Annotated in this window: 100 protein-coding genes and 1 pseudogene (1 of these 101 only partly in view); 49 read left to right on the top strand and 52 right to left on the bottom strand. The window is 67.9% G+C overall.

Translation table 11 applies throughout. The annotated features are described in order from the left end of the window. Positions 1-2,540: the 5' portion of an alpha-ketoglutarate dehydrogenase gene (mdeB, locus tag JHD82_RS02800; protein ID WP_199135346.1), read on the bottom strand. The gene continues 91 nt to the left of window position 1, outside the view; only the first 2,540 of its 2,631 coding nucleotides appear in the window; its start codon is at positions 2,538-2,540; its stop codon lies off the left edge, out of view. A 104-nt stretch (positions 2,541-2,644) separates the two neighbouring features. Here mdeB and JHD82_RS02795 point away from each other — a divergent pair, with 104 nt between their 5' ends. Further along, positions 2,645-3,115, top strand: coding sequence for an Lrp/AsnC family transcriptional regulator (locus JHD82_RS02795; RefSeq protein WP_012204416.1), 471 nt, complete (start codon positions 2,645-2,647; stop codon positions 3,113-3,115). A gap of 13 nt (positions 3,116-3,128) precedes the next feature. Here JHD82_RS02795 and JHD82_RS02790 read toward each other — a convergent pair whose 3' ends face one another. The 7 genes from JHD82_RS02790 to JHD82_RS02760 all read right to left on the bottom strand — a co-directional run bounded on the left by JHD82_RS02790 (position 3,129) and on the right by JHD82_RS02760 (position 8,246). After that, positions 3,129-4,049, bottom strand: coding sequence for a DUF3014 domain-containing protein (locus JHD82_RS02790; protein WP_199135345.1), 921 nt, complete (start codon positions 4,047-4,049; stop codon positions 3,129-3,131). Between the two features lie 191 nt (positions 4,050-4,240). Continuing rightward, positions 4,241-4,906 carry an alpha/beta hydrolase gene (locus tag JHD82_RS02785; protein ID WP_199135344.1) on the bottom strand — a complete coding sequence of 222 codons (666 nt, stop codon included), beginning with the start codon at positions 4,904-4,906 and terminating at the stop codon, positions 4,241-4,243. A gap of 95 nt (positions 4,907-5,001) precedes the next feature. Continuing rightward, positions 5,002-5,940, bottom strand: a complete 939-nt coding sequence (locus tag JHD82_RS02780) for a dioxygenase (RefSeq protein ID WP_199135343.1) — start codon at positions 5,938-5,940, stop codon at positions 5,002-5,004. Positions 5,941-6,022: 82 nt separating this feature from the next. Further along, on the bottom strand, positions 6,023-6,433 hold the full coding sequence (gene arfB, locus JHD82_RS02775) for an alternative ribosome rescue aminoacyl-tRNA hydrolase ArfB (RefSeq protein ID WP_017405644.1): 411 nt from the start codon (positions 6,431-6,433) through the stop codon (positions 6,023-6,025). Then, positions 6,426-7,310 (bottom strand): alpha/beta fold hydrolase, encoded by an 885-nt coding sequence (locus JHD82_RS02770; protein WP_199135342.1) that lies wholly within the window; start codon positions 7,308-7,310, stop codon positions 6,426-6,428. Before JHD82_RS02770 ends, arfB begins: the two co-directional genes overlap by 8 nt. Then, positions 7,307-7,750, bottom strand: a complete 444-nt coding sequence (aroQ, locus tag JHD82_RS02765) for a type II 3-dehydroquinate dehydratase (RefSeq protein WP_034391566.1) — start codon at positions 7,748-7,750, stop codon at positions 7,307-7,309. The genes JHD82_RS02770 and aroQ overlap by 4 nt, the downstream gene beginning before the upstream one ends. A gap of 130 nt (positions 7,751-7,880) precedes the next feature. Further along, complete coding sequence (locus JHD82_RS02760; RefSeq protein WP_012204409.1) at positions 7,881-8,246, bottom strand: hypothetical protein; 366 nt, start codon at positions 8,244-8,246, stop codon at positions 7,881-7,883. Positions 8,247-8,476: 230 nt separating this feature from the next. On the opposite strand from JHD82_RS02760, the gene JHD82_RS02755 reads away from it, so the two are divergent. From JHD82_RS02755 to JHD82_RS02735, 5 genes are all read left to right on the top strand, one after another. Then, positions 8,477-10,285 carry a glutamine--tRNA ligase/YqeY domain fusion protein gene (locus JHD82_RS02755; protein WP_034391560.1) on the top strand — a complete coding sequence of 603 codons (1,809 nt, stop codon included), beginning with the start codon at positions 8,477-8,479 and terminating at the stop codon, positions 10,283-10,285. Between the two features lie 129 nt (positions 10,286-10,414). After that, a complete protein-coding gene (locus JHD82_RS02750; RefSeq protein WP_199135341.1) occupies positions 10,415-11,131 on the top strand; it encodes a class I SAM-dependent methyltransferase in 717 nt (238 codons plus the stop codon). Between the two features lie 91 nt (positions 11,132-11,222). Then, positions 11,223-11,540, top strand: a complete 318-nt coding sequence (locus JHD82_RS02745) for a DUF2322 family protein (protein ID WP_013803391.1) — start codon at positions 11,223-11,225, stop codon at positions 11,538-11,540. Between the two features lie 161 nt (positions 11,541-11,701). After that, positions 11,702-13,936 (top strand): DUF3300 domain-containing protein, encoded by a 2,235-nt coding sequence (locus tag JHD82_RS02740; protein WP_199135340.1) that lies wholly within the window; start codon positions 11,702-11,704, stop codon positions 13,934-13,936. 106 nt (positions 13,937-14,042) lie between these two features. Next, positions 14,043-14,915, top strand: coding sequence for a peptidoglycan DD-metalloendopeptidase family protein (locus JHD82_RS02735; RefSeq protein ID WP_199135339.1), 873 nt, complete (start codon positions 14,043-14,045; stop codon positions 14,913-14,915). Positions 14,916-14,937: 22 nt separating this feature from the next. On the opposite strand, the gene JHD82_RS02730 is transcribed toward JHD82_RS02735, so the two are convergent. Next, the gene (locus JHD82_RS02730; RefSeq protein WP_012204403.1) at positions 14,938-15,516 is read right to left on the bottom strand and encodes a DUF2242 domain-containing protein; all 579 of its coding nucleotides are present in this window, start codon (positions 15,514-15,516) and stop codon (positions 14,938-14,940) included. A gap of 332 nt (positions 15,517-15,848) precedes the next feature. On the opposite strand from JHD82_RS02730, the gene JHD82_RS02725 reads away from it, so the two are divergent. Continuing rightward, complete coding sequence (locus tag JHD82_RS02725) at positions 15,849-16,691, top strand: META and DUF4377 domain-containing protein (RefSeq protein WP_012204402.1); 843 nt, start codon at positions 15,849-15,851, stop codon at positions 16,689-16,691. A 61-nt stretch (positions 16,692-16,752) separates the two neighbouring features. Here the strand turns inward: JHD82_RS02725 and cls are convergent, their stop codons facing one another. Further along, a complete protein-coding gene (cls, locus tag JHD82_RS02720) occupies positions 16,753-18,210 on the bottom strand; it encodes a cardiolipin synthase (RefSeq protein ID WP_097202931.1) in 1,458 nt (485 codons plus the stop codon). A gap of 366 nt (positions 18,211-18,576) precedes the next feature. After that, positions 18,577-18,924, bottom strand: a complete 348-nt coding sequence (locus JHD82_RS02715; protein ID WP_012204400.1) for a hypothetical protein — start codon at positions 18,922-18,924, stop codon at positions 18,577-18,579. A 90-nt stretch (positions 18,925-19,014) separates the two neighbouring features. Here JHD82_RS02715 and JHD82_RS02710 point away from each other — a divergent pair, with 90 nt between their 5' ends. Continuing rightward, positions 19,015-20,388, top strand: a complete 1,374-nt coding sequence (locus tag JHD82_RS02710; protein ID WP_088166907.1) for an MFS transporter — start codon at positions 19,015-19,017, stop codon at positions 20,386-20,388. 1 nt (position 20,389) lies between these two features. On the opposite strand, the gene JHD82_RS02705 is transcribed toward JHD82_RS02710, so the two are convergent. Then, on the bottom strand, positions 20,390-21,388 hold the full coding sequence (locus JHD82_RS02705) for a diaminopimelate dehydrogenase (protein ID WP_199135338.1): 999 nt from the start codon (positions 21,386-21,388) through the stop codon (positions 20,390-20,392). 218 nt (positions 21,389-21,606) lie between these two features. On the opposite strand from JHD82_RS02705, the gene JHD82_RS02700 reads away from it, so the two are divergent. Beyond that, positions 21,607-22,476 (top strand): pseudouridine synthase, encoded by an 870-nt coding sequence (locus JHD82_RS02700; protein WP_199135337.1) that lies wholly within the window; start codon positions 21,607-21,609, stop codon positions 22,474-22,476. On the opposite strand, the gene JHD82_RS02695 is transcribed toward JHD82_RS02700, so the two are convergent. Next, positions 22,416-23,408: a DHH family phosphoesterase gene (locus JHD82_RS02695; protein WP_199135336.1), complete on the bottom strand. Its 993-nt coding sequence runs from the start codon at positions 23,406-23,408 to the stop codon at positions 22,416-22,418. The genes JHD82_RS02700 and JHD82_RS02695 overlap by 61 nt on opposite strands. A 244-nt stretch (positions 23,409-23,652) precedes the next feature. Between JHD82_RS02695 and JHD82_RS02690 the strand changes: the two genes are divergently transcribed. Beyond that, positions 23,653-24,849 carry a M20 aminoacylase family protein gene (locus JHD82_RS02690; protein WP_199135335.1) on the top strand — a complete coding sequence of 399 codons (1,197 nt, stop codon included), beginning with the start codon at positions 23,653-23,655 and terminating at the stop codon, positions 24,847-24,849. Positions 24,850-24,919: 70 nt separating this feature from the next. Here the strand turns inward: JHD82_RS02690 and JHD82_RS02685 are convergent, their stop codons facing one another. Further along, complete coding sequence (locus tag JHD82_RS02685; protein ID WP_063326740.1) at positions 24,920-27,211, bottom strand: bifunctional diguanylate cyclase/phosphodiesterase; 2,292 nt, start codon at positions 27,209-27,211, stop codon at positions 24,920-24,922. Between the two features lie 136 nt (positions 27,212-27,347). Next, the gene (gene ylqF, locus JHD82_RS02680; protein WP_012204393.1) at positions 27,348-28,301 is read right to left on the bottom strand and encodes a ribosome biogenesis GTPase YlqF; all 954 of its coding nucleotides are present in this window, start codon (positions 28,299-28,301) and stop codon (positions 27,348-27,350) included. 167 nt (positions 28,302-28,468) lie between these two features. On the opposite strand from ylqF, the gene JHD82_RS02675 reads away from it, so the two are divergent. After that, positions 28,469-28,711: a hypothetical protein gene (locus JHD82_RS02675; protein WP_043823769.1), complete on the top strand. Its 243-nt coding sequence runs from the start codon at positions 28,469-28,471 to the stop codon at positions 28,709-28,711. Between the two features lie 2 nt (positions 28,712-28,713). Further along, positions 28,714-28,926: an oxidoreductase-like domain-containing protein gene (locus JHD82_RS02670; RefSeq protein WP_012204391.1), complete on the top strand. Its 213-nt coding sequence runs from the start codon at positions 28,714-28,716 to the stop codon at positions 28,924-28,926. 7 nt (positions 28,927-28,933) lie between these two features. On the opposite strand, the gene gshA is transcribed toward JHD82_RS02670, so the two are convergent. Next, a complete protein-coding gene (gene gshA, locus JHD82_RS02665; RefSeq protein ID WP_071954808.1) occupies positions 28,934-30,463 on the bottom strand; it encodes a glutamate--cysteine ligase in 1,530 nt (509 codons plus the stop codon). Positions 30,464-30,733: 270 nt separating this feature from the next. Continuing rightward, complete coding sequence (locus JHD82_RS02660) at positions 30,734-31,642, bottom strand: SDR family NAD(P)-dependent oxidoreductase (protein ID WP_199135334.1); 909 nt, start codon at positions 31,640-31,642, stop codon at positions 30,734-30,736. Between the two features lie 634 nt (positions 31,643-32,276). Here JHD82_RS02660 and JHD82_RS02655 point away from each other — a divergent pair. The 11 genes from JHD82_RS02655 (at position 32,277) to prfH (ending at position 41,221) form a co-directional block, all read left to right on the top strand. Further along, positions 32,277-32,591, top strand: coding sequence for a 2Fe-2S iron-sulfur cluster-binding protein (locus JHD82_RS02655; protein WP_016450460.1), 315 nt, complete (start codon positions 32,277-32,279; stop codon positions 32,589-32,591). A 212-nt stretch (positions 32,592-32,803) separates the two neighbouring features. Further along, the gene (ribBA, locus tag JHD82_RS02650; RefSeq protein WP_013803408.1) at positions 32,804-33,925 is read left to right on the top strand and encodes a bifunctional 3,4-dihydroxy-2-butanone-4-phosphate synthase/GTP cyclohydrolase II; all 1,122 of its coding nucleotides are present in this window, start codon (positions 32,804-32,806) and stop codon (positions 33,923-33,925) included. A 3-nt stretch (positions 33,926-33,928) separates the two neighbouring features. Continuing rightward, complete coding sequence (gene ribH / locus JHD82_RS02645) at positions 33,929-34,399, top strand: 6,7-dimethyl-8-ribityllumazine synthase (RefSeq protein ID WP_199135333.1); 471 nt, start codon at positions 33,929-33,931, stop codon at positions 34,397-34,399. Further along, entirely contained in the window at positions 34,396-35,034 is a 639-nt protein-coding gene (gene nusB / locus JHD82_RS02640; protein WP_199135332.1) for a transcription antitermination factor NusB, read from the top strand. Before ribH ends, nusB begins: the two co-directional genes overlap by 4 nt. Before the next feature lie 104 nt (positions 35,035-35,138). Then, positions 35,139-36,323 carry a pyridoxal phosphate-dependent aminotransferase gene (locus JHD82_RS02635; RefSeq protein WP_043796416.1) on the top strand — a complete coding sequence of 395 codons (1,185 nt, stop codon included), beginning with the start codon at positions 35,139-35,141 and terminating at the stop codon, positions 36,321-36,323. Between the two features lie 13 nt (positions 36,324-36,336). Continuing rightward, entirely contained in the window at positions 36,337-36,753 is a 417-nt protein-coding gene (gene ybgC / locus JHD82_RS02630; protein ID WP_016450455.1) for a tol-pal system-associated acyl-CoA thioesterase, read from the top strand. Beyond that, entirely contained in the window at positions 36,750-37,454 is a 705-nt protein-coding gene (gene tolQ / locus JHD82_RS02625; protein WP_012204382.1) for a protein TolQ, read from the top strand. Before ybgC ends, tolQ begins: the two co-directional genes overlap by 4 nt. Positions 37,455-37,484: 30 nt before the next feature. Further along, positions 37,485-37,910 carry an ExbD/TolR family protein gene (locus JHD82_RS02620; protein ID WP_012204381.1) on the top strand — a complete coding sequence of 142 codons (426 nt, stop codon included), beginning with the start codon at positions 37,485-37,487 and terminating at the stop codon, positions 37,908-37,910. A gap of 24 nt (positions 37,911-37,934) precedes the next feature. Beyond that, complete coding sequence (gene tolA / locus JHD82_RS02615) at positions 37,935-39,077, top strand: cell envelope integrity protein TolA (RefSeq protein WP_199135331.1); 1,143 nt, start codon at positions 37,935-37,937, stop codon at positions 39,075-39,077. A 399-nt stretch (positions 39,078-39,476) separates the two neighbouring features. Then, positions 39,477-40,631, top strand: coding sequence for an RNA ligase RtcB family protein (locus JHD82_RS02610; protein ID WP_199135330.1), 1,155 nt, complete (start codon positions 39,477-39,479; stop codon positions 40,629-40,631). Then, positions 40,622-41,221, top strand: a complete 600-nt coding sequence (prfH, locus tag JHD82_RS02605; RefSeq protein ID WP_012204378.1) for a peptide chain release factor H — start codon at positions 40,622-40,624, stop codon at positions 41,219-41,221. The genes JHD82_RS02610 and prfH overlap by 10 nt, the downstream gene beginning before the upstream one ends. Positions 41,222-41,232: 11 nt before the next feature. On the opposite strand, the gene JHD82_RS02600 is transcribed toward prfH, so the two are convergent. Beyond that, positions 41,233-42,003, bottom strand: coding sequence for a sulfite exporter TauE/SafE family protein (locus tag JHD82_RS02600; protein ID WP_199135329.1), 771 nt, complete (start codon positions 42,001-42,003; stop codon positions 41,233-41,235). 144 nt (positions 42,004-42,147) lie between these two features. Between JHD82_RS02600 and JHD82_RS02595 the strand changes: the two genes are divergently transcribed. The 5 genes from JHD82_RS02595 to JHD82_RS02575 all read left to right on the top strand — a co-directional run bounded on the left by JHD82_RS02595 (position 42,148) and on the right by JHD82_RS02575 (position 49,351). Continuing rightward, positions 42,148-43,059 (top strand): LysR family transcriptional regulator, encoded by a 912-nt coding sequence (locus JHD82_RS02595; RefSeq protein WP_199135328.1) that lies wholly within the window; start codon positions 42,148-42,150, stop codon positions 43,057-43,059. A gap of 21 nt (positions 43,060-43,080) precedes the next feature. Then, on the top strand, positions 43,081-44,469 hold the full coding sequence (gene yegQ, locus JHD82_RS02590; protein ID WP_012204375.1) for a tRNA 5-hydroxyuridine modification protein YegQ: 1,389 nt from the start codon (positions 43,081-43,083) through the stop codon (positions 44,467-44,469). 122 nt (positions 44,470-44,591) lie between these two features. Then, on the top strand, positions 44,592-45,461 hold the full coding sequence (locus JHD82_RS02585) for a plasmid replication/partition related protein (protein WP_199135327.1): 870 nt from the start codon (positions 44,592-44,594) through the stop codon (positions 45,459-45,461). A 32-nt stretch (positions 45,462-45,493) separates the two neighbouring features. Beyond that, complete coding sequence (locus JHD82_RS02580) at positions 45,494-46,939, top strand: PLP-dependent aminotransferase family protein (protein ID WP_199135326.1); 1,446 nt, start codon at positions 45,494-45,496, stop codon at positions 46,937-46,939. 249 nt (positions 46,940-47,188) lie between these two features. Next, positions 47,189-49,351 (top strand): TonB-dependent siderophore receptor, encoded by a 2,163-nt coding sequence (locus JHD82_RS02575; RefSeq protein ID WP_012204372.1) that lies wholly within the window; start codon positions 47,189-47,191, stop codon positions 49,349-49,351. Positions 49,352-49,711: 360 nt separating this feature from the next. Here the strand turns inward: JHD82_RS02575 and JHD82_RS02570 are convergent, their stop codons facing one another. The 4 genes from JHD82_RS02570 to JHD82_RS02555 form a co-directional block, all read right to left on the bottom strand. Then, on the bottom strand, positions 49,712-50,704 hold the full coding sequence (locus tag JHD82_RS02570; protein WP_012204371.1) for a Bug family tripartite tricarboxylate transporter substrate binding protein: 993 nt from the start codon (positions 50,702-50,704) through the stop codon (positions 49,712-49,714). Between the two features lie 81 nt (positions 50,705-50,785). Next, the gene (ilvD, locus tag JHD82_RS02565; RefSeq protein WP_199135325.1) at positions 50,786-52,633 is read right to left on the bottom strand and encodes a dihydroxy-acid dehydratase; all 1,848 of its coding nucleotides are present in this window, start codon (positions 52,631-52,633) and stop codon (positions 50,786-50,788) included. 245 nt (positions 52,634-52,878) lie between these two features. Continuing rightward, positions 52,879-54,348: a cytochrome c oxidase accessory protein CcoG gene (gene ccoG / locus JHD82_RS02560; protein WP_199135324.1), complete on the bottom strand. Its 1,470-nt coding sequence runs from the start codon at positions 54,346-54,348 to the stop codon at positions 52,879-52,881. A gap of 136 nt (positions 54,349-54,484) precedes the next feature. Further along, the gene (locus JHD82_RS02555; RefSeq protein WP_013803421.1) at positions 54,485-55,018 is read right to left on the bottom strand and encodes a hypothetical protein; all 534 of its coding nucleotides are present in this window, start codon (positions 55,016-55,018) and stop codon (positions 54,485-54,487) included. Positions 55,019-55,283: 265 nt separating this feature from the next. Here JHD82_RS02555 and JHD82_RS02550 point away from each other — a divergent pair, with 265 nt between their 5' ends. Continuing rightward, positions 55,284-56,255: a DUF2157 domain-containing protein gene (locus JHD82_RS02550; RefSeq protein WP_199135323.1), complete on the top strand. Its 972-nt coding sequence runs from the start codon at positions 55,284-55,286 to the stop codon at positions 56,253-56,255. Beyond that, positions 56,252-57,907, top strand: a complete 1,656-nt coding sequence (locus JHD82_RS02545) for a GDYXXLXY domain-containing protein (RefSeq protein ID WP_199135322.1) — start codon at positions 56,252-56,254, stop codon at positions 57,905-57,907. The genes JHD82_RS02550 and JHD82_RS02545 overlap by 4 nt, the downstream gene beginning before the upstream one ends. A gap of 7 nt (positions 57,908-57,914) precedes the next feature. Here JHD82_RS02545 and JHD82_RS02540 read toward each other — a convergent pair whose 3' ends face one another. From JHD82_RS02540 to JHD82_RS02530, 3 genes are all read right to left on the bottom strand, one after another. Further along, positions 57,915-59,030 carry a CaiB/BaiF CoA-transferase family protein gene (locus tag JHD82_RS02540; protein WP_012204365.1) on the bottom strand — a complete coding sequence of 372 codons (1,116 nt, stop codon included), beginning with the start codon at positions 59,028-59,030 and terminating at the stop codon, positions 57,915-57,917. A gap of 157 nt (positions 59,031-59,187) precedes the next feature. Next, the gene (locus JHD82_RS02535) at positions 59,188-60,192 is read right to left on the bottom strand and encodes a tripartite tricarboxylate transporter substrate binding protein (protein ID WP_199135321.1); all 1,005 of its coding nucleotides are present in this window, start codon (positions 60,190-60,192) and stop codon (positions 59,188-59,190) included. A gap of 75 nt (positions 60,193-60,267) precedes the next feature. Continuing rightward, a complete protein-coding gene (locus tag JHD82_RS02530) occupies positions 60,268-61,971 on the bottom strand; it encodes an acyl-CoA dehydrogenase family protein (RefSeq protein WP_199135320.1) in 1,704 nt (567 codons plus the stop codon). A 136-nt stretch (positions 61,972-62,107) separates the two neighbouring features. Between JHD82_RS02530 and JHD82_RS02525 the strand changes: the two genes are divergently transcribed. Beyond that, positions 62,108-63,007 carry a LysR family transcriptional regulator gene (locus tag JHD82_RS02525; protein WP_013803426.1) on the top strand — a complete coding sequence of 300 codons (900 nt, stop codon included), beginning with the start codon at positions 62,108-62,110 and terminating at the stop codon, positions 63,005-63,007. A gap of 142 nt (positions 63,008-63,149) precedes the next feature. Here the strand turns inward: JHD82_RS02525 and JHD82_RS02520 are convergent, their stop codons facing one another. Continuing rightward, on the bottom strand, positions 63,150-66,035 hold the full coding sequence (locus JHD82_RS02520) for an aconitate hydratase (protein WP_199135319.1): 2,886 nt from the start codon (positions 66,033-66,035) through the stop codon (positions 63,150-63,152). A 539-nt stretch (positions 66,036-66,574) separates the two neighbouring features. Here JHD82_RS02520 and JHD82_RS02515 point away from each other — a divergent pair. Beyond that, positions 66,575-66,847, top strand: coding sequence for a hypothetical protein (locus JHD82_RS02515; protein WP_012204360.1), 273 nt, complete (start codon positions 66,575-66,577; stop codon positions 66,845-66,847). Between the two features lie 343 nt (positions 66,848-67,190). Here JHD82_RS02515 and JHD82_RS02510 read toward each other — a convergent pair whose 3' ends face one another. Next, entirely contained in the window at positions 67,191-67,613 is a 423-nt protein-coding gene (locus JHD82_RS02510; protein ID WP_199135318.1) for a hypothetical protein, read from the bottom strand. 131 nt (positions 67,614-67,744) lie between these two features. Here JHD82_RS02510 and JHD82_RS02505 point away from each other — a divergent pair, with 131 nt between their 5' ends. After that, positions 67,745-68,563 carry a helix-turn-helix domain-containing protein gene (locus tag JHD82_RS02505; RefSeq protein WP_199135317.1) on the top strand — a complete coding sequence of 273 codons (819 nt, stop codon included), beginning with the start codon at positions 67,745-67,747 and terminating at the stop codon, positions 68,561-68,563. A 76-nt stretch (positions 68,564-68,639) separates the two neighbouring features. On the opposite strand, the gene acnB is transcribed toward JHD82_RS02505, so the two are convergent. From acnB to JHD82_RS02480, 5 genes are all read right to left on the bottom strand, one after another. Then, on the bottom strand, positions 68,640-71,231 hold the full coding sequence (gene acnB, locus JHD82_RS02500; RefSeq protein WP_012204353.1) for a bifunctional aconitate hydratase 2/2-methylisocitrate dehydratase: 2,592 nt from the start codon (positions 71,229-71,231) through the stop codon (positions 68,640-68,642). A 63-nt stretch (positions 71,232-71,294) separates the two neighbouring features. Continuing rightward, positions 71,295-71,885 carry a hypothetical protein gene (locus tag JHD82_RS02495; protein WP_012204352.1) on the bottom strand — a complete coding sequence of 197 codons (591 nt, stop codon included), beginning with the start codon at positions 71,883-71,885 and terminating at the stop codon, positions 71,295-71,297. Positions 71,886-71,916: 31 nt separating this feature from the next. Continuing rightward, the gene (locus JHD82_RS02490; RefSeq protein WP_199135316.1) at positions 71,917-72,936 is read right to left on the bottom strand and encodes a CoA ester lyase; all 1,020 of its coding nucleotides are present in this window, start codon (positions 72,934-72,936) and stop codon (positions 71,917-71,919) included. Continuing rightward, the gene (gene tam / locus JHD82_RS02485) at positions 72,933-73,739 is read right to left on the bottom strand and encodes a trans-aconitate 2-methyltransferase (RefSeq protein ID WP_013803434.1); all 807 of its coding nucleotides are present in this window, start codon (positions 73,737-73,739) and stop codon (positions 72,933-72,935) included. Before tam ends, JHD82_RS02490 begins: the two co-directional genes overlap by 4 nt. Before the next feature lie 14 nt (positions 73,740-73,753). Further along, on the bottom strand, positions 73,754-74,740 hold the full coding sequence (locus tag JHD82_RS02480; RefSeq protein ID WP_012204349.1) for a malate dehydrogenase: 987 nt from the start codon (positions 74,738-74,740) through the stop codon (positions 73,754-73,756). A gap of 218 nt (positions 74,741-74,958) precedes the next feature. Between JHD82_RS02480 and JHD82_RS02475 the strand changes: the two genes are divergently transcribed. The 10 genes from JHD82_RS02475 (at position 74,959) to JHD82_RS02430 (ending at position 83,677) form a co-directional block, all read left to right on the top strand. Further along, positions 74,959-75,747, top strand: coding sequence for a GntR family transcriptional regulator (locus JHD82_RS02475; RefSeq protein ID WP_012204348.1), 789 nt, complete (start codon positions 74,959-74,961; stop codon positions 75,745-75,747). A gap of 134 nt (positions 75,748-75,881) precedes the next feature. Then, a complete protein-coding gene (sdhC, locus tag JHD82_RS02470) occupies positions 75,882-76,304 on the top strand; it encodes a succinate dehydrogenase, cytochrome b556 subunit (protein WP_012204347.1) in 423 nt (140 codons plus the stop codon). A 36-nt stretch (positions 76,305-76,340) separates the two neighbouring features. Then, a complete protein-coding gene (sdhD, locus tag JHD82_RS02465; protein ID WP_012204346.1) occupies positions 76,341-76,706 on the top strand; it encodes a succinate dehydrogenase, hydrophobic membrane anchor protein in 366 nt (121 codons plus the stop codon). Between the two features lie 33 nt (positions 76,707-76,739). Beyond that, positions 76,740-78,545 carry a succinate dehydrogenase flavoprotein subunit gene (sdhA, locus tag JHD82_RS02460; protein WP_012204345.1) on the top strand — a complete coding sequence of 602 codons (1,806 nt, stop codon included), beginning with the start codon at positions 76,740-76,742 and terminating at the stop codon, positions 78,543-78,545. Between the two features lie 27 nt (positions 78,546-78,572). Further along, a complete protein-coding gene (locus JHD82_RS02455) occupies positions 78,573-79,277 on the top strand; it encodes a succinate dehydrogenase iron-sulfur subunit (protein ID WP_012204344.1) in 705 nt (234 codons plus the stop codon). Continuing rightward, on the top strand, positions 79,277-79,576 hold the full coding sequence (locus JHD82_RS02450; protein ID WP_012204343.1) for a succinate dehydrogenase assembly factor 2: 300 nt from the start codon (positions 79,277-79,279) through the stop codon (positions 79,574-79,576). The genes JHD82_RS02455 and JHD82_RS02450 overlap by 1 nt, the downstream gene beginning before the upstream one ends. 25 nt (positions 79,577-79,601) lie before the next feature. Next, positions 79,602-80,912, top strand: a complete 1,311-nt coding sequence (locus JHD82_RS02445; RefSeq protein WP_012204342.1) for a citrate synthase — start codon at positions 79,602-79,604, stop codon at positions 80,910-80,912. Positions 80,913-81,152: 240 nt separating this feature from the next. Further along, positions 81,153-81,599: an N-acetylmuramoyl-L-alanine amidase gene (locus tag JHD82_RS02440; protein WP_199135315.1), complete on the top strand. Its 447-nt coding sequence runs from the start codon at positions 81,153-81,155 to the stop codon at positions 81,597-81,599. Next, the gene (locus JHD82_RS02435) at positions 81,596-82,105 is read left to right on the top strand and encodes a hypothetical protein (protein WP_199135314.1); all 510 of its coding nucleotides are present in this window, start codon (positions 81,596-81,598) and stop codon (positions 82,103-82,105) included. The genes JHD82_RS02440 and JHD82_RS02435 overlap by 4 nt, the downstream gene beginning before the upstream one ends. Before the next feature lie 255 nt (positions 82,106-82,360). Beyond that, the gene (locus JHD82_RS02430) at positions 82,361-83,677 is read left to right on the top strand and encodes a DEAD/DEAH box helicase (RefSeq protein ID WP_199135313.1); all 1,317 of its coding nucleotides are present in this window, start codon (positions 82,361-82,363) and stop codon (positions 83,675-83,677) included. 11 nt (positions 83,678-83,688) lie between these two features. Here JHD82_RS02430 and JHD82_RS02425 read toward each other — a convergent pair whose 3' ends face one another. After that, positions 83,689-84,726 carry a GlxA family transcriptional regulator gene (locus JHD82_RS02425; protein WP_199135312.1) on the bottom strand — a complete coding sequence of 346 codons (1,038 nt, stop codon included), beginning with the start codon at positions 84,724-84,726 and terminating at the stop codon, positions 83,689-83,691. 238 nt (positions 84,727-84,964) lie between these two features. Here JHD82_RS02425 and JHD82_RS02420 point away from each other — a divergent pair, with 238 nt between their 5' ends. Together JHD82_RS02420 and fghA are read left to right on the top strand one after the other, a co-directional pair. Beyond that, complete coding sequence (locus JHD82_RS02420; protein WP_012204334.1) at positions 84,965-86,074, top strand: S-(hydroxymethyl)glutathione dehydrogenase/class III alcohol dehydrogenase; 1,110 nt, start codon at positions 84,965-84,967, stop codon at positions 86,072-86,074. 248 nt (positions 86,075-86,322) lie between these two features. Then, positions 86,323-87,195 (top strand): S-formylglutathione hydrolase, encoded by an 873-nt coding sequence (gene fghA, locus JHD82_RS02415; RefSeq protein WP_269848127.1) that lies wholly within the window; start codon positions 86,323-86,325, stop codon positions 87,193-87,195. 131 nt (positions 87,196-87,326) lie between these two features. Here fghA and phnX read toward each other — a convergent pair whose 3' ends face one another. The 5 genes from phnX to phnD are packed head-to-tail and all read right to left on the bottom strand — an operon-like array spanning position 87,327 to position 91,994. Continuing rightward, on the bottom strand, positions 87,327-88,172 hold the full coding sequence (gene phnX, locus JHD82_RS02410) for a phosphonoacetaldehyde hydrolase (RefSeq protein ID WP_012204332.1): 846 nt from the start codon (positions 88,170-88,172) through the stop codon (positions 87,327-87,329). Positions 88,173-88,226: 54 nt separating this feature from the next. Continuing rightward, entirely contained in the window at positions 88,227-89,315 is a 1,089-nt protein-coding gene (gene psrA / locus JHD82_RS02405) for an iron-containing alcohol dehydrogenase PsrA (protein ID WP_012204331.1), read from the bottom strand. Positions 89,316-89,362: 47 nt separating this feature from the next. Next, positions 89,363-90,208 (bottom strand): phosphonate ABC transporter, permease protein PhnE, encoded by an 846-nt coding sequence (gene phnE / locus JHD82_RS02400; RefSeq protein WP_013803443.1) that lies wholly within the window; start codon positions 90,206-90,208, stop codon positions 89,363-89,365. Further along, positions 90,208-91,110, bottom strand: coding sequence for a phosphonate ABC transporter ATP-binding protein (gene phnC, locus JHD82_RS02395; RefSeq protein ID WP_199135311.1), 903 nt, complete (start codon positions 91,108-91,110; stop codon positions 90,208-90,210). The genes phnE and phnC overlap by 1 nt, the downstream gene beginning before the upstream one ends. After that, positions 91,107-91,994 (bottom strand): phosphonate ABC transporter substrate-binding protein, encoded by an 888-nt coding sequence (phnD, locus tag JHD82_RS02390; protein WP_199135310.1) that lies wholly within the window; start codon positions 91,992-91,994, stop codon positions 91,107-91,109. Before phnD ends, phnC begins: the two co-directional genes overlap by 4 nt. A gap of 181 nt (positions 91,995-92,175) precedes the next feature. Between phnD and JHD82_RS02385 the strand changes: the two genes are divergently transcribed. After that, positions 92,176-93,027, top strand: coding sequence for a LysR substrate-binding domain-containing protein (locus tag JHD82_RS02385; RefSeq protein WP_013803446.1), 852 nt, complete (start codon positions 92,176-92,178; stop codon positions 93,025-93,027). A gap of 31 nt (positions 93,028-93,058) precedes the next feature. Here the strand turns inward: JHD82_RS02385 and JHD82_RS02380 are convergent, their stop codons facing one another. After that, on the bottom strand, positions 93,059-94,033 hold the full coding sequence (locus JHD82_RS02380; RefSeq protein ID WP_199135309.1) for a tripartite tricarboxylate transporter substrate binding protein: 975 nt from the start codon (positions 94,031-94,033) through the stop codon (positions 93,059-93,061). Positions 94,034-94,068: 35 nt separating this feature from the next. After that, the gene (locus tag JHD82_RS02375; RefSeq protein WP_199135308.1) at positions 94,069-95,193 is read right to left on the bottom strand and encodes a mandelate racemase/muconate lactonizing enzyme family protein; all 1,125 of its coding nucleotides are present in this window, start codon (positions 95,191-95,193) and stop codon (positions 94,069-94,071) included. Between the two features lie 106 nt (positions 95,194-95,299). Here JHD82_RS02375 and JHD82_RS02370 point away from each other — a divergent pair, with 106 nt between their 5' ends. Further along, the gene (locus JHD82_RS02370; RefSeq protein ID WP_100566198.1) at positions 95,300-96,166 is read left to right on the top strand and encodes a LysR family transcriptional regulator; all 867 of its coding nucleotides are present in this window, start codon (positions 95,300-95,302) and stop codon (positions 96,164-96,166) included. 37 nt (positions 96,167-96,203) lie between these two features. On the opposite strand, the gene JHD82_RS02365 is transcribed toward JHD82_RS02370, so the two are convergent. Beyond that, complete coding sequence (locus tag JHD82_RS02365) at positions 96,204-97,346, bottom strand: PA0069 family radical SAM protein (RefSeq protein ID WP_199135307.1); 1,143 nt, start codon at positions 97,344-97,346, stop codon at positions 96,204-96,206. A 294-nt stretch (positions 97,347-97,640) separates the two neighbouring features. Here JHD82_RS02365 and rnk point away from each other — a divergent pair, with 294 nt between their 5' ends. Beyond that, complete coding sequence (rnk, locus tag JHD82_RS02360) at positions 97,641-98,045, top strand: nucleoside diphosphate kinase regulator (protein ID WP_012204322.1); 405 nt, start codon at positions 97,641-97,643, stop codon at positions 98,043-98,045. Between the two features lie 73 nt (positions 98,046-98,118). Here rnk and JHD82_RS02355 read toward each other — a convergent pair whose 3' ends face one another. Beyond that, entirely contained in the window at positions 98,119-99,276 is a 1,158-nt protein-coding gene (locus JHD82_RS02355; RefSeq protein ID WP_013803452.1) for an acyltransferase, read from the bottom strand. Positions 99,277-99,437: 161 nt separating this feature from the next. On the opposite strand from JHD82_RS02355, the gene JHD82_RS02350 reads away from it, so the two are divergent. Beyond that, positions 99,438-100,034: a GbsR/MarR family transcriptional regulator gene (locus tag JHD82_RS02350; protein WP_012204320.1), complete on the top strand. Its 597-nt coding sequence runs from the start codon at positions 99,438-99,440 to the stop codon at positions 100,032-100,034. 199 nt (positions 100,035-100,233) lie between these two features. Here JHD82_RS02350 and cydX read toward each other — a convergent pair whose 3' ends face one another. The 10 genes and pseudogenes from cydX to JHD82_RS02300 all read right to left on the bottom strand — a co-directional run. Further along, the gene (cydX, locus tag JHD82_RS02345; protein ID WP_012204319.1) at positions 100,234-100,359 is read right to left on the bottom strand and encodes a cytochrome bd-I oxidase subunit CydX; all 126 of its coding nucleotides are present in this window, start codon (positions 100,357-100,359) and stop codon (positions 100,234-100,236) included. 49 nt (positions 100,360-100,408) lie between these two features. Beyond that, the gene (cydB, locus tag JHD82_RS02340; RefSeq protein WP_012204318.1) at positions 100,409-101,560 is read right to left on the bottom strand and encodes a cytochrome d ubiquinol oxidase subunit II; all 1,152 of its coding nucleotides are present in this window, start codon (positions 101,558-101,560) and stop codon (positions 100,409-100,411) included. An 18-nt stretch (positions 101,561-101,578) separates the two neighbouring features. Further along, a complete protein-coding gene (locus JHD82_RS02335; RefSeq protein ID WP_199135306.1) occupies positions 101,579-103,165 on the bottom strand; it encodes a cytochrome ubiquinol oxidase subunit I in 1,587 nt (528 codons plus the stop codon). Between the two features lie 43 nt (positions 103,166-103,208). Beyond that, entirely contained in the window at positions 103,209-104,894 is a 1,686-nt protein-coding gene (locus tag JHD82_RS02330; protein WP_199135305.1) for an amino acid ABC transporter ATP-binding/permease protein, read from the bottom strand. Next, positions 104,891-106,531, bottom strand: a complete 1,641-nt coding sequence (gene cydD, locus JHD82_RS02325) for a thiol reductant ABC exporter subunit CydD (protein WP_199135304.1) — start codon at positions 106,529-106,531, stop codon at positions 104,891-104,893. The genes JHD82_RS02330 and cydD overlap by 4 nt, the downstream gene beginning before the upstream one ends. Positions 106,532-106,822: 291 nt before the next feature. Further along, the gene (locus JHD82_RS02320) at positions 106,823-107,782 is read right to left on the bottom strand and encodes a nitronate monooxygenase family protein (protein ID WP_088166853.1); all 960 of its coding nucleotides are present in this window, start codon (positions 107,780-107,782) and stop codon (positions 106,823-106,825) included. Positions 107,783-107,842: 60 nt separating this feature from the next. After that, positions 107,843-109,633, bottom strand: coding sequence for an acyl-CoA dehydrogenase (locus JHD82_RS02315; RefSeq protein ID WP_034391468.1), 1,791 nt, complete (start codon positions 109,631-109,633; stop codon positions 107,843-107,845). Between the two features lie 97 nt (positions 109,634-109,730). Then, positions 109,731-110,873, bottom strand: a complete 1,143-nt coding sequence (locus JHD82_RS02310) for an ABC transporter substrate-binding protein (RefSeq protein ID WP_012204312.1) — start codon at positions 110,871-110,873, stop codon at positions 109,731-109,733. A gap of 154 nt (positions 110,874-111,027) precedes the next feature. Continuing rightward, the gene (locus JHD82_RS02305) at positions 111,028-111,960 is read right to left on the bottom strand and encodes an electron transfer flavoprotein subunit alpha/FixB family protein (RefSeq protein ID WP_199135303.1); all 933 of its coding nucleotides are present in this window, start codon (positions 111,958-111,960) and stop codon (positions 111,028-111,030) included. 13 nt (positions 111,961-111,973) lie between these two features. After that, a pseudogene (locus tag JHD82_RS02300) lies at positions 111,974-112,188 on the bottom strand (electron transfer flavoprotein subunit beta/FixA family protein); the annotation flags it as partial.

Below are 112,188 nucleotides of genomic sequence, written 5' to 3'. Positions count from 1 at the left end.
CGGCCAAAGCCGTCCGTGCCCAGGGTGAGGAATCGCCTGCCTGCGGGCAGGAAGGCGCGCACGGTCTCGGGCACGGCGCGCACATAGTCGGTGGCAGCAATCACCGGGCCCTGCGTGCCGTCCAGCAGTTGGGCGATCCAGGGCTGGCCAGGTGCCTCACCTGCCAGCATGCGCTGCTCGCAGGCCACGCCATCGCGCGCCAGTTCGCTCCAGCTGGTCACGCTGACCACGGTGGCGGCCATGCCCTCGCTGGCCAATTGCTCGGCGGCCTTGAGCACTTCGGTGAGGATGGCGCCCGACCCCAGCAAGGTGACATGCTGCGTGGCATGGCCCGCATCGCCAAAGCGGCCGAACACATAGCCGCCGCGCAGCACGCCTTCGGCCGCGCCCGGTGGCAGGTCGGGCTGGGCGTAGTTCTCGTTCATCAGGGTGATGTAGTAGAAAACGTCGCGCTGCTCGACCAGCATCTCGCGCATGCCGGCGTCCAGTATCACGGCCAGCTCGCCCGCATGCGCGGGGTCCCAGGCCTTGCAGTTGGGAATGGTGGCCGCCACCAGATGGCTGGAGCCGTCCTGGTGCTGCAGGCCTTCTCCGCCCAGCGTGGTGCGGCCCGAGGTGGCGCCCAGCAGAAAGCCGCGCGCCCGCTGGTCGGCCGCCGCCCAGATGGCGTCGCCCACGCGCTGGAAGCCGAACATGGAGTAGTAGATGTAGAACGGCAGCATGGCCAGGCCGTGCACGCTGTAGCTGGTGGCCGCCGCCGTCCAGCTGGCGATGGCGCCGGCCTCGCTGATGCCCTCCTCCAGGATCTGGCCGTCCAGCGCCTCGCGGTAGGACAGCACTGAGCCGATGTCTTCGGGCGCGTAGCGCTGCCCCAGGCTGCTGTAGATGCCCACCTGCTTGAACAGATTGGCCATGCCGAAGGTGCGCGCCTCGTCGGCCACGATGGGCACGATGCGTGGACCCAGCTGCGCGTCCTTGAGCAGGCCGCCCAGCATGCGCACGAAGGCCATGGTGGTGCTCATCTCCTTGCCGGCAGGCGCCAGCGCGAACTGGGCGTACTGGTCCAGGGCGGGCACGGGCACGCGGTCGCACACGGTTTCGCGGCGCGGCAGTGCGCCGCCCAGGGCCGTGCGGCGATCGCGCAGGTAGTGCATCTCGGGGCTGTCATCGGCGGGCCGGTGGAAGGCCAGGCCTTTGGCCTGCTCGTCACTGAGCGGCAGGTTGAAGCGGTTGCGGAACTCGATCAGGTCGGTCTCGTCCAGCTTCTTCTGGCTGTGCGTGGTCATCTTGCCCTGCCCGGCAGAGCCCATGCCATAGCCCTTCTTGGTATGGGCAAGGATCACCGTGGGCTGGCCGCGATGGGCGGCAGCCGCTGCATAGGCGGCATGGATCTTCACCAGGTCATGGCCGCCGCGCTTCAAGCGGTCGATCTGCTCGTCCGTCAGGCCCTGGGCCAGGGCGGCGAGCTCGGGGTTCTGTCCGAAGAAATGCTCGCGGTTGTAGCGTCCGTCCTTGGCGGCGAAGGTCTGCATCTGCCCGTCCACCGTGCCGCCCAGCGTGCGTGCCAGGGTGCCGGTGAGGTCGCGCGCAAACAACCCGTCCCAGTCGCTGCCCCACAGCAGCTTGACCACGTTCCAGCCCGCGCCGGCAAACAGCCGCTCCAGCTCATCGACGATGCGGCCGTTGCCGCGCACCGGGCCGTCCAGCCGCTGCAGATTGCAGTTGACCACCCAGACCAGGTTGTCCAGCCCCTCGCGCGCGGCCAGCGTGAGGGCGCTCATGCTTTCGGGCTCGTCCATCTCGCCGTCGCCGAACACGCCCCAGACCTTGCGTTCCTGGCAGTCCAGCAGGCGGCGGTGCGTGAGATAGCGCATGAAGCGCGCGTGGTAGATGCTGCTGATGGGGCCAATGCCCATGGAGCCCGTCGGGAACTGCCAGAAATCGGGCATCAGCCAGGGATGCGGATAGCTGGACAGGCCCTGCGCGCCTGCAGCCGGCGCGCTGATCTCCTGGCGGTAGTGCTGCAGATCATGCTCGGTCAGCCGCCCTTCCAGGAAGGCCCGCGCATACACGCCGGGCGCGCTGTGCGGCTGGAAGAACACCAGGTCGCCCCGGTGCTGGCCGGGCGCAAGTCCCTCCCGGGCATGGAAGAAATGGTTGAACCCGGTCTCGAACAGGTCGGCCGCGCTGGCATAGCTGGCAATATGGCCGCCCAGCTCGCCATAGGCCTGGTTGGCGCGCACCACCATGGCCAGCGCGTTCCAGCGCATGATGGACGCCAGCCGCTCCTCGATGGCCAGGTCGCCCGGAAACACCGGCTGCTGCTGCGCCGCCACGCTGTTCACATAGGGCGTGTTCAGGTCGGGCTGCCAGCCCAGGCGCTGCTCGCGCGCCATGCGCGCCAGCTCTTCCAGCACGAAGCGCGCTCGCTGCGGACCTTCTGTGGCGACCAGGGCCAGAAAGGCCTCGCGCCATTCGGCGGTTTCCTGGGGATCGGTATCGATATCGGCCAGCGCGGCCAGTGGCGTGGGTGCGTTCATGCCCGCCACTTTAGGACTGGCAGGCCGGCATGAGCAGCCGTTCATGGATAAGGAAAACGCCATATTCCAGCATTTCATGCCGGTATCTACATAAAATCCGGCACATGAAACTGGACACCATCGACTTGCGCATTCTGGCCGAGTTGCAAACGGACGGCTCGCTGTCCAACGTGGAGCTGGCGCGGCGCGTGCATCTGTCGCCCTCGCCATGCCTGGCGCGCGTCAAGGCACTGGAGAAGGCCGGCGTGATCGCGCGCTATGTGGCGCTGGCCAATGCGTCGGCGCTGGGGCTGGGGCTGAATGTGTTCATCAACATCAGCCTCAAGTCGCAGGCCAAGGAATCGCTGGCCGACTTCGAGCGCCGCATTGCCGAGCACGACGAGGTCATGGAGTGCTACCTGATGAGCGGCGACGCCGACTACCTGATCCGCGTGGCGCTGGCCGACATCGGCGCGCTGGAGCGCTTCATCGTGGAGCAGCTCACGCCCATCCCCGGCATAGAGAAAATCCGCTCCAGCTTCACGCTCAAGCAGGTGCGGTACAAGACCGCCCTGCCCCTGCCTGCGGCGGGTTGATCCGACCCCCGACTCAGCCCGCAGGCTTGGCCATCTCGCCGGTGGCGATGCGGCGGCGCAGCTCGCCCAGCACGGCCTTGAGGCGGCGCTCATTGTCCAGGCCCACGCGCACCAGCATCTTCTGTCCGCTGGACAGGGCCTGCAGCTCAGGGTCGGCGTACTCGTAGCGCACCCAGGGCTGGATGGAGGGCACCTCGCCCTCCACCTTGGTCAGCCGTACCTGAACCGGGCCTGCGGGCTCGGGCGCGGCGCGCAGGTGGTCTATGACGGCGATGAGGCGATCGTTGAAATAGCGGCTGGGATAGCCCAGGTCTTCATAGGCGGTCTGGAACAGGGGATACAGCCGGGCATAGAGTTTGACGGCCCCGTCCATGGGAATGGACTCGGCAAAGGTCACAAAGGCCTTGTAGCGTGCGGCGTTGGCGGGGGCGATGGCCTGCGCCTCACCATCCTGTGCCGCGCCCTCCACCGTGAAACGCTGAGGCGCCGGGTGCACGGGCCAAAGCCGTGCAGGGGCCTGGGAACGGGTCAGGTTGTCCACGGTGGCCACGGCGCGGCGCACAAACCCGTCCATCTGCAGAAAGCTGCCTGCCTTGTCACGGCCCAGCAGGCCGTTGAGGGCCTGGGTGACATGGGCGTCGGAGTCCTGCAGCGCGGGCAGGCCGGAGGCGGGTTGCTCCAGCGCATCGACAGGGTTCTGGGGCTCGGTCAGCTCGGGCGCGGGGACGGGTTCAGGTTCGGAGGGCTGGGTGGACTGGGCGGGCGCCTGCGCCACTTCCGGCGGCGCCTCGGGCACGGCGGCGGGACGCCACCAGTACCACCAGGCCGCGCCCCCCAGGGCGGCAGCTGCCAGCACCGCTGCGGCGATGCCGAAAGCCGATGGACCGGAGGATCTGGCGCGGGGGCGGAAGTCTTGGGGATCGCGTTCTGGCATGGAGGGGTCCTTTGGCTTGGGCAGGGGGCTGGCAGCTCAGTTGCCGCAGGACGTGCGACAGCAAAGCACAACCAGGGTTCCCCGGCTTTGCTGACACCGGCCCCTGCCTTGTGTTTATAAGCCGCCGCGCTCTCTGCGCAGGCCATCGTGCGCGCCCGGCAACAACGCGTTACCCGGCTTACCCGACCGTCTCAGCCCTGCGTGCCCAGATCCTGGAGCCAGGCCATGGCGGCCTGCAGCTCGTCGGGGCGGATTTCGTGCATGCTCGGGTACTCGTGGTAGCTCAGTTGCAGCGGCAGGCGCTGCACGTGGCTGCGAATGGCGTGGGCGCTGGTCAGCGGAATGACGTTGTCGTAGGTGCCGTGGCTGACCCAGAGCGACTTGCCGTCAAAGGCCGCGTCAGGGGCCTGGTGCGGCAAGGCCTCGGGCAGCAGGCGGCTGTGCCAGCACATGGCGGCGCGCAGCAGTGCGGGCTGGGTCAGCAGCAGGCTGAGCGCCATGATGCCGCCCTGGCTGAAGCCGCCCGCCACGGTTCGCTGGGCAGGGATGTCCAGCCGCGCTCCGGCCTGCTGCACGGTCTGGGCCACCAGGGCGCGGCTGTGCTCTTCCTGCGATGCGTGGATGTGGCGCGTGCCGTTGGCGTCCACCGTGAACTGGAACCAGGCATGGGCTGAGGGACCCATGGAAAACGGAGCGCGCAGGCTGAGCACGTGGAACTGCGGCGGCACGAACGATGCGAGGCCGAACAGATCCTGCTCATTGCTGCCAACGCCATGCATGAGCACCAGCAGCCAGGGCTGCTGCCCCGGTGCGGGTTGTGCGGGGCGCTCCAGCGCCAACAGAGGCAGGTCGATCATCACGGACTCCTTGGTTTTTTAGCGATTTCCAGGACCGGGGTGGTCCCGGGCAACGCGCCATTGTGGCGCCTCGCCAAGTCCGCGGCAGCAGGAGGTTATGCCGCCTGCGCGTCCTCGAAGGCCATCGCATCCATGGCCAGGATGGAATACATGACTTCGCGGCTCAGATACCGTGGCCGCGCCATGGCGCCAGCCGCGCCCAGCGCGAAGTACAGCGGCATGAAGTGCTCCTCGCTGGGATGGGCGCGCCGGGCCGAAGGCGCGCGGGCGCGGTAGTCCAGCAGCGCGGGCAGGTCCTGCGCCTGCAGGCGCGATTCGATCCAGCGGCTGAAATCCTGCACGTAGGGCGAAGAGGCGCTGGAGCCGCCGACGGCATGGTCGTCCTGCAGGCCATCCTGGCTGCGCAGGGCCTGCACGGCGTCGTCCACCCGCACCGTGGCCTCGCCCGTGCCGCCCCGGAATTCGCCCAGGTTGTGCGTCATGCTGCCGGAGCCGACGATGAGCACGCCCTCATCGCGCAAGCCCGCCAGGGCTGCGCCCAGCGCATGGGTTTCGGCCGGCCCGGCCGAGGCGGGCAGTGACAGCTGCACCACGGGCAGGTCGGCATCCGGCAGCAAATGCATCAGCGGCACCCAGGCGCCGTGGTCGAAGGGCCGCTGCGCGTTGGCGCTGGCGGCAATGCCTGCGGCCTGCAGGCGGTCCATGACTTCCTGCGCCAGCTGGGGCGCGCCGGGGGCCGGGTACTGCAGTTCGTAGAGTGCGGGCGGAAAGCCGCCAAAGTCGTGCCAGGTGGTGGGCGAGGCACCGGTCATGACTTCCACGCCGTGCGACATCCAGTGCGGCGACATGACGACTACGCCGCGCAGCGGCCCGTGGGCCTGGCGCAGCGCCCTGCCCCATTGCGCGAGCACGGGGCCGGTTTCACCCGGCTCCAGCGCGAACATGGGCGAGCCGTGGGAGACATAGAGCACGGGCAGCCGGGCACCGGCAGCGGAGGAAACCCGGGGAGAGTGGGGAGCGTGGGAGTCTTGCATTCCCCTAATGTAGGGACGCCCGGGCGCCGCGCCAAGCCGCCAGCGGCAGCACACATTGTTGCGCTGGCCGGGTCAATCCGGATCAATCGTCGCGCGGGCGCCCGCGCAGGGCCTTGGTGGCGCCGTGCCGGCTCTTGCTTTCCAGGCGGCGCCGCTGCGACCCCAGCGTGGGCCGGGTGGCGCGGCGCAGGATGGGCTCGGGATAGGCGGCGGCCACCAGCACGTTGAGCCGCTGCAGCGCGGCGCGCAGGTTCTGCTCCTGCGTGCGGTGTTGCTGTGCCTTGATGACGACCACGCCCTCGTTGGTGATGCGGCCGTCGCGCAGGGCCAGCAGGCGCTGCTGCACGGCCTCGGGCAGGCGCGAGGCGCGCACGTCAAAGCGCAGGTGCACGGCGCTGGAGACCTTGTTCACGTTCTGGCCGCCTGCGCCCTGGGCGCGCATGGCGGTCCACTGCACCTCGTGCAGCTCGATGGGCCGCATGCGCTCAGGCATCCAGCGCAGCGGTCAATGCCGCCACAAAGGCATCGGGACGCTCATGCATGACCCAGTGGCCCGCGCCGGGCACCAGCGCCAGGCCGCGGAAGTCGCGCGCATGGCGTGCAAAGGCCTGGGCCAGCTCCTGCATCATCGGGCCCGGGTAGAGCGCGTCGTGCTCGCCATAGATGGCCCATACGGGGCCGTCCACGGCCTGCAGGGCACGCGCCAGCACGTCGGTGTGCGAGAGGCGGCGGCGCGGAAGGCGGTCACGCTCCACGTTGAGCACATGCAGGGCCAGCGTGTCCTCGTCGATGAGGCTGGCGTCATGCAGCATCAGCGCCTGCAGGTTGTAGCGGTGGGCCACGGCCTGCGCCTCGGGCGTGGCCAGGTGGCGCCAGCCCTTGAGCCGCACGGCCAGGCCCTTGCCCACGCCCATGCCGGGCGCCCCGGCCAGCACCAGGCGCCGGGCCAGCGTGCCGTCGGCAGCCGCCAGCATGCCGGCCGTCATGCCGCCAAAAGAGAAGCCGACCAGATCACACAGCGGGGCGGCGGGCGCGCCGCCATCGGCCAGCAGTTGCCGCAGGCCCTGGCGCAGCGGCTCGACCAGGGTGTCGGCATCCTGGCCGCCTGGCACGCCGTTGGAATCGCCGAAGCCCGGCAGGTCGGGTATCCACAGCTGGCGCCCCTGGGCCAGCAGCGCGTCCATGCAGCGCAGCCAGTGCGTCCAGCTGCCGCTGCCGCCGTGCAGCATGACGACGGGCAGCTCGCCCGCGCGTGCCTCGCCCCAGACATGCCAGACCATGTGGCCGTCTTCGGGCTGCGCGGCAGACAGCGGCGTGGTCAGGCGCCGCGCCTGGGCGCGCAGGCGCTCAATGGCGGCGGGCGTATTCACCACTGGGCCACGGCGTCAATGGCCAGGCCGTAGCCGGCCACGCCAAAGCCGCACATCACGGCGCGCGCGGCGGCCGACAGGTAGGAGTGGTGGCGGAAGCTCTCGCGCGCATGCACGTTGCTGATGTGCAGCTCCACCAGCGGCACGCCCGTGCCCTTGACGGCATCCAGCAGGGCCACGCTGGTGTGGGTGTAGGCGGCGGCGTTGAAGATCAGGCCGGCCAGGCGGCCTTCGGCGTGCACACGGCCGGCTTCGTGGATCCAGTCCACCAGTTCGCCTTCATGGTTGCTCTGGCGAAACTCCAGCCCCAGCCCGTAGCGCGCGCAGGCGGCTTCGCACAGCGCACGCACATCGGCCAGGGTCTGGGAGCCATAGATGGCGGGTTCACGCAGGCCCAGCAGGTTCAGGTTCGGGCCATTGAGGACATAGACGGTTTTCACGGCGGGGACACTCCAGGTTTCCAACGGGCTGGATTATGCGGGCCATCCCCGGCCCGGTCCTGGCGCAGGCACCACGGAAAAAGCCGCCCCAAGGGGCGGCAAGAGTCGGTTCAGCGCGGCTCCGCTCAGATCAACGGCGCCAGTGGCCATGCCCGTAGCCATGGCCATGGCGGTATTCACCCCGGTATCCACCCCGGTAGCCGCCGCCATAGCCGTATCCGTAGCCGGGAACGACCACGACGGGCGGAGCACGGTAGACGGCGCGCGGCGCGTAGTAGACCGGCGGCGGGGGAGCGTAGTAGATGGGCTGGGGCGGTGCCACATAGACGGGGGCAGGCGCGACATAGACGGGCGGGCCATACATGCCAGGCGAATTCAGACTGATGGACCATTGCACATCGCCACGGGCCTGGGCGGCGCCCGAAGCCATGAGGGCGGCCAGGGCCAAGCCGGCTGCTGCTGCTTTTGCAACCCACGGGGAAGCTGTCGTTGTCATGGTGTCTCTCCTCGAAGTTGGACAGGCGTGGCAGGCATTGCCGCTGGTGCCGCCTTCCCGCACTTTGGCACAGGGGGACGGCATACGCCCTGCATTCTCAACGCGCGAGAGGGGTCAACGGATGGCAGGCTTTTCTACAAGTTTGTTTCCAAATGCCTCAACCCTTGGCTGGCGCGGCTGTCCGAAAGCCGTCCGGAGCGGGTCCGCAGGCGGGCGCCTACAATGCTGCGATGAGCTCTGCTGACGCCTCCCCCATCTCCAAAGATCCGGTCAAACCGAGTAACTTTTTGCGCCAAATCATCGAGGCCGACCTGGCCAACGGTACCCACGCCCAGCGCCGCTGGGGTGGAAGCCCCGGTGATGGCGACCACCACAACCAGGGCCAGGTGGACGTGGCGAAGATCCGCACACGCTTCCCGCCCGAGCCCAACGGCTACCTGCACGTGGGCCACGCCAAGGCCATCTGCCTGAACTTCGGCCTGGCGCGCGACTACGAAGGTGCCTGCCACCTGCGTTTCGACGACACCAATCCCGAGAAGGAAGACCAGGAGTACGTGGACAGCATCATCGATGCCGTCCATTGGCTGGGCTTCGGCTGGAAGGAAGCCGACGGTCACGAGAACCTGTACTTCGCCAGCAACTACTTCGACTTCATGTACCGCGCAGCCGAGTACCTGATCGAGCAGGGCCTGGCCTATGTGGACGAGCAAAGCGCCGACGACATGAAGGCCAACCGCGGCGATTTCTCGCGCCCCGGCGTGGACAGCCCGTTCCGCAGCCGCACCGTGGCCGAGAACCTGGCGCGCTTTCGCGAAATGCGCGACGGCAAGCTGCCCGATGGCGCTGCCGTGCTGCGCGCAAAGATCGACATGGCATCGCCCAACATCAATCTGCGCGATCCCGCCATCTACCGCGTGCGCCATGCCGAGCACCACAACACCGGCAACCAGTGGTGCATCTACCCGATGTACACCTTCGCCCATCCCATCGAGGACGCGCTGGAGCACATCACCCACAGCATCTGCACGCTGGAGTTCGAGGACCAGCGCCCGTTCTACGACTGGCTGCTGGACCATCTGCGCGAAGGCGGCCTGATCGCCGCGCCGCAGCCGCGCCAGTACGAGTTCTCGCGCCTGCACCTGACCTATGTGATCACCAGCAAGCGCAAGCTCAAGCACCTGGTGGACAACGGCATCGTCAGCGGCTGGGACGATCCGCGCATGCCCACCATCGTCGGCCTGCGCCGCCGCGGCTACACGCCGCAGAGCATCCAGGCCTTCTGCGAGCGCATCGGCGTGACCAAGGACTACGCCTGGATCGACTACTCCACGCTGGAAGGCTGCCTGCGCGAGGACCTGGAGAACCAGGCCCATCGCGGCATGGTGGCCCTGGACCCGCTGAAGCTGGAGCTGACCAACTGGGCCGAGGTCTTCGGAAGCGCCGAGCACCTGGAAGCCTGCGAGCTGCCCGCCCTGCCCCACGCCGCCGAAGGCCAGCAGGTGCCGGTGCGCCGCTTCACGCTGGGCCGCGAGGTGTGGATCGAGCGCGAGGACTTCGCCGAAGTGCCGCCCAAGGGCTACAAGCGCCTGTTCCCCGGCAACAAGGTGCGCCTGAAGGGCGGCTACGTGATCGAGTGCACGGGCTGCGAGAAGGATGCCGAGGGCAACGTCACCAAGGTGCTGGCCACCGTGGTGCCCGACACCAAGAGCGGCACGCCGGGTGCGGACAGCGTCAAGGTCAAGGCCGCCATCACCTGGGTGGGCGTGGCCGACGGCGTGCAGGCCGAGGTGCGCCTGTACGACCGCCTGTTCACCGACCCGCAGCCCGATGCGGGCGGCAAGGACTTCCTGACGCTGCTCAACCCGGACAGCCTCAAGGTGGTGACCGCCTATGTGGAACCTTCGCTGGCCAACGCGCAGCCTGACGACAAGTTCCAGTTCGAGCGCTTCGGCTACTTCGTGGCCGACCGCAAGGACCACGCACCGGGCAAGCCCGTGTTCAACCGCGCAACGGGTCTCAAGGACTCCTGGGGCAAGTAGGCGCATGGCCCGCTGACGGGCACCTGCACCGCTCATCCCCGAAGATGGCCCACCATCCTGCTTTGCAGGGGTGGGCCATCGCACATCGGCGCTTTTGCGGGGACCGTGGCCTCAGCACAATGCCAGGCCATGAACCAAGCCTTGCCACAGGCGGCTACCGCCGCCAAGTTCGACACCTCCCGCGCGGCCGAGTACGAAACGCAAAGCCGCATCGCACTGGCCGGCTACGACGCCTGCCACGAGCTGGCCGCCTGCCTGCTGGCCGCCAGCCTGGATGCCGGCCCGAAGTCCGTGCTGATTGGCGGCGCCGGCGGCACGGGCCAGGAAATCCTGACCACGGCGCGGCTCAGGCCGCAGTGGAAATTCACGGCTGCCGACCCCTCGGCCCCCATGCTGGACCAGACCATGGACCGCATCGCCGCAGCGGGGCTGTCGGCCCAGGTGCAGGCCGCTGCCTGCGCCGTGCAGGACCTGCCGGCCGGCATGGTGTTCGACGCGGCCACGCTGATCGGCGTGCTGCACCACGTCCCTGACGACGCGGACAAGCTGCAGCTGCTGCAGGCCCTGTCTGCAAGGCTGGCGCCGGGGGCGCCCTTCATCCTGGCCTGCAACCGCCACCGCTATGACAGCGAGCCGCTGTTCCTTGAAGCCTGGGCCATGCGCTGGCGCATGGCGGGCGTGGACGAGGCCGCCGTCCATGCGAAACTCGGCAAAATCCGGCAGGGCGCGGTTCCACCGGCCTCGGAGGAGGTGGTGGAGCAGATGCTGGCCCAGGCCGGTTTCGCGCAGCCCAAGCGCTTTTTCTCCAGCCTGTTCTGGTGTGCCTGGATTGCCTTCAAGGCCTGACCACTGAACCACTCAGCCACTGAAACACCACAACGCCCGGCGCCGGTTGACCCGTCCCTTTCTCCCTTTTCCCTTTGATTTGCCTTTCAGCATGAACTTCTCCGCACGCCTTCAGCAACTGCCCACCGTCACCCACCTCGCCGCGCTGCAGCTGGCCGATGCCCAGGGCCAGGTCGTGGCCACCATCGAGAACAAGCCCGGCCAGACCGGCTCGCTCGCCGTGTACCACGCGCTGGCCGCGCTGTACGGCGGCAGCATCACGCCGGCCGCCGCCGAGCTGGGCCTGGAGTGGTATGCCGAGCACACGCAGGACGCCATCGCCTTCCCCGGCAAGCACCCCAACATCGACCGCCTGCTGGCCTGGTCCAAGGGGGCCGAGAGCTACCAGGCGCGCCTGATCGCGGCTTGAGCGCGTCCTGATTCAGCCTGGGTAAACACCGCGTCACAGAAGTTGCGCGGACTAGGGGCATCGGCTGACACGCCGGTGTCAACGCAGCGCGCACTTTGGCGTTCAAATGACATGTGCCTTGCCGCTTCGGCGCGCAATGCTTTCCTGTCCAGGAGAACGCAATGCTGCAATCAGCCGTGCCCACAGCACGCACCACGGCCCGCTCAACTTCCCACGCCGGTGCCCTGCGCCTGAGCGTGCTGGGCCTGGCCTCCGCCCTGGCGCTGAGCGCCTGCAACGAATCCCAGGACAAGCCCCCGCAGGCCGCCAGCGCGCCGCTGCCCACCGAAAGCGCCCAGCCCGTCGCCACGCCCGTGGCCTATGTGCCGCCTTCGGCCGAGACGCTCTACCAGATGGTGGCGCCCATTGCGCTGTACCCCGACAAGCTCGTGGCCCAGGTGCTGGCTGCCTCCACCTATCCCGACCAGGTCGGCGCCGCCGAGGTGTGGATGGGACAGAACCCCGGCCTCAAGCCCGAGGAACTGCAAAACGCCGTCAACAGCCAGGACTGGGACCCTTCGGTCAAGTCGCTGACGCAGTTTCCCAATGTGCTGGCACAGCTGTCATCCAACGTTCCCTGGACCACGGCCCTGGGCAAGGCCTACTACAACGATCCGGCCGATGTGATGAACGCCATCCAGGTGATGCGCCAGCGCGCCTACAAGGCCGGCACGCTCAAGGACTCCAGCCGGCTCAAGGTGGCCGTGGCCACGGCCGATGCCCCGCCCCCCGTGCCCCAGCCCGCACCGCAGGCCGTGGGCGAGCCGCTGTCGTCCATGCTGCCCGTGCCGGTGATCGACACGCCGCCGCAGTTCATCGAGATCGCACCGGCCCAGCCTGACACCGTCTATGTGCCGCAGTACGACCCGGGCGTGGTCTATGGCGAGCCGGTGCCGATGTACGGCGGATACCGCCCCATCGTGGCGCCGCAACCCGTATACGTGGGCAGTTCGGCCGCGCCCGTGGTGGCGGGGCTGATCGGCTTCGGCGCAGGCGTGATCCTGGCCGAATCCGTGGACCGCCGCCCCTGGGGCTGGAACTCCTGGGGCATGCGCTGGGGCGAGCCCGGCTACCGCTGGCACCGCAACGAACCGCCGCCACCGCCATCGCGCCGCCCGGCCGTGATCTACAACAACAACACCTACGTCTCGCGCTCGACCACGGTGGTGCAGAACATCCACAACACGCGCATCAACAACGTTGGCAACGTCACCAACATCGCGAACAACCCGCACTTCGAGCCGCGCCGCCCTGACTTCCCGCAGCAGGGCGGTGATCCTCGCTCGGGCGACCCACGTTCAGGCGGCATGGCCGCTGCGGCCCTGGCCGGTGCCGCAGGCATGGCCGGCGCCGCCGCAGCAGCGCACTCCGGCATGCCCCAACGCCTGGGCCTGAGGCCGCCGCAGGGCGGCCCGCCCCCGTCCGCCCAAGGCATGGTGCCGCCCGGCGGCGCCCAGGGCTTTGCCCGGCACGATGGCGCCGATCGCGGACGCCCGGGCCTCAGGCCCGATGACCGGCCCCAGGCCTCGCTGCAGCCCCGGATGAACCCGGTGCCGGCCTCGCAGCCGGGCCAGTTCGGCAAGTGGCCGCAGTCCCCTCAGTCTGCGCAATCGGCCCCCTCATCCCCACCGGGCACCGCGCAGCGACCCGCGCCAGCACTGCCTGCGGCAGCCATGCAGGGTGACAGGGGCCGCGACTCCCGCGTGCCTTCCTGGTCTTCCGCAGCCACGCAGCAGGGCATGAGGCCACAGGACAGGCAGGACCGCGACCGCTCCATGGCCGATGCAGCGCGCCAGCGCCAGCAGCAACAGCAGCAAATGGAGACGCAGGCCGCCCGCCTTCGCGGCGAGGAACAGGCGCGCCAGCAACAGCAGCGCCAAGCCCAGATGCAGGCCCAGGCCCAGATGCGGGATCAGGCGCGTGACCAGGCCCAGGTTCAGGCGCAAGCCCAGGCCCGTCAGCAGGCCGAGCGCGATCGCCAGGCCTTGCAGCAGCGCTCCCAGGACCAGGCGCGCCAGCAGCAAATGCAGCAGCAGCAAATGCAGCAGCAGCAGCAGCAGCAGCAACAGGCACGCGCACAGGAGCAGATGCAGGCCAGGATGCAGGCCCAGCAGCAGGCGCAAAGACAGGCCCAGATGCAGGAGCGGCAGGCGCAGCAGCAAAGACAGCAGCAGTTCGAGGCTGCCCAGCAGCAACGCATGCAGGCCCAGCAAGCACAGCAGGCCCAGGCACAGGCGCGTGCCCAGCAGCAGCAGGCCCGCGCGCAACAGGAGCAACGCCAGCAACAGCAGCGCATGGCCAACGCGGCCCGCCCACAGGAGCGGCGCGGCGGGCGCGACGAGCGCCGGGACCGTTGAGCGGCGCGCAAGCGCTTTGGAGTGTCATGGCGTTGAGGCGACGGCAAGCTGGCGCGCCGGCATGGCGGACAATGGGGCGCTCGACCACAGCCCCCCCGCTTCCCCCATGCAGATACCGACGACGAATTCCCGCTCCCGCCGACTGTTTGTGCAATCCCTGTGCGCCTCAGGTGCGGGCCTGATGGTCACGCCCTGGGCCGCTGCAGCCTCCGGAGAATCCCCCTGGCCGCATGACAGCCGCGTGCCCGGTGGCGTGGCCCGCCTGTCGCTGGGGCCATCGGCCCAGAGGCCCCAGGTGCTGGCCGGCGACGTGCCCGTGCTGGTGGTGGGCGACATGATCGAATGGACGGCCGTGGTCGGCATTGCGCTGTCGGTGGCGCCCGGCACGCATGGCGTGACGGTGAAGGGCGAAGGCGCACCGCGCACCCTGCCCTACGAAGTGCGCGACAAAAAATACACCGAGCAGCGCCTGAAGGTCTCGCCCAAGACCGTGGACCTGTCACCCGAGGACGATGCCCGATACCAGCGTGAACGCGCCCACCAGCAGACCATCATGGCGCTGTTCACCGAGCCGCCCGCACGCCCTGGCGACCTGCGCATGCGCCAGCCCGTTCCGGGCCGCCGCAGCAGCAGCTTCGGCCTGCGCCGCGTGTTCAACGGCCAGCCGCGCAATCCGCACAGCGGCATGGACATCGCGGCGGCCACGGGCACCAACGTCGTCGCGCCGCTGCCGGGCAAGGTGGTGGATGTGGGCGACTATTTCTTCAACGGCGGCACCGTGTGGCTGGACCACGGCGGCGGCCTGCTGAGCATGTACTGCCATCTGAGCAGCGTGCAGTGCAAGCTGGGCGATCAGCTGGACACGGGAGATGCCTTCTGCAAGGTCGGCGCCACGGGCCGTGTCACCGGCCCGCACCTGCACTGGGGCGTGATGCTCAACCGCACCATGGTGGACCCGGCGCTGTTCCTGGCGGCGTGAACCGGGCCGGCGCCCGCCGGCGTCAGTGGTTGGCCGAGGGAATGGTGTTCTGCGGCGCCACGGGCGTGGGCACGGCGATGGATTCACGGTCCTGCGCCAGGTAGCGCGACACCAGCTCGAAGAAGCTGTCGTAGAAACCGCTCTTGGCAATCGTCTCGCTGCCCACCTTGACCATGGAGTCGCTGCCCGAGGAGAACGGCAGCGACACCGATCCCAGCGCGCCCACGCCCAGGCTGGCCGAGTTGGCGCTCTTCTTCAAGGTATAGCGGTCCTGCAGCGCAGTCACAAAGCCGATGCTGACCTGGCCATCGGCCGTCTCGGGCACGCAGACCACGCGGATGTTCATCTGCAGGTTCAGTTCGGGATCGGGCTGGAAGCTCTTGTTGCCCTCTATGAGTTCGGGCGTGCGCGCCATGGCGATGTAGCCCTGGCTCAGCAGCGCGCGGCGCGCGGCCTCGCAGGTCTGGGCCGGCGAGGCATCGAACATGCGCGAGAAGGTCTCGGTGGAGCCGAAGCTCTCCTGCACGGGCACATGCTGGGGAATGGTCGAGCCGCAGCCCGCAAGCATTGCAATGATGGCCAAAGCTCCCGCGTAGCGCATGCCACGCACCCTGTTTGCTGCACTCCAACGTCGATACACGAACCTGCTCCTTGCTCCGGCGCCGCAGCCTGCGGATGGCATGGCGGCTGGCCGCCTATTCTCACCTGAGCGCAACGCATCGGCCGGCAACTTTGCAGCAATCCGTTTTTTCCGCCTGCATCAAATAGATGCAAAGGAATGTGAATAGCGCCCCGTTCTGACAGGCGCCGCCGCGCATCTGCGTTATGGTGCCCCGGTTCGGCCAGGGCCGGCGCGGCACATGCCGCGCCAGGGCTGCCACCAGCCCGCCGCGCCTGAGCCTGTCTCCGTACCCATCAACCAAGGAACTCAACATGAAGCCAAGCTGGACCTGGTGCCTGCCCGTGATCGTCACCATGGGGCTCGGCGCCTGCAGCCATATCGACAAGGGTGGCAATGCCGAAGAAGGCGCCAAAACCCAGGCGTCGGCCCCTGCCGGCCCACCCGGTGATGCCCAATCGCTGACCGCCTACCACTGGAATCTTCGCCAGGCCTTCACGCCCCAGGGCACCGAGGACCAGAGCTGGTTCCTGACCGCCGCCTCGCGCAAGCGGCCCCTGCAACTGGAATTCGCCGACCAGCGCCTGGCCGTCAAGAACCTGTGCAACGTGGTGACCACGGGCTACCGCACCGAAGGCAACCGCATCGCCACCCAACGCGCCGCCAGCACGCTGATGGCCTGCGATGACGACCAACTGATGGCGCTGGAGCAAAAGGTGGCCCGCATCCTGCCCACGGCCAAGCAATGGTCCGTGCAACTGGGCGAAGGCAATCAGCCTGCGCGCCTGACGCTCACCTTCATCGACGGCACGCGCTGGCAGTTCGACGGCTCGCCCACGGCCCAGACCCAGTACGGCAGCGCCGGCGAGCGCATCTTCCTGGAAGTGGCACCCCAGCGCACGGCCTGCAATCACCCGCTGATCAAGGACTTCCAGTGCCTGCGCGTGCGCGAGATCCGCTACGGCGACAACGGCGTGAAGACCTCCACCGGCGAGTGGGAGAACTTCTACAGCGAGATCGAGGGCTACAAGCACGAACCTGGCATCCGCAACGTGCTGCGCATCCAGCGCTACAAGCGCCAGAACGTGCCCGCCGATGCATCGGCCTACGCCTATGTGCTGGACATGGTGGTCGAGAGCGAGCGCGTGGGCCGCTGAGCGCGCCTGCCTCCCAACAGCCCTGAAGGCCTGCATTGCGCAGGCCTTTTTCTTTGCAGGCTCACAGCACCGGGCTCAGCATTGCCAGCAGGTTGTTCCAGATGCGGCGGCCCCAGGGCCAGGCGTGGACCTGGGCGGCGGTGATGCGGTCGGACTGGCGGATGTAGTCGCCCTGGCGCTGGCGGATGGCGCGGGTCACGGCCTCGTCCTGCAGCAGCACGTTGTTCTCGAAGTTCAGGTCGAAGCTGCGCAGGTCCAGGTTGGTGGAGCCCACGAGGGCCACCTGCCCGTCCACGCACAGGGTCTTGGCATGCAGCAGGCCGGGGCGGAATTCATGGAGGATGACGCCGGCCCGCAGCAGGTAGCGGTAGGTGCTGCGGCTGGCCGCGCCCACGATCCAGGAATCGTTGCGCGCCGGCAGGATGAGCGTGACCTGCACGCCGCGCCAGGCGGCGGCGCACAGGGCCTCCAGCACCGTGGCATCGGGGATGAAATAGGGCGTGGAGATCACCACTTCGCGCCGCGCACTGGCCAGCAGGGTGGACACCAGCTGCGAGGTGGAGCGCGGCCGCTCGGCCGGGCCTTCGGCAATGACGACGGCGGCAAAGCCTTCGGCGGGCATGTCGGCCGGCCCCGCTTCGGGTTCGGCGGCCAGGGGCATGGACAGTCCATGACCTGCGCTGCGCGCCTGCGCCCAGTCGCTGGCAAAGACCTGCTGCATCTGCGCCACCACCGGGCCTTGCAGGCGCAGCATGATATCGACCCAGGGCGCGTAGCGGGCCTTGACGGCGAAGGCCTCGTCCGCGCAGTTCTGGCTGCCGCAGTATGTGATGGCCCCATCGATCACGGTGATCTTGCGGTGGTTGCGCAGGTCCAGCCGGCTGGTGAACATCACCCTGAACGGGTGGCTGGCCGGCAGGGCCACGGCCAGTTGCACGCCGGCCTGCGCCATCTGCTGCCAGAGGTCGGAGCGCAGCAGCGCGCGCGAGCCCAGCCCGTCCACCATGGCGCGGCAGACCACGCCACGCCGGGCCGCGCGCACCAGCGCCTGGGCCACGGCCGTTCCCGTGTCATCGGCCAGCCAGATGTAGTAGAGCACGTTGATCTCGTGACGGGCGGCCTCCATGTCGGCCAGCATGCGGGCGCGGGCCTGGGCACCATCGGCCATGAGCTGCGCGGCATGGCCCGGCTGCACGGGAAAGCGGTTGATGGACGCCGCATAGCCAAAGGCCGCCTGCCATTGCGGCGCGATGCCCGCCACCCCCGCCACCGGCACGCCGCTGCCCGTGACCGGGGCGCCGGGCGCAAAGTCCTGCACCTTGCGGTACCGGGCCCGGCCTCGGCGGCGCAGCGTCACCTCGCCAAACAGGTAGTACAGCGCGCAGCTCGCATAGGGGAGCAGCACGATGACGGTGAGCCAGCCCATGCGCACGTCGGGACGCACATCGTCGCGCAGCAGGATGCGCAGGCCAAAGCCTGCAATGAGCAGCAGATGCAATGCAAGAAACAGCCAGGTCATGCAGCCAGCATAGCCGGGGGCCCTGCGGACGGGATCGGGCGGAAGGGATGTTTCACGGCGGCAAACCTCGAGCTGCGCGCGGCTGGCCTCGCCTCAGGCAATGAACCGGAATTCCATGAACCCGCCGATGCTGGGATTCAACGATAGTGCACACCCACATTCCAGGAACTTTTCCGCAGCATGACGAAAATGACCGCAGCGTGACGGTTATGCCCAGCGACTGTGGGCCTGCCTGTGGACAAGCTTCGGGACAACCCTGCATTGCCGCGCCAGCCATGGGTTTGCCGCAGGCGCTGAAAAAACAGGCAGATCGCGCAGATGCCGCAATGTTTCACGCGGCGGGGCTGCGCCGTGCACGCGGGCGCCTCAACGGAAGCGGAAACGGCCTTCGACGAACATGGACGAGCGGTGCCCGCCCTCGCTGGCCGGGTCGGCAAACGACCAGAAGGCCTGCACCGTGCCCTGGGCCGTGTCGATGACCTGGCTGACGGTGAAGCCCGTTTTCTCGATCCAGTTGAGAAAGTGCAGGCTGTCGCTGACCTGCAGGTAGCTGAGCCGTTCGCAGCCATCGGATACATGGCCCAGGGAATCGACCACATGCCAGACCATCTGGCCTTGCGGCGTGTACCGCACATCAGCCTTGCTGTCGGGGAAGTCGATGACCGCCTCGCGACCGATCAAGGTGCCGGCGTATTGCATGGACAACATGGACATGGTGTGTTGCTCCTCTGATGCGGGGTTCTGGCATGACCCGTGATGGCATATTCTCGCGCCGCGCCGCGGGTGTTTGTGGGAGCAGACCGCATGCCTTCGTCGGCAGCGTGGAGCGGGCACAACGGCCAGCAAGGCGCCGGCATTTCGCAGATACTGCGCGTGCTCCTCCACGGATATCCGATCTTGCCCTCCTCCCCGCTTCCCCCCTCATCGGCCGACAGCCCCGCTGCCGGCCTGCGCAGCAGCGCCTTCGTCCCCTTCGTCATGGCGCGCATGCTGTCCATGTTCGCCCAGCAGATGCAGGCGGTGGTCGTGGCCTGGCAGGTGTATGACCTGACGCGCGACCCCATGTCCCTGGCCTACGTGGGACTGGCCCAGTTCCTGCCCATGCTGGCGCTGCTGATTCCGGCCGGCGACCTCAGCGACCGCATGAGCCGCAAGCGCCTGCTGTCGGGCAGCTGGACCGTGGCTGCCCTGTGCTCCCTGCTGCTGCTGTGGCTGTCCTGGCACGAGGGCGCGGCCGCGCACGATGTGCACTGGATCTATGCCGTGCTGGTGCTGTTCGGCTGCAGCCGCGCCTTCACGGGGCCGGCCCTGCAAAGCCTGCTGCCGCAGATCGTGCCGCGCGAGCAGCTGGCCCAGGCGCTGGCCACCAACAGCATGCTGATGCGCACGGCCGCCATTGCGGCGCCTGTGCTGGGCGGAGTGCTCTACGCCTGGGGCGGCGCCGTGCTGACCTATGCGGTCTGCGGCGCATCCCTGGTGCTGGCCGTGCTGCTGCTGGGCACGGTGCCCGTGCGCTTTGCCGGGGCCATGGCGCCGGCGGGCGGCTCGCTGTGGCAGCGCTTTGGCGAAGGCATCCATTTCATCCGCACGCGCCCCATCATCCTGGGCACGATTTCGCTGGACCTGTTCGCCGTGCTGCTGGGCGGCGTGGTGGCCCTGCTGCCCGTGTATGCGCACGAGGTGCTCAAGGTCGGCCCCGAAGGCCTGGGCCTGCTGCGCTCGTCCATGACCGTGGGCGAGGTGGCAATGGGCCTGTGGCTGTCGGCCCGTCCCATCCAGCGCCATGTGGGCCGCGTGATGTTCGCCGCCGTGGCCATCTTCGGCGTGGCCAACCTGGTGTTTGCGCTGTCGCACTGGTTCTGGCTGTCCATGGCCGCCCTGATGCTGGCCGGCGCGGCCGACATGGTGAGTGTCTACATCCGCTCGGCCCTGGTGCAGTTTTCCACGCCCGACTCCATGCGCGGGCGCGTGAACGCGGTGAACATGCTGTTCATCGGCTCGTCCAACGAGCTGGGCGAATTCCGCGCCGGCACCAGCGCAGCCTGGCTGGGCGCCGTGCCGGCTGCCGTGGTGGGCAGCCTGTGCACGCTGGGCGTGGTCGGCAGCTGGATGACCCTGTTCAAGCCGCTGCGTGATGTGGACCGGCTGGAAGACGCGGCCCGCGTGGGCCAAGGCTAGGCTAGAGAAGTTCGGCGCGCAGCTCGGCCGCACTCCTGGGCGACAGCAGGCCGGGCGCCACGTCAAACACGGTCTTGCAGCCCGTCTGCCCCGACTGCTGCAGCCTGTGCACGGCGCGCGCATAGGCCACGAGCACGCTGGCCGTGAATTCCGGATTGCTGTCCAGCTGCAGGCGGTATTCGATGGAGTGGTGCAGCCCCTGCGAGCTGCGGCCGCTGCGGATGACGAATCCGCCATGCGGCATGGCCGCATGGTCACGGGCAAGTTCCTCGGCGCTGATGAAATGCACCGTGGTGTCGTATTCGTCGAAGTAATGCGGCATGCCGACGATGGCCTGGCGCACGCCATCGGCATCGGCCCCATGCTCCAGCACCACAAAGCACTCGCGCCGGTGGCGCTCGCGCGCAGACAGGTCGGGCCGCACGCCGCTGCGCACGCGCTGCACGGCCTCGTCCACGGGAATGGTGTACTGCACGCCGCCGGCCACGCCGGGAATGCGGCGGATGGCGTCCGAGTGCCCCTGGCTCAGGCCCTTGCCCCAGAAGGTATAGGTGGCGCCATCGGGCAGCAGGGCCTCGCCCATGAGGCGTTGCAGGGAGAACATGCCCGGGTCCCAGCCCGCCGAGATCAGCGCCGTGGTGCCGGCTGCGCGGGCGGCGGCATCCACCCGGTCGAAATGCTCGGGAATGCGCGCATGGGTGTCGAAGCTGTCCACCAGGCTGAAATGCGCGGCCAGCGCGGGCGACTGCTGCGGCAGGTCGTCCTTGGAGCCGCCGCACAGCACCAGCACGTCGATGCCGGCGCGATGGGCCAGCAGGCTGTCCATGCCGTGCACGGGCGTGCCGGGCTGCAGCGGACGCAGCCGGGCCGGATCGCGGCGGGTGTAGATGCCGGCCAGCACCATGTCGGGGTTGCGGGCAATGGCCGCCTCAACGCCACGACCGAGGTTGCCGTGGCCGACGATGGCGATGCGGATGGGAGCGGTGCTGCGATGGTCCATGCGGTGTGGTGTGGTGCGTTTGAGAGGGTTTCAGAAACTCCGGTTCACGCGGCGGCGCAGAACCAGGCGCGATCTTGCATCGCCCTGAAGCCGCCAGTCGTGCAACGGGAGGCAGCACTGCGTTGCCCTGCACGGGGGTAGTGCGCGGGGGAGTGCGCAAAGGTAGTGCGCGGGGGTCTGCATGGCGGTGGGCGGACAGCGCCTACACTCACGCCCTCATGTTCCAGCCTTCATCCATCCCCTCCCCGGCCCAGCCGCCAGAGCCCGACGACGCGCCGCTGCACATCCTCTGGCGCGACGAGCATCTGGTGGCGGTCTACAAGCCCGCAGGCTGGCTGGTGCACCGCACGGGACTGGACGCGCACGAGACGCGCTTTGTGCTGCAGACCCTGCGCGACCAATTGGGCTGCCATGTGTACCCCGCGCACCGGCTGGACAAGGGCACCTGCGGCGTGCTGGTCATGGCCTTGCATGCCCAGGCCGCCCAGCGGCTGGGCCAGGCCTTTGCCGGGCAGGAAGTGCGCAAGCAATACCTGGCGCTGGTGCGGGGCTGGCTGCCGGATGCGGTGGAGGTGGACCACGCGCTCAGGCCCGACGATGCGCCCGAGGACGCCCCAGCCCAGCCCGCACAGACTTCGCTGCGCTGCCTGGCGCGCCTGGAGTGGCCCGAGGCCTTTGACCCGCGCCACGCGGCCACACGGATTTCACTGGTCGAGGCCCTGCCCGCCACGGGCCGGCGCCACCAGATACGCCGCCATCTCAAGCATGTGGCCCATCCCATCATTGGCGACGCCACGCATGGCAAGGGGCCGCTGAACCGCTGGTGGGCGGAGCGGCTGGGCCTGCAGCGGCTGTGGCTGCACGCGCATGCGCTGGAGCTGGCGCACCCGATGACGGGCGAGCCGCTGCGCTTCGAGGCCGACTGGCGGCAACTGGGCCATGTGGCCGATGTGCAGCACTGGCGCGCGCTGTGCGCCCTGCCCGGCTGGCAGGCCTGTGCGGGCCTGCCAGCAACGGCCCGGCCGGATCAGGCAGCTTCGGCAGGCGCGCCCGTTTCAGGCTGCTCCATCAGCGGCGCTGCCACGTAGGCGTAGTCGGCCGAGGCATCGGCCTTGAGCACGCCAGACAGCAGCTCCACCAGGCGTTCGTTGCCCATCTTGAAGCCGCAGGCCTGGGCATGGCCACCGCCGCCAAAGCTCTCGGCCAGCGGTATGCAGTTGAACTCCGAGCGCGAGCGCAGGCCGATCTTCACGCCCTTGGTGCTGGCATGCCACATCAGCGCGAAGCTGCCGCTCTGGCGCGCCAGCAGGTCGCCGACCTGGCTGTGGAACATGCCGGGGCAGTTGACCATCAGCCCTTGCATGCCGTTGAAGACCAGGGGCTGGGCCGCCTCGGAAATGTCGGCGCACAGCTTCTGGAATTTCTCGTCCATGGCACCGCCGCGCGCCATGAAGGCGGCTTCCTGCTCAGGCGTGAAGGCCGCGATCTCGGCCCAGCGCTCGAAGCTGCGCGGCTCCATGTCCAGCGCCGCGAGAAAGCCCGCGCTCTCGGCGAATTCCCACTTCCAGATGTCGCGGTCCTCGATGAAGCGGATCAGGCCGGGCACGGGCTTGTCGGCCTGGAAGAACTCCCAGGCCAGGCGCGCGCCGGACTTGTTCATGTCGAAGTGCACGACGCCGCAGCGGCACTGGTAGCCGCTCAGCTTTTCGGCAGCGCTCTTGTGGTGGTCCAGCACCACGAGCTTGGAAACGCGCGACTCGATCTCGGCCATGAGCTCGGGCTCGAAGGCGAAGTCCAGCACGTAGACGGCGCGACCAGCCAGCTCGCCCAGGTCGTCGGCCTTCTGGATCTCGCCATGGTCCAGGCCCCGGAATTCGGCCTGCCCGCCGTAGTAAAGCCAGGCCGCCAGTGCCGCGCCGTAGCCGTCCGGGCAGCGGCGGCCATGGTAGAGGATCAGGGGCTGGGGATCGTCATGCTCGGGGCGCACGAACAATTGCAGGGGCAGGATGGTGTTTTTCATGATGGGGGCGATTGTCGGGCCTGGCGCCATTCCCCTGCACTTGCTCCAGCGCCCGGGCACCCTGGGCAGCCGGGCATTGCGCGGGCTGCTCGCAAGGAACGTAGCGCAAAGCCTGGGCAGCACAAGGCCTATCGCCCCGGCAGGCACCGCAAGCAAACCACAGGACCTATCATGTCCACCTTGTCATTGAATTGCTGCGACCGCCTGCTGACCCGCTGGGCGTGCAGGCCGCCGCGGCCCCTGTATGCGATCCACACCCGACATCACCCCCCACCTCGGCTCCCTGCTGAAGTTCCGCCACGACCTGCATGCCAACCCCGAGTTGCGCTACGAGGAGCACCGCACCGGCGACAAGGTGGCGGCCTACCTGATGGCGCTGGGGCTGCAGGTGCACCGCGGGCTGGGCAGGACCGGCGTGGTGGCAAGCATCCACGGCCGGGGGCGCAGCGCCGCCAACCCGGGCCGCAGCATCGGCATACGGGCCGACATGGATGCGCTGCCGGTGACGGAGCTCAACGCCTTCGGCCACGCCAGCCAGAACCCGGGCTGCATGCATGCCTGCGGCCATGACGGCCACACGACCATGCTGCTGGGCGCGGCCACGCTGCTGGCGCAGCAGCCGGATTTCGATGGATCGGTGCACCTGATCTTCCAGCCCGCCGAGGAAGGCGGCGCAGGCGCCAAGGCCATGATGGAGGACGGCCTGTTCGACCGCTTCCCCTGCGAGGCCGTGTTCGCGCTGCACAACTGGCCTGCCCTGCCTGCAGGCGAGATGGCGGTGCGCGTGGGGCCCATCATGGCCTCCACGCTGCGCTTCGAGATCCGCGTGCACGGCAAGGGCGGCCACGCGGCCATGCCCCACACCACGCTGGACCCGATTCCCGTGGCCTGCGCCATCGTCGGCCAGCTGCAGACCCTGGTGTCGCGCAGCACCGATCCGCTGGACAGCGCCGTGCTCACCGTGGGCAAGATCACCAGCGGCACGGTGGAGAACATCATTCCCGACGAGGCCAGCATCTTCGGCACGGTGCGCGCCCTCAGGACCGAGACGCAGCAGATGTTCATCGAAGGCATGCAGCGCATCAGCGAGCATGTGGCAGCGGCCCATCTGTGCCGCGCCGAATTCATTCTCAAGCCCGGCTATCCCAACACCACCAACCACGCGCACGAGGCCCGCTTCATGGCCGACGTGATGCGCGAGGCGGTGGGCGAGGACCGCACCCACGCCGACCTCCTGCCGGCCATGACGGCAGAGGACTTCGGCTTCATGCTGGAGGCCGTGCCCGGCGCCTATGGCTGGATAGGCAACGGCCCCGCCACGGGCGAGCCCGGCGTGGGCCTGCACAACCCCGGCTACGACTTCAACGACGACAACCTGGGGCGCGGCGCACGCTTCTGGGACCTGCTGGCGCGCCGCTGGCTGGAACAGCCCAGGACCTGAACGCCGGCACACGCAGGCCCTTGTGTCTGCCCTCACACGCAGGCCCTTGCGCCGGCCCTCACGCCGGCTTTCACACGCCGGCAGGCGCCCCCAGCTGCAGGTCCACCCACTCGACCGCCGGCAGCGGCCGGCCGTAGTGGTAGCCCTGGAACAGCACGTCCTGGTTCCAGGCCCGCAGCGTGCCGGCCTGCTCTTCGGTCTCCACTCCTTCGGCCACCACGCGCAGGCGCAGGCGTCTGGCCAGCAGCAGGATCGCCTCGACCATGGCGGCATTGCCCGGCGAGGTATGGCAGTCCTGCACAAAGGACTTGTCGATCTTGAGTTCACGGAATGGCAGCCGCTGCAGATAGGCCAGCGATGAATAGCCGGTGCCGAAGTCGTCCAGCCCCATCTCCACGCCCAGCAGCTGCAGCTCGGCCATGCGCTCGCGCGCCTCGTCCACATCGCGCATGACCACGCTTTCGGTGACCTCCAGCGTGAGGCGGCGCGGGTCGGCCCCGGTTGCGGCCAGGGTGCGCTTGAGCTTGTCCACCACGTCGGGCTGGCGGAACTGCCGCCAGCTGACGTTGACCGACAGCCGCCAGCCCTGCTGCACGAACTCGGGCCGCACCAGCATGCGGCAGGCCTGCTCCAGCATCCAGTCGCCCAGTTGCACGATCAGGTCCGATTCCTCGGCAACGGGAATGAAATCACCGGGCTCGACCATGCCCAGGCGCGGATGGTTCCAACGAACCAGCACTTCGGCGCCCACACAGCGCCCCATGTGGTCCACCTGGGACTGCAGATAGGGCTGCAGCTCGCCGGCAGGAATGGCGCGGCGCAAGTCCTTTTCGATGCGAAAGCGCTTGCCCACGGCCTCGGCCATGTCGGGCTGGAAGATGACAACCTGGCCCAGCCCGGCCTGCTTGGCCTGGTGCAGGGCCACGCCCGCGCGGCGCAGCACATCGTGGCCACCGCTGTCGGTGCGCGAGGCGGCAAAGCTGGCCGCGCCAATGCTGCAGCTGGCCTGCACTTCCTCGCCGGTCTCCTCCAGCCACAGCGGCCGCTCCAGCGCGTCCTGCAGCACCTGGGCCAGGGCGCGCATGTGCTGATCGACCTCGGCCGCCTCCTGGCCGGCCTTCTCCAGCAGCACGGCAAATTCATCGGCGCCCATGCGGGCCAGCAGCACGCCGTCGGGCAGGGCATCGGCCAGGCGCAGCGCCAGCGCGCCCAGCAGCGCATCGCCGCGCACCGTGCCGCGCACATCGTTGAAGGCCGTGAAGCGGTCCATGTCCAGCAGCAGCAGGCCGTGGCGCGGCTCGCCGCCCTTGCCGCCCTCGCGGAATTCGCGCGCCAGCGCGCGCAGGCGCTGGGTCAGCGACAGGCGGTTGGGCAGGCCGGTGAGCGCGTCGAAATGCGCCAGCGCATGGATCTGGCGTTCTGCGCGCATGCGCTCGGACAGGTCCTGCTTGAGTTCCACATAGTTGACGATGCTGCCGTCCGAGGCGCGTATGGGCGCCACCAGCACGGCCTCGGGCAGGTCCTCGCCCTGGCGCGTGCGGTTGGTCATCTGGCCGCGCCACAGCGCGCCCCGGCCCAGCTGGTGCAAGGCCTCTTCCCAGGCGGGCGCGTCCAGGCCCATGGTGGAGTAGCGGTGCGTGGGCTGGCCCAGGACCTCGTTGCGCGCAAAGCCGGTGCGCTGCAAGAAGGCCTCGTTCACGTAGACGATGTTCTGGTGCACGTCGGTGATGACGATGCTTTCGGGGTTCTGCTCCACGGCGCGGTAGAACTTGCGCAGATCGTCCTGGTGCTGCTCCAGCGAGCCCAGCGTGTCCTGCAGTTCCTGGGCACGGCGGATCAGGCTGCGCCTTGCCATCAGCGTGACCGTGCCCGTCAGCCCCAGCATGCCCACGAAGTACAGCATGGAGAACACGGGCGAGGTCTCGCGCTGGCCTATCCAGTCAACGCCCTCGCGGCCCGCCACCCAGAACGCGGCCATGGCCAGCACGGACAGCACCAGCATGGCCAGCGTGGTGCGCACGCCCAGCACCCAGGCGCACATGACGAGCAAGGCCGGAAAGGCCAGCACCGAGCTGCTTTGCACGCCGCCCGTGGCAGCCACCACGGTCACGGCTGCCACCCAGGTGCCCCAGACCAGAAGATTGGAGGCCAGCTTCCAGTGCCGGCGCCAGCCCAGCAGCACGGCGCCGAAGCTCACGCCGGCGGCAACCAGGTTCAGCCGCACGCTGGGCCAGGGAACGGGGTCCTGCGTCAGAAGCGCCATGGCCAGCAGCACGGTGAGGCTGGTGATCCATAGGCTGCCGACCAGAACGACCCGGCGCAGGGACAAATGGATTTCCGCCTCGACTCGATGACGCCGCATGAAAAAGCCCCAACAGAGAAAGAACACTCAACATGCTAGCGGTCGGCGCCGCCTGCGGCTGTGGTGGTTGTGCCACCGCCCCGGTCGGACGCCCTCTTGCACCAAACGGGGTATGCCGGCGCCGGCCGGCGGTGCCTCAGGGCGCGCTTTTGCGCTCGCGCGGGGGGCGCTTGCGCGCCTTGCTGGCGTCCTTGCGGGCCTGGCGCTCGGCATCGCGTTCCTGGCCCACGGCCAGCCACTGCGCGTATTCGTCGGGCGTCTCCAGCGTGATGCGGCCCAGGATCGCTCCGCGGAAATCCGTGAGCACCAGCTCGGCAGCTTTTTGCAGATTGACACGTCCGCCGCTCATCATCGCGCCGCGGCGCCGGCCGATGGCGTCCAGCAGTTCGTCGTCATGCAGGGCGGCAATGCGTTCGTTGTCCAGGCCCAGCTTGTAGCGCGCCTCCAGCAGGTCCGCGTAGTTCTTCTGCAGGTAGCCCAGCAACTCCAGCGCCACCAGTTCCTCGTCATAGGCGTTGCGGCCCACGGCGCCGCTGGCGGCCAGGTTGTAGCCGCTTTGCTCGACGATGATGCGCGGCCACAGCATGCCGGGCGTGTCCCAGAGGTAGAAGTCGTCGGCCAGCACGATGCGCTGCTCCAGCTTGGTGATGCCGGCCTCGTCCCCCGTCTTGGCCTGCCGCTTGCCGCTCATGGAGTTGATCAGCGTGGACTTGCCCACGTTGGGAATGCCGCAGATCAGCACGCGCATGGGCTTGGCCATGCCGCCACGGTTGGGGGCCAGCAGCTTGCAGGCCTCGATCAGCCGGCGCGTGGGCGCGGGCTCGGAGGCATCCAGCGCAATGGCGCGCGTATCGCTCTGGGCGTTGTACCAGTCCAGCCACAGCGGCGTGCGCGCGGCATCGGCCAGGTCCTGCTTGTTGAGCACCTGCAGGCGCGGCTTGTGGCCCGTCAGTTCCTGCAGCAGCGGGTTGCTGCTCGACCCCGGCAGGCGCGCATCCAGCACTTCGATGACCACATCGATTTCCTTGACGCGCTCGGTGATCACCTTGCGCGTGAGATTCATGTGACCGGGGAACCACTGTATGGCCATGGGATTACTTTCTGGGAAACGGGGGAACTGGCAGGGGCGCAAGGATAATTCATGGCTTGCGCAGACAGGATGGAACAGCGCGCTGCGCCCCAGCGCAAACCGCAGGCTTCATTCTTTCTTGCGCAAGCCGCAATTGTCCCCCGCTTTTACGCCCCGCCTCACTGCCTATGTCCTTGCCCGATACCCCCTCTTCCCGCTCCGCCTCGCGCAAGGCCGACATTGAACTATTGATCAAGGGAGTGACCTGCGCCGTGATCGGCCTGGTGATTCTGCTGGCGCCGCAGTTCATGGCACCCGGGGGCATCGTGCAGATGATGGCCCAGTCGTACCTGGTCGGCTGGTTCGCCCTGCTGCTGGGCACGGCCTTCATCGTGCTGTTTGTGGTGCGCCGCAGCAAGGCGCGGCGCTGAGCATGGTGCAGGGCCCGCTGGAGCAGGCGCTGTCGCAGATCGGGCTTTGGCAGCAGCGCGCCCAGGCTGCAGGCATTGCACTGCGCCCGGCGCCGCCCCAGCCCACCAGTTGCTGCGGCCGCGGCTGCAACGGCTGCGTCTGGGAAGGCTTCTACGACGCCGTGCTGTTCTGGTGCGAGGATGCAGGCCAGGCCCTGAGCGGCGGACCTGGCTGAGGCACGGTCAGCGCAGGTTCTCGGGCGACATGTAGCGCAGGCGCCATTCCTCGAAGGACAGCGTGTCTGCGGCCTCGATGTCGCGCTGGTCCTGCACGGACTGCGCCGACCATTGCTCGAAGCGCTGCTGCTGCGCCTGGCTCCAGGGCAGGGCCAGCAGCGAATCGCGGGCCTGCTCGGAACGAGCCAGCGTGAAGCGCGAGAAGCTGTTGCCGTACTCGCCCGTCAGCTCGCCCAGCACATGGGCCGACGGCGTGCGCTCGGGATGCTCCAGGCGCTCGAGCGCCTGGGCCAGCGCGGCACTGTAATCGTGCGTGCCGTGCGTGCTGTCCAGCGCCTGGGCATAGGGGCGGCACTGGTCCAGCACTTCATGGGCCCAGTCGCGCAGCGGCACCTCGCGACCCGCGCGCACCAGTTGCAGGCCGGGCTCGCGGCCACGCTCGGCGGTCAGGTGCTGGTTGTGCTTGAGTTCGGCGATCTCGGCCGGCGTATCGGGCGGGCTGTCGGCATTCAGGCAGTGCAGCAGGAACACGTCCAGCATGCGCATGGTGGGGGCGGCAATGCCCACATCCTCGAAGGGATCGAGGTCCATCAGGCGCACTTCCACATACTCCACGCCGCGCTCGCGCAGGGCATGCAGCGGGCGCTCACCACGGCTGACGGTGCGCTTGGGGCGGATGGTGCCGTAGAACTCGTTCTCGATCTGCAGCAGACCCGTGCCCAGCTGGTTGTAGTCGCCGCCCGGATTGCGCACGCCCAGCATCTCGTAGGCCGGGTAGGGATGGGTCAGCGCCTCATGCAGCGAATTCGCATAGCCTTCCAGGCCGTTGTAACTGACGTTGATGCTGGCCTGCGCATCGCTCTGGTAGCCCAGGCGGCCCATGCGCAGCGAGGTGGCATGGGGCAGGTACAGCGCCTGGCCCGTATTGCCCAGCGGCTTCAGGCCATGCTCGCGCCCCTCGACGAAACAGGGACACAGCGCGGGCGATGCGCCGTACAGGTACAGCAGCACGAAGGCATGGCGCCGGAAATTGCGGATCAGCGAGAAATACTGGTCGCTGGTCACGCCGGGCAGCGACCAGTTGTAGTGGATGCCCGAGATGGTCTGCATGCGCCGGCCATAGCGATGGCCCAGGCCCATGCGGTACACGCTCTTGGATCGGCCCGAATGCGAGGAGCCATAGCGCGCCAGCGGAATCGTCTCGTCCGTGGGCAGCTGGCAGGGCATGCTGGACGACCACAGCATCTCGCCGCCCGCATCGCGCAGGCTGCGCAGCACGAACTGGTGGATCTGCACCAGCTCGTCCAGGCATTCCTGCACGCCCAGGCGCGCGCCCGTGATCAGCTCGATCTGCGATTCGCTGTAGTCGGTGGTGATGTGCGGATGCGTGAGCGCCGAGCCCAGTGCCAGGGGATGCGGCGTCAGCGCCAGGCTGCCGGAAGGCAGCACGCGCAGGCCCTCCTTTTCTATGCCACGGCGTATGCCCTTGAGCCGCTGGGGATCGGGAACCGCCATGGATGCCTGCGATGTTTTCATTCTTGTTTACCGATTCGTTGATGGGCACCGGCCCACACGGAAACCACCAGGATTCCCGGCGGACCCGACCCGGACGCCGAATGATAGAGAAACGGCAGGAAACGCGATGGCGCCTGTCCGCTTAACCACGCGTTTTGGCCTGTTGCCCCGCATGGCACCGCCGCGAGCGAAAGGAATATGTCAGAGTTTCACCCTCCTGGCCGGCCCTGCCTTGACGCCGGGCAAGGGCAGGCCGGCCAGCGGTGAAATCACTTGCCGGCCTCCGCTTCATCAACGGGCAGCGGCCATGGCCTTGCCCACCTCCAGCGTGCCCTGCGCGGCGCCGCTGGCGGGCACCTGTTCGCCGCTGCGGTCCAGCACCTGGGCCAGTTGCGCAGCCAGCTGCTCCGGCACCTGATCGCCCTCGCCCAGATACACGCCTTCGGTCAGCGTGATGAAGGCCGCCTCGAAGCCGCCCGCGCCTGCGCACAGCGTGGTACGTGTGGGCGCACTTTCGTGGGCCAGCACCAGCATGGCGGGCACCACGGCCTCGGGCTTGAGGGCGGCCAGCACGGCCTCGGGCATCAGGCCTTCCGTCATGCGGGTGGCCGCCGTGGGTGCCAGCGCATTCACATGGATGCCGTGCTTGGCGCCTTCGATGGCCAGCGTCTGCATGAGGCCGACCTGGGCCAGCTTGGCCGCGCCGTAGTTGGCCTGGCCGAAGTTGCCATACAGGCCCGTGGACGAGGTGGTCATCACGATGCGCCCGTAGTTCTGCGCCTGCATGTGCGGCCACACGGCCTTGCAGCAATGGGCGGCGCCCATCAGGTGCACTTCCACCACCAGGCGGAAATCATCCATGTCCATCTTGGCGAAGCTCTTGTCGCGCAGGATGCCGGCGTTGTTGACCAGGATGTCCACGCGGCCCCAGGCATCGACGGCCTGCTGCACCATGGCCTGCACGGCCGCGAAATCGGTGACAGATGCGCCGTTGGCCAGCGCCTGGCCGCCCGCCGCGCGGATCTCGTCCACCACGGCCTGGGCCGCCGTGGCCGAGCCGCCGCTGCCATCGACCGCGCCGCCCAGATCATTGACCAGCACCTTGGCGCCGCGCGCCGCCAGCGCCAGCGCATGCAGACGCCCCAGGCCGCCGCCGGCCCCCGTCACGATGGCCACGCGGCCTTCAAACTCAATCGCCATGGAGATGCTCCCTTTGTTGCATTGGATGCCGGCTCCGCCCGCCGGATGGCAAGGCGCCGGTCACCCAGCAATGTAGACGGACGCCGCCTTCGTTCCGGTTGCCCAAGCGACTGCGGCAGGGCCGCCAGCCTTGTCCCCACCATTGCGTGACAAGCCTGTGGACAACCATGTGCTGGCCCGGGACTGGTGACCCAAGCGGTTGTTTTGAATGGATTTTTTTCTTTTGCCTATTTTTTAATCAAATCCACAAGTCGTCTGCCCGACTTATCCCGTCTCACCCTGAACAATCTTGTGAACAACTTTCACAGCGGGCGGGATAAGCCACACAAGTCATTGATTCCAAAGGGAAACATGTGATCCGCTTAAAAAACAGGCAAAAGACCCCGGATTTTCGGGCCGCGTCCCGCTTATCCACCGCGCAACCCGCATGTACGCATTTACCCCCATTCGGACTGGACAAGCATGTGGACAAGCGGCTGCAACGGCCTGATTTCGCGGTTAAGTCATTGATTTGAAATACAAGCCCTGCGATTGATTAAAAAACAGGCAAACGGCGCAATTCCGGACCTGTGCCGACCTGCTCCGTATCGCATACAAATGCAGACTCGGCAGATCCCATCCAAAGCAGACGCCCATGAGCCAGGACTCCCCCGCCTCCTCCCCTTTTTCCCCGCCCTTCTTCACCGCCCGCCTCACGCCCAGCGGCCTGCAGGTCGATGCCTGGGCCGACCAGCCGCTGCTGCATTCGCTGGAGCAGGGCGGCGTGGACTGGCCCAGTTCCTGCCGCAACGGCACCTGCCGCACCTGCATCGGGCAGTTGGTCTCGGGCAGCGTGCGCTACGAGATCGAATGGCCGGGCGTGACGCGCGAGGAGCGGGCCGAGGGCTGCGTGCTGCCCTGCATCGCCTATCCCGAAGGCGATGTGGTGCTGCAGGACCCCGGCCCCTGAATCCGGCCAAAGCCCGCCCCGCCTGCGGCCGATGGCCGCTGGAATAGAATGTGCGCTTTCGCAAGGTCATTCCGGGTCATGCCGATTGCCGACAGCGGCTGCGCCGCGCCACACGTTCTTTGGAAGCCCACTTCTGACGCCTGCCAGGCCGAGGGAGCCGGCGCGTGTGCCGCGCCCCGTCCGCACGACCCGGCTCCTCCAGAAGGCACTCCATGAACAACTCCACGTCCCCCGTGCCCATCTCGCCGGTGGAAGACATCATTGCCGACATGCGCGCGGGCCGCATGGTCATCCTCGTCGATGAGGAAGACCGCGAGAACGAAGGCGACCTGGTGCTGGCCGCCGACCATGTCACCCCCGAGGCGATCAACTTCATGGCGCGCTTCGGCCGCGGCCTGATCTGCCTGACGCTCACGCGCGAGCGCTGCGAATACCTGAAGCTGCCGCCCATGGCCGCGCGCAACGGCACCGTGTACAGCACGGCCTTCACCGTCTCCATCGAAGCGGCCGAGGGCGTGACCACCGGCATCTCCGCCGCCGACCGCGCGCGCACCGTGCAGGCCGCCGTGGCCAAGGACTCCAAGCCCACGGACCTGGTCCAGCCCGGCCACATCTTCCCGCTGCAGGCCGTCGACGGCGGCGTGCTCATGCGCGCCGGCCATACCGAGGCCGGCTGCGACTTCGCCGCCCTGGCCGGCTGCAGCCCCGCCGCCGTGATCTGCGAGATCATGAAGGACGACGGCACCATGGCCCGCCTGCCCGACCTGCAGCTGTTCGCTGCCGAGCACGGCCTGAAGATCGGCACCATCGCCGACCTGATCCAGTACCGCAGCCGCAACGAATCCCTGCTCAGCAAGGTCGGCACGCGCCCGCTGCAGACGGCGCATGGCGAGTTCATCGCCCATGCCTTCCGCGACCTGCCCAGCCAATCCGTGCACCTGGCCCTGGTCAAGGGCCAGTGGGAAGCCGACACCCCCGTGCCCGTGCGCGTGCATGAGCCGCTGTCCGTGCTGGACGCGCTGGAGACCGGCCGCACCCTGCACTCCTGGAGCCTGGACTCCAGCCTCGAATACATCGCCCGCCAGGGCCACGGCGTGGCCGTGCTGCTCAACTGTGGCGAGACCGGCGACCAGCTGATGGCCCAGTTCGACGGCAGCGCCCGTGCCGCCCAGGCCCCCGAGCGCGGCCGCATGGATCTGCGCACCTATGGCGTGGGCGCGCAGATCCTGCGCGAATGCGGCGTGCAGCGCATGCAGCTCATGGGCCAGCCGCGCCGCCTGCCCAGCATGGCCGGCTACGGCCTCGAAATCAGCGGCTACATCCCCAAGGAATAAGAAATGTTGAACGCAGAAAAGGGCCAGGCCCAGAAACTCGACGGCGCGCAGCTGCGCGTCGGCATCGTCCAGGCCCGCTTCAATGAAAGCATCACCAACAGCCTGACCCAGGCCTGCCGCGAAGAGCTGCTGGCCCTGGGCGTGCAGGCCGGAAACATCGACCACGTCACCGTGCCCGGCGCCCTGGAAGTGCCCGTGGCGCTGCAGGCGATGGCCGAGTCCGACCGCTACGACGCCCTGGTGGCGCTGGGCTGCATCATCCGTGGGGAGACATACCACTTCGAGCTGGTGGCCAACGAATCGGGCGCGGGTGTCACGCGCCTGGCCCTGGACTACCAGCTGCCGATCGCCAACGCGATCATCACCACCGAGAACACGGAGCAGGCCATCGCGCGCCAGACCGAAAAGGGACGCGACGCGGCCCGGGTCGCCGTGGAGATGGCCAACCTGCTCCAAACCATAGCCCGAACATGAGCGACGAACAATCCACACCGGCCTCGGGCCGCCCTCCCCGCCAAAGCCGCGGCGGCCTGACCAGCACCGGCGCGCGCAAGGCCGCCTCCAAGTCCAACCGCAGCCGCGCGCGTGAATTCGCGCTGCAGGCGCTGTACCAGCACCTGGTGGGCGGCAACGACGTGGAGGCCATCGACCGCTTCACACGCGACCTGTCCGGCTTTCACAAGGCCGACTCGGTGCACTACGACGCGCTGCTGCGCGGCTGCATCAACTCCCAGGTGGACCTGGACGCGCTGATCGCCCCCAAGCTGGACCGCACGATGGCCGAGATCTCGCCCATCGAGCACGCCAGCATGTGGATCGGCGTGTATGAATTCCAGCACTGCCCCGACGTGCCCTGGCGCGTGGTGCTCAACGAGTGCATCGAGCTGGCCAAGGAATTCGGCGGCACCGACGGCCACAAATACGTGAACGCCGTGCTCAACGGTCTGGCGCCCACGCTGCGCGCGGCCGAAGTCGAGCATGACCGTGCGGGCAAGGGCTCCGCGCCCGCGCAGCCCGCCGCCGCCAAGGCAGACACGGCCACAGACTCGGCAGCAGATGCCGCCACGGACGCAGCAGCAGACGACGCTGCCGACCAGGCCGCCGGCTGACGCCGCGCCTCGGGTCTTCGGGGCACAGGCCCCGCCGCATCCGGCCATCCATGGCCCGCCCGCGCCTGCCGGGCGCGGGCGCCTCTTCCAGGATTTCACCCGTCATGAAGTTTTCGACCCGCGCCGACCGCATTGAGCCCTTTTACGTGATGGAGATCGCCAAGGCGGCGCAGGAGATGGCGCGCGGCTGCGCGGACAGCGACACGCCGATGATCTTCCTGAACATCGGCGAGCCCGACTTCACCGCCCCCCCGCTGGTGCAGGAGGCCGCAGCGCGCGCCGTGCAGGACGGCGCCACGCAATACACGCCGGCCCTGGGCCTGCCCCAGCTGCGCGAGCGCATCAGCCACTGGTATGCGCAGCGCTTCGGCGTGGATGTGCCGGCGCGGCGCATCGTGGTCACGGCCGGCGCCTCGGCCGCGCTGCAGCTGGCCTGCCTGGCCACCATCGACGCGGGCGACGAAATCCTCATGCCCGACCCCAGCTATCCCTGCAACCGCCACTTCGTGAGCGCAGCCGAAGGCCGGGCCGTGATGGTGCCGACCACGGCGGCCGAACGCTACCAGCTGAGCGCCGACAAGGTCGAGGCCGCCTGGAACGAGCACACGCGCGGCGTGCTGCTGGCCTCGCCCTCCAATCCCACCGGCACCTCGATTGCGCCGGCCGAGCTGCGCCGCATCCTCGACGTGGTGCGCGCCCGGGGCGGGCTGACCATCATCGACGAGATCTACCTGGGCCTGTCGCATGACGACGCCTTCGGCCAGACCGCGCTGGCGCTGGGAGAGGACGTGATCAGCATCAACAGCTTCAGCAAGTACTTCAACATGACGGGCTGGCGCCTGGGCTGGATGGTGGTGCCCGAGGCCATGGTGCCCGTGGTCGAGCGCGTGGCGCAGAACCTCTTCATCTGCGCCAGCACCGTCTCGCAGCGCGCCGCCCTGGCCTGCTTCGAGCCCGAGTCCATTGCCGAGTACGAGCGCCGCCGCGCCGAATTCAAGGCCCGGCGCGACTTCTTCATCCCCGCGCTCGAGGCCCTGGGCCTGCCCGTGCCCGTGCAGCCCGACGGCGCCTTCTACGCCTGGGCCGACTGCCGAGCCGCTGCCGCCAAGCTTGGCGTCCAGGGCAGCTGGGACTTTGCCTACGCCGTCATGGAGCGCGCCCACCTGGCCATCACGCCGGGCCGCGACTTCGGCACGTTCGAGACCGCCGACTTCGTGCGCTTTTCCACGGCCAACTCCATGGAACAGCTGCAGGAGGCCGTGCGCCGCCTGCAGCGCCTGCTGGCCTGAGGCCCGCCCGCACATGGCCTTCGAATTTCCCATCCGCGTCTACTGGGAGGACACCGATGCCGGCGGCATCGTGTTCTACGCCAACTATCTGAAGTTCTTCGAGCGTGCCCGCACCGAGTGGCTGCGTGCCCTGGGCATAGGCCAGCAGCAGTTGCGGGAACAAACGGGCGGCATGTTTGTCGTAACCCAGGCCCAGCTGCAATACCTGCGGGCGGCCCGGCTCGATGACCAACTCCTTGTTACCGCCGAGCTGCAAAGCAGCGGGCGCGCTTCGCTGACAATACGGCAGCAGGCGCTGCTGGCATCCGCCGGCGATGGCAATGCGCCGCCGCCCCTGTTGTGCGAAGGCACGATCCGCATTGGATGGGTGGATGGCTCGACCATGCGCCCCGCAAGAATTCCGAACCGCATCCTGGAGCAACTCTCATGAACTCCCATGACATGTCCATACTCAGCCTCGTGCTGCAGGCCAGCTGGGTCGTGCAGCTGGTCATGCTGATCCTCGTGGGCGCCTCGGTGGCCAGCTGGGCCACCATCTTCCGCAAGTCGCAGACCTTGAAGCGTGTGCGCTCGCTCAACGACGGCTTCGAGCAGGACTTCTGGTCGGGCACCAGCCTCAACGATCTCTACGCCTCGGCCGCCCACCATGCCAAGCAGGGCGGCCCCATGGAACGCATCTTCGCCAGCGGCATGCGCGAGTACCAGAAGCTGCGCGAGCGCCGCATAGCAGATGTGAACCAGTTGATGGACGGCACCCGCCGCGCCATGCGCGCCAGCTTCCAGCGCGAGATGGACGAGGTCGAGTCGGGCCTGTCCTTCCTGGGCACCGTGGGCTCGGTCTCTCCCTACATCGGCCTGTTCGGCACGGTCTGGGGCGTGATGCACGCCTTCACCGGCTTTGCCAACATGGAGCAGATCACGCTGGCCACCGTGGCCCCCGGCATTGCCGAGGCGCTGGTGGCCACGGCCATGGGCCTGTTCGCCGCCATCCCGGCCGTCACGGCATACAACCGCTATGCCCACCAGATCGACCGCGTGGCCAGCCAGCAGGAAACCTTCATCGAAGAGTTCTCCAACATCCTGCAGCGCAACGTGGGTGCGACCGGCTCCAGCACCCCGTCCGGCCATTGAAGTCGCTCAAAGCCAGCAAGGAGTGAGCACATGCCCGCAGTAGCCTCGCGCGGCGGCCGCAGCCGCCGCACCGTCAACGAGATCAACATGGTGCCCTTCATCGACGTGATGCTGGTGCTGCTCATCATCTTCATGGTGACGGCCCCCATGCTCACGCCGGGCTCCATCAACGTGCCCAGCGCCGGCAAGGCCGCGCGCACGCCCCCGAAGCGCGCCGACGTGATGATCGACAAGGACGGCGGCATCCGCATCAAGGCCGGCAGCACCGACAAGACCGTCACGCTCAAGGAGCTGGGCGCAGCCGCCAGGAGCTGGCAGGACCAGCAAAGCGACGACAGCGCCGTGCTGATTTCCGCGGACAAGAAGCTGCCCTTCGAGACCGTGATGGCTGCCATGTCGGCCCTGCAGTCGGCCGGCGTCAAGCGCGTGGCCTTCGGCGTCAAGTCCTCCCAGTAAGCAGCGCCGCCCGCCTTCGATCCCATGCCCAACCTGCAAGACCACGACCAGTTCGCACCGCCGCGCACGCGCGGCCGCACGCGCTCTTGGGCCCTGGCCGCGGCAGCGCACGGGCTGCTCGTGGCCGCCATGCTGTGGACCGTGCGCCCCCCGAAGCAGGCCGACGAGCCCATGGTCGAGGCCGAGTTCTGGTCCACGGCCGCACCCGCTCCCGCTCTGCCCGTGCCTACGCCACCGCCGCCACCTGCACCCGAGCCTGTTCCCCAGCCGCCACCGCCGCCGCCCGCGCCCGTGATTGCACCGCCCCCACCTCCCAAGCCGCAGGCCGTGGACGACGACCGCGAGGCCGAGATCGCGCTGGAGAAGAAGCGCAAGATCGAGCAGCAAAAGAAGGAGCGCGCCGAACAGGCTGCCCGTGAGCAGCGCGAGAAGGAACGCCAGGAGCGCCTGGACAAGGAAAAGGCCGACAAGGCGGCCAAGGACAAGGCCGAGCGCGAGAAGGCGGAAAGAGCCGAGAAGGACCGCCGCGACAAGCTCGAGCAGCAGAAAAAGGACAAGGCCGAGCAGGACCGCAAGGACCGCTTGGAGCAGCAAAAGAAGGACAAGGCCGAAAAGGAAAAGGCGGACAAGGAAAAAGCCGCCAAGGACAAGGCCGAGCGCGAGAAAGCCGAGAAGGCCGACAAGGAAAAGGCCGCCAAGGCCGAAGCCGAGAAGAAGGCCGCCGAGGACAAGCGCAAGAAGGAACAGGCCGCCAAGGAAGCCCGCGAGGCCAAGGAAGCCGAGGCACGTCGCCTGGAGAACATCCGCCGCATGCAGGGCCTGGCCGGCAGCGGCGGCTCGGCTGGCGAAGGCGCCGGTGGCAGCAAGAGCGGCGGCTCGGGCAGCTCGGCCGGGGGCCCCTCGGCCGGCTATGGCGCCAAGGTGGCTGCACGCGTCAAGCCCAACATCGTCTACCCGGACGCCATCAGCGGCAACCCGCGGGCCGAGGTGCGCGTGCGCACCGCGCCCGATGGCACCATCACCGGCGCCACCATTGCCAAGTCCAGCGGCAACAAGGCCTGGGACGACGCCGTCATCCGCGCGCTGCAAAAGACCGAGACGCTGCCGCGCGACATCGATGGCCGCGTGCCTTCGGACCTGGTCATCGGATTCCGTCCGCAGGACTGAACGGGCACAGGCCCTTCATCAAAGAGCCCCGCCGGTACCTGCCTGCGGGGCTTTTTCCATCTTGCTTTGTATGCAATCCGCCACGCGCCTGCGACTTCGCTTGCGGCACTGGCCGCTTGTCCCTAGCATCCCCGTCTTTGCCGCGTTCGCGGCACCCGTCCACCATCGCAAAGGAGAGAACCCATGTCCCATTCGACACGTCCCTTTGCAGTCGTGCACGCTTGAAGCCCTAGCGCCTCCAGGCCACGCTGCAGACCTGATTCCCGGCCCCGCAAGAGGCCCGGCTTTCGGCTGCGCGTGCGCTTTTCCTGATGCCTGTCCATCGAGCTTGCGGCGACTGCCCATTGCGCATTCCGCATCTGCCGGAATGTGCCCCAAGCACTCGATCGAAAGCCATTCATGGGCAATTCCCTTTCGGACACCTACATTGAGGTGTTCGCCAACCGCGGCGTCTGGATTGAAGACGCCGCCATCCAACAACTTCAAACGACGGCCCGCAACCTGGCCGGCATGCGCGCCGCCGTGGGCCTGCCCGACCTGCACCCGGGCCGGGGCTACCCGGTAGGGGCGGCCTTCTTTTCCGTGGGCCGCTTCTACCCGGCCCTGGTCGGCGGCGACATCGGCTGCGGCATGTCGCTGTACAGCACGGAGCTGGCGGCGCACAAGACCTCGGCCCCCAAGCTGGAAAAGGCGGTGGGCAACATCGACGGCCCCCTGCCCCAGGAACTGCTGGACGCCGTGGACATGCAGCAGCTGGAGCACATCGCCCAGGCCAGCGGCGTGGCCGACCTGGCGTATCTGCAGGACAGCCTGGGCACCATTGGCGGCGGCAACCACTTTGCCGAACTGCAGGTGGTGGACACGCTGTACGAGGACGGCGCGCTCGACAGGAAACGCGTGCACCTCATGGTGCACAGCGGCTCGCGCGGGCTGGGGGGCGCCATCCTGCGCGCCCATGTGGAGGCCTTCAGCCACGACGGCCTGGCCGCCAGCAGCAATGCCGCCACGCAGTACCTGCGCCAGCACGCGGCCGCCATCGCCTTTGCCCAGCTCAACCGCGCCAGCATTGCGGCACGCCTGCTGCGCGCCCTGCGCACGCGCGGCGAGGCCCTGCTGGACATCACCCACAACCACGTGATCGCCCACCACTGGCGCGGCGAAGACGGCTTTTTGCACCGCAAGGGCGCCACGCCGGCCGACCAGGGTCTGGTGGTGATCCCGGGTTCGCGCGGCGACTACAGCTACCTTGTGCGGCCCGTGGCCGGGCGTGATGAGGCACTGCACTCGCTGGCACACGGCGCGGGCCGCAAGTGGGCACGCGCCGATTGCATGGGCCGCCTGCGCCCGCGCTTCACGCTGGACGAGCTGCTGCGCACCCAATTCGGCAGCGCCGTGGTCTGCGCCGACCGCGAACTGGTCTACGAGGAGGCCCCCCAGGCCTACAAGGACGTGGACTCCGTCGTCGCCAGCCTGCAGGAAGCCGGCCTGGTGCAACTGGTGGCGCGGCTGCGCCCCCTGCTGACCTACAAGAAGGGAGCCATGCAATGCTGCTGATCCAGCTGACCGCATCCCACGGCCCCGCCGAGTGCGAGCATGCCGTGCGCCTGACCCTGCGCGAGCTGCTGCGCGACTGTGCTGCCAGCGGCATCGCCGTGGACGTGCTGGAGGAAACGCCCACGCCGGCCGGCTACAAGTCCGTGCTGCTGCGCTGCGAGGGCGACACGGGCCTGCTTCACGGCACGCTGGGCGCCTGGCTGGGCACCATCCAGTGGGTCTTCGACAGCCCCCTGCGGCCCCACCACCCGCGCAGGAACTGGTTTGTTGCCGTGCAGAAGTGCGAGCCGCCCCGGCAGTTGCCGGCAGACGGCGAAATCGTCTTCCAGGCCTGCAAGGCCTCGGGCAAGGGCGGCCAGCATGTCAACACCACGGACTCCGCCGTCCATGCCCTGCATGTGCCCAGCGGGATCTCGGTGAAGGTCATGAGCGAGCGCAGCCAGCACGCCAACAAGCGGCTGGCGCGCGAGCTGCTGGCCCTGAAGCTGGCGCGCCTCAACGCGCAGGGCGAGGGCCAGGCCCGGCGCACGCGCAGCCAGCAGCACTGGGAGGTGGAGCGCGGCAGCCCCGTGAAGGTGTTCCGCGCCTGAACGCCCCGGGGCTAGCCCCTGGCGCACATGTAGATGCCCAGGGCCAGCAGGCCCAGCATCAGCACGCGCTTGAAAACCTGGGGCGACAGCGACTGGCGCAGCCGCTCGCCCCAGGCCATGCCGGCCAGGGCGGGCAGCAGCATCAGTGCGGAAACCAGGGCCGTGGCCCCCCAGCCCGTCCAGGACGAAGCGGCATGGCCCGGCCCCTGCGCCAGCGCCATGCCCGCGCCCAGCGCCAGCGTGGACACCGTGAAGCACAGGCCCATGGCCTGCATCAGCGCCTGCCGGCCCAGCGCCAGCGATTGCAAAAAGGCCACGGCCGGCACCACGAACACGCCGGTCAACGCCGTGATCCCGCCCGTCAACAGACCACACAACAGACCCAGCCAGGCCTGATGCCTCTGCGGCAACTGCAGGCCCGGTCCCCACAGGCCCCACAGGGCATAAATAACCAGGGCCACGCCCAGCGCCGTGTGCGCCACGGCGGCCTCGCCCACCGGGCCCCACCACAGCATGCCGCCCACCGTGCCCGCGACAATGCCCAGCTGCATCCAGCCCAGGCGCCGCAGCAAAGGCCGCAGCGATGGCATGGGCCGCATCTGCACCACATTGGTCACCAGGGACGGCAGCAGCAGCCAGGCCGCCGCCTGCCCGGCCGGCATGAACAGCGCCAGCAGCGCCATGGACACCGTGGGCAGGCCCAGGCCCACCACTCCCTTGACGACACCGGCCAGCCCGAACACGGCCACCGCCGCCGCCAGCACCCACCACGCATCCCACATCACGGCCACCCTGCACTTTCACTGACCTGGCTCAGGCCTTTCCTGAACCTCATGGCGCCATACTCGCTCACCACCACAGGGATCACAATCGGGAATCTTCAAACCAAGGCTCAGGCATGGCCTGATCCTTCAGCACCACAGTCCATGCGATTCGACCTCACCGACCTGCAGCTGTTCGTCCATATCCTCGACTGCGGCACGCTCACGGCGGCGGCCGGGCGCGCGCACATGACGCTGGCCTCGGCCAGCGAGCGCGTGCGCGGCATGGAGGCGCAACTGGGCTGCGCCCTGCTCGCGCGCCAGGCGCGCGGCGTGCGGCCCACGGCGGCCGGCCACACGCTGGGCCAGCATGCGCGTGACGTTCTGGCCCGGATGCAACGCCTGCGCGGCGACATGGCCGAGTACGGCGCGGGCCTGGCCGGGCATGTGCGCGTATGCGGCAACACCTCGGCCGTCAGCGAGCACCTGCCGCTGGCCGTGGCCGGATTCCTGCGCGGGCATCCGCGCGTGGCGCTGGAGCTGCAGGAATGCCGCAGCGCCGAAGTGCTGGACCGGCTGCGCCAGGGCCTGTGCGACATCGGCGTGGCCAGCGATGCCCAGGACCTGCGCGGCCTGCAGGCCACGCCCTGGCGCCCCGACCCGCTGGTGGCCGTGCTGCCGCGCGCCCACCGCCTGGCCCGGCGCAAGCGGCTGGCCTTGCAGGACCTGCTGGCCGAAGACTGGGTAGGCCTGCCGCACGATGCCGCCCTGCAGGTGCTGGTGCGCCAGCAGGCTGCCTTGCTGGAAGGGCCGTCGGGAGGGCAGTTGCGCTGGCGCGCCCAGCTGCAGCACCTGGACAGCATCTGCCAGCTGGTGGGCCAGGGCGTGGGCGTGGCCGTCATGCCAGAGGCAGCCGCGCAGCGCCTGGCCCCGGCCAGCGGCGCCCGCGCCGTGCCCTTGAGCGATGCCTGGGCCCGGCGCCAGCTGCTGCTGTGCACGGCCCGGGAAGACCAGTTGCCCGCCCATGCAAGGCAGTTGCTGGTGCATCTGAAGAGACTGGGCCTGGCGGAGCCATAGCGAACCGTGTTGGAAAGCGCGATGCGGGACAATACGGGGATCATGACCCTCAAAGCCCCCGAACTGCTGCTGCCGGCCGGCTCGCTCGACAAGATGCGTGCGGCCTACGACTTTGGCGCCGACGCCATCTACGCCGGGCAACCCCGCTACAGCCTGCGCGCACGCAACAACGAATTCCGCCTCGAACAGATCGCCCAGGGCATCTCCGAGGCGCATGCGCGGGGCAAGAAATTCTTCGTCACCAGCAACCTGATCGCCCACAACGACAAGGTGCGCACCTATATCCGCGACATCGAGCCCGTGATCGAGTGCAAGCCCGACGCGCTGATCATGGCCGACCCCGGCCTGATCATGATGGTCAAGGAAAAGTGGCCCGAGACCGAGGTCCATCTCTCGGTGCAGGCCAACACCACCAACTGGGCCACGGTGAAGTTCTGGCAGAAGGCCGGCGTCTCGCGCATCATCCTGTCGCGCGAGCTGTCGCTGGACGAGATCGAGAAGATCCGCCAGGAATGCCCGGACATGGAGATCGAGGTCTTCGTGCACGGCGCGCTGTGCATCGCCTACTCGGGCCGCTGCCTGCTGTCGGGCTACTTCAACCGGCGCGATCCCAACCAGGGCACCTGCACCAATGCCTGCCGCTGGGACTACAAGACGCATGACGCGGCCGTGGATCCCAATACCGGCGAGGCCCTGGCCCAGACCATGGAGCAGGACTTCAGCTTCGAGAAGGCCCGCGAGGAGGCCGACAGCCAGTTCACCAGCACCTGCGGCGACGGCGCGCGCCACCCCAAGGCCGAGCAGGTCTACCTGCTGGAGGAAAAGGGCCGCCCCGGCGAGCTGATGCCCATCATGGAAGACGAGCACGGCACCTACATCATGAACTCCAAGGACCTGCGCGCCGTGGAGCATGTGGAGCGCCTGGTGAAGATCGGCGTGGACTCGCTCAAGATCGAGGGCCGCACCAAGAGCCTGTACTACGTGGCCCGCACGGCCCAGGTCTACCGCCGCGCCATCGACGATGCCGTGGCCGGCCGCCCCTTCAACCCGCACCTGATCACCGAGCTCGAAGGCCTGGCCAACCGTGGCTACACGGGCGGCCTGCTGGAGCGCCGTCCCTCGCAGGACTACCAGAACTACGAGACCGGCCACTCGGTGCTGCAGCGCAGCCACTTCGTGGGCGAGGTGCGCAGCTATGCCGACGGCATGGCCGAGGTGGAGACCAAGAACCGCTTCTCGGTGGGCGATACGCTGGAGATCATCCACCCGCAGGGCAACCGCCAGGTGCTGCTGGAGAAGATGTTCAACCTCGACGGCGAGCCCGTGCAGGTCGCCCAGGGCAACCCGATCCGCGTGCGCATTCCGCTGGATGCGCCGGCCGAGGGTGCGCTGATCTCGCGCCTGCTGTGAAGCCGGGGCGCAGGCCGCCCTGCCCTCCTTGCCCGTGATTTTTTCCTGGCGGCTGTCCAGGGCCATTGCTGCAATGGCCCGGAGCGGCCGCCGTTCCTTTCATTCCTCATTTCTGCACTGCCATGGACATCGTCGTCAACGAAGAACTCAAGGCCTACATCGACCCGCTGACCCCCGATGAACTCGACGCGCTGGAGCGCAGCATCGTGGCCGAAGGCTGCCGCGACGCGCTCGTGCTCTGGAACGACCTGCTCATCGACGGCCACAACCGCTACGCCATCTGCCAAAAGCACGGCCTGCCCTTCAACACCGTGCAGGCCACGCAGTTCAAGAACATGGACGACGTGCACCTGTGGATGATCGACCAGCACCTGGGCCGCCGCAGCGTGTCCGACTTCCAGCGCGGCGTGCTGGCGCTGCGCAAGCGCGAGATCATTGCCGCGCGCCGCTCGGCCGCCGCCGCGGCCGTGATGGCCGCCAAGGCCGGTGCGCCCCAGGCCGAGGGTGAAGCCCCCTGGGAAGGCGAGACCGACCCCGTGGTCGCCGCCGCCCTGGCCAGCGTGGCCAAGGTGCCCGACGAGGCCCTGGACACGCGCGAGGCCCTGGCCCGCGTGGCCCGCCTGTCCAGCAGCCAGGTCAAGCTGATCGAGACCATCCAGCAAAAGGCCGCGCCCGAAGTGGTGGCCGCCGTGCGCTCGGGCGACATCTCGCTGAGCACCGCCGCCGTGGTCGCCAGCCTGCCCGTGGACGAGCAGCAGGCCGTGGCCGCCGCAGGAGCCGACGAACTCAAGCAGGCCGCCAAGCGCGTGCGCGATGCCAAGAAAAAGCCCAAGGCCGCCAAGCCCGAAGCCGAAGCGGCCGACGGCGAAGGCGCGGCCGTGACCGCCTCGCCCGAGGAGCTGCAGCAGCGCGTGAACGAACTCGAAGCCGAGAACGAGCGCCTGCGCCAGCAGATCAAGGCGCTGCAGGAACTGCTGGCCGAGCAAGGCTGAAGCGGCGCCCGCACCCACGCACGCACGCCGCCATGACGCGCTACCAGGAGCTGGCCGACGATATCGAGGCATCCATCACCGCAGGCGTTCTGTGCCCAGGTGACAAGCTGCCCTCGGTGCGCCAGACCAGCGAGCGGCGCGGCGTCAGCGCCTCCACGGTGTTCCAGGCCTACTACCTGCTGGAGGCGCGCGGCCTGGTGCGCGCGCGCGAGCGATCGGGCTACTTCGTGGCCCAGCGCCCGCGCAGCGCGCCGCCCGAGCCCACCGAGCCGTCTTCGCCAGAGGGCGACAGCTTTGCGGTGGTCGATGTGAGCGAGCGCGTGTTCGAGGTGCTGGAGTCGGCCATGGACCGCGATGTCGTGCCCCTGGGCTCGGCCTTTCCCTCGCCGGGCCTGTTCCCGCTGCGCCGCCTGGGCCAGTGCCTGGCGCATGCCGCGCGCGAGGCCGACCCGCGCAGCGCCATCGACGACCTCACGCCCGGAAGCCTGGCGCTGCGCCGCCAGATCGCACGCCGCTACCTAGCCGACGGCCTGGCGCTGACGCCGGCCGACCTGGTCATCACCAACGGCGCGCTGGAGGCCCTGAACCTGTGCCTGGCCGCCGTCACGCGGCCCGGCGGCGCCGTGGTCATCGAATCGCCCTGCTTCTATGGCGCGCTGCAGGCGCTGGAGCGCATGGGCCTGTCGGCCATCGAGGTGCCCACCCATCCGGGCGAGGGCATGGACCTGGCTGCGCTGGAGGCAGCACTGCATCGCCACAGGCCCCAGGCCATCTGGCTGATGACCTGCTTTCAGAACCCGCTGGGCAGCCTCATGCCCGAAGCGCGCAAGCGCGCACTGGTGGAGCTGGTCACGCGCCACCGCGTGCCGCTGATCGAAGACGACGTGTACGGCGAGCTGTACTTCGGCGAGCGCCGCCCGCCGCCGGCCAAGACCTTCGACACCGAAGGCTGGGTGCTGCACTGCAGCTCGTTCTCCAAATGGCTGGCGCCGGGCTGGCGCACGGGCTGGGCCGCGCCGGGGCGCTTCACGCGCGCCGTGGCCCGGCAAAAGCTCACCACCACGCTGGCCACGAATGCACCCACCCAGCAGGCGCTGGCCGACTACCTGGAAAGCGGCGGCGCCGACCGCCACCTGCGCCGCCTGCGCCAGAGCCTGGCCCTGCAGCGGGATCACATGGCATCGGCCATTGCCCGCCACTTTCCACAAGGCACGCGGGCCACGCGGCCCGAGGGCGGCTACTTCATGTGGATAGAGCTGCCGCCATACTGCAATGCGCTGGCCCTGCACCGCGCGGCGCTGGCGCGCGGCATCAGCGTGGCACCGGGGCCGATTTTTTCGGCCTCGCAGGCCTTCGGCCACTGCCTGCGGCTGAACTACGGCCATGACTGGAGCGACGAGACCGGGCAGGCCCTGGCCACGCTGGGCGAGCTGGCCCGCGCAATGCAGCCCCGTCCAACAGCAAAAGCAGCAAGGTAAGCGCCCGCTGCGCTGGCAGCACCTGCTGCGCTGTAGCGCCCGGGCAACGCGGCCCGGCACAGCTGCTGTCAGCCTGGTGCCGAGCTGGATGATTCTCATTTAGACTCGCACCCCGAACCGGCATCGCCGCCATGCATGCTGACCGGTCCTTGTCTCCTGCTTCCGCCTCGCCCGCCGCCACGCGTCCTGCAGCCTGCCAGCCGACCCTTCAGCGCTGCACCAATCCCAGAGGCACAAAGGAAGTTTTCCATGGTTTCCAGCAATCACTGCGCCACGCTCACACGCTGCGCGGCCGCTGTCGCCGCCGCCCTGCTGTCGCTGCAGGCGTCGGCACAGGCGCCATCCCCCACCACCACCGCACCCGAGGCCGGCCTGTCCGCCATCACCGTCACGGGCAACTGGCTGGACAACCCCACCGAGGAAAAGGTGCTGGACCATGCCGGCGCGCGCACCATCGTCGAACGGGCGCGCATCGAGGAAACCGGCTCCTCCAGCCTGCGCGACGTGCTGCGCCTGGTGCCCGGCGTGCAGGTGCAGGACAGCAACGGCACGGGCGGCAGCGATGTGTCGCTGAACATCGGCGTGCGCGGCCTGACGGCACGCCTGTCGCCGCGCTCGTATGTGCTGATGGACGGCGTGCCCGTCTCCTACGCGCCCTACGGCCAGCCCCAGCTGTCGCTGGCGCCCGTGTCGCTGGGCAACCTGGAGTCGGTGGACGTGATTCGCGGCGCGGGCTCGGTGCGCTACGGCCCCCAGAACGTGGGCGGCATCATCAACTTCGTCACGCGCGCCATTCCCAAGACCTTCGCGGCCGAGGCCTCGGTGGGCACCGAGATCTACAGCCACGGCGGCAATGCCAAGACCACGCCCAGCCTCTTCGTGGGCGGCACCAACGAATCCGGCCTGGGCCTGGCCCTGCTGTACTCGGGCACGCATGGCGACGGCTGGCGCGCAGGCAATGACAAGACCGACATCGACGACATCCTGCTCAAGGGTGCCTACCGCATCTCGGCCCAGGACGACATCGCCGTCTCGCTGCACCACTTCGAGGGCTCGGGCCGCATGCCCGGCGGCCTGACCACGGCGCAGTACGCGGCCGACCCGTTCCAGTCCACGCGCTCCTACGACAGCTTCGACGGCCGCCGCACCGATGCCTCGTTCAAGTACAACCACAAGGACGGGCGCAACAACTTCGAGGTGCTGGGCTACTACGTGGACTCGTTCCGCGGCAGCTACATCGAGCAGGACAACGCCAACCAGCGCCGCCTGACGGCCGCGCCGCGCAGCTACCACTACTTCGGCATCGAGCCGCGCTACTCGCGCCTGTTCGAGACCGGCTCCGTGGTGCAGGAAGTCAGCGTGGGCTACCGCTACCTCAAGGAAAGCAGTTCCGAGGTCGCGCTGCGCACCGCCTACTACAACCCCGCCACCATGGCCAACGCCATGGCCCTGCCGATCACGCCCTACCAGACCAGCCAGGGCGGCACCACGGCCCATGCCTTCTACATCGATGACCGCATCGACATCGGCAACTGGACCATCACCCCTGGCGTGCGCTACGAACGCATCAACTCCTTCAACAACGTCAGCAACCTGGGCGCCGATGGCAGCACCGTCACCAGCCAGCTGTTCCCCAAGGCCGATGCAAGCGAGTTCCTGCCCACGCTGTCCGTGCTCTACCGCATGAATGCGCAGTGGTCGCTGTTCGCCAACGCGGGCAAGTCCTTCGGCCCCCAGCAGTACGCGCAGCTGGCCCAGACCGAGCGCGGCCTGCATCCCGAATCGGCCAAGACCTATGAGGTGGGCACGCACTACAACAGCCCGGCGCTGAACGCCGAGCTGACGCTGTTCAACATCGACTTCGACAAGGAACTGCTGCTGACCCGCGTGGGCGTGGACGGCATCTGGACCGACCTGGGCGCCACGCGCCACCGCGGCATCGAGTCCTCGCTGCGCTACGACCTGGGCCAGTGGAATGCCGCGCTCAAGGGGCTGACGGCGGGTGTGTCCTATACCTACACCGAGGCCGTCTCGCGCGCCGGCGATTTCGCGGGGCGCGACCTGCCGCTGTACTCGCGCCACACGGGCCAGCTGTGGGCGCGCTATGCGCTGGGGCAGTGGACGCTGAATGCCGACCTGGCCGCGCAATCGAAGCAGCGCTCTCCGGGGTCGGGCACGCAGTATGTAACGCAGGAAGATGCTGCGGGGCGGCTGGGCGATATTCCCGGGTTTGCGACCGTGGGCCTGCGTGCGGGCTATGACTTTGGCAAGTCGCTGAGCAATCTGCGGGTGGCCGTGGGGGTCAAGAATCTGTTCGATCGCAGGTACTACACGCGGTCTACGGATAACAACGGGGGCAAGTATGTGGGGATGCCTCGGACGTTGTATGTGCAGGGGACGTTGCCGTTCTGATGCTTTGGTTTACGTGGGTCTGTTTTTGACCCTGCCGGGTGGTATTTTTCTGAGGCCGGGTCTCGGCCCGGCAGCCGACCTACTTTCCTTTGTTTCGCCAAAGGAAAGTAGGCAAAGCAAAGGCGACCCGAATGTCCGCGACCCTCCGCTTCGCTGCGGGCAACCTGCATCGTGGCGGCTGCGGGGTTCGCCGTGAAACTCTCTTCGCGCTGCGCGCTACGTTCAGACAATCACGGCGAGTCAGATGACGAAGCAAGCCTGTCCTTCGGCAGGCTTGCAACCCCGCAACCGCCACGCCGCAGGCGCTGACATACGGGGAGTTGGCTCGGGCCTTCGCTTCGCTCGGCCCGCTGGTTTTGATCAGCCCTCTGCTGTGAATCCCACGCGCTTGACGATGGGACCCCATTTGGCGAGTTCGGACTGCAGCAGCGCGGCCAGTTCGGCGGGGGTGGAGGATTGGGCGTCCAGGCCGAAGGTGGCCAGGCTGTCCACCACGTCGGGCGTGGCCAGGGCCTTGCGCATGTGGCCGTTCAGGCGCTGCACGGTCTCGGCGGGTGTCTTGGCGGGCACGAAGAAGGCGAACCATTCGCTGTGCGCCATGTCCTTGTAGCCCTGCTCCACCAGCGTGGGCACCTGGGGTGCGAAGCGGCTGCGCTTGGCGCCGCTGACGCCCAGGATGCGCATCTTGCCGCCGGCCAGGTGCTGCAGCATGTCGCCCACGGGGCCGCAGACGGCGGAGACGTTGCCGCCCAGCATGTCCAGCAGCGCGGGCTGGGTGCCGCGGTAGCCGGCGTGCTTGAAGTCCACGCCGGCATGCTGGCCCAGCAGGGCGCCGATGAAGTGCGGCGTGGAGCCGGGCGCGGGCGAGCCGAAGTTGGCGCCTGCGGGGTTGGCCTTGGCCCAGGCGAAGAATTCGGGCACCGTGGTCACGCTGGCGGGCACGGCGGGGCCGACGGCAAAGCCGAAGTCGAAGATGCAGCCCACGGTGACTGGCGCCAGGTCGGCCACCGGGTCATAGGGCAGCTTCTTGTAGATGTGCGGGTAGATGGACAGCATGGACGTGGGCGTCTGCAGCAGGGTGGCGCCGTCTGCGGGCCGGCCCTTGACGTAGCTGATGGCGATCTGCCCGCCCGCGCCCGTGCGGTTCTCCACCACGGCGGTCTTGGCATAGCCCGACAGCTTGGTGCCCACGCGGCGGCAGATGGCGTCCGAGGTGCCTCCGGCCGCGAAGCCGGTGATGATGTTCAGGGTCTCGATGGGGCCCTGGGCCTGCGCCCAGGCCTGCTGGCCCAGGCTGGCCAGCAGCGCACCCGCTCCAGCGGTGCCCAGCCATTGGCGGCGGTCGATGTTCATGCGTATGTCTCCGGTTGAAATTGAAACTCTGAAAAAAGCAGTGGAGGAACAGCGGGGGAAACGCGTGCCAGCCCGACGGCTTCAACTGTCGTCGCGCAGCCAGACCACCTGGCCCGAATGCGTGACCGCACCCTGGTGGGCCGGGCGCACGGTGAGCGCGTATTTTTCCAGCACGCCGCCCAGCGGCGGCATCTGGCGGCGCGCGGCGGCCGATTGTTCCAGACGTTCGGCCAGTTCAGCCTCGCCGATTTCCACCGTGATGCTGCGCGCATCGGCGCGGGCGTCGATGGCAATGAGGTCGCCGTCGCGCAGCGCGGCAATGGGGCCGTTGTCGGCAGCCTCGGGGCCTGCGTAGCCGATGCACAGGCCGCGCGTGGCACCAGAGAAGCGTCCATCGGTCAGCAGGGCCACCTTGTCGCCCATGCCCTGGCCATACAGCAGCGCGGTGATGCCCAGCATCTCGCGCATGCCGGGACTGCCGCGCGGGCCTTCGTTGCGGATGACGATGACATCGCCGGCCGCGTACTGCATGGCCTGCACGGCGGCCTGGGCCTGTTCCTCGGACTCGAAGACGCGCGCGGGGCCCCGGTGCACCAGGGTCTTGAGGCCGGCCGTCTTCAGCAACGCGCCATCGGGGCAGAGGTTGCCCTTGAGCACGGTCAGGCCACCGTCGCGCGTGATGGGATTGCCGGGCGTGCGCACCACCTCGCCATCGGGCGGCGCGGCATCGGCCAGTTCTTCGGCCAGGGTGCGGCCCGTGAAGGTGAGCGCATCGCCGTGGACAAAGCCCTGCTCCATCAGCGTGCGCAGGATCACGCCGGCGCCGCCGATGTAGTACACGTCGCGCGCCAGGAAGCGCCCGCCGGGACGCAGGTCGGCGATCAGCGGCGTGCGCGCGAAGATCTCGGCCACGTCGTCCAGGTGGAAGCGGATGCCGGCCTCGTGCGCGATGGCCGGCAGGTGCAGGGCGGCATTGGTCGATCCACCCGTGGCGCTGACCACGGCGCAGGCATTCTCCAGTGCCCGGCGCGTGATGATGTCGCGCGGCAGCGGGCCGCCGCCTTCGGCGCTGGCCCACACGGCCTGCATGAGCTGGCGCGCGGCGCGGCGCATCAGCGGTGCGCGCTCGCTGAACACGGCGGGCACCATGCTGGAGCCGATGGGCGCCAGGCCCAGCGCCTCGCTCACCATGCCCATGGTGTTTGCCGTGAACTGGCCTGCGCAGGCGCCGGCCGTGGGCAGGCAGGCGCGGCTCATGGCCTCCAGGTCCTGCGCCGTGGCGGTGCCGGCCAGCACCTGGCCGATGGTCTCGTAGGTATCGACCACGTTCAGGTCGCGCCCGTGCACGCCGGGCGCCTGCCCCGGCAGGGCCGAGCCGCCATGCACGAAGACGCTGGGCACATTGCAGCGCACCATGCCCATCATCAGCCCCGGCAGGTTCTTGTCGCAGGCGCCGATGGCGAAGATGCCATCCCACTGGTGGCCGCGCACCGAGGCCTCCACGCTGTCGGCGATCAACTCGCGCGAGACCAGCGAGAACCGCATGCCCGAATGCGCCATGGTCAGCCCGTCGCTGACCGACACCACCGGGCATTCATGCGGCGTACCGCCCCCGGCATAGATGCCGGTCTTGGCATGCTGGGCCTGGTCGCGCAGGTTGAGGTTGCAGGGGCTCATCTCCCCGCCCGTGTGGAACACGCCGATGTGCGGGCGCTCCATGTCTTCGTCGTCCTGGCCCAGGGCATGCAGGAAGCTGCGCGTGGTGGCACGGATGGTGCCGGAGCGGATCAGGGCGGAGCGAAAGGGCTTGGGCGTGGCCGCTGCCGGGCTGCTGCCGGTGGTGCTGGTTGTGGTGGTGGAGGCGGCCAGCGATGCGGAGGCGCTGGACTCGGAAAAGACGTTGTCGGGGGAGGCAGGTTTCTGGTTCATACGCGGGACGGAAAACAGCCGCCCACCATAGCGGGGTCTGCGGATTTCCCTATGAGCATTTACACCAGAGCGTGTCGCCCGGGAGTCGCCGCCCTGCAAGCCGCCTCGGTGCCGGCAGGATGAAAAAAAGGCCCCGGAACAAACTTCCGGGGCCTCAAAACCGATGCCAGCCCGCGCTGCAGCGGACCAGGCATCGTGCACAACAACTGCGCTGTACTCCTGAATCAATCCATCCAACCGGCCCTTCAGCGCGGAACCAGGAACGTGCTGTGGGCCTGCTTGGTAAGCGCCGGATCGCCCACCGCCGTGGCCGTGATCTCCACGCCGTGCGAGCCAGGGCCGGCCGCGCCATAGGGCGCCTGCAGCCGCACCACGACCCAGCGGTCCTGGGCCGCGCCCACGTCCACCTCGGTCTCCGAAGCCACGCGCAGGCCCTCCATGCCCGAGGCCGACAGCACATAGCGCTGGTCCTGCTCCGTGGCATTGCCGATCTGCACGCGGTAGATGTTCTCGATCTGGCCGCCGGCCACGATGCGCGACAGCGTGCCCCGGTCGCGCACCACGTCCACCTTCAGCGGCGTGCGCAGCGCCAGGCTGGCCACCATGGCCGTGGAGATGGCCACCAGCGCCGTGCCGTAGATGAGCACGCGCGGGCGGAAGATGCGGCGCACCAGCTCGCTCTGGCGCCAGCCCCGAGCCACGCCGTTCTGCGTGGACAGGCGGATCAGCCCGCGCGGGTAATGCATGCGGTCCATGACGCTGTTGCAGGCGTCGATGCACAGGCCGCAGCCGATGCATTCGTACTGCAGGCCGTCGCGTATGTCGATGCCCACGGGGCAGACCTGCACGCACAGCGTGCAGTCGATGCAGTCGCCGAGGCCCTGGGCCCGGTAGTCAACGCCCTTGTGGCGCGGGCCGCGCGATTCGCCGCGTGCGGCGTCGTAGGTGACGACCAGGGTGTCCTTGTCGAACATGGCGCTCTGGAAGCGCGCATAGGGGCACATGTGCTTGCAGACCTGCTCGCGCAGGAAGCCCGCGTTGCCGTAGGTGGCCAGCGCATAGAACAGCACCCAGAAGATCTGCCATGCGCCGGTCAGCGCCAGCACCTCGGGCAGCAGGCTGCGGATGGGCACGAAGTAGCCGACAAAGGTCAGCCCCGTCCACAGCGAGATCAGCAGCCACAGCGCATGCTTGCCGCCGCGCCGCGCGATCTTCTCCGCGCCCCAGCCGCTGCCGTCCAGCCGCAGCCGCGCGCTGCGGTCGCCCTCCAGCCGGCGCTCCACCCACATGAACAGCTCGGTGTAGACCGTCTGCGGGCAGGAAAAGCCGCACCACAGCCGCCCGGCCACCGTGGTGAACAGGAACAGCGCCAGCGCCGAGACGATGAGAAGCACCGCCAGGTAGATGAAGTCCTGCGGATACAGCAGCCAGCCGAAGACGTAGAAGCGCCGCTGCTCCAGGTCGAAAAGCAGGGCCTGCCGGCCATGGATCTGCAGCCAGGGAATGCCATAGAAGAACAGCTGCGTGAGCCAGACCATGGCCCAGCGCCAATGGGTGAAGCGCCCCGTGATGGAGCGCGGCTGGATCTTCCTGCGCGATTCGAACAGCGGGGAGTCCGCGCTGGCATCGGCGATGGGAATCACCTTGCGTGGCGCGGGCCGCGGCCGGGGGGCTGCGGCGGTTTCATCGGGAAGCGGTTTCGGTCGTTCTGACATGCGGGGCCTTCGCCCCGGCCGGTGCGCCCTTGATGCGGGCTTGTCATGAATTGCCGGGGACTGCCTGGACTATGCCCAGCGCCCTGCCCCGGCGGTAGCAGCAGATGCAGCGGATTCGACCGTATCAGATGGCGGGTCAGGCCTGCGGCGAGCGCAGCGCCGCAACGGCAAACCGCAGCCCCCACAGCACCAGGCACAGCCCCAGCAGCGCCGTCAGCGTGCCGATGCGCACATCGGCCTGGAGCACGCCCCAGCGGCTGAAGATCTCCGTCCAGTCATGGTCGCCGCCGCCCACCAGGGGCAGCACCTGGGCGCGCGCGTCCTTCATGTAGTGGGCCACGTTCATGAGGCTCTCCCCCAGCCACATCAGCGCGGCAATCCAGCCCGTGCGCTGGCCCTGCCTGTGGAAATGGCGCATGAACAGGGCCGGGAACAGCAGCTGGAACAGCGTGCCGCCGTAGACCGAGAGATGCTGCGAGAACAGGGCCACCAGCGGATGCCCGGCTTCGTGCAGTGCCAGGTTGGCGTTGTCCAGCAGCAGCAGCCAGTGGCCCTGGCTGAAGAAGTGGCCCCAGATGATCCAGGCGGCAAAGGCCGTCAGCGCGATGGCGGCAGGCCGGGTGACCGGCTGCCACTCGATCTGCCCGTCCAGCGCATCGCCGCGCTTCATCGCGCCTGCCCTGCAGGTTGTGGGTGCGGGTGCGGGTGCGGGTGCTGGTGCTGGTGCGTTTGCGCACCGGGGCAAGGGGCAGGCAGGAAAGGCATGTCGGCAGGATTGGGCTAGGCAGCAATGGCAAGAGGATGGCAGGACTCTGGCCGCGATCTTCCCACGGCTCCCCCGGCTCGCCGGAATGCCGTCCTGCGCCGCCATCCATGCACGCGAGGTTCTGGCACAGTCGGGCATCCGACTCTTCAAGCCAAGGAACGTCCGCACCATGAACCTGCGCCCCCTATTGCATGACCTTGTCCGCCAACATGGCCTGGACCGCAAGGCCGCCGTGCAGCTGTTTGCACTGGCGGGATTCGAGCAGGAACCGGCTGCGCTCAGAACCCGCCTGTGGCCCGTGGTGGCCTTGCTGGGCGCGGCGCTGGGCGGGCTGGGCATCGTGCTGTGGATTGCCGCCAATTGGGAGAGCATGGGCCGCATGCAGCGCTTTGCCCTGCTGCAGGGCTTCGTGCTCGTGATGTGTCTTGGCGCGGCATGGCGCGCGGCGGCGCGCGTGCCGCTGTCGGTGCTGGCGCTGCTGGGCACGGGTGCGCTGTTCGCCTTTTTCGGGCAGACCTACCAGACGGGAGCGGACCCCTGGCAGCTGTTTGCGCTGTGGGCAGCGCTGACCCTGCCGCTGGCCCTGGCGGCGCGCAGCGATGGCGTCTGGGTGCCCTGGGTGGTGGTTGCCATGACGGGCATTGCGCTGTGGGCGCAGGCCCATACGCCGCAGTTCTGGGAGGTGGAGTCGCGCGACCTGGGCGTACATGCCGTGGCCCTGGGCGCCGCCCTTGCCATCACCGCGGTCATGGCACCGGCCCTGCGGCGCTTCACGGGCGCGGGGCTGTGGGCCTTGCGCGGCGCGGGCGCGCTGGCGCTGGCGATGATCACCTCCACCGCCATCAGCGGGCTGTTCCACAGCACGGTGGCGCCGCAGTACCCGCTGGGGCTGGTGCTGCTGGCAGGCGCGGCGGCGCTGGCGGGCCTGCGCAGGCATTTCGATATCTTTTTGCTCAGCGGTGCGGCGCTGGGCCTGAACGTGCTGCTGGTGTGCGGCCTGGTCTACCTGCTGCTGGAGAAACTGGGGGCGGACTTCACGGGCATGCTGCTGCTCGTCGGCCTGGGCGCTGCGTGCCTGCTGGCGGCCACGGTCAGCCTGGTGCTTCGAATGTCACGCAACGCGGAAGGAGGCCTTCAATGAGCCACGAACACGACACCCTGCTGCGCCAGGCCGTGGACCAGGGCATCCTGCCGCCTGCCGCCTTGCAGGACCGCCGCCCTGCCGCCAACGACCGCCATTGGGCGGTGGTGCTGCTCACGGCGCTGGGCGCCTGGCTGGCCCTTCTGCCCTTGCTGATTCTGTTTGCGTTTGCCCTGTCCGACTGGATAGAGCGCGGCGCCGGCACCTATGTGATCGGCGCCATGATGCTGGCCGCAGCCGTGGCCGTGCTGCGCGCCGAGGAGCTGCCCGTCTTCCTGGAGCAGCTGGCCCTGCCTGCCATGCTGACCGGCGCCGGCCTGCTGGGCTTTGGCCTGGCGCGCGACCTGTCGGGGCAGGCTGCGGGCGCGATAGGCCTGGTCATTGCGCTGGCCTGCACGGCCGCCATTCCAAGGCCCTGGCTGCGCGTGCTGCTGGGCGCCGCCTGCGCGCTGCTGTTTTGCACCATGCTCTGGCCGGACAACGATCCATCCACCCTGTACGCAGGCCTGCCGACCTGGGTCATCGTGCATGCGGCGCTGCTGCTCTGGATGCTGCTGCTGGCAGCCCAGTGGCGCGCGCTGGGGCAGTCTGCGGCACAGACCCGCATGGCGGCGGCGCTGGAGCCCTTTGCCACGGGCTGGCTGCTGGCGGTGCTGGCTGGCCTGGCCTTTCTGTCCGGCAGGAGCTTCATGGTGGCCGGCGTGCTGGGCGGCGGCCTGGCGGGCGAGCTGGCGCAGGAAGCCGCCCCGAACATCTCCATGGGCGTTCTGACGCAGGCCGGCTCGGCCGTGCTGGCCCTGGCAGCCGCCTGGTTCGCTCAGCGCGCATGGCCCACGCTGCGGCAGCCGCGCGCCGCCGTGGCTGCCGTGGTGCTGGCCGTGCTGAGTGCCTTCCTGCCCTGGCTGGGCGCCTGCCTGCTGGCGCTGGCGGTGACCGGCACCAGCGGCCGCTGGCGGCAGGCCGCAGCGGCCGCCCTGGCTGCGGCCTGGATCGTGGGCAGCTTCTACTACCAGCTGGCCTGGCCATTGGCGACGAAGGCCATGGTGCTGGCCGGCTGCGGCGCCTTGCTGGGCCTGCTGGCCTGGGCAGGGCCGCGCGCCGCATCCCTGCCAGGCAGCGCGGAGACCGCCGCCGCATCGCGCGCCGCGCCCCTGCAGCGCTGGGCGCCGTGGCTGGTGGTGCTGACGGCGGCCTGCACGCTGGCGGTGGCCAATATCGGCATTGCGCAGAAGGAACGCACCATCGCCCAGGGCCGCAAGGTGTTCGTGGAACTGGCGCCGGTGGACCCGCGCTCCCTGATGCAGGGCGACTACATGCGCCTGAACTTCCGCCTGCCTTCCGAGGACAGGGACGTGGAGAAAGAGAACCTGCGCAGCGGACGCCTCTACGCCATCGGCAAGCTCGATGAGCAGGGCGTGGTGCAGTGGCTGCGCTCCGGCACGGCCAGCGAGCCGCTGGCGCCCGGCGAGCAGCGCTTTGAACTCACCCCGCGCGGCGGCCGGTGGACGCTGGTGACCGATGCCTGGTACTTCCGCGAAGGCGATGGCCAGCGCTGGGAGCAGGCCCGCTACGGCGAGTTCCGCGTGGAGCCCGACGGGCGTGCGCTGCTGGTGGGCATGGCTGACGCGCAACTGCGCCCCATCGTGCCCTGAATGCAGCTCACTCGAAACTGTCGCCCTCGGCCAGCGGCGCATGCCGGTAGCTGGCCGGCGTGCGGCTGAGCTTGACGGGCGCGCCCAGGCCCCGGTAGCCGCCCTCCATCTCCACCACCATCTCGCGGTGCAGGGTATGCGGGTGGTTGAGCGCCGCATCCACGCCCAGCACGGGTGCGGCGGGCACGCCGATGGCCATCAGCGCATCGGCCAGGGCGGGGCCGTCGCTGGCCTGCAGGGCCTGCTCCAGCAGCGGCTTGAGCGCATCGCGGTGGTGGGAACGCTGGCCGGCCGTGGCAAAGCGCTCGTCGGCCACCAGTTGCGGGCATCCCAGGTGCTCGCACAGCAGGCGGAACTGGCGGTCGTTGCCCACGGCCAGGAAGACCGGCGTGGTGCCCGTGGCAAAGCTGTCGTAGGGATAGATGTTGGGATGGGCATTGCCCGAGCGCCCCGGCGTCCTGCCGCTCATGAACCAGTTGCCCGCATGCGGGTGCAGCAGCGAGATGCCGCTGTCGTACAGCGAGACATCGACCAGCTGGCCCAGACCGCTGCGCTGGCGCTCCTGCAGCGCCAGCAGCACGCCGATGACGCCGTTCATGCCCGTGACCATGTCCACCACGGGCAGGCCCACGCGCAGCGGATCGCCGCCGGCCTCGCCGTTGACGCTCATCAGCCCCGTCATGGCCTGAATGGCCGCGTCATAGCCGGGCCAGGCGCCCAGCGGGCCATCGGCGCCGAAGCCGCTGACGCGGCACCAGATGAGGCGCGGAAAGCGCTCGCGCACCTGCTCCCAGCCAATGCCCCACTTTTCCATGGTGCCGATCTTGAAGTTCTCCACCACCACGTCGGCCTGCTCCATCAGCGCCAGCACGGCCTGCTGCCCTTCAGACTGCGACAGGTCCAGGAACTGCAGCCGCTTGTTGCGGTTCAGGCCCCGGTAGTAGGAGGACACACCGTCCTGGAACGGTGGCCCCCAGGCGCGCGTATCGTCGCCCTGCGGCGGCTCCACCTTGAGCACGTCGGCACCGTGGTCGCCCAGGATCTGGCCGCACAGCGGGCCACCAAGAATGCGGGAGAGGTCGAGGACACGGATGCCCTGAAGGGCACCATTGGCTCTGCTCATAAAGTTTCTTTCTTCATTGGCACAAGGTGCAAGACTGGCGTGCTTCAAGCCACCGGGGCGCTCAGCAAGGGCCGCCCCGCAGCGAAGGCGCCGTCCCACTCCCGCGTGCGAGAGAGGGGGAAGCGGCGTAGCCGCTCAGGGGGTGTTCTCCATCTATTCAATCCAGTTTGGCGCCGGAGGCATCGACCACGGCCTTCCACTTGGTCACCTCCTGCGCGATGAAGGTCGACAGCCCCGCTGGCGACAGATCCGATGCCGGCTCCAGCCCCTGGTCGGCAAAGGTCTTGCGGATGCGCTCGCTGCCCAGGGCCTTGCGGAAGGCCGCGTTCAGCGTCTCGATGCGGTCGGCCGGCGTGCCGGCCGGTGCCACCACGCCGAAGAACACGCTCACGTCGTAGCCGGGCAGGCCCTGCTCGGCGATGGTGGGGATGTCGGGCATGGCCTGGGAGCGCTTTTCCGTGGCCACGCCAATGGCCTTGAACTTGCCGGCCTTGATGTAGGGCATGGCGGTGAGGATGTCGGTGAAGGTCATGTTCACCTGCCCCGCAAGCAGGTCGTTGAGCGCCGGGCCCGTGCCCTTGTAGGGGATGTGCTGCAGCGAGGTGCCGGCCATCTTGTTGAACAGCACGCCGGCCAGGTGCGAGGAGGCACCGTTGCCCGAGGACGCATAGTCCAGGCTGCCCGGCTTGGCCTTGTCCTGCGCGATCAGCTCCTGCACGGTGGTGGCCTTGGTCGCCGGATTGACCACCAGCACATTGGGCAGGTGGCCCACGCGGATGATGGGCGCGAAGCTGGTCTGCGGGTCGTAGTTGATCTTGCGGTACAGGTGCTTGTTGATGGCCAGCGGCCCCGAGGTGCCGAACATGATGGTGTAGCCGTCGGGCCTGGCGCGGGCCACGAAGTCGGCACCGATGTTGCCGCCCGCACCGGCCTTGTTCTCCACGATCACGCTCTGGCCCAGCGTCTCGGTCAGCGATATCGCCAGCGTGCGGGCCATGGCGTCCGTGGGCCCGCCGGGCGGGAAGGGAACGACAAAGCTGATGGGCCGCTCGGGAAAGCGTTCGGCCAGTGCGGTGGCCGGCAGCGCGGCGGTGGCGGCGAGCGCACAGGCCCACAGGAATCGGCGTTTCTGGAAGGACGGCTTCTGGTCAGTGCAAGGCATGGTGTTTGTCTCCGGTACTTGTGCGGTCATCCCTGTGGACGGGATGTGCGTTCTGGGTCGGTGCGGTCGATGGGCTCAGCGTGTCCAGCCTTCGGGCAGGTCGCCTGCCGCCAGCGGGTCGCGCGGCAGCACGCGGTGCAGCAGCACCAGCTGGGCCCAGCGCATGCGCTCGGCACTGCGTGTGCAAGAGGCCTCCCAGGCCATGGCCGTGGCCGTGAAGCAGTGGTACAGGCCCGAGGCGGCGGCGCGCGCCAGGCGGTCACCGCCCTCCTCGGCCGCGCGCAGGGCCAGGGCCGCAGCCTTGTCCATGCTGGCCGACAGCGCGGCCTTGAAGTCCGTGGCCGCCTCGATCTGAGCCAGCAGCTGGGCGGCGTGGTCACGCAGCACGGGCAGCGAGCCTTCGCGCTTGATGGCGCGGATCACGTCCAGCGCCACGATGTTGCTGGTGCCTTCCCAGATCGATCCCAGGTGGGAGTCGCGCACCAGGCGCGGATCGCTCCATTCCTCGATGTAGCCGCAGCCGCCGCGCACTTCCATGGCGTCGCCCGTGACCTTGCGCGCATCGCGGCAGGCGCGGAACTTGATCATGGGCGTGAGGATGCGCAGCAGCGCGTAGGCGCCGTCTTCGCCTGCGTCCGAACGCTGCAGCGCCTGGGCCGTCTGCAGCACCATGGTGCGGGCCTGTTCGGAGTAGATGCGCAGCTTGTCGAGCTGGCGTTGCATCAGCGGCATGTCCTGCAGGGCCTTGCCGAAGGCGCGGCGCTCGCGCGCCACGTACTCGGCCTCGGCCACGGCGCGGCGCATCAGCCCGGCCGAGCGCACGCCGTTGGACAGGCGCGAGTTGTTCACCATGTCGGCCATCTGCACGAAGCCCCGGCCCTGCTCGCCCACCAGGTAGGCGACGGCGCCGTCGAGCACGATCTCGCCGCTGGCCATGGAGCGCGTGCCCAGCTTGTGCTTGAGGCGCACGATGCGGTAGTGGTTGGCCGAGCCGTCGTCCAGCCGGCGCGGCAGCAGGAACAGCGAGATGCCCTTCATGCCCGCCGGCGCGCCTTCCACGCGCGCCAGCACCATGGCGAAGTCGGCATCGGGGTTGGAGCAGAACCACTTGTCGCCGGACAGGCGCCAGCTGCCGTCGGCGGCCGGGCGTGCCAGCGTCTGGGTGTTGGAGATGTCCGAGCCGGCCGCCTGCTCGGTCATGAACATGGCGCCCTGGGCCTGGTCCTCGAAGCGCAGCTGCGTCATGCGCGGCCAGTACTTTTCGACCAGGGCCGGCTCGCCGTACTTGCGCAGCGTGCGCGCCAGCGAGTCCGTCATGGACAGCGGGCAGCACAGGCCGAACTCGGCCTGCACGAACAGATAGGTCAGCGCGTACTTGGCCAGCGGCGGCAGCTTGCCATCCCAGCCCAGCACGCCCGTGCGGTGCGACATGACGGCCAGGCCGAACTCGCCATAGGCAATGCGCTCCATCTCCACATAGGCCGGGTGCTTGACGATGCGCTGCGCATCGCGCCCCGTGCGGTCGCGGTGCTCCAGCTCGGGCGGGTTGCGGTCGGCGGTCAGCGCCCATTCATCGAGTTCGCGGCCGGCCAGGGCGCCCATGCGCTCCAGATGGGGCTGCAGGTGCGCGTTCACCTCGGGCGGCAGATACAGCGCCAGCAGCGGCTGCAACTGCGAATCGGTGGTGTACAGATTGCTGCCGTGGCGGTCGGGCACGGCCTGGAAAGCCTGGGCGGGGGAAGACTGCATGGCGGCCAGCGCCTGCGGTTCGGGGTTCATGGTCTGTCTCCTGTGCGGGAACCGGGCCCGGGCGCATGGGCTCCGGGTCTTGGGGATGCCCCCATTCTTGGAAACAGTCCTATTCGAGTCAAATATTGATAACGTATTGATCAATAGTCAAACCGGATAGAACGCCATGGAGCTGAGACAACTGAGGTACTTTCTGGTGCTGGCCGAGGAGCTGCACTTCAGCCGCGCAGCCCAGCGCCTGTCCATCTCCCAGCCGCCGCTGAGCGTGGCCATCCGCCAGCTGGAGGAAGAGCTGGGCGCCCAGCTGTTCGAGCGCACCAGCAAGGAGGTGCGGCTCACGGCCGCCGGCAAGCACCTGCGCGTGCAGGCCCAGGACATCATGGAACAGGCCCAGCGCGTGCGCCAGGACATGCGCGCCATCGCCGACGGCGTGCAGGGCCGCATCCGGCTGGGCTTTGTGGGTTCGGCCATCTACCGCGGGCTGCCCGAGGCGCTGGAGAGCTTTCGCGCCCGGCACCCGCTGGTGCGCATCGACATGCTGGAGCTCAACAGCGCAGAGCAGATCGCCTCCCTGCAGCAGGAGCGGCTGGACCTGGGCCTGCTGCACGCCACGCGCCCCGCGCCCGGCCTGCAATCACACACCCTGGTGAGCGAGCCGTTCATGGCCTGCCTGCCCGCAGGCCATGCGCTGGCCGGCCAGCGCACGCTGCAGGTGCGCCAGCTGGCGGGTGAGCGCATGGTGCTGTTCTCGCGCCAGGTCTCGCCCGACTACCACCAGCAGATCTGGCAGATCTGCCAGAGCGAGGGCTTCACGCCCGACCTGCACCACGAGGTGCGGCACTGGCTGTCGGTGCTGTCCATGGTGTCGCTGGGCCAGGGCGTGTCCCTGGTTCCGTCCTGCCTGCAGCGCGTGGGCTTTCCGGGGCTGGCCTTCGTGCCCATCCAGGGCCGGCACCCGCAGTCGCAGATGCAGGCCATGTGGCACCCGGGCCATGTGCAGCCCCTGGTCGAATCGCTGCTGGCTCACCTGCGCGACAGCGTGGGCAGGCTGGGACAGCAGCCATAAACGCCACACCCTTGCTCAGTTCACCATGTCCAAAACTGGCGTGGCCCAAAAGCGAGGGACACCGAGCAAGGGCCGCCCCGCCGCCAGGGTGTCGTCCCCCTTGCAGGGGGAAGCCGCATAGCGGCTCAGGGGGTTTCCAACTTCATTCAAGGAGCTGCCTGAGAACGTACGGCAGGATGCCGCCGTGCCGGTAGTAGTCCACCTCGATGGGCGTGTCGATGCGCAGCTTGACCACCACGGTCTGCTTGCTGCCATCGGCACGCGTGATCACCAGCTGGGCCTCGCTTTGTGGTGCCAGGTCGGCGGCGGGAATCACTTCCACGAACTCCTCGCCCGTCAGGCCCAGGGTCTGCCAGCTGTCGGTGCCCAGGAACTGCAGCGGCAGCACGCCCATGCCGACAAGGTTGGAACGGTGGATGCGCTCGAAGCTGCGCGCCACCACGGCCTTGATGCCCAGCAGCTGCGTGCCCTTGGCGGCCCAGTCGCGGCTCGATCCCGTGCCGTATTCCTCGCCCGCGAAGATCACGGTGGCGCGGCCCTCGGCCTGGTACTTCATGGCCGCGTCGTAGATGGGCATCTTGGTGACCTGGCCCGTGCCGTCGCGGTACAGCGTCAGGCCGCCCTCCTCGCGCGAGCCATCGGCCTGTGCCGGAATCATCAGGTTCTTGATGCGCACGTTGGCAAAGGTGCCGCGCATCATCACCTCATGGTTGCCGCGCCGCGAGCCGTAGCTGTTGAAGTCGGCCTTTTGCACGCCGTGGGCCAGCAGCCACTGGCCTGCGGGCGAGCTTTCCTTGATGGAGCCGGCCGGCGAGATGTGGTCGGTGGTGATGGAGTCGCCGAACAGCGCCATCACGCGCGCGCCGTGCACCACGTAGGGGTTGGAGCCTTCGGCGCCGGCGGCACCGGCGGCAGGCGCTTCCAGCTCAAGCCGGAAGCCGTCGAAGAACGGCGGCTCGGCAATGTAGGTGCTCTCGGGCCAGGTATAGGTGGCGCCCGTCACGCCGTGGATCTTTTCCCAGAGCTTGCCGGGCTCGGAGCGCACCTTCTCGTAGTTCTCGCGGAAGGCCTTGCCGTTCATGGCGTACTTCATCAGCGCGTGGATCTCTTCGCTGGTCGGCCAGATGTCGCCCAGGTAGATGTCACGGCCGTTCTTGCCCTGGCCCACGGGCTCGGTCATCAGGTCGCGGCGCACCGTGCCGGCAATGGCATAGGCCACGACCAGGGGCGGGCTGGCCAGGAAGTTGGCCTTGATGTTGGGGTGGATGCGCGCCTCGAAGTTGCGGTTGCCCGACAGCACGGCCGCGCAGACCAGGTCGTTGCTGGTGATGGCCTCGTTGAGCTCCGGCGTGAGGTCGCCCGCGTTGCCGATGCAGGTGGTGCAGCCGTAGCCGGCCAGCGCAAAGCCCAGCTTTTCCAGGTAGGGCAGCAGGCCGGCCTCGGTCAAATACTCGGTCACCACGCGCGAGCCCGGCGCCAGAGAGGTCTTGATGTGCGGCTGCACCGTGAGCCCGGCCTTCACCGCCTTCTTGGCCAGCAGGCCGGCGGCCAGCATCACGCTGGGGTTGGAGGTGTTGGTGCAGCTGGTGATGGCGGCAATCAGCACGTCGCCGTTGGCGATGCTCAGGCGCTTGGGCGGCGTGGGGGCATCGACCGGCGCCTCGCTGTGGGCGGCCTCCAGCTTGGGCTTGTTGGCCTCCATCTCGGCCAGCGAGCGCTGCGCGCCGGGCGGATGGGCCGGCGTCTCGGGCGCCACCTCGCCCTCGCCGCCACCCCCTACGCGAAAGCTCCGGCCCAGCCGTTCGATCGGCTGGTTGAACCCGTTGTGCGCCGCAGGGGCGCTGAACAGCTCATCGAACTTGGACGACACATTGCCCAGCTCGATGCGGTCCTGCGGGCGCTTGGGTCCGGCCAGGCTGGGCGCCACCGTGCCCAGGTCCAGGCGCACCACATGCGAGTAGTCGATCTCGCCGGCGGCCGGCACGCCGAACAGTTCCTGCGCGCGGAAATAGCCCTCGAAGGCCTCGATCTCGGCCTTGCTGCGGCCCGTGCCCCTGAAGTAGTCGATGGTTTTTTCATCGACGGGGAAAAAGCCCATGGTGGCGCCGTACTCGGGCGCCATGTTGCCGATGGTGGCGCGGTCGGGCAGCGCCAGGGTGCGCGTGCCTTCGCCGAAGAACTCCACGAACTTGCCCACCACCTTCTCGCGGCGCAGGATCTCGGTCACCGACAGCACCAGGTCGGTGGCCGTCACGCCCTCGCGCAGCTGGCCCGACAGCTCGAAGCCCACCACATCGGGCGTGAGGAAGTACACGGGCTGGCCCAGCATGGCCGCCTCGGCCTCGATGCCGCCCACGCCCCAGCCCACCACGCCGATGCCGTTGATCATGGTCGTGTGGCTGTCCGTGCCCACCAGGGTGTCGGGGTAGTGCACGCCGTCCTTGGTCTTGTGCACGCCGCGCGCCAGGTACTCCAGGTTCACCTGGTGGACGATGCCGAAGCCCGGCGGCACCACGCCGAAGGTGTCGAAGGCCTGCATGCCCCACTTCATGAACTGGTAGCGCTCCTTGTTGCGCTGGAACTCCAGCTTCATGTTCAGGTCCAGCGCCTTCTTGGTGCCGAAGTAGTCCACCATGATGGAGTGGTCCACCACCAGGTCCACGGGCACCAGCGGCTCGATGGACTTGGGCTTCTTGCCCAGCCTGGCGGCCGTGCTGCGCATGGCGGCCAGGTCGGCCAGCAGCGGTACGCCCGTGAAGTCCTGCAGCACCACGCGCGATACCACGAAGGGGATCTCGTCCACGCGCTCGGCCTGGGGCTTCCAGTTCGCCAGCTGCTCCACATGCTCGCGCGTCACCTTGTTGCCATCGCAGTTGCGCAGCACGGACTCCAGCACGATGCGCAGCGACACGGGCAATCGCCGGACCTGTGGATATTGCCTTGCCAGTTCAGGCAGGGAGAAGAACTTGCCCTTCTTGCCCCCCGCCGCAGCAAAGGATTTGAGGGTGTTTTCATATTCGTGGCGCATCGTGAGACTCCTGGATGAAACTCTGGGAAGGCACATGCGCGCCGCCTTTTCCGGGCTGCTGGGCATGCACCAAGACTCTGATTTCCATTGTGCCCAGAAGTGCCCGCGGATGCTGTGGTCCATTGGCGATAGTCACACGCGGACAACGCTGTCCGCGCGGCAAAAGCGGCAGGCTTTCACGGGGCTGTCATCGAACCGGCCACAGGCTCTGTGCCACAATCCGCTCCAACCCCCTGTCACGGGGCCGGTGCTTGAAAACACCTTTTCCAAGACTAGCGGTGCAGCCTCCCCGTCAGCGAGGCTTTGTCACGTCTGAATCCTGTATTCGTGGGCGCTTGCCCACGTCTGTGCGATTTCGGGCGGGATGGGGCTCACCGCAAGGCTGCCCGCACGACTAGTCTCGTGTTTTCAACATCCCGCCCACCTGCCTGCGCTTGAAAACGCAACCCGGTGGTCTCAAGCCTCGACTAGGAGCACGGAAGCATGCGCAACGTTTGCCTTTCCACGGCCTCTCTCAATCTTGCACGGAGAGCCGAGCCATGACACCCAGACCCCCACCCAGCGCCGAGCATTTCACCCAGGTCGTGACCGAGGTGGACCGCCTGGTCCAGCAAGGCTGTGCCGAGATCTCGGCGCTCTCCCGCATGGCCCTGCTGTGGCTGGAAACGCCCGAGACCAGCAACCGCCTGGACGTGCTCGCCAGCGCCCTGCGCACCATCCGCAACAGCGCCGACATGCTGGCCAGCGAAACCAGCGGCGAAGTCGTCGCCGTGGGCTGCTCCCACCACGTCAAAAGCAGCACAGCCCCCTGAACCGGGCCGAGCGCAGCAAAGGCCCGAGCCCACTCCCCGTATGTCAGCGCCTGTGTCGGGCCGCCTGCGGGGTTGCAGTCCTGCCGAAGGACAGGACTGCTTCGTCAACTGACTCGCCGCAGTTGTCTGAACGGAGCGCGCAGCGCGCAGTGAGTTCTGCGGCGAACCCCGCAGGCGGCCCGACGCAGGTTGCCCCGCAGCGAAGCGAAGGGGTCGCGGGCATTCGGGTCGCCTTCTTTGATCTGACCTTTCTTGGCGAATCAAGAAAGGGCAGTCGGCTGCCGGGCCGAGACCCGGCCTCGAAAAACAACGGCCCGGCAGGGTCAAAACAAGCCCGCTGTAGTCATGACATGGCAACACGCGCACCGCCAACCACATCGCGCGTGCGCCTCAACCCAGTCCACTGCAACTCAGCCAACACCACCACCACCACCGCCTGGGCCAACACCCACGCCACCCCCCAGGCAGACAACCCCAACCCACCAAACGCCAACAGCGCAACACAGCCCACAGCCCACCCCAAATTCCCCACAACCACCAGCCCGATCAACCGCCGCGGCACAGGCGAGCGCGCCGCCATCCACGCAGCCAGCAGCGCATAGCCCAGCAAAAACCAGCCTGTGGACTGCAGCAGCGCCAGAGGCAACCCCGTCACATCCGACAGCGGCTGCCCCGCCACCAGTTGCAAGGCGCCCGAGGCGGCGCAGGAAGCAGCATCGGCCCACATCACGCGGGGCAGGAAACGGGGGGAAGCAAACATCGACATGGCGAACTCCTTGAGAGCAACAGGCACACACCGTGCATGCCATGGACTGCATGGTCCGCCGCAGGCTGCACAGGGTCGATAACCTCGCAGGTCATGGCCGGCACGCCGGCCCCGCCGCTACGATGCGGACCATGACCTCCACCGCCCATCCACCGTCCGCGCGCTCGCCCTTCGGCGACCATCTGCGCCACTGGCGCCAGCACCGCCGCCTGAGCCAGCAGGGCCTGGCGCTGGAGGCCGAGATCTCCACGCGCCACCTGAGCTATGTGGAAACCGGCCGCGCCCAGCCCAGCCGCGAGATGGTGCTGCGCCTGGTGGAGCGCCTGGGCGTGCCGCTGCGCGAGCGCAACGCGCTGCTGGTGGCCGCAGGCTATGCGCCCATGTACCAGGCCCGGCCGCTGGACCACCCGGACCTGGCCGCCGCGCGCCAGGCCGTGGACCTGGTGCTCAAGGGCCACGAACCCAATCCCGCCCTGGCCGTGGACCGGCACTGGAACCTGGTGGCCGCCAACGCCATCGTGCCGCTGCTGCTGGCCGGCGTGGCGCCCTGGCTGCTGGAGCCGCCCGTCAATGTGCTGCGCCTGAGCCTGCACCCCGAAGGCCTGGGCCCGCGCCTGGCCAACGCAGCCCATTGGCGCGCGCATCTGCTGCACCGCCTGCAGCAGCAGATTGCCGCCACGTCGGATACGCAGTTGCAGGCGCTGCACGACGAGATTGCCGCCTACCCGTTCAAGGAAGATGAAGCGGACTCACATGGCGCAGCACTTGCCAGCCACATCGCCGTGCCCTTCGCGCTGGACACCGACCATGGCCGCCTGAACTTCATCAGCACCATCACCATCTTCGGCACGCCGGTGGATGTGACCCTGCAGGAGCTGGCCGTGGAGTCGTTCTTTCCGGCGGATGCGCAGACGCAGGAGGTGCTGGGGCGGTTGAGGCAGGCTGCGTAAACCGGAAAGTACAGAGCCAGAAAGCAGCAAAGCCCGCCGAAGCGGGCTTTGCTCATGGAGCCGGATCAGGCCGGACTCAGGCGCTCACGCCCCTGGCCACGTCCGCGTACTCTTCGATCTGGTCGAAGTTCATGTAGCGGTAGACGCTGGACTTGTCGGCATCGATCACGCCCATTTCCTTGAGGTATTCCTCCTTGGTGGGCAGCTTGCCCAGGCGCGATGCGATGGCGGCCAGCTCGGCCGAGCCCAGGAACACGTTGGTGTTCTTGCCCAGGCGGTTGGGGAAGTTGCGGGTCGAGGTGGAGATCACCGTCGCGCCTTCGCGGACCTGGGCCTGGTTGCCCATGCACAGCGAGCAGCCCGGCATTTCGGTGCGGGCACCGGCCGTGCCGAAGGCGGCGTAGTGGCCTTCCTTGATCAGCTCGTTCTGGTCCATCTTGGTGGGCGGAGCCACCCACAGCTTGACGGGGATGTCGCGCTGGCCGCCCAGCAGCTTGGCTGCTGCGCGGAAGTGGCCGATGTTGGTCATGCACGAACCGATGAAGGCTTCATCGATCTTGGTGCCGGCCACTTCGGACAGGAACTTGGCGTCATCGGGATCGTTGGGGCAGCAGACAATGGGTTCCTTGATGTCGGCCAGGTCGATCTCGAACACGGCAGCGTATTCGGCGTCCTTGTCGGCTTCGAGCAGGTCGGGCTTGGCCAGCCAGGCTTCGACCTTCTCGATGCGGCGCTGCAGCGTCTTGGCGTCAGCGTAGCCGTCGGCGATCATGTTCTTCATCAGAACGATGTTCGAGGTCAGGTACTCCTTGATCGGCTCGGGGTTGAGCTTGATCGTGCAGCCGGCAGCCGAGCGCTCGGCCGAGGCGTCGGACAGCTCGAAAGCCTGTTCCACCTTCAGGTCGGGCAGACCTTCGATTTCCAGGATGCGGCCCGAGAAGATGTTCTTCTTGCCGGCCTTGGCCACGGTCAGTGCGCCTGCCTTGATGGCGTACAGCGGAATGGCATGCACGAGGTCACGCAGGGTGACGCCGGGCTGCATTTCGCCCTTGAAGCGCACGAGCACGGACTCGGGCATGTCCAGGGGCATCACGCCCGTGGCAGCGCCGAAGGCCACCAGGCCGGAACCTGCGGGGAAGGAGATGCCGATGGGGAAGCGCGTGTGCGAGTCGCCGCCCGTGCCCACGGTGTCGGGCAGCAGCAGGCGGTTGAGCCAGGAGTGGATCACGCCGTCACCGGGACGCAGGGCCACGCCGCCGCGGTTGCTGATGAAGGCAGGCAGCTCGCGGTGCGTCTTGACGTCCACGGGCTTGGGGTAGGCAGCCGTGTGGCAGAAGGACTGCATGACCATGTCGGCCGAGAAGCCCAGGCAGGCCAGGTCCTTGAGCTCGTCGCGGGTCATGGGGCCGGTGGTGTCCTGCGAACCCACGGTGGTCATGCGCGGCTCGCAGTAGGTACCGGGGCGCACGCCCTGGCCTTCCGGCAGGCCGACGGCGCGGCCGACCATCTTCTGGGCCAGCGTGAAGCCGGCGTTCGAAGCAGCGGGCGCCTGGGGCAGGCGGAACACGGTGGATGCGGACAGGCCCAGGAACTCGCGGGCCTTGGCGGTCAGCGAACGGCCGATGATCAGGTTGATGCGGCCGCCGGCGCGCACTTCGTCGAACAGCACGTCGCTCTTGAGCTGGAACTCGGCGACGGTTTCGCCGTTCTTGACCAGCTTGCCGTCATAGGGCAGCACGTCGATGACGTCGCCCATCTCCAGCTTGGTGACATCGACTTCGATGGGCAGCGAGCCCGAATCTTCCTGCGTGTTGAAGAAGATGGGAGCGATCTTGCCGCCCAGGGTCACGCCGCCGAAGCGCTTGTTGGGCACGAAGGGGATGTCCTGGCCCGTGGCCCAGACGATGGAGTTGGTGGCCGACTTGCGCGAGGAGCCGGTGCCGACCACGTCGCCCACGTAGGCGACCAGGTGGCCCTTCTTCTTGAGGTCGTCGATGAACTGCATCGGGCCGCGCTTGCCGTCTTCCTCGGGCTTGAAGGCCGCGTCGGGACGGGTGTTCTTGAGCATGGCCAGGTAGTGCAGCGGGATGTCCGGACGGCTCCAGGCATCGGGCGCGGGCGACAGGTCGTCGGTGTTGGTCTCGCCGGGCACCTTGAAGACGGTGACGGTGATCTTCTTGTCCACTTCGGGGCGCGAGGTGAACCACTCGGCGTCAGCCCAGCTCTTCATGACTTCCTGGGCCTTGGCGTTGCCGGCCTTGGCCTTGGTGGCCACGTCGTTGAAGAAGTCGAACATCAGCAGCGTCTTCTTCAGCGCATCGGCGGCCACTCCGGCGACTTCGGCGTCGTCCAGCAGCTCGATCAGGGGATGCACGTTGTAGCCGCCCACCATGGTGCCCAGCAGCTCGGTAGCCTTGGCCTTGGAGATGAGAGCCACCTGGATGTCACCGTGGGCCACGGCTGCCAGGAAGCTGGCCTTGACCTTGGCGGCATCGTCCACGCCCGGAGGAACGCGGTGCGTGAGCAGGTCGAGCAGGAAGGCGTCCTCGCCAGCGGGCGGGTTCTTGATCAGCTCGATCAGTTCGGCAACCTGCTTGGCTTCCAGCGGCAGCGGGGGGATACCGAGCGCGGCGCGTTCGGCCACGTGGTCACGGTAGGCTTTCAACATGATTCTCTCTCCATGGTTTTCTAAAGTGGGGCTGCTTGCGGGACGCTCAGGTCCGGGCCTGGATTACTGGCCGGCGGGCTTGGGCGCTTCCAGCAGGCTGGGAGGCGGGTTCTTCTTGATGGCCTCGGCCACCTGAAGCTGATCGGGGCTCATGCATTCGTCGGCCAGGCGCTGGCCGACCTTCTGGTTCATGAGCATCGATTTGTTGGCGATCTGCAGCCAGACGGCGCCGGCATGCTTGTCTTCCAGGCGCACGGTGCCGGTCGAGGTCTTGACGGGCGACATGTGGTACTTGAAGCCCTTGCCGTCGATGTTGAAGTAACCCGGGTTGGCCTGGTCGGCCGTCACATTGACGAAGGCGCCCAGCTCGCAGGGGATGCGGCCGGTGTGCACGCGCTCGGAAATGGCCAGGTCTTCGGCGGACAGCGGCTGCTGGGCAGCAACCGCCACGGCGGCTGCACCGCCGACAGCGGCGGCGCCGGCAGCGGCCTTGGCCGTGGTCTTGGCGGCGGGCTTCTTGGCGGGTGCCTTTTTGGCTGCAGGCTTGGCGGCGGCCTTGGCCGGAGCCTTCTTGGCGGTGTCGGCGGTGGTCGCGCCCTGGGCCAAGGCCATCAGGGGTGCTGCGATCAGGATGGAGGCGATAACTGTCTTCATGCGTTGGGCTCCTGCAAATTCCCTGTGCGGGCTAGGCAAGTGATTCTGATGCAAACCAGGGCTGCACCTGTGGGGGCAGCGCCTGGCCGGTCTGGTGGGCACGTGTGAGCAACTGCCAGAAATAGCGGTAGCTCGCCCGGTCATGTAATACACCATCCACGCTGACGGGCGCCCAATCGGCGGCCTCGGCGGCGGTAAGTATTTGTGCGGCCTGCGCCACTTCGTCGGCCTGGGGCGCGAAGGCGGCGAGGATGGGGCGGATCTGGTCCGGGTGGATGCTCCACATGCGGGTATAGCCGAGCCGCCGTGACGCCTGTGTGGCAGCGGCCTGCAGCGCCTGTGGATTCCTGAATTCGGTGACCACGCAGTGCGAAGGCACCTTGCCGTGCGCGTGGCAGGCGGCCGCGATCTCCAGCTTGGCACGCACGACCAGCGGATGGTCGAACTGGCCGGCCGAGCCCATGGCCGAGGCGGGAATCGCGCCGCCATGGGCCGAGACGAAGTCCATCAGGCCGAAGGAAATGCTCTGCACGCGCGGGTGCGCGGCAATGTCGAAGGCACGGTGCACGGCGGCGGGCGACTCGATGAGCACATGCAGCGGCAGTTCGCGGCAGCCCAGTCGGCCCAGATGCCGCTCGGCCAGCAGCACGTCGTCCACGCTTTCCACCTTGGGCAGCATGAGGTGGCACAGGCGGTCGCCGGCCTCGCCGACGATGATGTCCAGGTCCTGCGCGAAGCTGGCGTGGTCCACTGCATGCACGCGCGCAGCCACGCGGGCACCGGGCGCGGCATCGCGCGCCAGCGAGGCCACCAGGCGCGCATGGGCCGCCTCATGGCCCACGGGGGCGCCATCTTCACAGTCCAGCGTGACGTCGAAGACGCAGGTGCCGAACTCGGCCATCATCTCGGCCTGCAGCTGCAGGCTCTTGCGCATGCGCACTTCCACGCCGCTGTAATGGTCGCAGACGGGCAGGTGCAGGGCACCGCCCTGCGCATCGAGCAGCACCTGGGCCGGGTGTGCGCGAGAGGGTATGGACGTGGCGGCGGTCATGGCTTGCGCTGGGCGACGATGAACAGGCGGGGGAAGGCCAGCAGGCGCCGGCCGTCGGCGCGCACGCCGTAGGCGGCGTCCACGCGGTTTTCGTATTCGGTGAGGAAGTCGGCCTGCAGGGCTTCGGGCAGGCCCTCGACGAAGGGCTTGAGGCCGGTGCCGCGCAGCCACTGGACGATGGCGCCGGCCGAGTCCATCGGATGCTGGTAGACGGTATGCCAGACATCGACGGCGCCGGCCTCGACGCCGGCCTGCTCCTGCGGGCCGGCCAGCAGGTCGTAGTAGCTGCGGATGGGCAGGATGTCGGCCCGCACCTTGGCGGCATCGCCGATGTAGGCGGCAAACTTGGGCAGGCTGGCGATCTCGCGCATCACGCGGTGCGTGGCCTCCTGCCGGTTGTCGGGCATCTGTATCGCCAGCACGCCCCCTGGCGCCAGTTGGGCGAACAGGCGGGGTATCAGCGTTTCATGCTCCCCCACCCACTGGAGGGAGGCATTGGCATAAATCAGGTCGGGAGCGCTCTCGCCGGGGGCTGGCGTCCAGGAAGCAATGTCGGCCAGCGCGAAGCGGGCCTCAGGCAGATGCTGGCGCGCGGTGGCCAGCATCGCCTGGGAGTTGTCTATGCCGGTGATCGTGGCACCGGCATAGCGCTGTGCAAGCAGCTCGGTGGAATTGCCCGGCCCGCATCCCAGGTCCACCACATGGCGGGCCTGGGCCAAGGGCACACGCGCCAGCAGCTCGGCTGCGGGGCGCGTTCGCTCATTGGCGAAACGCAGGTAAAGCGCGGGATTCCAGTCGAGCATGGCTTGCCGGCGGCTTACAGCAGGTGCTTGACGCCGTCCTGTTCGCCTTGCAGCTCGGCCAGGGTCTTGTCGATGCACTCTTGCGAGAAGGCGTCGATTTCCAGGCCTTCGACGATCTTGTACTCGCCGTTCTCGGTGGTGACCGGGAAGCCGAAGACGATGCCGGCGGGGATGCCGTATTCGCCGTTGGAGGGCACGCCCATGGTGACCCATTCGCCGCCCGAGCCCAGGGCCCAGTCGCGCATGTGGTCGATGGCAGCGTTGGCAGCCGAGGCAGCCGAGGACAGGCCGCGGGCGGCAATGATGGCGGCGCCACGCTTGCCGACGGTGGGCAGGAACACGTCCTTGTTCCAGGCCTGGTCGTTGATCTTGGCCTTGACGCTTTCACCGTTGACGGTGGCGAAGCGGTAGTCGGCGTACATCGTGGGCGAGTGGTTGCCCCAGACGGTCAGCTTGCGGATGTCGCCCACCTTGAAGCCGGCCTTGGCAGCCAGTTGCGAGGCAGCGCGGTTGTGGTCCAGGCGCAGCATGGCGGTGAAGTTCTTGGCCGGCAGGTCCGGAGCCGACTTCATGGCGATGTAGGCGTTGGTGTTGGCGGGGTTGCCGACGACCAGCACCTTCACGTTGCGCGAGGCCACGGCGTTCAGCGCCTTGCCCTGGGCCGTGAAGATCTGTGCGTTGGCAGCCAGCAGGTCGGCACGTTCCATGCCGGGGCCGCGGGGACGCGCGCCGACCAGCAGGGCGTAGTCGGTGTCCTTGAAGGCTTGCAGGGGGTCGGAGTGGGCTTCGATGCCGGCCAGCAGGGGGAAGGCGCAGTCTTCGAGTTCCATGATCACGCCCTTGAGCGCGTTCTGGGCCTTCTCGTCGGGAATCTCCAGCAGTTGCAGAATGACGGGCTGGTCCTTACCCAGCATTTCGCCGGAGGCGATGCGGAACAGCAGGGCGTAACCAATTTGACCGGCGGCACCGGTGACGGCGACACGAACGGGCTTCTTGCTCATGATGAAACTCCAGGGATGGGGAAAAAATCAGGTGTTATCGGCGCCAGGTCGCACCAGCGTCAGAAACCAGCAGCCCGTGCTCCGCAAACAACGCGAAAGTGTACTCCCGATTTCGAAGCCCGGTCAATTTGTCTTATGTCTTATATAAGATATGATCGACGTCTGTTTCCAAGTCTTTCATCTGCGTCGCCGGGAGCCTCCCCACCCCGAACTTTTCCATGCCAGTCCTGCCTCCCCTCGCCTCAGACAACGCCGCTCCCACCATCGGCGCGGGCGCATCGACCCCGGCCTTCAGCCCTTTGTATCAGCAGATCAAGGGACTGATACTGCAAAGCCTTGAAGCAGGCGAATGGCGGCCCGGCGAACTGATTCCCAGCGAAATGGAGTTGGCGGCGCGCTTTCGCGTGAGCCAGGGCACGGTGCGCAAGGCCATCGACGAGCTGGCCGCGGAGAATCTGGTGATGCGCCGCCAGGGCAAAGGCACCTTCGTGGCCACCCACGCGGCCCAGCATGTGCAGTACCGCTTCCTCAAGCTGCAGCCGGACGGCGGCGACCAGCAGGGCGAGGGCCGTGCCGAGCGCCGCATCATCGACTGCCGGCGCCTGCGCGCATCGGCGGACGTGGCGCGCGGCCTGGCGCTGCGCAGCGGCGACGCCGTGATGCATGTGCGCCGCGTGCTGTCGTTCTCCGCAATCCCGACCATTTTGGAAGACATCTGGCTGCCGGGCCACGCCTTCAAGGGCCTGACGGCCGAGCAGATGTCCGCCTACCAGGGCCCCACCTACGCCATGTTCGAGCTGGACTACGGTGTGCGCATGGTGCGCGCCGACGAAAAGATCCGCGCCGTCCTGCCCGAGGCAGAACAGGCCCTGCTGCTGGATGTCCCCAGCACCACGCCCCTGCTGAGCGTGGAGCGCACCGCTTACACATACAACGATGTTCCCATGGAGTTACGCCGTGGCCTGTACCGCACCGACACCCATCACTACCGCAACGCGCTGAGCTGAACGATCCGTTCCCCAGAGAAGCGGGCGAAAATACGCAATTCCCAGCAAAGCTGTTTTTATTGCATTGCAATAGAATTTTGCATCGCCGCCCCTGAGCGATTACGAAGCAGTTACATCCACGAAAGTACCCTGCCATGACTGAGCAAGCCAAAAAGCGGCCAGAGTTCCGCAACATCAACTTCTTCAAGGACCTCCCCACCTACCGGTTGCCGCCGGCCGGCATCGTGTCCATCCTGCACCGCATCAGCGGCCTGCTGATGTTCATCCTGCTGCCTTTCATCCTGTGGATGATGGACATGTCGCTGACTTCGGAGATCTCCTTCGACGGCTTCACCTCGGTTTTCGCGGGTCCCTTCGGATGGTTCCTCAAGCTCGTGTGCCTGGCATTGATCTGGGCCTACCTGCACCACTTTTGCGCCGGCGTCCGCCACCTGTTCATGGATGTGAACCACCACGCCGTCAACAAGCAGTTCGGCAAGTCCTCGGCCCTGGTGGTGCTGGTCCTGAGCGTTGGCCTGACCCTGATCCTGGGTGCCAAGCTGTTCGGCCTGTACTGATTCACGATCTCTCCCTCACGATAAGGAAAAAGAACCATGTCCGTGAATTACGGCTCCAAGCGCACCGTGGTCGGTGCGCACTACGGCATCCGCGACTGGATGGTGCAGCGCGTCACCGGCGTGCTGATGGCACTGTTCACCATCGTGCTGCTGGCCAAGCTGATCTTCAGCACCGGCTCCGTCGGCTATGACCTGTGGGCCGGCATCTTTGCCCCGCAGTGGATGAAGTTCCTGACCTTCGCCGTGATCGTCTCGCTGGCCTGGCACGTCTGGGTCGGCGTGCGCGACATCTGGATGGACTACGTCAAGCCCGTGGGCCTGCGCCTGGTGCTGAACGTTTTCACCCTGGTCTGGCTGGTCGGCTGCGCCGGCTGGGGCATCCAGATCCTGTGGCGTATCTGATAGAGACGCGGTCTCCACGATTGAAGGTTAAGAATGAGCTACTCCAAAGCAAACATCACCAAGCGCAAGTTTGACGTCGTCATCGTCGGCGCTGGCGGCTCCGGCCTGCGTGCCGCGCTGGAACTGTCGCGCGCCGGCCTGTCCGTGGCCTCGCTGTCCAAGGTCTTCCCCACGCGCTCGCACACCGTGGCTGCGCAGGGCGGCGTGTCCGCTTCGCTGGGCAACATGAGCGAGGACAACTGGCACTACCACTTCTACGACACCATCAAGGGCTCCGACTGGCTCGGCGACCAGGATGCCATCGAGTTCATGTGCCGCGAAGCGCCCAACGTCGTGATCGAGCTGGAACACTTCGGCATGCCGTTCGACCGCAACCCCGACGGCACCATCTACCAGCGTCCCTTCGGCGGCCACACGGCCAACTACGGTGAAAAGCCCGTGCAGCGCGCCTGCGCCGCGGCCGACCGTACCGGCCACGCCATGCTGCACACGCTGTACCAGCAGAACGTCAAGTCCAAGACCAACTTCTTCGTGGAGTGGATGGCGCTGGACCTGATCCGCAACACCCAGGGCGACGTGGTCGGCGTGACCGCCATCGAACTGGAAACCGGCGACCTGTATGAGCTGCACGCCAAGGCCGTGCTGCTGGCCACGGGTGGCGCAGGCCGCATCTTCCAGGCATCGACCAATGCCTTCATCAACACCGGCGACGGCCTGGGCATGGCTGCACGCGCAGGCATCCCGCTGCAGGACATGGAGTTCTGGCAGTTCCACCCCACCGGCGTGGCCGGCGCGGGCGTGCTGCTGACCGAAGGCTGCCGCGGTGAAGGCGCCATCCTGCTCAACAGCGAAGGCGAACGCTTCATGGAGCGCTACGCTCCCACGCTGAAGGATCTGGCACCGCGTGACTTCGTGTCCCGCTCCATGGACCAGGAAATCAAGGAAGGCCGTGGCTGTGGTCCCAACAAGGACTACATCCTGATGAAGCTGGACCACCTGGGCGCAGACACCATCCGCAAGCGCCTGCCTTCGGTGGAGGAGATCGGCCACAACTTCGCCAACGTGGACATCACCAAGGAACCGATTCCCGTGGTGCCCACCATCCACTACCAGATGGGCGGCATTCCCACCAACATCAACGGCCAGGTCGTGGTGTGGGACGGCCAGCAGAACAACGTCGTCAATGGCCTCTATGCCGTGGGCGAATGCTCGTGCGTGTCGGTGCACGGCGCCAACCGCCTGGGCACGAACTCGCTGCTGGACCTGCTGGTCTTCGGCAAGTCGGCCGGCAAGCACATCGTGCAGTTCGTCAACGGCTTCGGCGACCACAAGGCCGTGCCGGCCGATGGCTCCGAGCGCACGCTCACGCGCCTGAACCAGCTCGACGACTCCAAGGAAGGCACCTACGCCCAGGATCTGGCTGGCGACATCCGCGCCACCATGCAGCAGCATGCCGGCGTGTTCCGCACGCAAAAGAGCATGGACGAAGGCGAAGTCAAGATCAACGCCATCCGCGAACGCGTGGGCTCCGTGACCCTCAAGGACAAGTCCAAGGTCTGGAACACCGCCCGCATGGAAGCGCTGGAAGTGGACAACCTGATCGAAGTGGCCCAGGCCACCATGATCTCGGCCGCAGCCCGCCACGAATGCCGCGGCGCCCACACCGTGTACGACTACGAGCATCCTGCCGACCACGCCGAGTTCCCGCTGGGCCGCAATGACAAGGAATGGCTCAAGCACACCCTGTGGTACAGCGCCACCAACAGCCTGGACTACAAGCCCGTGAACCTGAAGCCCCTCACGGTGGACAGCGTGCCGCCCAAGGTCCGCACGTTCTAATCCAGCAGCCCACGAGAGAACAGACAAATGAAGCGCACTTTCAAGATCTACCGCTACGACCCGGACAAGGATGCCAAGCCCTACATGCAGACCGTCGAGGTCGAGCTGGACGGCCACGAGCGCATGCTGCTGGACGCCCTGGTCAAGCTCAAGGAGATGGACCCCTCCATCTCGTTCCGCCGCTCCTGCCGCGAAGGCGTGTGCGGCTCGGACGCGATGAACATCAATGGCAAGAACGGCCTGGCCTGCCTGACGAACATGAAGACCCTGCAGGGCGACATCGTTCTCAAGCCCCTGCCCGGCCTGCCCGTGATCCGCGACCTGATCGTGGACATGACGCAGTTCTTCAAGCAGTACCACTCGATCAAGCCGTACCTGCAGAACGACAGCTTCGCGTCTCCCACCAAGGAACGCCTGCAGTCGCCTGAAGAGCGCGAAGAGCTCAACGGCCTGTACGAGTGCATTCTGTGCGCCAGCTGCTCCACCAGCTGCCCCAGCTTCTGGTGGAACCCCGACAAGTTCGTGGGCCCGGCCGGCCTGCTGCAGGCCTACCGCTTCATCGCGGACAGCCGCGACGAGGCCACGGGTGACCGCCTTGACAACCTGGAAGATCCGTACCGCCTCTTCCGTTGCCACACCATCATGAACTGCGTGGACGTGTGCCCCAAGCACCTGAACCCCACGCAGGCCATTGGCAAGATCAAGGAACTGATGGTCCGCCGGGCCATCTGATGACCATGACGAATACTCTGCTCGACGAACGCGAGCGAGACCTGCTGCGCTGGCGCTGCCGGCGTGGCCTGGTCGAGAACGACCTGTTCATCGCGCAGTTCTTCGCCACCTACGGAGACCAGCTCACGCGGAGACACGCGAGCGGTCTGTCTGCCTTGATGGACCTGGCAGACAACGACCTGATGGACCTCTTCTTGCGCCGCAAGGAGCCTGAAGGTGAACTCGATACCCAAGAAATCAGGGAAGTTCTGGAACTGGTGCGCAAGCGCAAGCCCGGTTCTCTCCCGCTAGTAGGCTAGGCAATCTAGAGAAGGAAGTTTGGAAATGAAACTCGCAGACAACAAAGCAACGCTGTCATTCAGCAACGGCGCTCCCAGCGTCGAGCTGCCCGTCTACCAGGGCAACGTCGGTCCCGACGTGGTGGACATCCGCAAGCTGTACGCGCAGACCGGCATGTTCACCTATGACCCGGGCTTCCTCTCTACCGCCTCGTGCCAGTCCGCCATCACCTACATCGATGGCGACAAGGGCGAGCTGCTGTACCGTGGCTACCCCATCGAGCAGTTGGCCAAGAACTGCGACTACCTCGAGACCTGTTACCTGCTGCTGTACGGCGAGCTGCCCAACGAGTCCGAGAAGGCCGACTTCGTCGAGCGCGTGACCAAGCACACCATGGTCAACGAGCAGATGCAGTTCTTCCTGCGTGGTTTCCGCCGTGACGCCCACCCCATGGCCGTCCTGACGGGTCTGGTCGGCGGCATGTCGGCCTTCTACCACGACAACATGGACATCAACAACGCCGAGCACCGCGACATCGCCGCGATCCGCCTGATCGCCAAGATGCCCACGCTGGTCTCCATGGCCTACAAGTACGGCATCGGTGCCCCGTACATGTACCCCAAGAACGACCTGAGCTACGCCGGCAACTTCATGCGCATGATGTTCGGCAACCCCTGCGAGGAGTTCAAGGTGAACCCCGTGGTCGAGCGCGCGCTGGACCGCATCTTCATCCTGCACGCAGACCACGAGCAAAACGCCTCCACCTCCACCGTGCGCCTGTGCGGCTCGTCGGGCACCAACCCCTTCGCCGCCATCTCGGCCGGCGTGGCCTGCCTGTGGGGCCCTGCCCACGGCGGCGCCAACGAAGCCTGCCTGAACATGCTGGAATACCTGCAGGCCAACGGCGGCGTTGCCAAGGTCGGCGAGTTCATGGAACAGGTCAAGGACAAGAACAGCGGCGTCAAGCTGATGGGCTTCGGCCACCGCGTCTACAAGAACTACGACCCCCGCGCCAAGCTCATGCAGGAAACCTGCAATGAAGTGCTGGCCGAACTGGGCCTGGAAAAGGACCCCCTGTTCGCACTGGCCAAGGAAGTCGAGAAGATCGCCCTGGAAGACGACTACTTCGTGCAGCGCAAGCTCTACCCGAACGTGGACTTCTACTCCGGCATCGTGCAGCGCGCCATCGGCGTGCCCGTGAACCTGTTCACCGGCATCTTCGCCCTGGCCCGCACCGTGGGCTGGATCGCCCAGCTCAACGAGCAGATGGCCGACCCCGAGTACAAGATCGGCCGTCCCCGCCAGCTGTTCACGGGCTCCGTGTCCCGCGACGTCAAGCCGATCGGCCAGCGCTGATCGCAGGTCCGGGCCTCAGCGGCCCGGCACCCAAAAGCCCCATGCCTTTGCATGGGGCTTTTTTCATTTGCGAGCCCACCGCTCCAGAAGGCCGCACCAGTCCTAGGAACACCATTTTCCCTATCGTGGCATGCCCATTGATTGAGCCTATCCACCTTAAGGTGGCCGTTGACCCTCCCTCAAACGGGATGGAGCCGCAGCGCAATGCCCGCTGCCATTCAACGCAACCCCGGGACTCACATGCTTGTCGAAATCAACAAGGACGGAATGCTCATCCATGCGCGCGTCAGGAATGCGCGCAGCCCCGCCATCGAGAGAGGAAAGCGGACCGCCGCCATCACCGGCATCGTCGTGCACCAGACCGATGCCAACACGGCCCGGTCTTCGCTCAACAGCTACAGGAACCCGAAGGCCAATGGGGCGCACTTGCTGATCGACAAGGACGGCACCATCTACCAGACTGCTGCCATCTATCAGCGTGCCAACCATGTGGGGCCGCTGAAGGCGAGATGCCTGCTTGTGGGGAAATGCAAGGCCAGGGACTATGAAGGAGCAGGCGTAAAGGGAATGCACCGCATCGAGATGATGAAAGCCCCTGGCGATCGCTATCCGAGCAACATGGAAGCCATAGTAAGCCGGAAGAACCTGTCCGAGGCAGAAGGCGCAAACTGGGAAATGGCACCATGAGCTTCATTTTTATTCGCACTGTGACTGTGATTTCGGCAATCGCCATGGCATCGATGCTCCATGCGGCCGATGCCAGATACCCAGTCAGGCAAGTACAGAAAATCGACATCATCGAGCCCTCAGGCGGCTCTCCTTGGGAGGACAAAAACTGGCTTGATTGCAACGATGTGATATTGACCGAAGAGGATGTGCGATATGCGCTGCAGCACATGCGCAAAATTTCAGAGAAGCACTACTTCGGTGAATATATGGAAAGAACAGGGTGTTCAGGAGGGGCGTCCGTCAAGTTCAAGAGCGGAAAAATCATTGTCATGGGAATCGAACCCACAGGACGTATTAATCTTTTCGAGGCCAACAAAAAGCTGGACCCTATTGGAGTACCCGGAAGCTTCTACGACTGCCAACCCTGCAACAAACGCAAGATGGACCTGCTGCAGGACGCCCTGGACCGCGCAACCGAACGGCGGCTCAAGGAGCTGAAGAGGCAGGGACGACTTCCTCCATGAGCCGCCTCCATTCGATCTTCTGGGCACTCATTTCGGCGATGCTCGATCCCTGGACAGGCACGTGCCACCGGCCCGGCTGCAACGGCTGGCGGCCTGGTGAACGACCTGCTGGCCGGCTGCGCCGCCTGGCCTGAGCGCCGGGGCCAAGCCCCCTGCTTCACGCAGCGGCGCGGTTTCGCCGACAATGCCCCCCCGGCCCTCGTGGCCGGCCCTTTCTTGCGCCGGGGTTCCGGCCCCAGCCACTCCCTGCACACCATGAACTTTGCCTCCCTCGGCCTGAGCCCGGCGCTGGTCTCCAGCCTCCAAGACCTGGGCCTGGTCGATCCCACGCCCATACAGACCCAGTCCATCGCCCCCGTGCTTGCGGGCCGCGACCTCTGGGCCTGTGCGCCCACGGGCTCGGGCAAGACGGCCGCCTACCTGCTGCCGCTGCTGCAGCGCTGGATGGATGGCGGCAAGGCCCAGGGTGCCCAGGGGGGCTTTGTGCGAACCCTGACCACGCTGATCGTGGTGCCCACGCGCGAGCTGGCCCAGCAGGTCGGCGAGACGCTGTCCGACCTGGGCCGCGCGCTCAAGCAGCCACCGCGCATCGGCGTGGTCTATGGCGGCGTGTCCATCAACCCGCAGATGATGATGCTGCGCGGCAGTGCCGACTTCCTGGTGGCCACGCCGGGCCGCCTGCTGGACCTGGTGGAGCACAACGCAGTGCGCCTGTCCGCCGTGCGCCACCTGGTGCTGGACGAGGCCGACCGCCTGCTGGACCTGGGCTTTCAGGAAGAGCTGCAGCGCGTGCTGGCCCTGCTGCCGAAGCAACGCCAGACCCTGCTGTTCTCGGCCACCTATCCCGATGCCGTGCAATCGCTGGCCACGGGCCTGCTGCACGATCCCGTTCAGGCCCGCGTCGATGCCGCCGAAGGCCAGGATGCCGCCAGCCCGCAAAGCATCACCCAGCGCGCCATTGCCGTGGACCGCGCGCGCCGCACGCAATTGCTGCGCCAGCTGGTGCAGGGCGACACCGCTGCGGGCACCGACCCTGTCACGCTCGAACGTGCCCTGGTCTTCGTGGCCACGCGCCACACGGCCGAACTGGTGGCTGAAAAGCTCTACAAGGCCGGCATCTTCGCCACGGCCTTCCATGGCGACCTGAGCCAGGGCGCACGCAAGGAAGCGCTGGCCGACTTCAAGGCCAAGCGCTGGCAGGTGATGATCACCACCGACCTGGCGGCGCGCGGCATCGACATCACCCAGCTGCCCCTGGTCGTCAACTACGACCTGCCACGCTCGGCCACCGACTATGTGCACCGCATCGGCCGCACGGGCCGCGCGGGCGAGGACGGCACGGCCATCAGCTTCGTGACGCCGGCCGACCAGGCGCACTGGGCGCTGATCTGCAAGCGCAACCAGCTGGACCTTGAACTGGAGCAGTTGCCGGGCTTCGAGCCCACCGAGCCCGTGCCACCGCCTCCGGTGGCGCAGGACGGCAACGGCGGCATCAAGGGCCGCCGCCCCAGCAAGAAGGACAAGCTGCGCGCCGCGGCCGCCGAAGCAGCCGAGTCCGCAAAAAAGAACTGAGCGTTTCCGGTTCAGCCCGCGCCGCCTCGCCCACCAAAGCGATCCCGATACGCCACCGGGGTAATGCCCAGGTGGCGCACGAACAGGTGGCGCAGCGCCTGCTCCGAGCCCAGGCCCACGCGCGCGGCCACGGTCTTGAGTGGGAGATGGGCCTGGCTTTCCAGCAGTTGCTTGGCCGCCTCCAGCCGCGCGCTCTCCACAAAGGCCGTGGGGCTTTGCCCGGTTTCCTGCTGGAACACGCGGCGCAGGTGGCGCTCGCTCATATGGGCCTGCTCGGCCATTTGCGCAAGGGTCAGGGGATCGGCCAGATGGGCCATCACCCACTGCTGCACGGCCTGCACGCCGCCGTGCTGCGCGGCCTGGGCCGCCAGCGGCACGCTGAACTGCGACTGGCCGCCGGGGCGCTTGAGGTACATGACCAGGTCGCGCGCCACCTCCAGCGCCAGCGCGTGGCCGAAATCCTCCTCCACCACGGCCAGGGCCAGGTCGATGCCGGCCGTCACGCCGGCCGAGGTCCACAGCTGGCGGCTGCCTGCGCCATCGCGGATTTCCTCGCGCAGGTAGATGGCATCGGCATCGACCTGCACGCGCGGATGGCGCTGGGCCAGTTGCGCCGTCACGCTCCAGTGCGTGGCCGCGCGCCGGCCGTCCAGCAAACCGGCCTCGGCCAGGAAGAAGCTGCCCGAGCACAGCGCAATCAGCCGCTGCACGCGCGGCGCCACGCGGCCCAGCCAGGCGACCAGCTCGGCCGAGCCGCCCAGCACCTGCTCGATATGGCGCGAGCCCACGACGACCACGGTGCAGCCCATGCCTGCAGCCTCCAGCCCGGCCAGCGTATGCGTGGCCTCCAGCGACATCAGCGTGTCCGAGCGCACGGGCCCTTGCCGCTGCGAGACCACGCGCACCTCGTAGCCATCGCTCTGGCCGCGCGCGCGCAGGTGCACGTTGGCATAGTCGAACACCGACATAGGCCCTATGGCCTCCAGCGCCTTGAAGCCGGGGTAGACGACAAGATCGATGCGGTGGGCGCTGGCGTGGCGGTGGTCCATGGGAAACGGCGGGCTCGGAGGCGGTCAGGGTGGAAAGAATGGGGCGGACTATACGAAAAGACGCAAGCACCCACGGCCAGCAGGCCCGGCCGACGCCGGCCACACCCCTCAGATTCGGACATATCACCTGAGGCTGCGGCCATGATGCGGCCGGGCCGCCCGGCCATGGCCTACATTCAAGGCTTCGCGGAGCGCGCGCCCTGCCGTTCCTGAGCCACCCCGACAGAAAGACACGCCCATGAAATCCAAAGCCGCCGTCGCCTTCAAGGCTGGAGAACCCCTGCAGATCGTCGAGATCGACGTGGCCCCCCCGAAGAAGGGCGAGGTCCTGATCAAGATCACCCACACCGGCGTCTGCCACACCGACGCGTTCACGCTGTCGGGCGACGACCCGGAAGGCATCTTCCCCGCCGTGCTCGGCCATGAAGGCGCAGGCATCGTCGTCGAGGTCGGCGAAGGCGTGACCAGCGTCAAGCCCGGCGACCACGTGATCCCGCTGTACACCGCAGAATGCGGCGAATGCCTGTTCTGCAAGAGCGGCAAGACCAACCTGTGCGTTTCCGTGCGCGCCACCCAGGGCAAGGGCGTGATGCCCGACGGCACCACGCGCTTTTCGTACAACGGCGAGCCCATCTACCACTACATGGGCTGCTCCACCTTCAGCGAATACACCGTGGTCGCCGAAGTCTCGCTGGCCAAGATCCACCCCGATGCCAACCCCGAGCAGGTCTGCCTGCTGGGCTGCGGCGTGACCACGGGCCTGGGTGCCGTCAAGAACACCGCCAAGGTCCAGGAAGGCGACACCGTGGCCGTGTTCGGCCTGGGCGGCATCGGCCTGGCCGTGATCCAGGGCGCCAAGCTGGCCAAGGCCGGCCGCATCATCGCTGTGGACACCAACCCCTCCAAGTTCGACCTGGCCCGCACCTTCGGCGCCACCGACTGCGTGAATCCCAAGGATTTCGACAAGCCCATCCAGCAGGTCATCGTCGAGATGACGGGCTGGGGCGTGGACCACAGCTTCGAGTGCATCGGCAACGTCAACGTGATGCGTGCCGCCCTGGAATGCGCGCATCGCGGCTGGGGCCAGTCGGTCATCATCGGCGTGGCCGGCGCGGGCCAGGAAATCTCCACACGCCCCTTCCAGCTGGTGACGGGCCGCAAGTGGCTGGGCACGGCCTTCGGCGGCGTCAAGGGCCGCAGCGAGCTGCCCGGCATGGTCGAGCAGGCCATGAGCGGCGAGATCCAGCTGGCCCCCTTCGTCACGCACACCATGGGCCTGCCGGAGATCAACGAGGCTTTTGACCTGATGCACGAAGGCAAGTCCATCCGCTCCGTCGTCGTGTACTGAAGCTCCCCCTGAGGCGCTGCGCGCCTTCCCCCGTTGCACGGCGCCTCTCTACTCGCTACGCGAGGGAGGGGGACGACGCCCTCGGCTGGGCGCCCCCGCCGCGAGGCGGCTCTTGCTCGGCGCCTCTCGCCTGGGCAGCGCCAGTTTCATGGGCCGTTGACCGTGTATAGCGTATCAACTCCCATCTTTGAATGCTGCACGCACCGCTTGCCAAGGTGCCCGTAGCATTTTTCTTTTTGAGGAACACCATGTCCGCACTGCCGCCCCTGGAACTCAAGAACGCCCATGCCTGCTTCGGCGGCGCACAGCGTTTCTACGAGCATTTCTCCGCCGAGATCGGCCTGAACATGAAGTTCTCGGTCTTCCTGCCGCCCAAGGCCGTGGCCGGCGAGAAGGTGCCCGCCGTGCTCTACCTGGCTGGGCTGACCTGCACCGAAGAGACCTTCATGACCAAGGCCGGCGCCCAGCGCCTGGCAGCCGAGCTGGGCATTGCGCTGATCGCGCCCGACACCAGCCCGCGCGGCGCAGGGCTGCCCGGCGAGGCCGATGCCTGGGACTTCGGCGTGGGCGCGGGCTTCTACCTGGATGCCACGGCCAAGCCCTGGGCGCTGCACTGGCGCATGGAAAGCTATCTGCTGGGCGAGCTGCTGCCGCTGATCGCCGCACGCCTGCCCATTGACGCGCAGCGGCTGGGCATCTTCGGCCACTCCATGGGCGGCCACGGCGCGCTCACGCTGGCGCTGCGCCATCCGGGCTGCTTCAAGAGCCTGTCGGCCTTCGCGCCCATCGCCAACCCCGTCAACTGCCCCTGGGGCCAGAAAGCCTTCTCAGGCTATCTGGGCGATGACCGCAAGGCCTGGGAAGCCCATGACGCCAGTTGCCTGATGGCCGCGCAGACCCAGGCGCCCTACCCGGCCGGCATCCTCGTGGACCAGGGCCTGGCCGACAAGTTCCTGATCGAAAAGCAGCTGCTGCCCGAAGCCTTCGAGGCCGCCTGCGCCCAGGCCGGCCAGCCGCTGACGCTGCGCCGCCACGGGGGCTACGACCACGGCTATTACTTTATCCAGAGCTTCATTGATGACCATCTGCGCCATCATGCAGAGCAGTTGAGTACCCCCTGAGGCGCTTCGCGCCTTCCCCCTGAAAGGGGGACGACAGCCTCGCTGCGGGGCGGCCCTTGCTTGCTGTCCCTGGGTTGGAGCGCGCCAGTTTCAAAGATTGGGCGCAAGGCAAAAAATAGAACGGGCTCATCTCATCCAGGCATGCGCCCCGCGCGCATGTCCTGCGCAATACGCTCCAGTACCTGCGGCAGGTCCTTGACGCTGGCGATCACGTGGTGGGCGCCGGCTGCGCGCAGCTTGGCCTCGGCGCGGGCCACGCGCTCGCGCACTTCTTCGGCGGGGGCGGCGGCCAGTTCGGCGGGGGAGTAGCCGACTTCGTTGCCGGACAGGGTCAGGCCCACGGTCCACATGCCGGCGTTGCGGCCTTCCTCGATGCCGGGCACGGTGTCGTCCACCTTCACGCAGGCGCGCACGTCGCCGATGCCCAGCGCCAGCACATTGGCCAGCGCCATGAAGGGGCCGGGGCGGCCGCCTGCGGCCATTTCATCGCCGGCCACCACATGGTCGGGAGCCAGGCCGTTGGCCGCTGCCTGCGGCAGCAGCTGGTTCAGGACTTCACGCGGATAGCCCGAGCACGAGCCCACCTTCAGGCCCTGCGCGCGCAGCCAGCCCAGCAGCTCGGGGGCGCCTTCGATGGGTGCCGAGAACTCACCGACCTTGGCGATCTGCATGGGCATGAAGCGGGCGTAGATGGCATCCACATCGGCGTCGCCAGGCTGCTGGCCGAAGGCCTTGTGCCATTGCGCGCGGATGCCCTCGTCCTGCAGCAGCTCGTGGATGTGCTGCCACTTGGACAGGCCCATGGGGCCGCGCGCCTGAGCCAGGGTGATGGTGATGCCGAAGCTGGCAAAGGCCTCGACAAAGATCTGCGTGGGCGCCAGCGAGCCGAAATCGACCAGGGTGCCGGCCCAGTCGAAGATGACGGCCTGCAGCGGCGACAGATCGGCGGCGGCGGTGGAGACGGTGGTGTGGTTCATGGTGCTTTTTGACTAGGAAAGAGGTTCAAACAGAAGAGGGCCGCGCGCGCCTGTTCATTCCAGCGTGCGGATGAAATTGCGCCCGCGCGGGCCGGATGCGGCCGACTGCAGCAGCTGCTGCCACTCATCCCCAGGCACGCCGTAGTGGGCGGGATCGGTGGCCACGCCCAGGCCTTCGAGGAAGTTGCGCAGGCGCTGCACGGCCAGCTCGCCCGTGGCGGCATCGAAAATGGACAGCAGGGCCGCGTCGGCCTGGTCGTCGGCGCCCAGGGCCATCTCCAGCACCAGTGGCAGGCTGAACGAGCAGGCAATGCCGTGGGCCACGCCATGGCGCAGCGTGATGTCGTAGGACAGCGAATGCGCCAGCGCCGTGCGGGTGTTGGAGAAGGCCAGGCCGGCCATCAGGGCGGCCTCGGCCATGCGGCTTCGCAGCGGCAGGCTGCCCAGGTCCTGCATCAGCGCGGGCAGCGTGGCCAGGGTGCGGCGCGCGGCGCCCACGGCCAAGGTGGTGGAGACGGGATTGCGGTGCCGGTTCCAGATGGACTCCAGCGCATGCGACAGCGCATCCAGCCCCGAGGCCAGCGTGGCGCCGGCCGGCAGGCTTTGCATGAGCTGCGCGTCGATGATGGCGGCCTCGGGCCAGGTCCAGTGCTGGTGCAGCGAGTGCTTGCGGCCAGCGGCCTGGTCCCAGATCGTGGCCCAGGGCGTGACCTCGCTGCCCGTGCCGGCCGTGGTGGGGATGGCGATCAGCGCCTTGTGGCCTGCGGCCGGCAGGGCCAGCCCCTGCTCCAGGGCCTGCAACAGCTCGCCGAAACGCCGCGTGGGCGTGGCGCACATCAGCGCCTTGGCCGAGTCGATGGCGCTGCCGCCGCCCAGGGCCACGATGCACGGGACCTCGGCGTATTCGCGGTGCACGCGGTCATACAGCGGGGCCAGCCACTGCACATCGGGGTTGGGCGCAATGCCGTCCACCACGCCGCGCAGCTGGCTGCCCAGCCGTTGGCGCAGCTGCTGCACCAGGCCCAGGGATTCGGCCTCGGGAAACGTCACCAGCAGGCAGTCGCGCCCGGCCAGCAGCTCGGGCAGGCGGTCCAGGCGGCCGGGGCCGGCATGGATGGCAACGGGGTTGTGATAGGTCCACACAAATCGGTCCTTTGAATGAAACGGGGGCGCCGGGAAAAGCGCAGCCCTCAATGGCGGGTGCCCTGCTGGATGCGGCGGCGCAGCCAGTGGGAGACGAGATCGGCGGCGATCACCATCACGGTGATGACCACGATGCAGGTGGCCGTCTCCTGGTAGCGGAACAGCTTGAGGCTGCCGACCAGCTCGAAACCCAGCCCGCCCGCGCCCACCATGCCCAGCACCGTGGCCGAGCGCAGGTTGACCTCGAAGCGGTAGAGCACGACCGCGATCCAGGCCGTGATGGCCTGCGGTATCACGCCGAAGACGATGAGCTGCAATTGCGTGGCGCCTGCGCTGCGCAGGGCCTGCAGCGGGCCGTCGTCGATCTCTTCGATGCTCTCGGCGAAGAACTTGCCCAGCATGCCCATGCCATGCAGGGCCAGGGCCAGCACGCCGGGAAACGGCCCCAGGCCCACGGCCGAGACAAAGACCAGCGCCAGGATCAGCTCGTTGATGCTGCGCACCACGTTCAGGAACTGCCGCGTGATGCGCCGCAGCCAGTGCCAGCCATGCAGGTTGCTGGCCGCGATGAAGGACAGCGGCAGCGCCAGCACCACGGACAGCAGCGTGCCCCAGATGGCGATCTGCACCGTCTCCAGCGCGGGCGCCATCAGGCGCGGCAGCATGCTCCAGTCCGGCGGCACGGAGCGCGCCACGAAGTCTGCGATCTGGGGCATGCCTGCCGCCAGTTCGCCCCAGCTCATCTGCGCGCCGCCCGCGCTCCAGTGCAGCACCCAGGCGATGGCCAGGGCCGCAGCCGCATAGCCGGTCCAGCCCAGGGCGCCGTGGGGGCGCGGCGCGGTCCATTGCCAGCGGTCGCGCGGCTCGGGGCTCCAGGAGTTGGCGCTGGTCATCACACTCCTCCTGCGGGCGCGCTGGCCCGCATCCACGAGGCAGGCACCGGCGCCTGCGCATGCAGGCCGGCAGGCCCTATGGCCGCCGTGCCCGGAGGTGTGTCCGGCTCTGCGCCCTGCCCTGCTCCTTGCCCTGCGTCTTGCCCTGCGCCTTGACCTGCAGTGGGCTGCGCATGGTAGATGGCCTGCAGCGCGGCCTCGTCCAGCGCCTGCGGCGATCCGTCAAAGACCATGCGGCCCTGGGCCAGGCCCAGCACACGGTCGCCGAACTCCCGCGCATAGTCCACCTGGTGCAGGTTGCAGACCACGGCAATGCCCAGCTCGCGCGTGGCATCACGCAGGTACTGCAGCACGCTGCGCGCGGTCTTGGGGTCCAGGCTGGCCACGGGCTCGTCGGCCAGGATGACCTGGGGCTGCTGGGCCAGCGCGCGGGCAATGCCCACGCGCTGCATCTGCCCGCCCGACAGCGCCTCGGTGCGCTCCAGCGCCTTGTGGGCCAGGCCCACGCGCTCCAGGCACTGGTCGGCCAGGCGGATATCGCTTTCGCGGAACAGCTGCAGCACCGCGGCCAGGGTGCCGGTCTGGCCCAGGCGCCCGGTCAGCACGTTCTTGCGCACCGACAGGCGCGGCACCAGGTTGTGGTGCTGGAAGACCATGGCCACATGGCGAGCCAGCTCGCGCCGGCTGTGCCTGCCGCCGCCCAGCATCAGGTCCATGCCGCCCACCTCCAGCGTGCCGCTGTCGGCGCGGGCCAGGCCGTTCATGCAGCGCAGCAGCGTGGACTTGCCGGCCCCCGACAGGCCCAGCATGACGACGAACTCGCCGGGCTGCACATCCAGGTCGATGCCATGCAGCACATGGTTGCTGCCATAGCTCTTGCGCAATTGGCGGATGCGGATCATTTCATGCTCCCGAGGTCGAGCTTGAGCGCCTTGGCCGTCTGGCGTACCACGTCGTAGGCCTTGTCATCCGTGGCCGCGAAGCTGTCGAGCACACCCTGGTCGCCCCAGGGCAGGTCCTTGACCTCGGCCAGGGCCGCAGCCACCTTCTGCTTGGTGCCGGCGTCCAGGTTCTTGCGCCAGGTCATGGGCGACTCGGGAATGGGCTGGGAGCGCCAGACGATCTGGAAGTCCTCGCGCTTGACCAGGCCCTTGCTCACGGCCGAGTCGAAGATGCGGTCGGCCACGGCCGCCGCATCTACCTTGCCGTTGGCCACGGCCATGATGCTGGCGTCATGCGAGCCCGAGAAGATCACGCGCGAAAAGCCCTTGTCCGCATCGAATCCCTCGGCCATCAACCCGGCCTTGGGAAACAGGTGGCCCGACGCCGAGGTCGGGTCCACAAAGGCAAAGCTGCGGCCCTTGAGATCGGCCACGCTGGCCGGGCCCTTGTCCTTGCGGGAGATCACCATGCTGTGGTACGCGCTCTTGCCCGTCTTCTTGGTCACGGCCACCGCAAAGGCCTCGGCGCCCGCCACCTGGCTGGCCAGCACGTACGAGAACGGGCCGAGGAAGGCGATGTCGATCTTGTTGGAGCGCAGCGCCTCGATCACGCCGTTGTAGTCATTGGCCACGAAGGGCCGCACCTTCATGCCGGTGCGGGTGGCCAGCTGGTCCATGACCTGCTGGCTGGCGCGGATCATGGCCTGCGCGTCCTCCGAGGGGATCAGGCCCACGCGCAGCTCGGCACTCTGGGCAAAGGCGGCAGTGGTAGCGGTGGCGGCGGTGGCGGCCAGGGCCAGCACGGCGCCGGCATGGCGCAGCCAGGTCTTGCGGTTCATCTTCATGGGAGCGTTCCTTTGCATCAGGTCAGGCACATCGGCAGATCGGTGGATCCGTGAATCGCCGGCCAAATCGCCAGGCGGGTGGGGATGGCTGAATGCTAGGAGCGACATATTTCTGCCATGTGAAAGTTTCAGAATCGGTTTTGACAGCATCCATAGACAAAACCTTGAGATACCGACTTTCGTGAGCAACGCCCGCTACCGCGCCTTCATCGCCGTCGCCCACCACGGCAGCCTCAGTGCCGCCGCCCGCGCACTGGGCGTGAGCCAGCCCACCATCTCCACCCAGATCGCCACGCTGGAGCGCCAAAGCCAGATCGAGCTGTTCCACCGCCGCGGCTACCGCATGACGCTCACGGGCGCAGGCGCCAGACTGCTGCCCATGGCGCAGAAAATCATGGCGCTGGAGGCCGAGGCCGAGTTCTTCCTGCGCGACTCGGGGCAGTTGCACCAGGGCGAGCTCAAGATCGGCGCCGTCGGGCCCTTCCATGTGATCGAGATGGTGGCCGCCTACCGCGCACGGCACCCGGGCATGCAGCTGTCCATCCGCATGGGCAACTCGCAGCAGGTGCTGGCCGACCTGGAACGCTACGACACCGACGTGGCCGTGCTCGCCGGCCTCTACGACCGCCCGGAGCTGCTGGCACGCGAGTACGCGCGCCACGCCATCGTGCTGTTCGCCCATGTGGCCCATCCCTTCGCGCGGCGCAGCGAAATCGCGCTGTCCGAACTGCAGGGCCAGCCTTTGCTGCTGCGCGAGCACGGCTCGACCACGCGCACCGCGCTGGAATCCGTGCTGCAGGCCGCCGGGGTGCAGCCGCGCACCGAGCTGGAGATCGGCAGCCGCGAAGCCATACGCGAAGCCGTGGCGCGCGGCCTGGGACTGGGCGCCGTGTCCGAAGCCGAATTCATCCCCGACCCGCGCTTTCGCCCGCTGCGCATCGCGGGCGACCCGGCCAGCACCACCACCTATGTCTATTGCATGCGCGAGCGCAGCGACAGCCTGCTGGTGAGGTCTTTTCTGGAGGCGGTTTGAGGGCCGCGCCGGGCCACCTCGGCAACCCGCCTCAGCCCTCCACCCTGATTCCGCGCGCCTGGATCAGCCGGGCCCACTTCGCCCGTTCATCGCGCATGAAGGCGTCAAAGCGCTGCGGCGTCCCCCCTCCATCCTCTGCGCCGAACTCTTCGAGCTTGGCCACCACATCGGGCATGGCCAGGATGCGGTTGACGTCCGCATTGATGCGAGCCACCAGATCGGCGGGCATTCTTGCGGGGCCCACCAGGCCGAACCAGATGCTCGCGTTGAACCCGGAATAGCCCTGCTCCGCCACGGTGGGAATCTCCGCGAAGGCCTTGGCGCGCTTCACGCCCGTCTGAGCCACTGCATGGACTTTTCCGCCCTTGATGAAGGGCGCCGCCGTGGTCATCCCCTCGAACGCGTAGTCGATCTGGCCGCCCAGCAGATCCGTCATCACGTTCGACGCGCCCTTGTACGGGATATGGAGCGCGGACACCGCCGCAGTCTGCTCGAACAGCGCCAGCGCAAGGTGCTGGGCCGACCCCGTGCCCGAGGAGCCGAAGCTGACCTCCCCCGGCTTTTGCTTCAATGCGGCCAGCAGGCCCTGCATGGTGGCGGAAGCCTTGGGGCTGGCAACCAGGACCTGCGGGGTCTGGCCCACCAGGGCGATGGCGGAGAAGTCCCGCTCCGGCGAGAAGCCGAGCCTGGGGTTGAGCGCAGGGGCAATGCCCAGCGCGTTGATGTGGCCCATCATGAGCGTCTGCCCATCGGGCGCGGCCCTGGCGGCCTCGGCAGCGGCAATCAGCCCCGCCGCGCCTGGCCGGTTCTCGACGATGACGGGAATGGCCCACAGCTGGTTGAGCCGGTTGGCGACGATCCGCGCCAGGATGTCCGTGCCGCCGCCTGCCGAGAAGCCGACGAGGATTTTGACCGGGCCCGCTGGCGGCCTGGCCTGTGCAAAGCCCGGATGGGCATGCAGGGCGGCGGCTGCGGCGGCCGAGGTCAGGAACTGTCTGCGTTGCATGGCTTGTCTCCTTGGATGATGGGCTGGCGGCGGTCTTACGCCACCGAGGTCCAGCGGCCGAACCGGGACACCTGCGCCTCGTCGAAATTGAAGCCGAGCCCCGGCGTCTGGTGCAGCACGACACGGCCCTTTTCCTGCGCCAGCTGGCGGTCCAGCAGGCGGCGGAAGTTAAGCACCTGGTCATCCCAGAAGAACTCGACATAGCGCGCATTGGGGGTCGCGGCCACCAGCGGCGCGTGCACATCGTGGAACCAGTGCGGACACATCTGCAGCCCATAGCCCGCCGCCATGGCGGCAATGCGCTTCCACTCGGTAATGCCCCCGCAGACTGCGGCGTCGGTCTGCAGGATGGATGCGGCGCCCATGTCGAGCAGATGCTTGTGGTACCAGCGGCCATAGCCGATTTCCGCGGTGGCCACGGGAATGCGGGTGAGCTTTGCCAGGCGGGCGTGGCTTTCGACATCGTCGGGGCTGAACGGCTCCTCGATGAAATAGGGGTCGTATGCCTCCATGCGGCGCAGGTACTGCATGGCCTGCACGGTGTCCACCCAGCCGTTGTTGCAGTCCAGCATGAGTTCCACGTCCGGGCCGATGGCCTCGCGCGCCGCCTTCACGCGCGACTCCTCGCCCTGGGGCGACCAGCGGCCGGTCTTCATCTTCACGGCCTGAAAGCCCAGCTCGACATAGCCGGCCATCTCCTCGCCAACATGGCCGGCGGTCTTGCCGTCCACGTAGTAGCCGCCGCTGGCATAGGCCGGCACCGTGTCCAGCTCCACCGCACCCAGGTACTTGTGCAACGGCAGCTGGGCGGTGCGGGCATTGAGATCCCACAGCGCGATGTCGAGTGCGCTCAGTGCGCGCATCACGGTGCCCATGCGGCCTTGCAGCAGCGCCTCCTGGTACATCTCCTTCCACAGCCCTTCGACGGCCAGGCAATCGCGGCCCAGCAGCACAGGACCGAGCAGCTGCTCGACCGCGACGCGGAACAGCTCGCCCGCCGCATTGCCGACATAGCAAAAGCCGATGCCTTCGACGCCGTCGCTGCTGCGGACCTTGACCAGTCCGTAGTGGCGGTCGACCACGGTGCGGTTCGACAGATAGGTGACCTTGTCCAGCGGTACGCGGGCAACGCAGACTTCAATGGATTCGATGAGGGGCATGAGCTCTCCTGACATGGTTTGGAAGCGGGAACGAGCGAACTTTGCGCTTCAGGAGATCTGCAACAAAGACGGTGTCCCATGGTTCAGATGACGCAAAATACGTCGCATGGATTCGCGCTTTCTCCAGAGCTTCATTGCCGTCGTGGACTGCGGCTCGATGGCCGACGCCGCGCGCAGGCTGGACCTGCCGCCCACCACCGTGGCCCAGCAGATGCGTGCGCTGGAGGCCGACGTGGGCTGCGCACTGCTCACGCGGGTGGGCCGGACGGTGCGGCCCACCGTCGTGGGCGCCCGGATCGTGGAGCATGCGCGGGAGGTGCTCAAATCCGTGGAGAACCTGAGGTCGGCCGCCTCGGCCACCGAGCTTCCCGCAGGCCCATTGAGGCTGGGGGCAACGCCCACGGCGCTGATGGGCCTGGTGCCCCCGCTGCTGCGCCGGTGGATGAGCGCCCATCCGGCCGTGCGCGTCTACATCGAGCCCGGCACCTCCTCACTGCTGCTGGACCAGGTGCAGGCCGGCCATCTGGATGCGGCCATCCTTGTGCACCCGGCCTTCGCCATGCCCAAGACCTGCGAATGGCGGCTGATGCGCAGCGAGGCGCTGATTCTTCTCGCGCCCCGGGACATGAAGGTGCGCGATCCGCTGCTCACGGCCGCACGCGAGCCTTTCATCCAGTACGACCGCAAGGTGGTGGCAGGAAAAATGGCGGATGAATACCTGCGGGGCCACGGCATCAAGCCAAAAGTGCGCTTCGAGCTGGACGGCATCGAGCAGATCGCACAGCTGGTTGCGGAAGGCTTCGGTGTCTCCATCCTGCCGGACTGGCCCGTGCTGGGACCGCCGGATGCCAGGACGCGCCGATGGCCGCTGCCCCCTCCGAGCCCGTCCCGCGAAGTGGGCATGGTGTGGCTGCGATCGTCGGTGCGCTCCCCGCTGGCGGCCGCCTTGTCCGAGCTGATCGATTCCCGCTAGCGAACCATGCCCTGACCTGTGCCTGGCACGCAGGCTCTCAGAAAAGGCTGCGTTGCGGCAGCAAAAGCGACGGGTGGTAGAGGCTGCAATCGAGCCGCAGCGGCTCGCGGTTGAAGCCGTGGCGGCGGCAGGCCAGGGCGAAGCGCTGGCGCAGCAGCTCGGCCCAGTGGCCCGTGCCTTTCATGCGCTGGCCGAACTCTGCGTTGTAGACGCGGCCGGCCTCGCGTTGCTCGCCCTGGATGCCGTGCAGGTCGCGCACGCGCTCCATCACGCGGCGGGCGCGGTCGGGGTAGTGCACCTGCAGCCATTGCTCGAACAGCGGTGCCACTTCCCAGGGCAGGCGCAGCACGGCATAGAAGGCGTGGCGCGCGCCTGCGTCGGCGGCCGCCTCCAGCACCTTCTCCAGGTCTTCGTTGATGAAGGGAATCTGCGGTGCCAGGCTCACGCCCACGGGCACGCCCGCCTCGGTCAGCGCGCGGATGCTGCGCAGCCGGCGGTGCGGCGCGGCCGCGCGCGGCTCCAGGTGGCGTGCCAGGTCGGCATCCAGCGTGGTCAGCGTGATGTGCACCGAGGCCAGGCCCTGGCGCGCCAGCGGGGCCAGCAGGTCCAGGTCACGCTCCACCCCGCTGCCCTTGGTGACGATGGAAAACGGGTGGCGCGCCTCGGCCAGCACTTCGATCAGGCGGCGCGTCAGCCCCAGTTCGCGCTCCACGGGCTGGTAGCAGTCGGTGACCGAGCCCAGCATCACGGGCGCGGCCACATGGCTGGCGCGCGACAGCTCGGCGCGCAGCAGCTCGGGCAGGTTCTGCTTGGCGATGAGCCGGGTCTCGAAGTCCAGCCCCGGCGACCAGCCCAGGTAGCTGTGCGTGGGCCGGGCATAGCAATAGATGCAGCCGTGCTCGCACCCCCGGTAGGGATTGAGCCCCATGTGAAACGGCAGGTCGGGCGACTGGTGGCGGCTCAGCGCCGAGCGGGCCTGCTCCCAGCGCAGTTCGGTGCGCAGGGGCGTGGCCTCTTCGCCTCCGGCAGGCGCCTCAAGGCTGCCCCAGCCGTCATCGAAGGCCTCGCGCGGGTCGGTGGTGAAGCGGTGGGCCAGCTGGCTGGCTGCGCCCCGGCCCTTGACGGCGTGCAGGGGCACCCGGGCCGTGTCGTGATGGGGCGTGAGAGGACTGGGAAGCATGGAGTAACTGTATAAAAATACAGTCATACCGCCAAGCACTCCCCGCATGCCTGCAGTTGCGAAGTGGGTTTTGCCGGCTTGGCAAGTGCCCACGCCAATCCGCACCGTACCGTGCGGGTTCGCTTGGCAGAACCCACACGGGCCTGCACAATGGGCCTATCGCACCAACTTGGTGCTTTTCTCTTTTCTGAAGATGCCTTGGCCCGGACAACCGCGTTGCCCGGGCTTTTGTCCGTTTGGGCGCCGCTGCCCTTCACTGCAGCCACGGCGCAAGCACACAAGGGAGCCAACACCATGGAGCGCAAGCCCCACATCATTCTTTCGTCCCTGGACCTGGAGCGCATCGAGGCCCTGCTGGACAAGCAACCCGCCTTCCCCGGCCGCGAGGCGCTCGAGGCCGAGCTGGACCGCGCCGACGTGCTCGAACCCAAGGAAATGCCGCCCAATGTGGTGACCATGAACTCCACCGTGCGCTTCACGCTGCTGGAGTCGGGCAAGTCCAACACGCTGACCCTGGTCTATCCCAAGGAGATGGATGGCAGCTCCGACAAGGTGTCGGTCTTCGCGCCCGTGGGCATTGCCCTGCTGGGCCTGAGCGTGGGCGACCAGTCGCGCATGGCCGGCCCCTCGGGCCAGGTCACCGTGCGCGTGGATGCCATCGAGTTCCAGCCGGAAAGCGCAGGCGAGCTGCACCGTTGAACGCCGACCGGCGTGAAGCGAAAAAGGCAGCCAACCGGCTGCCTTTGTTGTTTGTGGACTGATGCACCGCGCCTCAGCGCAGGCCTGCCAGAAACGCCGCGATCAGGCCGGTGCCCACCAGGCCCGCCTGCCAGCGCAGCGCCATGTGCCAGCTGGGAACGTGGCGCTCCACGCGCTCGTACAGCAGATGGCCGGCCGCAATCGACAGCACAAAGGCCGTGCACATGCCCAGCAGGGCGGCGGGAATGGAATGTGGCCAGAAATGGCTTTCCACGGCATTGACCAGCAGGCAGACCGAGAAGTGCACGAGAAACACCGAGTACGAAATCTTGCCCAGCCGACGCAGCGGCGCCCAGCCTTGTGCCTGCGCAAACGCGGGGCTGCGCATGGCCACGACCAGGGCCAGCGCCGTGGCACCGGCCAGCGCGATGCGGTCGCGCCACTCCAGTGCCAGTGCCGCCACGACCAGGGCCACGATCAGCAGGGACCAGCTCCAGGCCGTCGAGGACTTGTCCGCATGCGCGGCCCAGTAGGCCAGCATGCCCAGGCCGTAGGCGCCAAAGAAGTACGGCGCCCACACATCCCATTGCGCATCCAGATTGAAGCCCAGCAGCGAAGCCGCCACGCCGATCACTACCAGCGCCTGCGCCACGCTCAGCGCCCAGGGCCAGCAGCGTGACAGGGCGTCGCCGCCAAAGCGGCGGCGCAGCAAGGCACCGCCCCAGCGCGTGCCGGCCAGCAGCAGCGCCGTCAGCGCAAACAGCTGGAAGTCAATGGACACATACCAGACGCCCGCAGACAACGATTCCTCGCCCACGATGTTCTGCAGCAGCAGCGCATGCGCCACCAATTGCCAGAGATCGGGCTCGCCCGACACCGAGGCATGGTCGAACCAGGGCCGCACGGCCGCCGAGACCACGATGGCCACGACCAGCGCCACCGCATAGGGCACGACCAGACGCACGAAGCGGCGCCCGATGCGCGACCACGGATCGCTGTGCTGGCCGTGGCCTTGCGGCGCCATGCTGGCTGCCGCCAGGTAGCCGCCCAGCACCAGGAAGATCTGCACGGCCATGCGCGCATATTCATAGAGCCAGTCGATGAGGTCCGGCGCGGCCGGATGGGCGATATCGGACATGGGGCCGTAGAAGGCCAGGTGGTGCCAGATGATGGCGGCACAGGCCAGGCCCTTGGTGCAGTCGATCAGTGCACTGCGGCTAGCGTGGGACATGGGGCAATCTGTAGTCGGTACGGGGCGGGAAGGCGCAGGGCCCGGGCCGCCTGGCCGCAAGCCCGCAAAGGCGCCATTGTGCGCCTTTTGGACGCGACTTGCAGAAAGCTGACACATCACTTCCCAAGCCGCCCGGAGCGTGCCGCGCACGCGCAGGCACAATGCATGCCATGACGCAATCCAAACCTCTTCCGGCGTTGAACCGGCAGTTCGTCTCGCACTTCGGCGAGATGGGCAGCCGCTGGGGCATCAACCGCACGGTAGGCCAGATCTACGCACTGCTGTTTCTTTCGCCCGAGCCGCTCAATGCCGACCAGATCGCCGAGACGCTGGAGTTCTCGCGCTCCAACGTAAGCATGGGGCTCAAGGAATTGCAGGCCTGGCGCCTGGTGCAATTGCGCCACCAGCCCGGCGACCGGCGCGAGTATTTCGAGGCGCCGCAGGATGTCTGGGAAATCTTCCGCCGCCTGGCCGAGGAACGCCGCCGCCGCGAGATCGAGCCCACCCAGTCCATGCTGCGCGCCGCCATGCTGGAGGAAGTCACCACCGAAGAGGAACGCTACGCCCAGCAGCGCATGCGCGACATGTACGAGCTGATCGACCGGCTCATGAACTGGTTCGACGACGTGCAGCGCCTGTCGCCCGAGACCGCCATGCAGCTCATGGGCATGGGCACGGCCGTGACGCGGCTGCTGGATCTGAAGGACCGCATCACGGGCGGCAAGGGCCGCGCCAAGGCGGATGACACCGACGATTGAACCTGGCAAGCCTGCGTACAAAAATGAGCTCCCGAGGGAGCTCATTGTGTTTACAGCAATGCTTCATTAGCGGTAAGCACGTGCAAAAACTGGCGTAGTCCAAAGCGAGGGACACCGAGCAAGGGCCGCCCCCGCAGCGAGGGTGTCGTCCCCCTCCCGAAGAGGGAGGGGGAAGGCGCGAAGCGCCTCAGGGGGAGCTTTATTTCTCCCGGGCCAGGAGTTCGCGGCGCGTGGCCTCGTCGTCCATCAGTTCGTACCACATCGCGTTGAGCACCGCGAAGGCGGCCGCCAGCGGCAGGCCGAGCAACCAGGCGAAGTACCACATGGTGTTGTGTCCTTTCTTGACGTTGACTGTCGTTTCTTGATTCGGTGGATCAGTACGAGTGGCCGCGGCCCTCGATGATGGCCATCGGGTCGACCTTGCCGCGCAGCACGCTGTAGACCCAGCTGGTGTAGGCCACGATGAGGGGCACGAAGATCAGCGCGCACACCAGCATGATGAACAGCGTCACATGGCTGGACGAAGAGTCCCAGACCGTGAGGCTGTGCTGCGGGTTCAGCGACGAGGGCAGGATGAACGGGAACATGGACGCCCCCACGCTGGCGATGATGCCCGCAATGCCCAGGCCGCTGGACAGCAGGGCCAGCCACTCGCGGCGCAGCCACAGGCCCAGCGCCGCCAGCAGCGGCATCAGCAGGCCGATGGCCGGCACGGCCCAGAGCACGGGCCGGGCCTGGTAGTTCGCAAACCAGGCGCCCGCCTGCAGCGCAGCCGTCTTGAACAGCGGGTTGGACGGTCCGGTGGTGTTGATCTCGCTGGTGATGCGGTAGCCATTGAGCGCGGCCAGCCACACGCCAGCCGCCGCGAACAGCACCGTGGTGGCGACGGCAGCCACCATGCCGAAGCGGCGCGCGCGCGCGGCCACATCGCCCTCGGTCTTGAACACCAGCCAGGACGCACCATGCATGAGCAGCATGCACAGCGAGACCAGGCCGGCCAGCAGCGCAAACGGGTTGAGCAGGCCGAAGAACGTGCCCTCGTAGTAGATGCGCATGTCGGGCGCCAGGCGGAAGGGCACGCCCTGCAGCACATTGCCAAGGGCCACGCCGAAGATCAGCGCGGGCACCACGCCGGCCATGCACAGCACGGCATCCCAGCGCGCGCGCCAGGCCGGCTCCTCGCGCTTGCTGCGGAACTTGAAGGCCACGGGCCGCAGGATCAGCGCCACCAGGGCCGCGAACATGGCCAGGTAAAAGCCCGAGAACGAGACCGCGTACAGCTGCGGCCAGGCCGCAAAGATGGCACCGCCGCCCAGGATGAGCCAGACCTGGTTGCCTTCCCAGACCGGGCCCAGCGAGTTGATGACGACGCGGCGCTCCACGTCGGTCCTGGCCGCCAGCGGCAGCAGCGCGGCAGCGCCCAGGTCAAAGCCATCGGTGACGGCAAAGGCGATGAGCAGCACGCCCAGCAGGCCCCACCACAGCAGGCGCAGGATGTCGTAGCTGATCAGTTCGTGAAGAATCATGGTGACAATCTCCCTTGGTCATTGCCCGCGGGCGAGTTTTTGCATCAGAGGGAAGTAGGTGGTCAGGTGCGGTGCGCTTTCCTCCTGCGGTCCCTTGCGGATGGCCTTCACCATGAGCTTCATCTCGATGACGAAGAGCACGGAGTAGATGGCGATGAAGCCTGCAATCGTCAGCAGCAGCGTGCCCGCGCCCAGGTTGGAGACGGCCAGCGCCGTGGGCAGCACGCCTTCGATGATCCAGGGCTGGCGGCCCACCTCGGCCACGATCCAGCCGCACTCGGCCGCGATCCAGGGCAGGGGAATGGCGATCACGGCCAGCTTGAGCATCCACGGATGGGCGTCCAGCCTGCGCCGCACCGACAGCCAGAAGAACGCGGCCGTGAGCGCGATGAAGAACATGCCCAGCCCCACCATGATGCGGAAGGCCCAGAACAGCGGCCCCACGGCCGGCACGGTGTCCCAGGCGGCCTGGGCGATCTGCGCGTCCGTGGCCTGGCGCGGGTCGTCCACGTAGCGCTTGAGCAGCAGCGCGTAGCCCAGTTGACCGCCCTTGTCCTCGAAGACGGCCTTGGCCTCGGCCGGCACCTGGCCCGTGGGGCCGGCGGCGCGGATGGCCTCCAGCGCGCCATAGGCCTCGATGCCGTTGCGGATGTACTGCTCGGTGCGCTGGACCAGGTCGTTGATGCCGGGGATCTCGGTGGTCAGCGAGCGCGTGCCGATCAGGCCCATGACCCAGGGAATGTGCACGGCGTAGTGCGTCTCCCGTGCGGCCTTGTCGGGGAAGCCGAAGGCCGTGAAGGCGGCCGGTGCAGGCTCGGTGTCCCACATGGCCTCGATGGCGGCCAGCTTCATCTTCTGGTGCTCCGACGACAGGTAGCCGCTTTCATCGCCCAGCACCACCACCGACAGCGCGGCGGCCAGGCCGAACGAGGTGGCCACCGTCATGGAGCGGCGCGCCAGCTGGATGTGCCGGCCCTTGAGCAGATACCAGGCCGAGACGCCCAGCACGAAGATGGCCGCCGTCACGTAGCCGGCCGAGACCGTGTGCACGAACTTGGCCTGGGCCACGGGGTTGGTCAGCACCGCGAAGAAGTCGGTGACCTCCATGCGCATGGTCTGCGGGTTGAACGCTGCGCCCACGGGGTTCTGCATCCAGCCGTTGGCGATCAGGATCCACAGCGCCGAGAAGTTCGAGCCCAGGGCCACGCACCAGGTGGTCACCAGATGGCCGACCTTGCTCAGGCGATCCCAGCCGAAGAAGAACAGGCCCATGAAGGTGGCCTCCAGGAAGAAGGCCATCAGCCCCTCGATGGCCAGCGGCGCGCCGAAGATGTCGCCCACGTAGTGGCTGTAGTAGCTCCAGTTCATGCCGAACTGGAACTCCATCACGATGCCCGTGGCCACGCCCATGGCGAAGTTGATGCCGAACAACGTGCCCCAGAACTTCGTCATGTCGCGCCAGATGGTGCGGCCCGTCATCACGTAGACGGTCTCCATGATGGCGATGATCACGGCCAGGCCGATGGTCAGCGGCACGAACAGGAAGTGGTAGAGCGCCGTTACCGCGAACTGCAGCCGCGATAGATCGACGATGTCGAGGTCCATGGTGAGATCCTTTCTCTCGGGGGGTACTTGGTGAAATCCTTGATCAGCCGTCCTGCCGCAGGCGCGCCAGGGCCGCCTCGAACGGCGGTGTGCCGCGCAGCGCCTCGGACACCACTCGGCCCTGCTCCAGCCACAGCAGCCGGTCGGCCAGTTGCGCCTCCCGCAGCTTGTGGGTGGCCAGCACCAGGGTGCGGCCCCGGGCTGCACTGTCCAGCCGCACCAGCAGGTCGGCGGCCGTGCGTGCATCCAGGCCCTCGGTCACTTCGTCCAGCAGCCAGCAGCGCGCGGGGCTCAGCAGCAGCCGCGCCAGCGCCAGGCGCCGTGCCTGGCCGCCGGACAGGCCCAGCCCGCCCTCGCCCAGCCGCGTGTCCAGGCCCTGCGCCATGGCGCGCACATCGCCGGCCAGCCCGGCGACTTCCAGCGCCGCCCACAGCGTGTCCTCGGCGGCCTCGGGGCAAGCCAGCAAAAGGTTGTCGCGCAGGCTGTCCTCGAACAGTTCGGTGCGCTGCGTCATCCAGGTGCAGCGCCGGGCACGCACGGCGCCGGCCAACGGCTGGAGCTCGCCGGCCATCAGGGACAGCAGCGTGGTCTTGCCCGCGCCGCTGGCGCCCAGCAGGGCGACACGTTCGCCTTCGGCGATACGGATGTCCTGGGCCAGCACGGCGGCACGGGGTGCCACGACCTGCTCCAGCTCAACCGCCAAGCCCTGCCTGGGCGCAGCCGGTTCGCAGGCACCTTGCGCAGCGCCATCGCGCAGGGCAGGCGCCAGCCGGCGCGCGGCCAGCCAGCTGCGGCCGGCCTCCAGCGCGCCACGGCGCAATGCGGCAAAGGGCTCCATGGCCGTCAGCGCCAGCAACAGGGCCAGCGCGGCCACGGGCGCGCCCAGCAGGCCGGCCTCGGCCAGCCAGCCCACGCCCAGCAGCACACCGGCCAGGGCCAGGGCGCCGCACAGGCCCTGCACGAAGGAGGTTCGAGCCTCCAGGCCGTGGAGCTCGGCGTCGGCCTCGGCCACGCGGGCGTCCAGGGTGGCAATGCGTTCGCAATGCGCCGCCAGGGTGCCGGCCATGGCCAGCTCTGCCTGCCCGGCCACCAGGTCGGCCGTGCGGGCGCGCAGGGACTCCAGCGCCAGCGCGCGGCGCACGGCGGGCCGGCGCGCACTGCGGGCCAGCCACAGGGCGCTGCCCAGGCCGGTGGCCAGCAGCCACGCAGCCAAGGCCATGCCCAGCCACCAGCGCATCAGGCCCAGCGCCAGGGCAGCCATCAGCGTGGCACCCGTGGCGGCCAGCAAGGGCACGAACAGGCGCAGGTACAGGCTGTCCAGCGCATCCACGTCGGCCGTCAGCCGCTGCAGCAGGCGTGCGGGCCGCAGGCGCAGGCTCAGGGCGGCGGCGGGCGTGGCCCAGTTGCGCAGCAGCCGCTCGCGCAGGGCGGCAAGCACGGCCAGGGTGGCGTCATGGGTGACCAGCCGTTCGGCATAGCGCGTGCCCGTGCGGCCCAGGGCCAGCAGGCGGATGCCGGCCGAGGGCATGAAGACGTCGAAAACGATGGCCGTGGCCGGCAGCAGCCCGGCCAGCGCCGTGGCCGTGATGAACCAGCCCGACAGGCCCAGCAGCGCCATGCCCATGAGTACCGTGAGCAGGGCCAGCAGCGCGCCGCCCAGCCACAGGCGGCGGGGCGCCATGCGCGCCAGGGCGGCAAGCACGGGCCGGAGGGTGGAGCGGGGCTTCATGCGGCCAGCTCCTGCGGGGCGGCATGGCCCGCCAGCTCCACCACGCGGTGCATGGCGGCGGCCAGTTCGGCATCGTGGGTGGCGACGATCAGCGTGCGCCCGCGTGCCAGTTGCAGCAGGGCATCGGTGACCTGGGCGGCCGTGGCCGGGTCCAGGTGGGCCGTGGGTTCATCGACCAGCAGCAGGCCTGCATCGCGCGACAAGGCCAGGCGCGCCAGTGCCAGGCGCACGATTTCGCCGCCCGACAGGCCGGCTCCGCCCTCGCCCAGCGTGGCGCCGGGCCGGGTCTCGGTCAGCTTGCCCAGCCCGGCCAGCCGCAGGGCCTGGCGCAGTTCGCCGAAGGTGAATCCCGGGCGGCCCAGCCGGAGGTTTTCGGCCACCGAGCCGGCGAACACATGCGGGCTCTGCCCCATCCAGGCCATGCGCGCGCGCAGCCGGCCGGCCGATTCGCCGTCGAGCAGCTGGCCGTCGATATGGATGCGCCCAGGCTCGGCCACCGGCAGCAGGCCTGCAATCTGCGCCAGCAGCAGCGACTTGCCGCTGCCGCTGGGGCTCCACAGCGCCACATGCTCGCCAGGTCGCACGTCCACCGTGAGCGCCGGCAGCGTGACCGCGCCGCCTGGCGCCTGGGGCCGCACCTGCTCCAGGTGCAGGGCGCAGGCCTGGCCGGCCGCCCTGCCGGGCGCACTCAGCGCGCCGGGCAGCGGCTGCGCATCGCGGCCCAGCTCGCCCAGGGCCTGCAGTGCGGCTTCGCCGCTGGCGCGGTCGTGCCAGACGGCAGACAGCTCACGCAGGGGATCGAAGAAGCTGGGCGCCAGCAGCAGCACGAACAGCGCCTGGCCCAGACTCAGTGTCTGGCCCCAGCTGCCAAAGGGCAGATGGCCCAGCAGGTGAAAGCCCACGTAGACGGCCACCATGGCCACGCCCAGGGCCGAGAACAGCTCCAGCACCGCAGAGGACAGAAAGGCGATGCGCAGCACGCGCATGCTGCGTTCGCGCAGGGATTCGGCATTGGCGCGCAGCCGCTGCGCCGTGGCATCCACCGCGCCCAGGGCGCGCAGGGTGGACAGGCCGCGCAGGCGGTCGAGCAGGAAGGCGTTCATGCCGCCCAGCTCCACCATCTGCGCCTGGCTGGCCGACTTGGCGCGCCAGCCGACGATGGCCATGAACAGCGGGATCAGCGGCGCGGCCACCACCAGGATCAGCGCCACCACCCAGCTCTGGCTGGCCACGGCCAGCGCAATCACCAGCGGCACGGTGCGCACGCGCCACATGGCGGTCTGGTAGCGCGACAGCCAGGGCACGATGGCCTCGGCCTGCTCGGCCATGGCGCTGGCCGCCTGGCCCGAGGCCGCGCGCTGGCGGTCCAGCGGCGAGGTGCCCGCCAGCGTGCGAAGCACCTGCATTCGCAGCGCACTCACCAGGCTGCGCGCCTGCAGATTGGCGCGGCGCGTGCCGCTGGCATCGCACCAGGCGCGCAACCCGCCCAGCAGCGCAACGCCAGCCGCAAGCTGCCACAGTGGCCACAGCGGCTCCCTGCCCACGCCATCGGCCATGGACTGCACGGCCAGCGCCAGCAGCAGCGCCTGCGGCAGCCACAGCAGCGAGGCCAGCACCAGGCGCCCCGTACCCGCCATCGGACGACGCGCCAGCTGGTGGAACTCAGGCAATGACGGGGTACAAGGTTTGTTCATTTATTCTGTAATTTCAGTATTTACTGAAATTACGCAAAGAATTCTAAACAAACTTGCTCCAGGCAAGTCGCTCGTAGGGGGAAGCCGAGTGAAGCAGTCAAGCGTGCGCAAGGGGTTTTGCGCAAACAACTTCGAGAACCGGACCCGCACAGCGTGGGTAATACCCAAAGAAAACGGCGCCCGAAGGCGCCGTCTGGCGGGGTAGGAGAAGAGCCCGTCCTGGGCTCCCCGACCTTACGGGGTGGACAGCAGGCGGTCGCGCGCCTGGTGGTATTCGCGCTTGAGACGCTCGACCAGCTCGCCTGCACCCGTGACTTCGCGGATGGCGCCAATGCCCTGGCCGCAGCCCCAGATGTCCTTCCAGGCCTTCTTGGCGTCGCCGCCGAAGTTCATCTTGCTGGGGTCCGACTCGGGCAGGTTGTCGGGGTCCAGCCCTGCCGCACGGATGGACGGCGCCAGGTAGTTGCCGTGCACGCCCGTGAACAGGTTGCTGTAGACGATGTCGTCGGAGGTGCCGTCCACGATGGCCTGCTTGTAGGCATCGTGCGCACGCGCCTCATGCGTGGCAATGAAGGCCGAGCCGATATAGGCGAAGTCCGCTCCCATGGCCTGGGCCGCCAGGATGGCGCCGCCCGAGGCGATGGAGCCCGACAGCGCCACGGGGCCGTCGAACCATTCGCGGATTTCCTGGATCAGCGCGAACGGGCTCTTGACACCCGCATGGCCGCCGGCGCCCGCCGCCACGGCGATCAGGCCGTCGGCCCCCTTTTCGATGGCCTTGTGCGCGAACTTGTTGTTGATGATGTCGTGCAGCACCACGCCGCCCCAGCTGTGCACGGCCTGGTTCACGTCCTCGCGCGCACCCAGGCTGGTGATGACGATGGGCACCTTGTACTTGGCGCACATCTGCATGTCGTGCTCGAGCCGGTCATTGCTCTTGTGCACGATCTGGTTGATGGCGAACGGCGCCGAGGGCCGGTCCGGATGGGCCTTGTCCCAGGCGGCCAGGGTCTCGGTGATCTCGGCCAGCCAGTCTTCGAGCTGCTCGGCCGGGCGCGCGTTGAGCGCGGGCATGGAGCCCACGATGCCGGCCTGGCACTGGGCGATCACGAGCTTGGGATTGCTGATGATGAACAGCGGCGAGCCGATCACTGGCAGGGCCAGTTTCTTCAGCGCCGGGGGAAGCTTGGACATGCGTTGTCTCCGTTGGTTCTCGGTATCTCTGTCTGCGTTGTGCCGTGCGCAAGCGCCGGGTCAGAAGGCGTCCATGGGCAGTGCCATCACGCTGTCGCCGCCGTGCACGATGGCATCGCGCAGGCCCGCCGCCTTGACGAGGATGTGCTCGGCATAAAAGCGTGCCGTCGCAATCTTCGCGCGCATGAAGGCCGCGTCCTGTCCCTTGTGCAACAGCTGCTCGGCCACCAGCAGGGCGCGGCCCATCTGCCAGCCTGCCACCAGGTTGCCCGCCAGCATCAGGTAGGGAACGCTGCCGGCGTACACGGCATTGGGCTCGGCCTTGGCCTGGCCCGAGACGAAGTGCACCGCCTCCACGAAGGCCTGGCGCGCGGCGGCCAGCTGGCGGGCCACGGCCAGTGCCTCGGGCGTGCCGCTGGCGGCCAGCTCGGCCTCGGTCTTCTCGATCTGGCCCGCAATGGCCAGCGCGGTCTGGCCGCCATCGCGCGCCGTCTTGCGGCCCACCAGGTCATTGGCCTGGATGGCGGTCGTGCCTTCGTAGATGGTCAGGATCTTGGCGTCGCGGTAGTACTGGGCGGCGCCCGTCTCCTCGATGAAGCCCATGCCGCCGTGCACCTGCACGCCCAGGCTGGTGACTTCCAGGCTCATCTCGGTGCTGTAGCCCTTGACCAGGGGCACCATGAATTCATAGAAGGCCGCATTGGCCTCGCGCACCTGGGCGTCGGCATGGTGGTGGGATGCGTCATAGGCCGCAGCGGCCGTGGCCGCCATGGCGCGGCAGCCCTCGGTGTAGGCGCGCATGGTCATGAGCATGCGGCGCACATCGGGGTGGTGGATGATGGTGGCGCTGGCCTTGACGCTGCCGTCCACGGGACGGCTTTGCACGCGCTCGCGGGCATAGGCCACGGCGTGCTGGTAGGCGCGCTCGGCCACGGCAATGCCCTGCACGCCCACGGCGTAGCGGGCCGCGTTCATCATGATGAACATGTATTCGAGGCCGCGGTTTTCCTCGCCCACCAGGTAACCGATGGCCCCGCCGTTGTCGCCGTACTGCAGCACGGCCGTGGGCGAGGCCTTGATCCCCATCTTGTGCTCGATGCTCACGCAGTGCACATCGTTGCGCGCGCCCAGCGATCCATCCTTGTTGACCAGGAACTTGGGCACCACGAACAGGCTGATGCCCTTGACGCCCTCGGGCGCCCCGGCCACGCGGGCCAGCACCAGATGGACGATGTTCTCGGCCATGTCGTGCTCGCCATAGGTGATGAAGATCTTGGTGCCGAAGACCTTGTAGCTGCCATCGGGCTGCGGATCGGCCTTGGTGCGCACCAGGGCCAGGTCGGAGCCGGCCTGGGGCTCGGTCAGGTTCATGGTGCCGGTCCACTCGCCGGTCACCAGCTTCTCGAGATAGGTGGCCTTGAGCTCATCGCTTCCGGCCGTCAGCAGGGCCTCGATGGCGCCGTCGGTCAGCAGCGGGCACAGCGCAAAGCTCAGGTTGGCGCTGTTGAGCATTTCCACACAGGCCGCGCCAATCGTCTTGGGCAGGCCCTGGCCGCCAAAATCCTGCGGATGCTGCAGCCCCTGCCAGCCGCCTTCGGCGTACTGGCGAAAGGCCTGCTTGAAGCCCGCCGTGGTGGTGACCACGCCGTCCTTGAGGCTGGAAGGCGCCACGTCGCCCGGAAGGTTCAGAGGTGCCACCACGCCTTCGCACAGCTTGGCGCATTCCTCCAGCACGGCCTGGGCCGTCTCCAGGCCAGCCTCCTCGAAACCGGGCAACTGCGCCACTTGGTCGATCTGCGCCAGATGCTCCATGGCGAACAGCATGTCTTTGAGGGGAGCCGAGTAAGTCATTGTTGAACCTTCCTGAACAGAGCCTGGACCGCCGGCGCGCAGTGCGCGGCGACCTGGGACAGCGGGCACACCGCCACGGCACTACTGCATTGCTGCGTTATTGCGTGACGCGGCCCGATGCGTTGACGATGGACAAATCCACGAATTTCGAGCCCGCCTGCGAGCCCGGACGATAGGTAACCCAGTAGCCGCCCAGATCGAAGGCGTCCAGGCCGCGCAGCGAAGCGGCCAGCTTGTCGCGCGTCAGCGGCTGGGTGCGGCGCATGGCCTCCACGATGACGCGGGCGTTCACATAGCCTTCCATCATGGCGTAGCTGACCGGCACGGTCAGCGACTTGCCGGCAGCGGTGGCCGCGTCCCTGAACTCCTTGTTCAGGCGCATGGTCACCTTGTAGGGACTGGGCACGACCTGGGCAATGGACAGGCCGCTCATGAACTCCACGGGCAGGCGCTTGGCCAGTTGCTCGATATCGGCCTCGGACGTCGCGTAGATCTGGGCCGTGCCACCCGCCATGCGGTACGCCTCGACAAAGGCCGAGGTCACGGGGCTGGAGGCCACCACCATCACGGCCTGCGCCGAAGGCTGGGCCTTTTGCAACTGGGAAACGGCCTTGTCCATGGCGCCCTTGCCCGTGCTCAGCGAGGCGCTGACCACCAGCTTGGCCTTGGAGGGCGCAATCGCCTTGTTCACCAGCTCGGCCACGGCCTTGGCGTCGGGACGCTCGTCATGCAGCAGGGCCAGGCGCGTGATGCCCACGGTGGACAGGTGCGAGGCGATCTTGGCCATTTCCTCGGGCAGGTTGGCGCGCGTGCTGAAGATCTGGGGATGGCTCAGCACCCGCGTGTCCGTGCTCTGGTAACCCACCAGGGAGATCTGGGACTGGTCGAGCAGCTTGCTGTCCAGCAGCGCCGCCATGTTGCGGTTGCCGAAGTAGCCGGCCAGCACCACGGGCTTGGATTCGTCCAGCAGCTTGCGGGTCTTGTCCACGGTTTCCTCGGGATGGCCCACATCGTCCACGGTGACCAGTTGCACGGGCTGGCCCTGCACGCCGCCGGCCTTGTTGATCTGGTCGAAGTACAGGCGCATGCCCTGGGCATAGGCACGGCCCTGCGTCGCACCGGCTCCCGACATGGGTGCCACCTGCCCCACCACCCAGGCATTGGCCTCGGCGGCCAGCGCCATGGCGCCACAGACAAAGGCCACGGCCGTGCGGGCCAGGCGCAAGCGCATCATCTTCATTTCAATCTCCCTCTCGGTTCATGCCATCGCCAGCACCGGCTGGCGGCCAAGTCCGTTGTTGTAGTCGGTGGTGCGCGCCGTGACCAGCGGACCATCCCGGAATCCATGACGGAAAAAGAGGGGCCTGTGCCCCTCATTTTTCAGCTTCAGCCGCTTACAGCGCCTGCACCAGTTCCGGCACGGCCTGGAACAGGTCGGCTTCCAGGCCGTAGTCGGCCACCGAGAAGATCGGTGCCTCGGGGTCCTTGTTGATCGCCACGATCACCTTGGAGTCCTTCATGCCGGCCAAATGCTGGATGGCGCCCGAAATGCCCAGGGCGATGTACAGCTGCGGCGCCACGATCTTGCCGGTCTGGCCGACCTGCAGGTCATTGGGCGCATAGCCTGCATCCACCGCGGCGCGCGAAGCACCGATGGCGGCACCCAGCTTGTCGGCCAGGGGGGTGATGACTTCCTGGAACTTCTCGCTGCTGCCCAGCGCACGGCCACCGGAGACGATGATCTTGGCAGCCGTCAGTTCCGGGCGGTCGTTCTTGGTGACCTCGCGGCCCACGAAGCTGCTCTTGCCATTGTCGCCAGCGGCGGCCAGCTGCTCCACCTGGGCGCTGCCGCCCGTGGTGGCCGCTGCGTCAAAGCCCGTGCCGCGCACGGTGATGACCTTGATCTTGTCGCTGCTTTGCACCGTGGCAATGGCGTTGCCGGCGTAGATGGGGCGCTCAAAGGTGTCGGCGCTGTCCACCTTGGTGATGTCGCTGATCTGGGCCACGTCCAGCTTGGCGGCCACGCGCGGCGCGGCGTTCTTGCCGCTGGCGGTGGCGGGGAACAGGATGTGGCTGTAGTTCGAAGCAATCGCCAGCACTTGCGCCGCGATGTTCTCAGCCAGGCCGTCCTTCAGGCTGGCGCCATCGGCGTGGATGACCTTGGCAACGCCGGCGATCTGGGCAGCGGCCTGCGCAGCGGCGCCGGCATTCTCGCCCGCCACCAGCACATGCACGTCGCCGCCGCAGGCCAGGGCCGCAGTGACGGTGTTGAGTGTGGCGCTCTTGATGGAAGCGTTGTCGTGTTCTGCAATAACGAGGGATGTCATGTCGCTGTCTTCCTTAGATCACTTTGGCTTCGTTCTTGAGCTTGCTGACCAGCGTCGCCACATCGGGCACCTTCACGCCAGCGCCGCGCTTGGCGGGCTCAGCCACCTTGAGCGTCTTCAGGCGCGGGGCGACATCGACGCCCAGCTCTTCAGGCTTGACCGTGTCCAGCTGCTTTTTCTTGGCCTTCATGATGTTGGGCAGCGTGACGTAGCGCGGCTCGTTCAGGC

The sequence above is a fragment of the Delftia sp. ASV31 genome (genome assembly GCF_016428765.1).
Taxonomy (GTDB): Bacteria; Pseudomonadota; Gammaproteobacteria; order Burkholderiales; family Burkholderiaceae_C; genus Comamonas; species Comamonas acidovorans.
This window is presented reverse-complemented; position numbering and strand designations above follow the sequence as displayed.

What these genes read in the sequence shown, in the direction of transcription:
- JHD82_RS02795 (WP_012204416.1), top strand. Translation starts at nt 2,645, where the DNA reads ATGAAACTGGACACCATCGACTTGCGCATTCTGGCCGAGTTGCAAACG.
- JHD82_RS02790 (WP_199135345.1), bottom strand. Translation starts at nt 4,049, where the DNA reads ATGCCAGAACGCGATCCCCAAGACTTCCGCCCCCGCGCCAGATCCTCC.
- JHD82_RS02785 (WP_199135344.1), bottom strand. Translation starts at nt 4,906, where the DNA reads ATGATCGACCTGCCTCTGTTGGCGCTGGAGCGCCCCGCACAACCCGCA.
- JHD82_RS02780 (WP_199135343.1), bottom strand. Translation starts at nt 5,940, where the DNA reads ATGCAAGACTCCCACGCTCCCCACTCTCCCCGGGTTTCCTCCGCTGCC.
- arfB (WP_017405644.1), bottom strand. Translation starts at nt 6,433, where the DNA reads ATGCCTGAGCGCATGCGGCCCATCGAGCTGCACGAGGTGCAGTGGACC.
- JHD82_RS02760 (WP_012204409.1), bottom strand. Translation starts at nt 8,246, where the DNA reads ATGACAACGACAGCTTCCCCGTGGGTTGCAAAAGCAGCAGCAGCCGGC.
- JHD82_RS02755 (WP_034391560.1), top strand. Translation starts at nt 8,477, where the DNA reads ATGAGCTCTGCTGACGCCTCCCCCATCTCCAAAGATCCGGTCAAACCG.
- JHD82_RS02750 (WP_199135341.1), top strand. Translation starts at nt 10,415, where the DNA reads ATGAACCAAGCCTTGCCACAGGCGGCTACCGCCGCCAAGTTCGACACC.
- JHD82_RS02745 (WP_013803391.1), top strand. Translation starts at nt 11,223, where the DNA reads ATGAACTTCTCCGCACGCCTTCAGCAACTGCCCACCGTCACCCACCTC.
- JHD82_RS02740 (WP_199135340.1), top strand. Translation starts at nt 11,702, where the DNA reads ATGCTGCAATCAGCCGTGCCCACAGCACGCACCACGGCCCGCTCAACT.
- JHD82_RS02735 (WP_199135339.1), top strand. Translation starts at nt 14,043, where the DNA reads ATGCAGATACCGACGACGAATTCCCGCTCCCGCCGACTGTTTGTGCAA.
- JHD82_RS02730 (WP_012204403.1), bottom strand. Translation starts at nt 15,516, where the DNA reads ATGCGCTACGCGGGAGCTTTGGCCATCATTGCAATGCTTGCGGGCTGC.
- JHD82_RS02725 (WP_012204402.1), top strand. Translation starts at nt 15,849, where the DNA reads ATGAAGCCAAGCTGGACCTGGTGCCTGCCCGTGATCGTCACCATGGGG.
- cls (WP_097202931.1), bottom strand. Translation starts at nt 18,210, where the DNA reads ATGACCTGGCTGTTTCTTGCATTGCATCTGCTGCTCATTGCAGGCTTT.
- JHD82_RS02715 (WP_012204400.1), bottom strand. Translation starts at nt 18,924, where the DNA reads ATGTCCATGTTGTCCATGCAATACGCCGGCACCTTGATCGGTCGCGAG.
- JHD82_RS02710 (WP_088166907.1), top strand. Translation starts at nt 19,015, where the DNA reads ATGCCTTCGTCGGCAGCGTGGAGCGGGCACAACGGCCAGCAAGGCGCC.
- JHD82_RS02705 (WP_199135338.1), bottom strand. Translation starts at nt 21,388, where the DNA reads ATGGACCATCGCAGCACCGCTCCCATCCGCATCGCCATCGTCGGCCAC.
- JHD82_RS02700 (WP_199135337.1), top strand. Translation starts at nt 21,607, where the DNA reads ATGTTCCAGCCTTCATCCATCCCCTCCCCGGCCCAGCCGCCAGAGCCC.
- JHD82_RS02695 (WP_199135336.1), bottom strand. Translation starts at nt 23,408, where the DNA reads ATGAAAAACACCATCCTGCCCCTGCAATTGTTCGTGCGCCCCGAGCAT.
- JHD82_RS02690 (WP_199135335.1), top strand. Translation starts at nt 23,653, where the DNA reads ATGCGATCCACACCCGACATCACCCCCCACCTCGGCTCCCTGCTGAAG.
- JHD82_RS02685 (WP_063326740.1), bottom strand. Translation starts at nt 27,211, where the DNA reads ATGCGGCGTCATCGAGTCGAGGCGGAAATCCATTTGTCCCTGCGCCGG.
- ylqF (WP_012204393.1), bottom strand. Translation starts at nt 28,301, where the DNA reads ATGGCCATACAGTGGTTCCCCGGTCACATGAATCTCACGCGCAAGGTG.
- JHD82_RS02675 (WP_043823769.1), top strand. Translation starts at nt 28,469, where the DNA reads ATGTCCTTGCCCGATACCCCCTCTTCCCGCTCCGCCTCGCGCAAGGCC.
- JHD82_RS02670 (WP_012204391.1), top strand. Translation starts at nt 28,714, where the DNA reads ATGGTGCAGGGCCCGCTGGAGCAGGCGCTGTCGCAGATCGGGCTTTGG.
- gshA (WP_071954808.1), bottom strand. Translation starts at nt 30,463, where the DNA reads ATGAAAACATCGCAGGCATCCATGGCGGTTCCCGATCCCCAGCGGCTC.
- JHD82_RS02660 (WP_199135334.1), bottom strand. Translation starts at nt 31,642, where the DNA reads ATGGCGATTGAGTTTGAAGGCCGCGTGGCCATCGTGACGGGGGCCGGC.
- JHD82_RS02655 (WP_016450460.1), top strand. Translation starts at nt 32,277, where the DNA reads ATGAGCCAGGACTCCCCCGCCTCCTCCCCTTTTTCCCCGCCCTTCTTC.
- ribBA (WP_013803408.1), top strand. Translation starts at nt 32,804, where the DNA reads ATGAACAACTCCACGTCCCCCGTGCCCATCTCGCCGGTGGAAGACATC.
- ribH (WP_199135333.1), top strand. Translation starts at nt 33,929, where the DNA reads ATGTTGAACGCAGAAAAGGGCCAGGCCCAGAAACTCGACGGCGCGCAG.
- nusB (WP_199135332.1), top strand. Translation starts at nt 34,396, where the DNA reads ATGAGCGACGAACAATCCACACCGGCCTCGGGCCGCCCTCCCCGCCAA.
- JHD82_RS02635 (WP_043796416.1), top strand. Translation starts at nt 35,139, where the DNA reads ATGAAGTTTTCGACCCGCGCCGACCGCATTGAGCCCTTTTACGTGATG.
- ybgC (WP_016450455.1), top strand. Translation starts at nt 36,337, where the DNA reads ATGGCCTTCGAATTTCCCATCCGCGTCTACTGGGAGGACACCGATGCC.
- tolQ (WP_012204382.1), top strand. Translation starts at nt 36,750, where the DNA reads ATGAACTCCCATGACATGTCCATACTCAGCCTCGTGCTGCAGGCCAGC.
- JHD82_RS02620 (WP_012204381.1), top strand. Translation starts at nt 37,485, where the DNA reads ATGCCCGCAGTAGCCTCGCGCGGCGGCCGCAGCCGCCGCACCGTCAAC.
- tolA (WP_199135331.1), top strand. Translation starts at nt 37,935, where the DNA reads ATGCCCAACCTGCAAGACCACGACCAGTTCGCACCGCCGCGCACGCGC.
- JHD82_RS02610 (WP_199135330.1), top strand. Translation starts at nt 39,477, where the DNA reads ATGGGCAATTCCCTTTCGGACACCTACATTGAGGTGTTCGCCAACCGC.
- prfH (WP_012204378.1), top strand. Translation starts at nt 40,622, where the DNA reads ATGCTGCTGATCCAGCTGACCGCATCCCACGGCCCCGCCGAGTGCGAG.
- JHD82_RS02600 (WP_199135329.1), bottom strand. Translation starts at nt 42,003, where the DNA reads ATGTGGGATGCGTGGTGGGTGCTGGCGGCGGCGGTGGCCGTGTTCGGG.
- JHD82_RS02595 (WP_199135328.1), top strand. Translation starts at nt 42,148, where the DNA reads ATGCGATTCGACCTCACCGACCTGCAGCTGTTCGTCCATATCCTCGAC.
- yegQ (WP_012204375.1), top strand. Translation starts at nt 43,081, where the DNA reads ATGCGGGACAATACGGGGATCATGACCCTCAAAGCCCCCGAACTGCTG.
- JHD82_RS02585 (WP_199135327.1), top strand. Translation starts at nt 44,592, where the DNA reads ATGGACATCGTCGTCAACGAAGAACTCAAGGCCTACATCGACCCGCTG.
- JHD82_RS02580 (WP_199135326.1), top strand. Translation starts at nt 45,494, where the DNA reads ATGACGCGCTACCAGGAGCTGGCCGACGATATCGAGGCATCCATCACC.
- JHD82_RS02575 (WP_012204372.1), top strand. Translation starts at nt 47,189, where the DNA reads ATGGTTTCCAGCAATCACTGCGCCACGCTCACACGCTGCGCGGCCGCT.
- JHD82_RS02570 (WP_012204371.1), bottom strand. Translation starts at nt 50,704, where the DNA reads ATGAACATCGACCGCCGCCAATGGCTGGGCACCGCTGGAGCGGGTGCG.
- ilvD (WP_199135325.1), bottom strand. Translation starts at nt 52,633, where the DNA reads ATGAACCAGAAACCTGCCTCCCCCGACAACGTCTTTTCCGAGTCCAGC.
- ccoG (WP_199135324.1), bottom strand. Translation starts at nt 54,348, where the DNA reads ATGTCAGAACGACCGAAACCGCTTCCCGATGAAACCGCCGCAGCCCCC.
- JHD82_RS02555 (WP_013803421.1), bottom strand. Translation starts at nt 55,018, where the DNA reads ATGAAGCGCGGCGATGCGCTGGACGGGCAGATCGAGTGGCAGCCGGTC.
- JHD82_RS02550 (WP_199135323.1), top strand. Translation starts at nt 55,284, where the DNA reads ATGAACCTGCGCCCCCTATTGCATGACCTTGTCCGCCAACATGGCCTG.
- JHD82_RS02545 (WP_199135322.1), top strand. Translation starts at nt 56,252, where the DNA reads ATGAGCCACGAACACGACACCCTGCTGCGCCAGGCCGTGGACCAGGGC.
- JHD82_RS02540 (WP_012204365.1), bottom strand. Translation starts at nt 59,030, where the DNA reads ATGAGCAGAGCCAATGGTGCCCTTCAGGGCATCCGTGTCCTCGACCTC.
- JHD82_RS02535 (WP_199135321.1), bottom strand. Translation starts at nt 60,192, where the DNA reads ATGCCTTGCACTGACCAGAAGCCGTCCTTCCAGAAACGCCGATTCCTG.
- JHD82_RS02530 (WP_199135320.1), bottom strand. Translation starts at nt 61,971, where the DNA reads ATGAACCCCGAACCGCAGGCGCTGGCCGCCATGCAGTCTTCCCCCGCC.
- JHD82_RS02525 (WP_013803426.1), top strand. Translation starts at nt 62,108, where the DNA reads ATGGAGCTGAGACAACTGAGGTACTTTCTGGTGCTGGCCGAGGAGCTG.
- JHD82_RS02520 (WP_199135319.1), bottom strand. Translation starts at nt 66,035, where the DNA reads ATGCGCCACGAATATGAAAACACCCTCAAATCCTTTGCTGCGGCGGGG.
- JHD82_RS02515 (WP_012204360.1), top strand. Translation starts at nt 66,575, where the DNA reads ATGACACCCAGACCCCCACCCAGCGCCGAGCATTTCACCCAGGTCGTG.
- JHD82_RS02510 (WP_199135318.1), bottom strand. Translation starts at nt 67,613, where the DNA reads ATGTCGATGTTTGCTTCCCCCCGTTTCCTGCCCCGCGTGATGTGGGCC.
- JHD82_RS02505 (WP_199135317.1), top strand. Translation starts at nt 67,745, where the DNA reads ATGACCTCCACCGCCCATCCACCGTCCGCGCGCTCGCCCTTCGGCGAC.
- acnB (WP_012204353.1), bottom strand. Translation starts at nt 71,231, where the DNA reads ATGTTGAAAGCCTACCGTGACCACGTGGCCGAACGCGCCGCGCTCGGT.
- JHD82_RS02495 (WP_012204352.1), bottom strand. Translation starts at nt 71,885, where the DNA reads ATGAAGACAGTTATCGCCTCCATCCTGATCGCAGCACCCCTGATGGCC.
- JHD82_RS02490 (WP_199135316.1), bottom strand. Translation starts at nt 72,936, where the DNA reads ATGACCGCCGCCACGTCCATACCCTCTCGCGCACACCCGGCCCAGGTG.
- tam (WP_013803434.1), bottom strand. Translation starts at nt 73,739, where the DNA reads ATGCTCGACTGGAATCCCGCGCTTTACCTGCGTTTCGCCAATGAGCGA.
- JHD82_RS02480 (WP_012204349.1), bottom strand. Translation starts at nt 74,740, where the DNA reads ATGAGCAAGAAGCCCGTTCGTGTCGCCGTCACCGGTGCCGCCGGTCAA.
- JHD82_RS02475 (WP_012204348.1), top strand. Translation starts at nt 74,959, where the DNA reads ATGCCAGTCCTGCCTCCCCTCGCCTCAGACAACGCCGCTCCCACCATC.
- sdhC (WP_012204347.1), top strand. Translation starts at nt 75,882, where the DNA reads ATGACTGAGCAAGCCAAAAAGCGGCCAGAGTTCCGCAACATCAACTTC.
- sdhD (WP_012204346.1), top strand. Translation starts at nt 76,341, where the DNA reads ATGTCCGTGAATTACGGCTCCAAGCGCACCGTGGTCGGTGCGCACTAC.
- sdhA (WP_012204345.1), top strand. Translation starts at nt 76,740, where the DNA reads ATGAGCTACTCCAAAGCAAACATCACCAAGCGCAAGTTTGACGTCGTC.
- JHD82_RS02455 (WP_012204344.1), top strand. Translation starts at nt 78,573, where the DNA reads ATGAAGCGCACTTTCAAGATCTACCGCTACGACCCGGACAAGGATGCC.
- JHD82_RS02450 (WP_012204343.1), top strand. Translation starts at nt 79,277, where the DNA reads ATGACCATGACGAATACTCTGCTCGACGAACGCGAGCGAGACCTGCTG.
- JHD82_RS02445 (WP_012204342.1), top strand. Translation starts at nt 79,602, where the DNA reads ATGAAACTCGCAGACAACAAAGCAACGCTGTCATTCAGCAACGGCGCT.
- JHD82_RS02440 (WP_199135315.1), top strand. Translation starts at nt 81,153, where the DNA reads ATGCTTGTCGAAATCAACAAGGACGGAATGCTCATCCATGCGCGCGTC.
- JHD82_RS02435 (WP_199135314.1), top strand. Translation starts at nt 81,596, where the DNA reads ATGAGCTTCATTTTTATTCGCACTGTGACTGTGATTTCGGCAATCGCC.
- JHD82_RS02430 (WP_199135313.1), top strand. Translation starts at nt 82,361, where the DNA reads ATGAACTTTGCCTCCCTCGGCCTGAGCCCGGCGCTGGTCTCCAGCCTC.
- JHD82_RS02425 (WP_199135312.1), bottom strand. Translation starts at nt 84,726, where the DNA reads ATGGACCACCGCCACGCCAGCGCCCACCGCATCGATCTTGTCGTCTAC.
- JHD82_RS02420 (WP_012204334.1), top strand. Translation starts at nt 84,965, where the DNA reads ATGAAATCCAAAGCCGCCGTCGCCTTCAAGGCTGGAGAACCCCTGCAG.
- fghA (WP_269848127.1), top strand. Translation starts at nt 86,323, where the DNA reads ATGTCCGCACTGCCGCCCCTGGAACTCAAGAACGCCCATGCCTGCTTC.
- phnX (WP_012204332.1), bottom strand. Translation starts at nt 88,172, where the DNA reads ATGAACCACACCACCGTCTCCACCGCCGCCGCCGATCTGTCGCCGCTG.
- phnE (WP_013803443.1), bottom strand. Translation starts at nt 90,208, where the DNA reads ATGACCAGCGCCAACTCCTGGAGCCCCGAGCCGCGCGACCGCTGGCAA.
- phnC (WP_199135311.1), bottom strand. Translation starts at nt 91,110, where the DNA reads ATGATCCGCATCCGCCAATTGCGCAAGAGCTATGGCAGCAACCATGTG.
- phnD (WP_199135310.1), bottom strand. Translation starts at nt 91,994, where the DNA reads ATGAAGATGAACCGCAAGACCTGGCTGCGCCATGCCGGCGCCGTGCTG.
- JHD82_RS02380 (WP_199135309.1), bottom strand. Translation starts at nt 94,033, where the DNA reads ATGCAACGCAGACAGTTCCTGACCTCGGCCGCCGCAGCCGCCGCCCTG.
- JHD82_RS02375 (WP_199135308.1), bottom strand. Translation starts at nt 95,193, where the DNA reads ATGCCCCTCATCGAATCCATTGAAGTCTGCGTTGCCCGCGTACCGCTG.
- JHD82_RS02370 (WP_100566198.1), top strand. Translation starts at nt 95,300, where the DNA reads ATGGATTCGCGCTTTCTCCAGAGCTTCATTGCCGTCGTGGACTGCGGC.
- JHD82_RS02365 (WP_199135307.1), bottom strand. Translation starts at nt 97,346, where the DNA reads ATGCTTCCCAGTCCTCTCACGCCCCATCACGACACGGCCCGGGTGCCC.
- rnk (WP_012204322.1), top strand. Translation starts at nt 97,641, where the DNA reads ATGGAGCGCAAGCCCCACATCATTCTTTCGTCCCTGGACCTGGAGCGC.
- JHD82_RS02355 (WP_013803452.1), bottom strand. Translation starts at nt 99,276, where the DNA reads ATGTCCCACGCTAGCCGCAGTGCACTGATCGACTGCACCAAGGGCCTG.
- JHD82_RS02350 (WP_012204320.1), top strand. Translation starts at nt 99,438, where the DNA reads ATGCATGCCATGACGCAATCCAAACCTCTTCCGGCGTTGAACCGGCAG.
- cydX (WP_012204319.1), bottom strand. Translation starts at nt 100,359, where the DNA reads ATGTGGTACTTCGCCTGGTTGCTCGGCCTGCCGCTGGCGGCCGCCTTC.
- cydB (WP_012204318.1), bottom strand. Translation starts at nt 101,560, where the DNA reads ATGATTCTTCACGAACTGATCAGCTACGACATCCTGCGCCTGCTGTGG.
- JHD82_RS02335 (WP_199135306.1), bottom strand. Translation starts at nt 103,165, where the DNA reads ATGGACCTCGACATCGTCGATCTATCGCGGCTGCAGTTCGCGGTAACG.
- JHD82_RS02330 (WP_199135305.1), bottom strand. Translation starts at nt 104,894, where the DNA reads ATGAAGCCCCGCTCCACCCTCCGGCCCGTGCTTGCCGCCCTGGCGCGC.
- cydD (WP_199135304.1), bottom strand. Translation starts at nt 106,531, where the DNA reads ATGGCGGGTACGGGGCGCCTGGTGCTGGCCTCGCTGCTGTGGCTGCCG.
- JHD82_RS02320 (WP_088166853.1), bottom strand. Translation starts at nt 107,782, where the DNA reads ATGTCCAAGCTTCCCCCGGCGCTGAAGAAACTGGCCCTGCCAGTGATC.
- JHD82_RS02315 (WP_034391468.1), bottom strand. Translation starts at nt 109,633, where the DNA reads ATGACTTACTCGGCTCCCCTCAAAGACATGCTGTTCGCCATGGAGCAT.
- JHD82_RS02310 (WP_012204312.1), bottom strand. Translation starts at nt 110,873, where the DNA reads ATGAAGATGATGCGCTTGCGCCTGGCCCGCACGGCCGTGGCCTTTGTC.
- JHD82_RS02305 (WP_199135303.1), bottom strand. Translation starts at nt 111,960, where the DNA reads ATGACATCCCTCGTTATTGCAGAACACGACAACGCTTCCATCAAGAGC.